Raw genomic sequence first — 115,343 nt, 5'->3', positions numbered from 1 at the left:
TGCGACCAGCGACGATGTTGTAAACGCGCTGATCCGGGCAGACCTCGCCATCCACCAGCACCTCCATGTCGCGACGGCCCGCTTCGCGGGTCAACACGACCTCGAACTGCGCGCCACGGAACTGCCGCGTCGCCTGCGCCTGCGGCCAGTGCGAGGGCAGCTGCGGGCGGATCGCCAAGGCAGCGCCCTCACCGACCAATCCGAACAAGCCTTCCAGCACGCAGCGATACACCCAGGCCACCGTGCCGGTGTTGAACAACTGGCTCGAGCGTCCGGCCGTGCGCGGATATTGATGCCATGCGCCGCGATAGTAGTTGGGCAGCGATACCGGCAAGTGGCCGCGCTGCAGCGCGTCTTCGCGCGTGGGTCCGGGCAGCATCGTGCGCAGGATCTCCCACGCACGGTCGGCTTCGCCGATCTGGTACAGGCTGTACAGATAGAACGCCACCGCATGGTTATAGACCGCGCCGTTCTCGGCCGCACCGGGGAACTTCTGCGTCAACCGGCCCACGTCATCGCGCATGTGCGTATACGCCGGCGCCAGCATCATCGGCCCGTACGGCGTGTGCAGTTGCTCGCGTACCGCGTCCAACAGCGCATTCCGCTGCGCGGTATCGGCAGTGCCCGCCAACAATGCAAAACTCTGCGGATTGAGATAGATGCGCCCTTCCACGTCGTCGGCAATGCCGAAGCGCACACCGTCGTCGGTGATGCCGCGCGCATACCAGTGGCCGTCCCACAGCGCGCGATTGGCATCGGCGTTGACCGTCTCCGCCGCTCGCGCAAATGTCTCCGCCTGCGCAGTGCGCCCGTGCGCGGCACAGATGCCCGACCACAAGCGCGAGGCATACGCAGTGGCCACGGTAAGCCAGCCGGACACGCCCTTGCCGCGCCAGCCGACCATGTTCATCGGGTCGCACCAATCGCCCTGCGCGATGAAGCTCAGGCCGCGCGCGTCGCGTGCGTCCAGCAACCAGTGCATCGCCGCGTCCAGGCGCTCGGCCACGCTGAGTGTTTGGCCATCGCGTGTGCGCACCGGCGCGTCGAGCACGCTCGCATCGTTGGTTTCGGCCAGGTACGCACTCAGGAAGATCGGCAACCACACGCAATGATCGGTGTGCGGCACCTGGTTGATGTATTTCAGCTCGGCACCTTCGACCAGCAGGATGCCGTCCGGCATGGCGCCGCCGGGTTCCTGCTGCGATAACGCATGCAACAACGCCGCACGCGCGGTGGCCGGCTGCAGGTAGGCCATGCCCATGTGGTCCTGCAGATAGTTGCGTGTCTGCGGATCGGTGGTCAGGCGGTTGACGTCGCCGTGGTAGAACACCTGCCGCGGCAGCCACTGGTTGACCAGATTGTCCAAGGCCGCGTCGGGCGTGGCGATCTGCACGCAGCCACGGCCAGCCTGCAGATACTGCGCGTAGTCGCATGCCGCCGTCGCAAACCCGTGTTCGGACAGATAACGCGTGCGCAGCGCGGCGATTTCGGCGTCGTCCTTGGCTGGCCCGAACGCAAAGCGGTACACGTTCGCCGCGTCCGCTTCCAGCGTCAGGCGGTATTGCAACGCCGCTGTCGGGGTCTCGTAATGCGCGTCGTGGTTGCCGAGCTGCTCGGCCTGGATGGCGGACGGCGCATGCAGCCCGCCCTCGCCCTCGAACGCCATCTGCTGCGCCTCCCAGGCCACCGGTGGCTGCTCGTGCAGCAGAAAGGTGCAGTCCTTGAAATCGCGCTGGCGAAAGTAATCGTCCACCTTCTGATACGGCGCCACGCTGCGGCAGACGATGCCGCCCAGCGCCGGCACGTAACCGCCACTTTGATGCATCCACGACATGTAGCCGACCGGAAAATACGCATACAGGCTGAGCCTGCGCGTGCGCCCGGACACGTTGTGCACGCGGCATTCCCACAACTCCACCGCATCGTCGGTGGGCAGCGCCACGCACAGCTCCACCACGACGCCGTCGTGACGCACCCGCCAGCGCACATCGTGCTTGCCGGCAGAAAACGTGAACTGCTCCGGCAGCGCACGGACCGGTTCGTGCGGCACCGAATACAACGCGCCGCTGTCTTCGTCCTTGAGATAGAAAAAGCGCCCGGGATGATGCGCGTAGTACGGCTGCTCCGGCAGCATGAAGTGACGCGCTTCCATCAGCGGCGCGTGCGCGTATTTGGCCGGCTCCGGCTGCATGAACTGCCCGGTGGCATACCCGCGACAGGTCAGCTGCAGCATCATGCGGCGGTTCCACAGGAACCCACCGGCATTGGGCATCGCAGTGGGGCTGTAGAGCGCATAGCGCGCGCCATCGGCGCTGGGCGCCATCAACGTGGAGAGATCGTCGGAAACGGCAGTGGGCGTTGCAGACACGGTCAGCGTGACTCCTGTTCGTCGCGCTTGCGCGCAGCCAGTTCGCCTTGGATACGGCGCAACAAGCCGTCGTCGAGCGGATAAAAGCGCATGGTCCAGGCCGCCAGCAAGGCGATTGCACCCGGGATCGCCGTCAGCAGCAGCACGATGCCGGTCAACGACCCGGCAGACTGCACACCGTTGGCCACATAGCCCATGCCGGCCAGCACCCAGGCGATGCCGGCCGAGGCCAGTGCCCCGCCCAGCTTTTGCGAAAACGTCGCCGCCGCAAAGGTCATCGCGGTCGCGCGCCGGCCGGTGCGCCATTCGGTGTAGTCGGCGCTGTCGGCATACATCGAAAACGCCAAGGGCGATTTGGGCCCCAATGCCAGGCCAATCAGCATGTTCAGTGCGAAGATCGCCCACACCGCATCGGCGGGAATGAAGAACATCAGGCAGCTCAACACCCCCACCAGCGCCATCAGCGCGGTCATCAGCTGGCGCTTGTCCCAGTGCCGTGTCAGCAGCGGGGTGATCGCCGCACCCACCGCCAACGACACCGAATAGCCGCCCAGGAACAGGCCGACCAGGTCGGGCCGCTGCACGTAGTACTTGAGGTAATACACACCCGCACCGCCGCGCATCACGATGGTGACCATGATGATCAGCGACAGCACGAACAGCACGCACCACGGCTTGTTGTGCAGCAGGTCGGCGATGTCCTGGCGGATCGGGGTGCGTTGCTGTGGTGGCGGCTGCACGCGTTCGCGCGTGGTCAACGCCACGGTGACGAACAGCGCCACCGCCACCGCGCCGTACAGCATCATCGTGCGTTGCCATCCCACCGCATCGTTGCCGGCACCGAACCAGGCCACCAGGTCCAGCGTGCAGTAATTGACCAACGTGGTGCCGGCAAAGGCGGCGATGAAGCGCAAGCTGATCAGGCTGGTACGTTGGCTGCTGTCGGCGGTGATCACGCCCGACAATGCCGAGTAAGGAATGCTCACTACCGTATAGGCCAGCATCATCACCAGAAAGCTGATGGTGGCCCACCACATGCGTCCGTTCTGGTCCAGCGCAGGCGTGGTGTAGGCGAGCACGCCGGTCACCGCCATCGGCACTGCGCCCCACAACAGATACGGGCGAAATTTGCCCCAGCGGCTGCGCGTGCGATCGGCCAGTGCGCCCATCGCCGGATCGGCGATCGCATCGGCGATCTTGGTCAGCAGGATCATGGTGCCGACCGCCGCCGCCGGCAGATGCATGGTGTCGGTATAGAAAATCAGCAGGAATGCAGAGATGTTGGCCCAATACAGATTCAGGCCCAGATCGCCCGCGCCGTAACCCAGTTTTTCACGCCAGCGCAGATGCGCCGAAGCAGCAGACGTTGCGGGCAATGACGTCATCGGCACACCTTCGGATGCGTTGTGCCTGGTCGAGCACGCCGTTACGCTGGGCGTCCGCTCACGTGGCAGGGAGCGCCGACGCTACACCACGCATCGGCTGCCGCCAACGTGAAATCCGGCGACATGCCGAATCGATCCAGAGATATAACCTGACGTGATGGACACCTCTGTGCGCGCCACGCCCGCGTCCGCTTCGCCCCTGGCCATCGTGGTGATGGGGGTGTCGGGCAGCGGCAAGACCACCATTGCGCAGGCGCTGGCGGCGCATTACGGCTTCCGTTTTCTCGATGCCGATGACTACCACAGCGTGGCCGCCCGCGCGCAGATGGCGGCCGGCCAACCGCTCACCGATGCGATGCGGCTGCCGTGGGTGGAGCTGTTGTCGGCCACCTTGCGCGACTGCGTGCATGCCGGCGAATCGGTGGTGCTGGCGTTCTCCGGGCTGCGTGGCACGCACCGCACATTGCTGCGCAGCAGCGGCGTTGCGATGCGCTTTGTGTTCCTGCATGCGGCGCCGCACGTCATCGCCGCACGACTGCGCACCCGCGCCGGCCACTTCATGCCGGCCACCCTGCTCGACAGCCAGCTGCAGACGCTGGAGCTGCCGCTGGACGAAGCCGACGTGGTATCGGTCGATGTCGATGCGACGGTCGCCGAGGTGGTACAGGACGCAATCGCACAGTTGGCCCTGGTCGACACCGAGCGCAACTAGCGCGTGCGCATCGCCGCCATGGCAGCGGCATCGCCAACACGCGGGGCACCAGCAAGGCACTGCGAGCGGACAACGCATCGTGGCGCGCATGTGGCAATGGCGCCTCGTCCGGTGCGTCGGCCAGCGCAGGCGCACCGGCTTCCAGGTCGCTCGGCACCGCGCGCGGCTTGGCTCCACCCAACGCGCGGCACAAAGACCACGGTCATCGATCAGGCGCAGCACAAGGTGGCGCAAGATTTCCTGGTTACTTTTTGCAAACCCGCGTTTCGGCATCACTGTCAGTCCGGCGCGACGGAAGGTTTTTTCTATTGCTGCAATCAGGAATCGTGATCGATCCGCACAGATTTGCGCCGAGAGCGACATTATTGAACGAAACTTTTTCAAATCGACGCCACCATTGGTAGACGGACCCGACCGTTATCTGAACGCTGCCGCACGCGTGTGTTGCGCCGTCATCGCAATCGGCGATCTTCGAGCGGCAGGTCCGGGGGGATCCAGCGCTTCCTTCCACCAATGGATACGCCGTGATGACCAACTCCAATCGCCGCTTGCGGTTTCGCAGCTTGATGCTCGTCCCCTGCCTGCTCACCAGCGCAGTGGCATTCGCCCAGTCCGCCACGACCACTGCCCAACCGCCGGTGTCGTCCCTGGACGCCGACGCGTTCGCACGTGCCGGTCAGGTGTGGCACAGCTTTGGCAGCAATCTTCCGTTTGCCAGCCCCAACCGTTGGTCCAGCGCCGGGGGCGGCTACCTCAATGCGCGCTTCGCGCCGGGCGAGTGGAAGATCAATCGCACCACGGCCAAGACCCTCAAGCCGGCGTGGACCCTGACCACGACCGGCGACATCTCGGCCACCCCAAGCGTGGAAGGCACGTCGCTGTACGTCCCCGATTGGGGCGGCACGCTGTATAGCGTTGATACGCAGACCGGCAAACCGAACTGGCAGGCCAAGCTGTCCGACTACACCGGCAATGCAAGCTCGGTGACGCGCAACACCCCGGCAATCAGCGCCAACAGCATCATCGTCGGCGACCAGGCCGCCGGCACCTTGCTGGCGCTGGACAAGAAGACCGGCAAGCTGCTGTGGAAGACCACGGTCGAAGCCAACCCGCAGGCACGCATCACCTCATCGCCGGTCATCTACGGCAATCGCATCTATGTCGGCGTGTCGTCCGGCGACTGGGGCAACCTGGCTGCCAACCATACCTTCAGCTTCCGCGGCAGCGTGGTGGCGGTGGATCTGGCCACCGGCAAGAAGGTGTGGCAGTTCTACAACGTGCCAGACGGCTATACCGGTGCATCGGTGTGGGGGCAGGTGGCGATCGACCCGGTCCACCGTCGCCTGTATTTCGGCACCGGCAACAACTACAACATCCCCTCCGGTGTCGGTAACTGCGTGTCCAATGCGCGCTCCTATCGCGGTGGCTCGCTGACGGTGAAGGACGAACTGGATTGCATGGCACCGGACAACTACGTCGATTCGGTGATCTCGCTGGATCTGGACACCGGCAAGCTGGTCTGGGCCAATCGCGCGCAGGGCTACGACGCATGGAATCTGTCCTGCATCGCCGCACCCACCAATGGCCTGTGCCCGAACACCCAGGCGACCAATCTGACCGGGCCCGACTACGACTTCGGTGGCGCGGGCGTCAATCTGTTTACCGTGCGGCGCAACGGCAAGCCGCAGCAGTTGATCGGTGCCGGGCAGAAGAGCGGCATTTACTGGGCCTTCGACGCCAAGACCGGTGCAAAGGTGTGGTCGACCCAGGTGGGCCCGGGCGGCTCCACCGGTGGCATCGAATGGGGTACCGCGTTCGACCCGTACAAGTCGCGCGTCTACGTGGCCATCAACAACAACACCAATGCCACCTACACCCTGGGACCGGACCATAAGCAAAGCCACAACGGCGGCTCGTGGGCAGCGCTGGATGCGACCACCGGCAAGATCCTCTGGCAGGTCAAGGTACCGGGCATCAACCGCGTCAACCCGACCGTACCGGCCGGTGGGCAGGGCTCGCTGACCGTGTCGCCCAACCTGCTGTACGCCGGTTCGATGGCCGGCAACATGGTCGCGCTCGACACCGACACCGGCGCCACCGTGTGGAACCACGATGCCAGCGGCTCGGTCATCAGTTCGCCGGCGATCGTGGATGGCGCGTTGTACTGGGGCGCCGGCTACGGCCGCTTCAACTTCGGCACCGCAGCGACGGGTAACCAGCTGACCAAGTTCGTGCCGGCGGCCAGCGGCAAGGGCAAGTAAGCGCAATTGCGCGCGTGACCTGATTGCGATGAAGCGTTAGTCCAGCACCACAACGGCGTCGCCTGCGAGCGGCGCCGTTGCGGTTCGGCACATCGGCGTGCATGCAGCGTTCGCAACGCTACAAGCGCGTCACCTGACACAGCCGGATCTGCCCCGCTTCCAGTCCGTGCGCCTCGGCCGCACGCCGGCGCAACGCACACACCAACTCGGCGGCATCCAGCACGCCATCGGCAGGCACTTCCACGCTGTAGGCGAGTTGCCCCCACAGCACCGGCCGGCCATCGCAATAGCCCTCGTAATCGGCGAAATAATGCAGCTGCCGCAGGTCAGGTGCCGACGTGGACATCGCCCTGGATCTCCGTGCAGCCCAGATGTTCCAACGCGATCTCCAATCCCAGCAGATAGCTCTGCGCGCAATACCCGCGCACTGTGGCAATGCATTGGGCAAAGCCCTGTGGCAGGCAACGCTCGGGTCGGTCCACGCTATCGTCGTGCGCTTCCACGAACGGATACGGCAGCGCGCCGAGGACACGGTGCAGGCGCACGCTGTCCACGCAGCTGCCCGGATCGATCAAGGCGATTTCCATCCGCGCCTGGCCGGCCACCCGCAACGCATCCAGCAATTCCTGTTCCGACCCGCAGGCACGCAGCGCCACCGTCTTGCCCGCATCCCCCGCACACGCCACCAGTTGCCGGATGACGGCACGCGGCAACGGCTGCGGACCACGCACCAGCGGCATCACCGCTTCCGGCCCACGCACGATCACGATCGACATGTCGGTCTCCTCAGGCAGCCGCGCGCAACGGCACGTGCACCGGTGGCAGACAGCGCGCCGCAATGCCCAGCGACATCGCATAGGCGCGCGGCGCATCGTGCGGCGTAATCACCACCGCCAACGGCGCATGCTGCGGATGCAGCCACGGCTCCAGCTCCTGGCCGGCATCGGTATGTAGTTCGATATACGGCGTGGGCAATGCATCCACCGCCGCACGCAGCGCCCTGGCATGCACTTGCGCACGCGCAGAGGGCGACAGATCGCCCGAATCCAGCAACACCAGCTCCACCTCGGCATCGCCACCGGCGGCCTGCAAGCCGGCGATCAAGCCATCGACATCGGCACACGCCAGCGTGCGCAACGCACGTCCGGCACACTCGGGCAGCTGCATCGGCGCCACCTGCGCCGGATCGGCCTGCGGACCTTGCAAAATCAGGATACACATCGTGTTTGGCTCAACGCACCACAGTGCGGGGATGCCAAGGTAGGCCCGCCCGGCGTAAAGAGGCTATGCGTGCGTCGGTGGGCGGGCATAAAGAGTGCGTAAGCGCCGCGGTTTGAGCACGATATCGCTGCAAACGTCGTCAGCCGCAGGCTCCAGTCGCAACCAACCTTGAAGATGCCGATGCCGATGCCGATGCCAGGCCATCGAATCGCAAGCATGCCGGCTTGCCAAGCGCGGTCCCGTCATCTTCTTCGCTCTTCAGCGCAGCGGCAGCTGCAGGTGTTGGCAGCGCGTCGGAGATTGGACGAAGTCCAAAGGAAATCGCCGGCAATCACCTGCTGCGGAGCGACCTCAAGACCGCGCGATTACTGCCGATACACCTCCTTGGTCAGGAGCGGATCAGCATGGAACACGATCAAGGCATCGTTGCTGCGGAGGCGTCGCAGTGACCTGGGCGACAGATGCGCTGGGCCTGCCGGCAGACGCCGATAGCCGCGCGATCAAGCGCGCGTATGCCGCACGCCTGAAGACCACCCGCCCGGACGACGACCCGGCGGCGTTTCAGCAATTGCATGACACCTATCAGGCGGCGTTGGCGTGGGCTGCGGACATCGTATTGCCCATCGACGACGCTGCCCGCGCTGACAGGCTCGAGGCTCCTTCGGCAGCATTGGAGCTGCCAGCAGACTCCGCTTCGTCCAGGCGCACGCGACCGGCACTGGTCGAGTGCATCCAGGATCCGGCGTTGGAAGCAGAGCTTGCACGCTGGCAGGACCAGACGCATGTGCAGGCTTGCGCGGCACAGATCCTGACCGCAGCGCACGACATGTCCGGCAGCGACTTCGACAGCTGGCTAAGTGCACTACCGGAAGTGTGGTCGCTGGACATGCGTCCACGCATCGGTGATGCCATCGTGCATCAGCTGGCAAACCACCACGCGCACATCACCGATGCGGTCTTCGATCGGCTGATCGCCACGTTTGGCGATGATGCAGAGGCTGAACTCTCCCATGCGCTGTGGGCCGCGCGCGTACTGGAAATGGTTCTGCAGCAGTCGCCAGAATTTCTCAGCCACTGGATGCCCAGCCGCGTCGACTCCTGGTCGCCGTACCAACGCGCGATGATTGGTATCCACCTCTTACGGGCACTAGGCGTACGGCGTCCAGCACTGCGGTTGTCGACCATCGACACATTGATGCACGCCTTCGATTGGCATCGATGGGAAGGACAGGATGACCTGACGTGGCTGCGGGCAGCGCGTACGGCAGCGCGGCAGCTGGAAATTTCGCTGCGTCGGCAGGCGGCGCTGGCGCCCGGTGGCGATGCCGCCGTGCTGGCCTATGAGTTGGGGGTGGCCGGATGGGACGCGATGACGCCGCAATGGGCGGCGGCACTACGTTCGCGCCTGGCCCGACGACCCTCGCCATGGCGCTCTATGGCGACCGCGCTGTTGCCGGCTCGGCCCGCATGGATGTACCGGCTCTGCAGCATCGTGCAGCACTGGTTTCCGCAGCAGTTGCCCGATTCAGTGCACCCTGAGAACCTGCGCTTCTGGATGCAGATCGGCAACCCGCACCGCCCGCACGTACGCCATCTAGCACTGGGACTGGCACGCGGCCTGGCGATGGCGGCCCTGCTTTCGATCGGTGCGTGCATGTCGGCTATCCTCTCGGCCATCCGCCCCGATAGTGGCAATGCGGCATGGGCCTTTCCTGCAATCGGACAGGGGCTGGCGCTATGGAGCGCCTTGCTGCTGATCCAGATGGCTGCACGCTGGCAGGCGCGTGACCTGCCTCGCCGGCAGATCAGGCGCGTTAGCCATTACTGGATGATCCCGATCGTTGTGGTCGCCATCTGCGCCAGTCCACCCTCCGGTTGGATGGCGGCGCTGAGCCTTGCGGTGGCCTATGTAGCGGCATACCGACTGATCGGCCGGCTACAACCGGTGTCACGTCCGGTGCTGATCGCCACGCTTGCCCTGCTTGGACCGCTACCGATGATCGTGGCGATCCTGGCCGGCGCAGGCGTATGGCCCGGAGTGGGAATTGCACTATCGCTCTGGCTGGTGTCCTTGATTCAAGACGCGCAGGGCCATCATCCGGATGGCAGTCATTAGAATGTTCGCAGCGAACGGAAAAGGGATTTCACCATGATCGTAGGTATCGACCTCGGCACCACACACTCGTTGATCGGCGTGCACGATGCCGAGGGTGGTCGGTTGTTCCCCAATCCGCACGGTAGCCTGCTGACACCGTCGGTGGTCAGTATCGACGATGACGGCAACCTGCTGGTGGGACAGCCGGCGCGCGAGCGGCTGGTGACGCATCCGCGTCATAGCGTGGCGACCTTCAAACGCTGGATGGGCAGCCCGCGCGAGACCAGACTGGGCGAACGCAGTTTCCGCCCCGAAGAACTCTCGGCACTGATCCTGCGCTCGTTGATCGCCGATGCCGAAGCCGCGCTTGGCCACAAGATCGAAGAGGCGGTGATCAGCGTGCCGGCGTATTTTTCCGATGCGCAGCGCAAGGCCACGCGCGTGGCCGGCGAACTGGCAGGGATCCGGGTCGAACGCCTGATCAACGAGCCCACTGCAGCTGCGCTCGCCTACGGGCTGCAGCAACGCGACGGCGAAGGCCGCGTCCTGGTGCTCGATCTGGGCGGCGGCACCTTCGATGTGTCGCTACTGGAAATGTTCGACGGCGTGGTGGAGGTGCATGCCAGCGCGGGCGACAATTTCCTCGGCGGCGAGGACTTCCTCGAGGTACTGGTGGACGGCTTTTGCGCCGAGCATCAGCTCACGTTGGCCACCCTCGCCGCTGGTGACAGCGCACAACTGCGGCGTCGTCTGGAACAGCTCAAGCGCGAGCTCAGCACGCAGGCGCAGAGCACGATCCAGCTGAGCATCGCCGGTACGTCCTACCGCTGGGAGATCGACGAACCGCGTTTCGCGCAGCTCGCCGAGCCGCTGCTGCAGCGTATGCGGGTGCCGATCGAGCGCGCCCTGCGCGATGCCAAGCTCAAGCCTTCGGATCTGGACGACATCGTGCTGGTGGGCGGTGCGGTCCGTATGCCGATGATCAGCCGGCTGGCCACGCGCATGCTCGGCCGCCTGCCGTTGCGCCACGTCAACCCGGACTATGCGATCGCGCTCGGCGCGGTGGTCGCCGCAGGTCTGAAAAGTCGCGACGAAACGCTGCGCGAAGTAGTGCTGACCGACGTCTGCCCGTACACGCTGGGAACGCAGGTAGCGCGCCACGGCGCCGACGGCCAGCTGCGCGGCGGCTATTTCCACCCGATCATTCCCCGCAACAGCGTGGTGCCGGTGAGCCGCGAAGACCGCTTCCATCCGATGCACGAAGAACAGAGCCAGCTGATGATCGATGTCTACCAGGGCGAGAACCCGATGGTGGACAAGAACATCAAGCTGGGCGAGTTGCGCGTCGCCCTGGATCCCAAGCGCCCGCGTCACGAGCAGAGCGTGCTGACCCGTTTCACCTACGACGTGGACGGGCTGTTGCAGGTGGAGGTGATCGAAGACGCCACCGGCAAGCGTCACGAACTCATCCTCGAACAGAATCCCGGGCTGCTGGATCGCAACGAAATCACACAGCGGCTGCTGGCGCTGGCCGAGCTCAAGGTGCATCCGCGCGACCAACAGCAGAACCTGGCGCTGCTGGCACGCACCGAGCGCGTCTACGAGGAATACATCGATTCCCGCCCCATGGTGCAGCACTGGCTGGCGCAGTTCCGCGAGGCGCTGGACAGCCAGGACCTGCAGCGCATCGAACGCCATCGCCACGAGCTGGGGCAGGCGCTGGACGATCTGGAAGCACGCGGGTGAACGCGGCGCTGGCGGCGCTTGGACTGGCCGAAGACGCCGATGCGCGAGCGATCAAGCGCGCCTACGCGGCGCGTCTGAAGCTTACCCGCCCCGACGACGACCCGGCCGGCTTCCAGCAGTTGCACGACACCTACCAGGCCGCGCTCGCCTGGTCCCAGCAGCGCCTGGCGCTGTTGACCGCGAGCGATGGCGATAACGACACACGCCACGCCAGCCGCGCGCCCGACACTGCGCCCACCTGCACCTCACAGGAGATTGCCGCGCCACAACGGGAGCAAGAGGTAGGCGGCGCCGACGCACCCGAGGTCGAGGCCGCGCGGCCACGAGCACGTGAGCCACGCCATGCACCGCGCACGCACGCGCACGCGACCGACTGGAGCGCAGCGCCCGCCATCGATCTCCCCACCATCGATATCGCGCAGGTCCAGCAGCGCGTTCTGCACAGCGCACGTGCACTTGATTCCGAATCGCTGCAGGCCTGGCTGCTTGCGCAGCCGGACCTGTGGTCGCTCGAGCACAAGCCGCAGATCGGCGCAGGCCTGCAGCACCAGTTGCTCGCCCACGGCGATGCGATCGGCGCCCATAACTACGATGTGCTGGCGGCATTTTTCGATTGGAACGAAGCGCTCGACGCACCCGATCCCTACATCGTCGAACGCGCCCGTCAACAGATGCATCTACGCTGGTTACTGCAACCGCCCGGACATCACGCGCTGAGCGAGGCATTGCGTCAGCGTGGGGATAGCGCCGCATCGGTACCACAGGTGCGCAAGCTGCTGGCACTGCTGCGGCCGAAGTCGCGTGAGGACATGTGTCTGCCGGCCATGCTGTGGCCGGGCCGCCCGACCCGTGTGCGTCGGCTGCTGGATCTGATCGGCTATGTGCCCGATGGAAGAACGCCGCCACCGCCGCTGGATCGACGCAGCGCCAACGCCTGGTACCTGGCCGGCGAGCGGCAGATGTTCAATCCGATCGTCGCCATCCTCGGGTTGGCGCGCAGCGTGATCCTCGGCGCGACGTTTCTGCTGCTGTGCCTGCTGCTGGCGATGATCGACCACAATCCCGCGCCGGGCATGTCACCGGTTTTGAAGGTCGGCCTGTATGGCGCGGCGATCATCGTCGGCGGCTGGGTCGCCTGGTATGCCAGCACGTCGCTACTGCGCTGGCAGTCGCGCCCGGAGGCCGACCCACGCGTCGCACATCCGCTGTTGCAGCGGTGGTTCATCCCCGTAATCGGGTTGATACCGGCCGCATTGATCGTCACCGGCCACCACGATGCCGCCACGGTGATCGCGCTGCCGCTGCTGCTGATGGCGCTGCTGCGCTGGGCACGGCGCGAAGGCAAACGCCGGCAGATCCAATGGAGCTGGGGCTGGGTATGGGCTGCAGTGTTCTGCCTCAAGGTCGTCCTGATCGCCTTCGGTTTCCTGATCGCGTATCCGCAGGCCGCACTCGCGGCCACCGCCGTCGCCTGGGGCGCCGACCTGATCACGCAGCGGAAGGTCCGCAGGGCGACCGCAGGCTAAGAGCGGCTAACAAAACGACTTCGCGTCAGCCTACTGCAGGCAGGCTGATCTGCGGCCTGGCTGCAGGGCCCTTGCCCGCCCAGCGTCGCGGGACACGCTGCAAGTACGTCCATGTAAGCTCTTACGCGTCATCCATGCCGCGTAAGGTCCCGCGACGCTGGGCGGGCAAGGACCAGTCGAGTTGGTCTGTGTGCATGGCTTTAAAAAGCCACCGACTAACTCTCTGGTGCGGTGTCCTCGCCGCTTGCGGGACCGTGTGGCGGCATGGATGCCGCCACCGAGCCCCCAGGGACGGGTTCACGGCGTGTCCCGCGAGCGGTGAGGGCACCGCGCATTCGACCCACTCAGTGTTTGATCTGGACTTCTGACGGCATCCACCAAGATACGGCCGACAAAACCACTGCACTCACTGACAGGCGCTCGCTCGCCAGGTTTTGTTGGCTGCTCTAAGTCGCCGAGGCCCGCGCGTCTTTTTCGCTACCCGCAACAATGCGGGCACCGGCGCTCGCAACGTGCGGATGACAGGACGACGGCGGAGCAGCCAGCCCAGCGACATCGCATACGCACGCTGAGCGAGGTTCGCGAACAGACCGAACACTGGCTACCGGCAGATCCCGCACGACCGCCTGGGCGGGCTAACGCCCGCCGAGTTCCGTGATCAACATCAACCGCAGACCTCTAGTTTTAGCTGGCATTGAATGACGGGAGCCGACAGTCGCTACTTCTCCCGCCGCCAGTTCACCGACCCCTTGGTCTCCACCGTGCTCGATTCGGCTTCCACGTCGAAGCCGCGGCTGAGCAGGTATTTGAGCGTCAGCACCGAGCCGCTGCCGATCATCGACACGCCATAACCGACGTAGAGTTTCGGCGAGAGGTACTTGCCGAAGCCCACCACCGAGCCGACGGTGCTGGATTGGCTGACGCCGGCTTCGTCCAGGCCCAGCTTGGCGCCGATCTGCGAGGCGATCAGGCTGCTGCCGGCCGACAGGGCGGCCGAGGCGGCGCTGACCTGCTGGGTTTCGTCGCTGCTGGCAGTGGACAGGCCACGGCCGAGCACCAGATACGACAGCGCTTCGGACTGCGACATCGCAGGTTCCGACCATACATCCGCACGCGGCGATTCGGCGCGGCCGCTGACGTCGATGCCGGCGGTGACATCGCCGATCTTGCGTTCGGCGCGCAGGCTCACGCGCGGGTCGGAGACGATGTTGTTGTTCCAGGTCAGCTGGCCGCGCGAGATGGTCAGATCCTGTCCGTAGGCCTTGTAGCGGCCGCGCACATCCAGCCCGCCGCTGGCAGTCATTTCGCGGCCCGGGCGGGCGCGGATCTGCATCTGCCCACTCAGCCCGCCCTTCAGGCCGAAGCCGCTCATGTTGACCTTGTCGCCAAGCACGATGGCCAGGTCCATATCCAGTAGCGACGACGGCGCGGCTTGCGGGTCCACCGGGTCCAGCACCACCACGTCTTCGGACACCGAAGTGCCGCGATCCAGGCGTTCCAGATCGATGTCGGCTTCGGGCACGGTGACCTTGCCGCGCAGCTGCATGGTGTTGTCGGTGATGCCGAACTGCATGTCCGGGTTGGCGATGATGCGCAGCTCGCTGGTGTTGTAGGCCAGCACGTTTTCGCCGCGGATATTGAGCAGCAACGGCGTGCTGGTGCCGAACCACGACAACCCGCCGTCGATGTTGAGCGTGCCTTCGCCGGACTTGGCCGAGGCGGTGATCTTGGCCGAGCCATCCGGCAAGGCGTCGAAGCGGCCCTTGCCTTCGCTCAGGGTCAGGCCCATCGACGGATATTCGGCGGTGAAGTCGCTCAAGGTCGCATCGCCGCCGAGCAGCGGTTTGTCGCGGGTGCCGCGCAGGCTCACATGGCCTTCGACCAGGCCCTTGGGCCGCACTACATCGGCCACCACCAGCTCCAGCCAGTACAGACGCGACATATTGAGATACAGCTCGCCGTTGAGCGGCGCGTACGCGTCCCAGCCGGTGTTGAACTTGGCATCGACAAAGCCTGCGCCCTGGAAGCCGATACCGAGCTTTGCCTGGATCTGCTGCTGGGTGAAATCGGCCTGCACGCTGAACTGGTCGTAGCGCAACAACTCGCCGCGATTGGGGTTGCCGGCCACGGCGGCGTAACGGGTTTCACCCAAACGAATGCCGCCTTCGGGCGAAGCGATGCGCAGGCTGCCTTCCCATGCATTGCCGCGCGGCTTGAAGCTGCCGTCCAGCGACAACTCGCCACGCAGATAGATCTGCCGGCCTTCCTGCTTGGGCAGCCACGGCTGCACCAGCGACAGCGGCAAGGCATCGCCATGCACCACCATGCCCTCGCGCGGCCAGTTGGCGTTGGCGCACAGCGCGCCACCGGTAGCGGCGCCCAGGCAGGTATCGGACAAGGTGAAGGCCGCGCCATCGGTACTGAATTGCGCCGGCTGACGCAGCGACCATGCAGCGCCCTTGGCCGGTGCGATACGCAGCGTGGCGACCTGGCCCTGCCAGCGCTCGCCATTGCGACGCACATCGCCCTGCAGCGCGACACTCGCCAGGCTGTTGGCGATATCGGCATCCAAGCGCAGCGCTTCCACTGCGCCACGCGCCTGCACGCGCACGCTGTCCAGCACCATGCCGGCTTCGATGGCGGTGCCTTGCAAGGCCAGTTGTCCGTCGCTGCCGCGCCACGGCAGACGACCACGCAGGCTGATGCTCTGCGCGCTGTAGTCGTTCCAGTGCAGTCCATTGCCGGCAATGTCGGCGGTGATGTCGGGCGCATCGCGGCGGCCGCTGACCTGCAACTGCCCCCGCACGGTGCCGGTGGCGCCCGGCAGCACATCGTCCAGTTGCAGCGGCTGCAGCTGCGCAGCGATATCGAGCTGGTCGCCCACCTTGCCCTTGGCGTTGATGCGGCTATTGCCCAGCGACAGCTGCAACTCGCCCTCGCCCTGCTCGCCGCGCAAGGCGAACTTGCCGTTGGCCGACAGCGCGCGCTGACGCAACTGGCCGGCCAGACGTGGAATCTCCGCTGTGGCTTCGAAGCCCGGCGACACGCCGCCGGCCGGCGCCGGCAACTGGCGGCCCTTGGAAGCGACCTTGCCGGACAGATTGCCGTCCCAGCCCGGTACGAAATAGCCCGGATCGAACTTGGACAATTGCGCCGTGACATCCCAATCCAGCGCTGGCGTCCAGCCCACCTCGCCGCTGAGATCGAGCGAGCCGCCAGGCGTCTTGGCCTGCACCTGCTTGAGCTGGGCGCGCTGCTCGTTGCCGCGGCTGTCGAACACCAGCGCGGCCTGCTGCCCGTCGCGCTCCAGCGTGGCGCGGCCGATCGCCGCCCAGGCCTTCAAGGTGCCGGCCACCCCCAGACGCGCATCGACCAGATCCACCGGCACGCTCGGCGCATCGGGCGTGGCCGGGTCGGGGGTCGGGGTGAAGCGCAGGCCGCTGGCATTGACCGCAAAACGGAAGCTCGGGTTCTGGGTGTCGCGGAAGTCGGCAGTGCCTTGCAGTTGTGCGCGCCCTTCGAAGGCATCGATCACCAACGGCGCGACCGTGATGACCTGGTCCTGCAGGCTGATGTGCGAAGGCTGCAAGGTGGCGCTCAACTCGCCCTGCTTGACGCTGCCTTGCAGGTCGGCGTGACCGCCCTTGCCGGAGGCCTGCAGGTTCAGCGCGATCGGCGTGGCCGGTGCGGCGTACTGCCCGTTGGTGGCGGGCATCAGCAGCGAGGTATCCAGCGCTTTGGTGACGGCCTTGAACGCCCACGTCGGGTTGTCGCGCCCGGTGAACACCAGGCTGGCCTGCAACGGGGCCGGCGCGCGGCCGGCGATGGCCACCTCCATCTTGTCCAGGTCGCCGCGTGCGACCAGCCCCAGGCTGGCCGGCGTGCGCCCGCGCGCGGCCGGCAGCACCGCCGTGGCGGTGAGGTCGGTGCGGTAGTCGTCGCTGGGCACGTAATCGCCGTGCAGGCGGAAGTTGCCCATGTCGGTGTCGATCACCAGATCGCGCGTACGCAGCTCGCCAGCGGCCACTTCCAGCCCGCCCTGCACGGTGTGCAGGACGATCATCGGCTGCTGCAGCTGGGTGATGCGCAGGTTCTCCACATCGATCTTGTCGGCCTGGATCGCCAGCGGCACGGTGATCTGTGGCAGCGAGTCGGGCCAGCTCGGCAGCGTGAACGGCTCCTCGCTCTTGCCCAGGTTCAAGGTGGCGTTGCTGACCTGCACCGCATCCAGTTGCAGCTTTTGCCCGAGCAACGGGCGCAGATCCGGCTCCAGATACACCCGCTCGGCAGTGAAGTGGATGTCCTGATAACGGAAATCGACGTCGCGCAGGGTCAGCGGGCCGGCCACCGGGCCTTCGACGGTGCCGTAAGTAAACGTCGCGCCGACCGGCAAGCGCGCCGTCACCTGCGCCAGCAATACATCGCGCCCGGCCACGGTCTGCAGCAACCAGTACACCGCGATCAGGGCCAGCACCACCAGGCCCAGCACGGTCAGCCCGGACGCGATCCAGAACCGGCGACGGCGATAGAACCGCGCGCGCGGCGCAGGGGTCGGGTTCGGCGTCGGTGTACTCACAGATTGGCCCCGATATCGATATAGAGCTGGAACTGCGAGTCGGGGTCGTTCAGGCCATGCGCGATGTCCACGCGCACCGGCCCCACCGGCGAGCGCCAGCGCAGACCGAAGCCGATACCGGTATGCCAGTCGGGCCTGTCGTCGAACGCGCTGCCGCTATCGACGAACACCGCGCCGCCCCACGGGCCGCCCTTGAGGTAATGCTCGTATTCGGCGCTGGCGGTGACCACGTGCTTGGCACCGAGCGCGAACTCGTCCGGCCTGGGCGTGCGCGGGCCCACTTCGCGGAACGCATAACCGCGAATGCTGTTGGCGCCGCCGGCAAAGAAGCGCAGGCTCGGCGGCATTGCCACCAGATCGCTGGTCCAGGTGGTACCGCCTTCGCCGCGCAGAATGATCCGACTGTTGTCGCCGGCGCCCAGAAACCAGCGCAGCTGTCCGTAGACCTGACCAAAATTGGTATCGGACCCGGCACCTTCGGCACCGCCACGGATGAGTGCCTGCCCGGAGACACCGCTGCGTGGAAACAGGCGGTCGTCGACATTGACGTAATTGGCCTGCAGCTGCGGATAGACCAGGGTGGAAGTTTCGTACACCGCATCGGTGAAATCGCTGCCGCTGCTGAAGCGCCAGCGTTCGCGCAAGCCGTTGATCGAGGCGATCGCGCTCCAGCGCTCATTGATCTGGCCGCTGCGGCTGCCGGTGAGTTTGACGTTGCGCAGGTCGATGTACTCGGTCTGCTCGTCGTATAGCCGCGCCGAGGCGGTGTACCAGCCGTCCAGCCAGCGGAACGCCGGCACGCGGTAGCTGGTGGTCAGGCTCTTGCGGTTCTGCGCGTAGTCCAGCTGCGTGTCCATCTTGTGGCCGCGCGAATTCACGTAGCGCCGCTCCACGCCGCCGCGCACACCGGCGCCGCTCTCGCTGCCGTAGCTCAAGCCCGAGGTGTAGACGGTGCGCTTGGCGCGGGTGAGTTTGACCTCCACCGGCACGCGGCCCTGGTCGTCGGCGTCTTCGGGCTTGGGCTGGATATCGATGGTGCTGAAGTAATCGAGTTTGGTCAGCGACTCGCGCAGGCGATCCAGCTTGCCTTCGTGGTAGTAGCTGCCTTCGTCCCAGTACACCAACGGGTCGAACAGGCCTTCGCGGAAGTAGTCGTAATCGAAGTGCACCTTGCCCATGTCGTAGCGGCGGCCGCTGTCCCAGTTCAAATCGATATCGGCGGCATGCTCGGCACGGGTGACGGCAACGCGGCGTTGAGTGAAGTCGGCATCGAAATAGCCGCGCTCGGCCAGACGACGGGTGATGCGCACCTTGCTGGCTTCGTATTGCGGGTGGCTGAAGACCTGGCCCTCGTGCGGCTCGAACTGCTTGAGGTCCTGGCCCAGGTAGCGGTCCTGCTCGGCCCAGCCGGTGATGGAGATATGCGACTGCCGCACCCGCACCGGCTCGCCACGCTCTACCGTGATCACCACCGTCACCTTGTCGCCGTTGCGCGGCGCGGCCAGTTCGATGGTCGGCGAGTAATAGCCAAACGGCTCCAGCGCCTCGCGCGTCTGACGCTCGGCCTGCGCCAGCAAGTATTCCAATCGCGACTCGCCCTGCTCCTTGCCGACGGCCTCGTAAAGAGACAACGAAACCTCGATGTTTTCGATCATCTCGGCGTCGTCGCCCTCATCCAGGCCCTTGATCTCGATCTTGTCGATGGTTGCCCGGGCGGCCGCTTGCAGCGGAACGAACAGAGTGCACAGCAGGCAGAGAGCAAACGCGACTTTAGGCATCGGCGAAGGATACCCAGCCTGGGCGTGAAGAGACAAAAAATCTAAGCAACCGCGACTATACGAACGCCGCGCGACTGCGTACAGTCGAGGCATTGTTAACAATGTGTTCACAATGAATTCGTGCGGCCATTCCGGATTGCCGTGCGCCTTGTTGCATACCTGGAGAGAGGTTTCCATGAAGCGCCATTTGTTGGTCAACGCTGTATGTGCCGCCCTGGCGATGCCGTCGCTTGCGATGGCACAGAACGCCGAGAATGTGACCGAATTGAACAAGGTCACCGTGACAGGCTCATTGATTCCCCGGTCGCAGATCGAAACGGCCACGCCGGTGATGTCCATCACTGCGCAGGACATCCAGCGCCGCGGTTTCAAGGATGTCTACGACGTGCTGCGCTCGCAGCCGATGGCCACCGGCTCGGTGCAGGACGGTCAGTTCAGTGGCGGCTTCACCGCTGGCGCCAAGTCGCTGAGCCTGCTCGGCCTGGACCCCGGTTTCACCCTGGTGCTGATCGATGGCCGGCCGATGGCCGATTACCCGCTGCTCTACAACGGCCAGAGCAACTTCGTCGACCTGGCCAGCGTGCCGGTGGGCATGGTCGAGCGCATCGATGTGGCGCCCGGCAACCAGTCCTCGATCTATGGCTCCAGCGCCATCGCCGGGGTGGTCAACATCATCCTGAAGAAGCACATGGACGGCGTGCAGATGAATTACCGCATGGGCACCTACGACGGTGGCGGCGGCAACAACCAGCGCTTCCAGCTTACCGGCGGCAGCACCTTCGCCAAGGCCGATCTCGTCTGGGGCCTGCAGCTCAACAACCAGGATCCGATCTACGGCTACCAGCGCCGCGATTTCGATTCCACCTCCGACAATCCGGACCCCACGCTGCGCTACGGCTCGCGCATCGCGTTGCACAGCACGCCGACCACCTACATCGACCCGGGCACGGCAAACTGCGATGCGCTGGGGCCGCTGTTCAACGGCTCGGTGCAGTACGACAACCGCGGCAACCGCGGCAACTTCTGCAGCAGCCGCACCACCCCAGGTTACGCCAGCATCCTCAACAAGGAACGCAGCGCCAGCGGCTACGCCAACCTGACCTACGCCTTCAACGACAACACCCAAGGCTATGCAACGCTGTTGCTCAATCGCACCAAGGTGGAGGTCAACAGCGGCTCGCGCTTCTGGCAGAGCTCGGCCGATACCGGCGGCTTTTTCTACAACCAGGACAGCCAGCAGCTGGAGAGCTACCAACGCGTCTTCGCACCCGAAGAAACCGGCAATCTGAACTTCAACAACAATCGCCAGACCGCCGATTCCTACAACATCGCCGCCGGCATCAAGGGGGGTCTCGGCAGCAGCAACTGGACCTACGATGCGTACTACGCGCGTGCCGAGTACCGCATCGACAGCCGCCAGCAATGGCCGTTGGTTGACCGCATCGAAGATTTCTTCCGCGAGCAGTTCCTGGGCGCGCCGCAGGGCGACTTCTCCGGCTACCCGATCTATTCCCCCAACGACGCCAACTTCTATCGCGCGTTGACGCCGGCGCAGTACCGCAGCTTCAACGACGAGATCCACACCAAGTCCAGGACCTGGACCCAGAACGTCAACCTGCAGGTCACCAATACAGAGCTGTTCAACATGCCGGCCGGTGCGGTGGGCGTGGCCGGCGTACTGCAGGCAGGCAACCAGTACTGGGAAAACCCGACCGATCAGCGCGTGATCGCCGGCGACTTCTATCAGCTCACCGGCACCCAGGGCAGCGGCAAGCGCGAGAACTGGGCGGCAGCCTTCGAAATGCGTGTGCCGATCCTGAGCACCCTCACGGCCAATCTGTCCGGCCGCTACGATGACTACAAGAACCAGGGCGGCGGTGGCGACTCCAAGTTCACCTACAAGGCCGCGCTGGAATTCCGCCCGATCGATTCGCTGTTGTTCCGCGGCAACTACGCCACTGCGTTCAAGGCACCGGACATGGCGTTCTCGTTCGCTGGCGACAGCGGGTTCTTCCAGGGCGTCAATGACTACTACCGCTGCGCAATCGAAGAACCCGGCGTGCCGATCACCGACTGCACCTATGCCGACACCAGCATCCAGGGCCGTCGGTCCGGCAATGCCGACCTGAAGTCGATTACCGCAAAATCCTGGGGCGCCGGCGTGGTGTGGTCGCCTAGCGCCCGATTCAGCGTCAACGCCGATTACTACAACATCAAGATCGACCAGAAAGTCAGCGACCTGAGCACTGACAATCTGTTGCAGACCGAGTCGGCCTGCCGTCTTGGCAGCCTGGATATCAACTCGCCGACCTGCGTGGACGCACTCTCGCGCATCGATCGCACCGCCGCCAATGCGCCGGTGCCGAACCGCCTGAGCAGCATCCGCATCAACCCGGTCAATATCTCCAACGAAGAGATTTCCGGCCTGCTGGCCAAGGGCACGTACAACTGGGCCACGGAGTCGTGGGGCCTGTTCGTCTTCGACGCGCAGTACAACCTCACGCTCAAGCACGAAAGCCAGCAGTTCCCGCAGGACCCGGTACGCGACCTGCTCAGCGAGCCGTTCTTCTCCTCGGAGTTCCGCAGCATCACCAATGCCTCGGTGACGTGGCAGAAAGACGCGTGGACCACCACGCTCTTCGGGCAACGCTATGGGCGCACGCCCAACTTCACGGCGCAGCAAAGCACCGATGGCTATGCCGTGGAAGACGCTGGCAAGGTGGGAGCGTGGACCACGTTCAACGCAACGGTGGACTATGCGGTCAACGACGATATCTCGCTGACCATGACGGTCAATAACCTGGCCGACAAGCGAGCACCGCGCGACCGCACCTACACCAACTACCCGTACTACAACATCTTCAACTACACCGGCTACGGGCGTTCCTACATGCTGGAATTGAACTGGCGCTTCGGCGCGCACTAACGAGGAGCGAACAAGACGTCGCGAGCGGTCCGCAGATGGGTGCGGACGGCGCACGGCAGGCAGGTGTCCGCGTGGTACATGCCCAGCCGAGCACCTGCCACACCCGCCTGCCCACCGCGCAGGCGTCTTGTTAGCGCTCGTGGTGATCCAAGGCAATCGCGTCCAACGGCAGCCACCTGGCTGCCGTTGGCGTTTCTACGCTGCCGAGCCTGATCCAGCGCCTCTGGATCGCAGCGGCGTCACTGCAGGCAGGAAACGCTGCCAATCAACCGCGCGAGCGGCTGGCGCCAGTGACGCGCATGCACGCCGGCCACGGACACGATGTACACACCCAACCGGTGTCCGCTCGCTTCCTGTTGCAGGCCGCTATCAGCCTGGATCAGGCCTGGATCAGGCCAGCATGCAACAAGGCCTGCCGCAGCGGCTCCAGCTGCGTGGCATAGCGCCGCCACTCTTCCACGTTGCGCCCATGCACGCCTTCGCGCACCTGCACGCTGCTCAGCGTGGCCGATGCGGCCGCATTGCGGGTGATGTCGATCTGCCCGGGCTCGATCTCCAGCCCACAGCGCATCATCAATTGCTCCAGCACCGTGGATGGATCACGCACCATCTGCGTGTAATCCACATCGATGACCCGGCCAGGCAATGCCGCACGCCACTGCGCCATCAACGCGTGATACGCCTGATAGTGACGTGCCAGCGTGTGCAGGTCGTAGCTGTAGGCATAGGAGTCGCCGAACAGCGCGCGGTAATTGGAGAAACACACCGCCATCGGCTCGCGCACCAGATGCACGATCAACGCCCCTGGCAAGGCACGCGCGATCGCGCCGATCGCCACCGCATTGGTCGGCAATTTGTCGATATACCAGCGTGCCGACCCAGCCCGCCATTGCGTCTGTTCCAGGTAACGCGCGCCGATCTGCGCATAATCCAGCCTTGGCAGCGCCTGCAGCAGACGCGCGTCCAGCAGGCTGCGGCCGGCCTGATCGGCGCCCCAACGCAACTGATGGCCGAAGTCGTTCAACTCGCCAGCCGACACGATCTGCGAATGATTGCCCAGCATCCGCTCCAGCACCGTGGTGCCCGAGCGCGGCAAGCCGAGGACGAAGATCGGCTGTGGGCCGTGTGCGGTCGCGGTTTGCTGCGCTGTGAACACGCCTTGTTCGGCCAACGCACCCAACTGTGCGTACAACGTTGCTTCGGCGTCGGCGTCGTGACGCAGACGCGCATGCATCACCGTATTGCCGTGGCGCAGCGCGTCCCAGGCGGCATCGGTCTGACCGAGGTCTTCCAGCTCCTTGTATAGTGCGAATGCCAGCCCGGCGCGATCTTCGCTATCGGGCTTGGCGAGCTGCAGCTGCTGACGTAACTGATCGAGATGATGGCTGGTTGCAGTCTGACGGCGTAGTCGCGCACGCGTCAGCGCCGCGCGGCCGTAGCCTGGCGACAGCGCCAACGCGCGCTCCAATGCCTGCGCTGCATCGTCGAGGCGATTATTGAATTGCAATTGCACCGCAAGAAAGAAGCGGAAATCAGCACTATCGAATCCGCACGCCTGCGCGCGCTGCATCATCGCCAGTGCGTCGACATGTTCGCCCAGCGATTGATGCACGTGCGCCAGCAGCGCCAGCGTGGCGCCGTCCTGGCACTGCATCACCGACGGATGCCGCAGCAAGGCATGAAGTTCGCGATGCTCGCCGACCCGCAACAAGGCTTGCGCCACGCGGCAACGCATCGCCACGTCGTCGCCGAGGTCTCTGGCGGCAAGCTGCAACTGCGCAACCGCCTCGCGCATTTTGCCGTTGGCCAGTACGGTGCCGGCCAACAACACGCGGGCCGATACATGTGTGGGATCCACCGCCAGCAGCGCCTGCAATGCAGACGCTGCCACACCCAGGTCGCGACGTGCCAACGCGGCCTGGGCGGTCTGCCAGTGCACCGCGCCGACGGACGCGGCCATCAGCTGGACAGATGCTCGATGGCGGCGACGCTGCCGAGGCGGTCGCCGAGCTTCTTCAGCAAGGCCAGGCGATTGGCGCGCAGCTGCGCGTCTTCGGCGTTGACCATAACACCATCGAAGAACGCATCCACCTGCGGGCGCAACCGCGCCAGGCGCGCGAGCACGGCGACATAGTCGTGGCGATGCAGCGCATCGCCGGTATCGCCGATGGCCGCTTCCACCGCTTCGGCCAGCGCTTCTTCGGCCGGCTCACGCAGCAGACTGGTGTCGATATCGCCGGGAATCTCGCCCTCGACCTTGCGCAGGATATTGCGGATGCGCTTGTTGGCCGCGGCCAGCGCTTCGGCCTCGGGCAAGGTGGCGAAGATGCCGATCGCATCGATGCGGCGGTCGAAGTCGTAGAGGGAGGCGTGGGTCGCGCCCGGATGCGCTCCTACGCCGAGCGCTGCAGGAGCGCCCTCGGGCGCGACCGAGAACAAGGCAGCGACTGCATTGAAGTGGGTGGCAGGAACGCCCTTGTCTGCGTAGTAGCCGCGTAGGCGGTCGAGGATGAAATCAAAGAGCTCAGTCAATTCTTCCAAATGCAGCGATCGCTGATTCGCATGTGACGTGGGGGCATCTACACCTGACGCACGTGCTTTGTCCGCCACATCCTTTTTCTGCCGCAGCACAACCTCAGACATCGACTGTTTTGCAGAGCTGTAGGCGAGATAGAGCAAATCCTTGAGATCCAGATCAAACCCACTCTCAATCACAGTCCGCGCCAACCCCAGCGCATTACGCCGCAACGCAAACGGATCTTTATTGCCGGTCGGTTTCAACCCGGCCGCGAATCCACAAGCTAACGTATCCAGGCGCTCCGCAATCGCCAGCACCTTACCCAACGGCGACAGTGCGATGTCGTCGCCGGCAAAACGTGGCTGGTAGGCCTCATCGATCGCCAGCGAAATCTCACCAGGCTCGCCAGCAGCCTTGGCGTAATGCCGGCCGGCGATGCCCTGCAGCTCGGGGAATTCGTTGACCATGCGCGATTGCAGATCGTTCTTGGCCAGCTGCGCGGCACGACGCGCCTGCACCGGATCGGCACCCACCTGCGGCGCGATCGCCTCGGCCAGCGCAGCCACGCGCGCCACCTTGTCGGCCACCGTGCCCAGCTTGGCCTGATACGTGACGCTGGCAAGGCCTGCGCCCATCGCCTCCAGCCCCTGCTTGAGGTCTTCGTCGAAGAAGAACTTGGCATCGGCAAAGCGCGGACGGATCACGCGCTCGTAGCCCTTGGCCACTTCGGCGACATCTTTGGAAACGATGTTGGCGATGCCGATGAACTGCTCGGTCAACTTGCCGCCGTCGTCCAGCACTGGGAAGAATTTCTGGTTGATCTCCATGGTTTCGATCAACGCTTCCTGCGGTACCGCCAGGAAATCGCGCTCGAAACTGCACAGCACCGCCGACGGCCATTCGACCAGGTTGACCACCTGTTCCAGGTTGTCGTCGCTGATGCGCGCACTGCCGCCGGCCTGCTTTGCGGCGGCCTCGACTTCTTCGACGATGCGCGCACGGCGTGCGTCCGCATCCACCAGCACGTGCGCAGCGCGCAGCGCCTCGACGTAATCGCCCGGCGCCGCCAGCGACACGTCGCCGTCATGCATGAAACGGTGCCCGCGGGTGATGCGGTCGCCCCGCACGCCCAGCAGTTCGGCCGGGATCACGTCAGTACCGAACAACAACACCAGCCACTGCACCGGCCGTGCGAAGGCGTATTCGTGCGCGCCCCAGCGCATCGGCTTGGGGATCGGCATCGCGGCAATGGCCTCGCGCAGGATGTCGGGCAGCAAGTCGGCGGTGCGCGCGCCCGGCGTCACCGCGCGATGCACGAAGCGCTCGCCCTTGGCGTCGCTGGTGCGCTCCAGCGCGGTCCAGTCGATGCCGGCCTTGGCGGCGAACCCGGCCAGCGCCTTGGTCGGCTTGCCCTCGGCATCCAGCGCGATGTTGAGATACGGCCCCAACACTTCCGAGCGCTGCTCCGGCTGCTCGGTGGCCACGCCCGGCAGCAGCACCGCCAGGCGACGCGGGGTGGACAGCGGCTTGGCATCGCCGCGGCTGACGGCGACGCCGCGCTTTTCCAGACCGGCCAGCACGCCATCGAAAAAGGCCTGCGCCAAACCCGGCAGCGCCTTGACCGGCAGTTCTTCGGTGCCCAGTTCGATCAGCAGGGGAAGTTGTTCGCTCATGTCAGGTGAACCTTGCGTATGTCCCTTCTGCCATCAACGGGCGAAGGTGGCTGGGGAATGTCCTTCTCCCGCATGCGGGAGAAGGTGGCGCACCGCGCCGGATGAGGGTCGTGCCAGGACGGCGGAGACGTGCTGCCCCCACCCGCCCTGCGGGCACCTTCCCCCGCGAGCGGGGGAAGGCAACAGCGTCAGCGTTTGACCCCGGGAAAGCCCAGCTTTTCGCGCTGCGCGTAATAGGCCTGCGCCACGCCCTGCGACAACGTGCGCACGCGCAGGATGTAGCGCTGGCGCTCGGTCACGCTGATCGCGCGGCGTGCGTCGAGCAGATTGAAGGCGTGGCTGGCCTTGGTCACCTGCTCGTACGCCGGCAGCGGCAAGCCGACCTCGATCAGGTGCCTGGCCTCGGCTTCGCAGGCATCGAAGCGATGGAACAGCTCGGCCACGTTGGCGTGCTCGAAGTTGTAGGCGCTCTGCTCGACTTCGTTCTGGTGGTAGACATCGCCGTAGCTCACCGGGGTGCCATCCGGGCCGTAGGTCCACACCAGGTCGTAGACGTTGTCGCAGCTCTGCAGGTACATGCACAGCCGTTCCAGCCCGTAGGTGATCTCGCCCAGCACCGGCTTGCACTCCAGCCCGCCGGCCTGCTGGAAGTAGGTGAACTGGGTCACCTCCATGCCGTTGAGCCAGACTTCCCAGCCCAGGCCCCAGGCGCCGAGCGTCGGCGATTCCCAGTTGTCTTCGACAAAGCGCAGGTCGTGCACCAGCGGGTCGATGCCCAGCGCCTTGAGCGAGCCCAGGTATAGGTCCTGGATGTTGTCCGGGTTGGGCTTCATCGCCACCTGGTACTGGTAGTAACGCTGCAGGCGGTTGGGATTTTCGCCGTAGCGGCCGTCGGTGGGACGGCGCGAGGGCTGCACGTAGGCGGCATTCCACGGCTCCGGGCCCAGCGCGCGCAGGAAGGTGGCCGGATGGAACGTGCCCGCACCCACTTCCAGGTCCAACGGCTGGATCAGCACGCAGCCCTGCTTGGCCCAGTACTGATTGAGGGTCTGGATCAGGCCCTGGAACGTGATTGGAATGGACAGGGGATCGGGCATGCAGCAAGGGCCGTGCGGAAAGGGTGCGTTAGTATACCGGCCGACCCGCAGCGCTTTGCCGCGGAGCACCGCTGCAGGGGAAACAAGCGATGGAACAGCGGCGTACGGCCGATCCAGAGGGTGCAGTGGCGATCCTGCCGCGCGGACGACTGATGTTCGACCCGGTGGCCGCCGCGTTGCTCGCCGATGGCATGGTGGTGCCGCACGAACATGAGCGCGTGCAGTTCTCCGCCGCCGGCGTGCGCAACGCCAGCGAAGTGCATCCGCTGGTGCTGCTGGCCAACCTCAAGCTGCACGCCGCGCAGCCGCCGGCCGGCGAGCTCGGGCTGGAACGACTCACCGAATGGCTGGCCACGCGCACCGGAATGCGTTATCTGCGCATCGACCCCACCCGCATCGACGTGGCTGCGGTCACCGGCGTGGTCTCGCATGCCTACGCGCGCCGCCACCGCATCCTGCCGCTGGCGCTGGATGCCGAGCGCGTGCTGATCGCCACCAGCGAGCCGCTGGCGCTGGACTGGCTGGCCGACGTGCAGCATCTAAGCCGTCGCCGTATCGAACTGGCGCTGATCAATCCGCTGGATCTGCATCGCTACACGATGGAGTTCTTCGGCGTGACCCAATCGGTGCGCGGCGCGCGCGGCGATGTGCGCAGCGCCGAACCCGGCGCGGGGCTGCCCAGTTTCGAGCAACTGGTGGAACTGGGCCGCGCCGGCGACGTCAATGCCGACGACCACCACATCGTGCATATCGTCGACTGGCTGCTGCAGTACGCCTACGAACAGCGGGCCAGCGACATCCACCTGGAGCCGCGCCGCGAGGCCGGGCGCATGCGCTTTCGCATCGACGGGGTGCTGCACAAGGTGCTGGAAGTGCCGCCCTCGGTGATGACCGCCGTGGTCAGCCGCATCAAGGTGCTCGGCCGCATGGACCTGGCCGAACGCCGCCGCCCGCAGGACGGCCGCATCAAGACCCGCTCGCCGGGCGGGCGCGAAGTGGAAATGCGCCTGTCCACCATGCCCACCGCGTTCGGCGAAAAGTGCGTGATGCGCATCTTCGACCCGGATTCGGCGTTCAAGAGCATCGAGCAACTCGGCTTCAGCCCCGAGGAAGCGGCCGGCTGGAGCGCGCTGGTGGAGCGCCCGCACGGCATCGTGCTGGTCACCGGCCCGACCGGCTCGGGCAAGACCACCACGCTGTATTCCACGCTCAAGCGGCTGGCCACGCCGGATGTGAACGTGTGCAGCGTGGAAGACCCGATCGAAATGATCGCGCCGGAATTCAACCAGATGCAGGTCCAGCAGAACATCGACCTGGATTTCGCCAGCGGCGTGCGCACGCTGCTGCGGCAGGACCCGGACATCATCATGATCGGCGAAATCCGCGACCTGGAAACCGCGCAGATGGCGGTGCAGGCCTCGCTCACCGGGCATCTGGTGCTGTCCACGCTGCATACCAACGATGCGGCCTCGGCGATCACCCGTTTGCTCGACCTGGGCGTGCCGCACTATCTGGTCGCCAGCACCCTCAACGGCGTGCTGGCGCAGCGGCTGGTACGCACGCTATGCGTGCACTGCAAGCGCCCGCACACGCTCAGCGACGACGACTGGTCGGCGATCCGCGAGCCGGGCGAAGCGCTGCCGGAAACGCTCAACGTGCACGCCCCGGTGGGTTGCCTGGAATGCCGCCGTACCGGCTATCTCGGCCGCGTGGGCTTGTACGAATTGCTGCCGGTGACCCCACGCCTGCGCAGCCTGATCCGCGCCGACACCGACCTGGCCAGCTTCAGCCACGCCGCGCGTGGCGAGGGGTTACGCACCTTGCGCCGCACCGGGCTGGAAAAGGTCGCCGCCGGGCTGACCACGGTGGAAGAGGTGCTGTCGGTGTTGCCGCCACGGGAGTAGGCGCAACGCGTATGAGCGGAGCGGATTGGCTTGGCTTGGTGGCGTGATCGGCGCGGCCGCCCTCACCCCAACCCCTCTCCCGCGAGCGGGAGAGGGGCTTATGTCCGCGACTCCCGCGCATGGAAATGCTGCCTTCCCTTCTCCCGTGCCCAGCAATGCTGCCTTTCCCTTCTCCCGCGGGCGGGAGAAGGTGCCCGGAGGGCGGATGAGGGCTATCCGCACGATACCGCCGCTGCTCTGACCATCAACTGGATGCAAAGACTGGCGACCGACCTAGCAACACCTCAGCCATCGCCGCTCAGCACGCGCCGCCCGCCCCCTCGCCCCCCAAACCACCCCTCAACACATAGCCATCTGGCATAACCTTAGCTGCATCCGTTGGGAGGCCAGTCGAAAAACCCGCGCGTAGCTGCCTACAATCAGGCATATCCGTCGCTGCTGGATTTCGATCGCATGTCCGCCTTGCCGTTCCTGATCATCGAAACCGGCCGCCCCGTGCCGGCGATGAGGCGATACGGCCGCTTCCAGCACTGGATCCGCGTTGCGGCCGGGCTGGCCGAGCATGAGACCGTCGCCATCGATGTCGCCAACGGCGACCGCCTGCCCAGCCGCGACGGCTTTGCCGGCACCATCGTCAGCGGTTCGGCCGCCTTCGTCACCGACCGCGCCGACTGGAGCGAACGCAGTGCCGAATGGCTGCGCGAGGCCGCCTATCAAGGCATGCCGCTGCTGGGCATCTGCTATGGGCACCAGTTGCTGGCACACGCGCTGGGCGGCGAGGTCGACTACAACCCGGCCGGGCGCGAGTCCGGCACGATCGCGCTGGAATTGGAGCCGCCGGCCGAACAAGACCCCTTGTTTGCCGGCCTGCCGATGCAGTTCCCCGCCCACGCCACCCACCTGCAGACGGTGCTGCGCGCGCCCGACGGCGCCGTCGTGCTGGCACATTCGCGCCAGGACCGTTGCCACGCCTTCCGCTGGGGCCAGGCCACCTGGGGCGTGCAGTTCCACCCCGAGTTCGCCACCCACCACATGCGCGGCTATGTGCAGGCGCGCGCCGACTGCATTGCCCGCCATGGCTGCTGCGCCCGCACGGTCGCCCGCGAGGTCACCGCCGCGCCGATCGCCCGCAAACTGCTGCGCCGGTTCGTGCATCACGCCCGTGGCCTGCAAACAGTGAACGCTCATCCCGGCGCACACACACAAAAGCAGCGATAATCGCGGCACGCCGGATGGTCCGGTGCGTATCGATCCGGAATTGGGAATGAGCGAAATCCGCAAGGTGCCGGCGTCTGCCGGCGCAGAATGGCTGTTGACCGGTTTCTCGCTATTGAAGCGGGCGCCGCTGGCGCTTGGCTCGCTGGGGGTGATCTGGAGCGTGGCGGCCACCCTGGTGGTATCGCTGTCGGTACTGGTGCCGCTGCTGGGCCCGGCCCTGCAGTTCCTGCTGGTCTTGGCCGGCCCGCTGTTCATGGGCGGCCTGCTGTGGGCGATCCGCGAGGTCGACGAAGGCCGCATCGCCAAGCCATCGCATCTGCTGCACGGCCTGCAGGACGGCCGCGCGCCGCATCTGCTGGTGTCACTGCTGCCACAGCTGATCGCCGGCCTGCTGCTGGGCGTGCTGTTGCTGGCGATGATCGGCGCCAGCGGGCTGCAGCAGTTGTCCGAGGTGATGGTCAAGATCAATCAGATCAGCCAGTCCGGCGCGCAGCCGGACCCGGTGCAGATCGAGCAGCTTGCCGCCAGCCTGCCGGCCGGCCGCATCCTGCTGTGGCTGCTGCTGACCATCGCCACGTTCGCGGCGATGACACTGGCGCTGTTTGTGATGCCGCCGCAGGTGATGTTCGACCGCAGCACCGGCGGCCATGCGCTGCGCGAGAGCTTGCGGGCAAGCCTGCACAACCTGCCGGCAATGCTGGTGTTCTTCCTGCTCGCCTTCATCACCATCTTCGCGATCTATTTCGCGGTGATGATCGTGGCGCTGATCGTCGGCCTGGTGGCCGGGCAGACCGTGGCGATGTGGCTGGCCCAGCTGTTGTTGATGGCGGTGCTGATGCCGGTGTTCGCAGGCTCGGTCTACGCCGCCTGGAAGCAGATGTTCACGCACGACGGCAGCGTCGCCCAGCCAACTGCGCCATCGCGCCCGGATGTGTTTGCTGCTTGATTTGCTTGCGCGTCGCCGGTCGAGATGATCACTCGGCCGGTTGTATCGGTCTGCAAGGCATACCGGTATTGGCGACCATCCCCATGTTGGCACGCGCTTCGGAAGATCTTCTGACGCACGTGCCAACCGATGGTTATTGACCAGGATCCATCCGTCGGATGGATCCGCGATCCGATCACTCTCGATCTGCTTGATCTCCACGCCCACGACCGTACTGCCAACGCGCAGGTGATCTTCGGGCGTCTTGCGCGCTGTTAGCTACGCGATGAACACTGCAACGATGCTGCCCGCGGGCGCTTCAAACAACTGCTCTGACGCGGTGCCTTGCATGTCCAATCCGGCGGAGTGGCGTGTGGGAGACGGATTAGTCGCTCTTCGGCCCAACTGCACGCGAAGCGATGATGCCCAGCTCATAAAGCAGGCACATCGGGATGGCCAGCATCAGCTGCGAGACCACATCCGGCGGGGTGAGCACTGCGGCCAGGACGAAGATGCCGACGATGGCGTAGCCGCGCCCTTCGCTGAGCTGCTTGGGCGTGACCCAGCCCAGCAACACCAGGATCACCAGCGCCACCGGCAGCTCGAAACTGGCGCCGAAGGCGAAGAAGATCGCCAGCACGAAATCCAGGTACGAGTTGGCGTCCGGGGTGATGGCGATGATGTCCGGCTTGAACGTGGTCAGGAAGTGGAACACCGCCGGCAACACCAGAAAATAGGCGAATGCGCAGCCGATATAGAACAGCGCCACCGCCGAGGCCAGCAGTGGAAACGCCAGCTTCTTTTCGCGTTGATACAGACCCGGCGCCACGAAGGCCCAGGCCTGATACAGCAGCCACGGCACGCTGAAGAACACCGCCACGAAGAAGGTCAGCTTGAGCGGGGCGAAGAATGCGCCGGCCGGATTCACTGCGACGATGGTCTGCCCCAGCGGCAGCTGCGAAATCAGCGGTGCGGCCAGCCACGAATAGATCGCCCGCGAAAACGGCAACAGGGCCACCAGCACCACGCCCAGACCGATCAAGGCGCGCACCAGGCGCGCGCGCAACTCGACCAGATGCTCGATCAGACTGCTTTCGGCCTGTGCGTCGTCGAACAGGCTCACGGCCGTTTCTCCTGGATCGTGGTCGGTTCGGTCGGTGTGGGCGTCACCGGCGCGTGCGCACTGGCGGCATGCGGTGCCGGCACCAGCGGATCATGCGGCGCCGGCACGGGCACGTGCTGAGGCGCCGGGGCGATCGGCTGGGCCTGTGCGATGACCGGTGCGGCCGTGGTCGGCGCGCCTGCGGCCGATGATGCGTGGTCCGGTGTGGAGACATCATCGGCATGCGCCAATTCCAGCGGCGTCGCTACCGGGGCCGCAACGCTGCGAATATCGATGTCGCGACTGACGTCGTCATGCAGCGCGCGGGCGCCCTGCTCGACCTGCTGCTGCTTGTTGCGCAGCTGATCTTCGGCTTCGCGCAACGAGGCCTGCACGTCCTGCAGGCTGCGCTTGAGCTCTTCGGCCTCGAGCTCGCGCTCCAGTTCCTGCTTGACCGAATCCCATTGCGCGCGCGCGCGGCGCACCCACAATCCGGCAAACCGGGCCGCCTTGGGCAAACGCTCGGGACCGAGCACCACCAGGGCGACGATCGCAATCAGCGTCAGTTCGCCAACACCTATGTCAAACACCGACGCCGCTCCGGATCAGCGCGCGTCGCGGTCGCGTTCGGCCTGCGCCTCGCGCGCCTGCTCGGCAGTGCGCGAGTCGTCGCCGAGCTTCCCGGCCGGCTTGTCGTCGTCGTGCATGCCTTTCTTGAATTCCTTGACCGCGCTGCCGAGATCCTTGGCACCGCTGGTGAGCCGCTTGGTACCGAACACCAGCAACACGATCACCAGCACGATCAGCCAGTGCCAAATGCTGAAACCGCCCATGATCTGCTCGCTTGCTGAAGAAGAAGGAAGACGCAGGATACCCCAGCGCACCGCGCAGGGGGATGACAGCGCGTCAGCGGTTGCCGTCCAGCGATTCGGTGCGGATTTCGCCGTCGGACACCGGCTGGAATCCCTGCTGCGGCGGGGGCGTGGCGGCGGGCTGCATCGGTACCGTGCTGGCTTCATTGGCCGGCGGTGGCGGGGACGATGGTGCCTGTGTTGGTGCCTGTGCCTGGGCCGGCGGTGCAGTGGGCGATGGCGGCGCGGTACCCGCACCGTCGGTGCCGCGATTGGCGCGTGCGGTGTAGGTGGCCTCTTCCAGGCGGTCGCGGAAGGCGATCACGTCGGTGGACGGGCGCTCGTTGGTGCGGCCTTCGAAGATCATGCGCGGGGTGGCGCCGCCACCGTACGCATTCAGATCGGCGGCATCGTCGATCTGCAGCACCGCGCCATCCAGCGCGACGCCGGCAAACAGGCCACGGGCACGCGACCAGGACCAGATTTCGGCCTTGAGCTGGCCGTCGGTGGCGGCGGCGGCATTGCGGCCCACCGGGCCTGCAGCCACGCCGGCATCGGCGCCGAGGGTGAACTTGCCGTTGACGATGTTGTCCAGGCTGCGGTCGTTGCGGAACACCAGCACCACGTCGGAGGACTGCACGCCGGCCTGGAAGCCGATGCTGCCGCCGGTGAGCTTGACGAACACCGGCTGCGACCAGCTGCCGTCGGGGTTTTTCATCGACATCAGGCCGTGGCCGCGACGGCCGCCGATCACCAGGCCGGCCTTGAGCGTGTCCGGGATGACCACGATGGCGCGCGCTTCGTCGAGCAACTTGTCCGGGATGGCCTGCTCGGGAATCTTCATGATCTCGCTGAGCACCCGCACCGCGTTACGTGCGCGCTGGTCCTCTTCCGGGCCGGCGACGGCATGGCCGGCGGCGAAGGTCAGCGACAACAACAGGGCCAGGCGCGACAAACGAGGCATGACAAGCTCCAAAGGACAATCCAGCAAAGATAAATCAACCAGGTGACGTTAGTCGCGGCGCAATGAATCGGTGGTGAGCGCAACCGGGTCGGCAGATGCGCTCAATGCGTCCGATCGACACGCTGTCCTCGGCAGCACTGCTGCGCTCTGCCAGAATGGTGCGCATGAACACCACCCCCGATACCGCCCTGCTGGTCGTCAACCTCGGCACCCCCGAGTCGCCCACCGCCCCGGCCGTGCGCCGCTACCTGGCCGAGTTCCTCAGTGACCGCCGCGTGGTCGCGATTCCGCCGCTGTTCTGGAAACCGCTGCTGTACGGCGTGATCCTGCCGATCCGCGGCCCCAAGTCGGCGGAGAAATACGCCAAGGTGTGGTTGCCGGACGGCTCGCCGCTGGCGGTGTACACGCGCCGTCTGGCCGAGGGACTGAAAGAGGTGATGCCCGATTGGCATGTGGAATGGGCCATGCGTTACGGCCAGCCCGCGCTGCGCAAGACGCTGGACGGCCTGCGTGCGCGCGGCATCAAGCGCATCGTGGTGCTGCCGCTGTATCCGCAGTATTCGACCACCACCACCGCCTCGATCCAGGACGTGATCGATGCCTGGCGCCCGAGCGCGCCGGAGATCGCGGTGGAGGTGATCCAGGACTATTGCGAAGACGCCGGCTGGGTCGCGGCGATTGCCGATTCGATCCGCGCGCATTGGCAGGCGCACGGGCGCAGCGAGAAGCTGATGTTCTCCTTCCACGGCCTGCCGCAGCGCGTGGCCAATGCCGGCGACCCGTATCCGCAGCAATGCGAACGCAGCGCGCAGGCGATCGTTAGCGCGTTGGGCCTGGGCGCGGACGAATGGCAGATGGGCTATCAGTCGCGCTTCGGCGCCGAACGCTGGCTGCAACCGTATGCCGAGCCCACGCTGTGGAAACTGGCCGAAGGCGGCGTGCGCAGCTTCGATCTGGTGTGCCCCGGCTTTGCCACCGACTGCCTCGAAACGCTTGAAGAAGTGGCCTTGGGCTTTGCCGAAACACTGGCCGAGCGTAACGCCACACTGAGCTATATCCCGTGTCTCAACGCCAGCCCTGCGCATGCGCAGGCACTGGCCGCGTTGGCACGTCGCGTATGAGGTTGGAGCCGTTTGCGTGCGATCTGCCGATTGGTCGGATCACAGGGTTGCGCAATCACGAGCGCGGCCCGCGCCGGATGCTGGCGCTGCATGGTTGGCTCGATAACGCCGCCAGTTTCCTGCCGCTGAGCGCGCACCTGCATGCACAGGACCTGGACCTGGTGTTGCTCGACCTGCCCGGCCATGGCCACAGCGCGTGGTTGCCGATCGGTGCCGAGTACACGCTCAGCAGCGCGATCGGCATTTTGTTGCAGGTGGCCGATGCTCTGGGCTGGGACCGTTTCAGCGTGCTCGGCCATTCGCTGGGCGGCGGCGTCGCCAGCCTGCTGGCGGCCGCCGCGCCGGAGCGCGTGGACGCCTTGATCGCCATCGAGGCCTTGGGCGCACTGGCCGAGCCGGTGGAAAGCACCGCAACGCGCCTGCGCGATGCGGTGGCCTCGGCCCGCACGCTGGCGCAGCAACCGCTGCGGGTGTTTCCGTCGATGGAGATGCCGGTGCGCGCGCGCATGATGGCCAATCAGCTCACCGAGCCGGCCGCACGGCTGCTGGTGGAACGCGGCCTGCGCGTGGTCGAAGGCGGCTACAGCTGGTGCATCGACCCGCGCCTGACCCTGCCGACCGCCATCCGCATGACCGAAGCGCAGATCGATGTGCTGCTGGCCTCCGTCGCCTGCCCGACCCAGGCGATCTTCGCCACGCCGGCGCAGGTGTATTTCCCCGAAACGCTGCGCGATCACCGTGTGGCGCTGATGCGCGACGCGCGCCTGCAACTGCTGCCGGGCACGCACCATGTGCATATGGAAACCCCTGCGGCGGTGGCAGCAATAATCAACGGGTTTCTGGCCGAGTTGCCGCCGCGCGGCTGAGCACAGACCGATGGCGCCGGCGTTCACGCACGCCTCTGCATGGCGCGTTGGGTCATGGGGATGTAGCGATTGCCGGCGCTTGCGCAGCGGCGGCGTGTCGGCCACTCCACCCTCCAACGGGATCAGGTAGCGCAATGCGTACTGCTGAAAACCTTGTCGCCGCCATCGCGTCCTTCGACGCGTGGAATACGCCCTGGACATTCGTCGGCAGCGTCTGCGCAGACCCGCGGCTGGACGACAACGACCGGCAACTGCTGCAACAGGTGTGGACAACGGTTCATCGATCCGATCAGTGGCTGTCGGCCAACGATCTGGCTACTGCGGCGACCACGGTCGGCACGGCGCTGATGCAGCGCTTTCCCTGGCTGTCGCCGTTGGCTTGTCGGCAGGTCGTCAGGGCCGCGGCGTACCAGTGGACGTAGCGGCAACGCCTGCAGTTCACGACGCGCTGCGCGCCGGTCGCGTTATGGGCATCGATAAGGAGGCGCCAACTGGCACGGAGTCCACCTGTGCACGCGCCACTGCTGGCTGAAGCTCTGCCGGTGGTTGTCGCCAGGGCCGCAGCCTGCGCAACAGCGGCCACGCTCACTCTGCCTGCAACATACGCCGCAGCTGCGCCTTGAGTTGGCGGCCGTGTTCGTGGAAGTAACTGCGTTCGTCGCGCCAGGTAGGGAAGCGCTGCTCCACTTCGGCCCAGAACGCCGGCGAATGGTTGGCCTGCAGCAGATGGCAGAGCTCGTGCACCAGCACGTATTCGAACGCGGAAGAGCGACCGAGCACCAGCGCCAGATCCAGCGCCATCGAGCCATCGGGTGCGAGCGAGCCCCACTGCGAGGACATCACCTTCAAGCGTACCCGTGCCGGTGCGCGCGGCAAGCCGGGCAGATAGCTCGGCAACCAGCGGCCGACATCGGCGCGCGCCTGCGATTCGTAGAATTCCTTGAGGGTGCGGCGTAAACCGGCATCGCCCAATCGCGCGGGAAGATGGAAGTGCGCGCCTGCGTCGGTCGTCTCGATACGCGCATAGCGCCCCTCATGCCAACTGAGCGGCAGCAAGGCACCGCGCAATGGCAACACACCGGGAACGCCACGCTCCAGCGCAGGCAAGGCATCGACCTGCTGATACCGCGACAACTGGGTACTCAGCCAGTCCAGATGCGCATGCAGAAACCGTTCCCCGGAGACCAGGCTTGCGCGGATCGGCAAGGTCAGCCGCGCGCCGCGTTCGTCCACGCTGAGCTTGATGCGCCGCGCACGCGGGTCGCGCACGCGCAGCACTGCGATCTCGCGCCCGTCCAGTTGCACCTGTACGCAATCGCGTTCGACAACCTGCGGGACGGGCGCGATAAGGCGGCGGACGGGCTTGAACATGCGCACAGGATAGCGCCGGGATGTGTCAGGTGGTAAGACGGAGCGATTGATGTATCCGATGACGGCGGGCGCGCGCGCTGCGGCGACACTGCATCCATCACGCCCTCCCTGACGCAATGCGCGACACGCAGCCCAAACCGTTTGGACGCACGCGCCACAACGACGTGTGCATGGTCCGCGCAGTGTGCGAGCCGCGCCCATGCCAACAGCGTCGATGCGTGACCAGGCGCGGTGGACGCCGGTACCGGGCCATTGTTGGCGTCACTTGGAGCAGGAAACAACGACTACGCTCATCGCCAAGTGCGCGCGGCAGGCATTGCGGTTCCCATCAGCATACGACCACGCTGGCGGTGCGGAGAGGGCAGCGCGCCCCCGACCAAGGCGGCGTTGAAACATCCAGATACTGCTGAAGGTCGAACTCTCGGTCACCTTGACAGGTGATCGAGCGGTGGGAATGGGTCGGTTGCAGAGCAGCGGCTCTGCGGCCTGGCTGCGGAGCCCTTGCCCGCCGACCGTCGCGGGACACGCCGTGAATCCGTCCATGGAGGCTCTTATGCGGCATCCATGCCGCATAAGGTCCCGCGACAGTCGGCGGACAAGGACCAGTCGAGAGGGTCGGTGTGCACGGCCAAGAGCAGTGCGTGATGTGTGCATCTTCGATGCTGAGCCACCGGTTCGACGTCCGATACACGTCGAGCGGCAAGCAGGTTTTCTACCCGACCAACGATTAACTTTCTGGCGCGGTGTCCTCCCGGCTTGCGGGATCCTTGGTGGCATGAATGCCGCCAAGGATCCTCCATCAAGGGATGCACGGCGTGTCCCGCAAGCGGTCAGGGCAGCGCGCCCCTCGACTCCCCGCGCGTTTGACTGAAGCTCGGATCGCGCCTCGACGCCGCCACGGTGCGGCGTCCTGGTTACTCGGCCTTGCTCAGCTTCAACGCGGTTTCCAGCAGCAGGAACAGGCGGCGAATTTCTGCGCTCATCAACGCAAAGCGCGCATCGAGCTCGGCGCGCGCGCCGTCGTCGTCGCTGTGTTCGAGCTGGTCCAGTGCGCCATCGAGGAACTTGAGCTTGCGGATCACCAGATCGTCGCCGAGCACGAACGACAGGTTGTCGTCCAGCACCAACGCCAGCTTGGTGACCTGCTTGCCGGCTTCCAGATGCTTGTCGATCTCGTCGCCGCGCAGTTCCTGATGCTGGCACTTGACCACCGCGCCGCCTTCGATCGGATCCTTCATCTCGCACTCTTCGCCCAGGCTCAGGCCTTCGGGCAAGGGCTCGCCGGCGATCCAGCCGGTGAGGATGGAGCGCGGTGCGACTTCGGCGTTCAACGGCAGCGCAGGGAAGCTGCCGAGCGCGCCGCGGATCTCGCTCATCACGTTCTCGCCGCTCTTGCGGCTGGAGCTGTTGACCGCGATGTAGCCGTGCTGCAGGTCCAGGATGGCATCGGTGCGCGAGCTCTTGACGAAGGCGCGCGGCAGCAGCTCATGGATCAGGTCGTCCTTGAGGCGCTTGCGTGCCTTGCCGCCGGGGCGACGGCCTTCCTTTTCTTCGATCTCGGCGACCTTGCGCTCGAGCAGATCGTTGACCACCGCGCCGGGCAGGATCTTGTCCTCGCCACCGACGGTGAGCCAGAGGAAATCTTCCAGACGGTGCGAGAGCAGCTCCTGCTCGTCGCGGCCGAACGGGGAAATGAAACCGCGCGAACTCATTTCCAGCGGGCCGACCGGCTTGAGCTGCACTTGCGGCAGCAGCGTATCGATTTCGGAAAAATCCAGCGTGGTGGGAAAGCGGAACAAGGTGAGATTGCGAAAGAACATGCGTTGGACCGAAGAGAGAAAGAAACGTGGAGGGTGGAAGACGGACGCTGACCGGATGAGCCGCGTCAGTCGCTGTCGTGTGTGGTGTCGGTGGCGGCCAACCACGCGGTGGAATCGAGATCAGGATCAGACGGTGCCACGTCGCCGCTGCGGCCAAGCGACAGGAAGTCGAACAGCCTGCGGTCGGCCAGTTGCTCGGGGCGCACATCGGCCAGCGCGCGGGCGATCTGCTCGACCCGCCCGGGCTGCTCGCGGTCCCACTGCTGCAACATCCTGCCGACCTGCTGGCGCTGCAGGTTTTGCTGGCTGCCGCACAGGTTGCACGGAATGATCGGGAACTGGCGCGCCTGCGCGTACGCGGCAATATCGGCTTCGCGCACATAGGCCAGCGGGCGGATCACGACATGCTGGCCGTCGTCACTGCGCAGCTTGGGTGCCATCGCCGCGAGCCGGGCATGGTGAAACAGATTCATAAAAAACGTGGCCACGATATCGTCGCGGTGATGGCCAAGCGCGATCTTGGTCACGCCATGCGCCTGTGCGTAGGCGTACAACGCGCCGCGCCGCAGCCGCGAGCACAGCGAACACATGGTCTTGCCGGCCGGGATGACCCGGCTGACCACCGAATAGGTGTCCTGTTCGACGATATCGAACGGCACGTCCAACCCGCGCAGATAGGTCGGCAGCACATCGACAGGGAAGTCGGGCTGCTTCTGGTCCAGATTCACCGCCACCAGGGTGAACGGCACCGGCGCCTTGCGCTGCAACTGCAGCAGCATATCCAGCAGGGTGTAGCTGTCCTTGCCGCCGGACAAGCAGACCATGATCTTGTCGCCGGCGGCGATCATGCCGAAATCGGCAATCGCCTGGCCCACCTGGCGTTGCAGGCGTTTGCCCAGGCGCACCTGCTCACGCTGCAGCCGCTGACGCGGGTCGCGCGGCGCGGGGTCGGCCAGGGGGTGCGGCAGCGGCAGGACAGCGGTCATAAGCCGGCCATTGTAGCTGCCGGGGATGGTGGCTGAGGGGCCGGACGGGTGGATGGGTGGATGGGTGGATGGGTGGCGGGACGGCAGCCCCCATCCGCCCTGCGGGCACCTTCCCCCGTGAACGGGGGAAGGGAGCGTGCCTGCTTCCGCCAGCGCGCGCTCCATATCCAACCGGCCAGACCAGTCTCTGACCAAGCCCCTCTCCCGCATGCGGGAGAGGGTGCCCGAAGGGCGGGTGAGGGCAGCCCCACCATCACAGCACCTGCCACCTAGCGCAGTGGCTACGGAACAGGTCGTATCTCGCAGCGCAGCAAGCCTTTCGGCGCCGGGCTGGGTAAAGTCGGGCAGACCGCTTCCCTCGGGATAGGCATGGCATCTTCGGCTTCGCTCCATCGCGCGGCTTTTTTCAGTCGCGATTGTGGTAGCGCTAACATTTCGCATCGCGCAGACGCTGCAATGCATCGACGCGTATGCCATGGCTGGCTGACAGAGCGCGCTGGCAACACGCCATGGCGATGCTGGATGCGCCTTGGCCGAGTCGCACAGCGATCCGTTCTTGGTAGTGACGCCTTTCACTGTTCCCCTCCCCTTCTGCAGGAGCTTCACCCCATGAGCAACACCGTCTACATCGGCGCCAAAGAATATTTCCCCGGCATCGGCAAGATCGGCTTCGAAGGCCGCGACTCGGACAACCCGCTGGCCTTCAAGGTCTACGACGCGCATAAAAAGATCGGCGACAAGACCATGGCCGAGCACCTGCGCTTTGCGGTGGCCTATTGGCACAGCTTCTGCGGCAACGGCGCCGATCCGTTCGGCCCGGGCACGCGTGCGTATCCGTGGGATGTAGGCAATACCGCGCTCAATCGTGCCGAAGCCAAGGCCGATGCCGCATTCGAGTTCTTCACCAAGCTCGGCGTGCCCTATTACTGCTTCCACGACATCGACCTGTCGCCCGATGCCGACGACATCGGCGAATACGAGCGCAACCTGCAGCACATGGTCGGCATCGCCAAGCAGCGCCAGGCCGATACCGGCGTCAAGCTGTTGTGGGGCACCGCCAACCTGTTCTCGCACCCGCGCTACATGAATGGTGCATCGACCAACCCGGACTTCAATGTGGTGGCGCGGGCGGCGGTGCAGGTCAAGGCCGCGATCGATGCCACCGTCGCACTCGGTGGCGAAAACTACGTGTTCTGGGGTGGCCGCGAAGGCTATGCGTGTTTGCACAACACCCAGATGAAGCGCGAGCAGGACCACATGGCGCGCTTCCTGACCCTGGCGCGCGACTACGGCCGTGCGATCGGCTTCAAAGGCAATTTCCTGATTGAGCCCAAGCCGATGGAGCCGATGAAGCACCAGTACGACTTCGACAGCGCCACCGTGATCGGCTTCCTGCGCCAGCATGGCCTGGACCAGGACTTCAAGCTCAATATCGAAGCCAACCATGCCACGCTGTCGGGCCATAGCTTCGAGCACGACCTGCAAGTCGCCTCCGATGCCGGCCTGCTCGGCAGCATCGATGCCAACCGTGGCAACCCGCAGAACGGCTGGGACACCGACCAGTTCCCGACCGACCTGTACGACACCGTCGGCGCGATGCTGGTGGTGCTGCGGCAGGGCGGGCTGGCACCGGGCGGGCTGAATTTCGATGCCAAGGTGCGGCGCGAATCATCCGATCCGCAGGACCTGTTCCTGGCCCATATCGGCGGCATGGACGCGTTCGCACGTGGGCTGGAAGTGGCCGATGCGCTGCTGACCTCCTCGCCGCTGGAAACCTGGCGCAAGGAGCGCTACGCCAGCTTCGACAGCGGTGCCGGTGCGGCGTTCGCCGATGGCACCAGCACGTTGGTGGATGTGGCCCAGCACGCAGCCGGTAACGAGCCCAAGCAACTCAGCGGCCGTCAGGAAGCCTACGAGAACCTCATCAATCAGTATCTGACGCGTTGATGCTGTGTAGGTGATCGCTTGGCACATGCATGCGATCACCTGCCGTCTGCACCCATGCAGGCGTGCAGCGTTAGGGCTATTGCGTCGTATCCGCCGCCGGTGCGGCGACCGAATCCCGCTTGACCAGCAGGTGCGCCACCACATGATCGACCATCGCCGTGCGCTCCTTGGCGCGAATCGTCTTCAACAGGATATCCAGCGCGGCATCGGCCATGGCGGCGATGGGCTGCTGCACGGTGGTGAGTTCGGGCCAGACGGCAGTGGCAGCGGAGGTGTCGTCGAAACCGACCACCGACAGATCGCGCGGCACATCCAGCCCACGGCGATGCGCAACCGAAATTGCAGCGGCAGCCATGTCGTCGTTGCTGGCGAAGATGGCGCTGGGGCGGCGTTTGCGCGCCAGCAATTTTTCGGCCGCGACCAGGCCAGACTTGTAGGTGTAGTCGCCCGGTTGCACCAGATGCCGATCCAGACGCAGGCCGGCGTCGGCCAGCGCGGCCTGAAAGCCTTCGAAGCGTCGCGTGCTGGCGGACAGGTTGGGATGCCCGGCGATATAGCCGATGCGCGTATGTCCCTGCGCGATCAGATGCTCGGTGATCTCTTTGGCGGCGGCGAATTCGTCGATGCGCACGCAGGCCACGTCGGGACTGAAATGGTTGGAGGCGATCGCCACCACCGGCACTTTGGCACGCACCAGTTCCAGCACGGCCGCCCTGGATTCGCACAACGGTGGCGGCAGGATCACCCCGGCCACGCCCTTGGCGAGTTTGCGCGCTGCCTTGCGTTCGGCATCGGCGTCCAGGTCGTCCCAGCAATCGATGACCAACTGGATCGAGGTACGCGAGGCAACCCGCAACACGCCCAACAGCAACTCACGCAAGTACGCGCCACTGGGGTCGCTGTAGATCAACGCGATGCGCGTGCTCTGTGCGGCGGCCAGCGCACTGGCGGCCAGATTGGGTGTGTAACCCAGCTTGTCGACCGCGCGCAGCACGCGTGCGCGGGTGGCATCGCGCACGCTGCCGTTGTTGTTGACCACGCGCGAGACCGTCATCGGCGAGACCTTCGCCAGCGCCGCCACCTCATCGATGGTGGTCGCGCGGCTGGTGCGGCGGACCGATTTCCTGACCTTCTCCAAGCGTGGCCTCTTCAAGTGGGTGACGAACTTGCACGATGCACACAGACCGCTGCGGGAACGCAAGCGTCTTCTGCATGCATGACGATGCGCTGCATGGTACCGGGAAGCAGGCAGAGCGGCGATACGCCGACGCGTGCATCGAGAGCGATGGAGTCTGCAGCATGAGCGCACGTGCAATAGCGCGCTACGTCGCGGATTACCTGGCATTTTCACGGCAATGGCTGCTTGCGGTCGCGCTGCTGTGCAGCGGCCTGCTGGCCAGTGCCCGTGCGCACGCCGAAGACGGCTACGATTTATGGTTGCGCTACCAACCGCTGGCGAATGCAGCGCAGTTGCGCAGCAGCGCAAGCGAGCTGGTGGTGGCTGGCGACTCGGCGACCTTGCAGGCGGCGCGCGAGGAATTGCAGCGCGGATTGTCGGGCCTGCTTGGTGGCGCGCCGCCGTCGTCTGCCGCCATCACGCGCGATGGCGCCATCCTGCTGGGCGCGGCCACGGCGCCGCAGATCGCAGCGTTGACATTGAAGACCACCGGCCTCGGCCGCGATGGCTATCTGATTCGCAGCGTCAGCGTGGACGGGCATCGCGTCACTGCCATTGTCGGTGGCAGCGATGTCGGGGCGTTATACGGAGCATTCCATTTCCTGCGCCTGCTGCAGACCGGCCAATCGATCGCCGCGCTGGATGTGCGCCAATCCCCGCGTCTGCAGCTGCGCATGCTCAATCACTGGGACAACCTCGATGGCGTGGTCGAACGCGGCTATGCCGGTGCCTCGCTGTGGAACTGGCAGACCCTGCCCGGCTACCTGGATCCGCGCTATACCGACTATGCGCGCGCCAACGCATCGCTCGGCATCAACGGCAGCGTGCTCAACAACGTCAACGCCAACGCCTTGAGCCTGACCCCGCAGTACCTGGACAAGGCGGCGGCATTGGCCAAGGTGTTTCGTCCCTATGGCATCCGTGTGTTTCTCAGCGCGCGCTTCAGTGCGCCGATCGAGATCGGTGGACTGACAACTGCCGACCCGCTGGATCCGCAGGTGCAGCAGTGGTGGCGCCACACAGCCGACGCGATCTACGCGCGTATCCCGGATTTTGGCGGCTTTTTGGTCAAGGCCAATTCCGAAGGCCAACCCGGCCCGCAGGATTACGGACGCAGCCATGCCGACGGTGCCAATCTGCTGGCCGATGCACTGGCGCCGCACGGTGGGGTGGTGATGTGGCGCGCGTTCGTCTATTCGCATGAGCAGCCAGATGACCGCGCCAAGCAGGCGTATAGCGAGTTCATGCCGCTGGATGGAAAATTTCGCGACAACGTGATCGTGCAGGTCAAGAACGGGGCGATCGACTTCCAGCCGCGCGAGCCGTTCCATCCGCTGTTCGGCGCGATGCGCAAGACGCCGTTGATGCCGGAGTTTCAGATCACCAAGGAATACCTGGGGTTTTCCACCCATCTGGCCTATCTGGGCACGCTGTTTGCCGAAACCCTGCAAGCCGACACCTATGCGCGCGGCAAGGGCTCGACGGTTGCCAGGACCGTGGATGGCAGCCTGTTCAAGGAGGCCGGTCGCACGCGGCTGACCGGCATTGCCGGGGTGGCCAATATCGGGGCGGACCGCAACTGGAGCGGCTCGATCTTCGACCAGGCCAACTGGTATGCGTTCGGGCGGCTGGCCTGGAATCCGGACCTGTCGCCGCAGACCATCGCGCAGGAGTGGGTGCGCATGAGCTTCTCCAACGAGACGGACGTGGTAACAGCGATCGTGTCGATGATGATGCGCTCGCGCGAGGCGGTGGTGGACTACATGACCCCGCTCGGCCTGCACCACCTGATGGGGCGCGGCCACCATTACGGACCCGCCCCATGGGACGCCGGCAGCCAGCGCCCCGATTGGGACCCGGTCTACTACCACCGCGCCGACCGCAACGGGATTGGCTTCGATCGCAGTGCCAGCGGCAGCAATGCAGTGGCGCAGTACGCCGCACCGGTGGCACGCGTGTTCGGCGATGTGCAGCGGGTGCCGGAGCGCGATTTGCTGTGGTTCCACCATGTGCGGTGGGATCACCGCATGGCCTCCGGGCGGCCGTTATGGGACGAGCTGGTGTGGCACTACGACCACGGTGTGGAGGAGGTGCGTGCCATGCGCGCGACATGGCAGGGCCTTGCCGGCAGGATCGATGCGCAGCGTTATCGACAGGTGGCCGCTTTCCTGGCGATCCAGCAGGACGAAGCGCAGTGGTGGCGCGATGCCAGCATTGCGTATTTTCAACAGGTCTCCGGGCGTGCGTTGCCGCCAGGGACGGTGCCGCCCGCGCATCCGCTGGCGTACTACCAGGCATTGAAATTTCCGTATGCACCGGGGCACCCGAAATGAGCGCACGCACGCTTGCCGTTGTCATCGCGGCACTGTCGGTATCGCTGGCAACCCGTTGTGCGCACGCAACCGATGCACCGCTGCTGCATGCGCTGTTCCAGGACCATGTGGTGTTGCAGCGCGATGCGCCGATCCGTGTCTGGGGCAACGCGGCGCCCGGCGAACGGGTGAAGGTGCAGCTGGATGCACAACCGGTCCTCACACGTGCAGACCGTGACGGCCATTGGGAAGCGCGCCTGCCGGCCCACACTGCCGGCGGCCCGTACAGCTTGCGCGCCAGCACCAACGATGGCGCGGTACAGCAAGTGAGCGACGTGCTGATTGGCGATGTGTGGCTGTGTTCGGGGCAATCGAACATGGAATTGCAAGTACACCGCTCGCTGGATTCGCGCAGCGAGATCGCCGATGCCGATAACCCGCGCATCCGCATGTTCAAGGTGCCCGCGCAATCCAGCCCGACCCCGCAGCGTACCTTCGCCGGTGACGCGCGCTGGCAGCTCACCACGCCGGAGACGGTGAAGGATTTTTCGGCGGCGTGTTACTACTTTGCGCGCGAGCTGCAGAAGAAAGTCGATGTGCCGATGGGCCTGATCAATGCCTCATGGGGCGGCTCGCAACTGCAGGCATGGATCGGCGAAACGGCCTTGCGCGCTGCCGGCGACGATGGCCCGGCACTGGATGTGCTGGCGCGTTACGCGGTGGACCCGGTGGCTGCTGCGCCGCGCTGGGGCGCGCTGTGGGAGACCTGGTGGCATGCCCACGGCGATGGCGAACCCTGGCAACCGGATGCGCCTGGCGCCTGGCAAGACGCACCGGCCGCGTTGGGCGCATGGGACGACTGGGGCGTGCCGCAGTTGGTCGGCTTCAATGGCATGGTCTGGTACCGCACCAGTGTCGCGCTGACCGAGGCGCAAGCCGCACAGGACGCCACCTTGCTGCTTGGCCCGGTGGATGAGTTGGACCAGACCTGGGTCAACGGCGAAGGTGTGGGCAGTACCTACGGGGCCGATCAGCCGCGTCGCTACCGTCTCGCGCGCGGGCGGCTGCATGCCGGGCGCAACAGCATCGTGGTCAATGTGCTCAACACTTATCGGCGTGGCGGGCTGTTGGGGGATGCCTCATCGCGTGCCCTGCAGTTTGCCGACGGCAGCACGCTGCCGCTGACCGCGCCCTGGCAGTACCGCATCGTGCCGCCGCAAGTGGGCACGCCGCCGCGCGCACCGTGGTCGTCGGCGGCCGGGCTGACCACCTTGTACAACGGCATGATCGCCCCGCTCGGTCACCTCGGGCTGCGCGGCGTGCTGTGGTACCAGGGCGAATCCAATGCCGGCGATGCGGCGCATTACCCTGCGCTGCTGACGGCATGGCAACGCGATTGGAGACAGCGTTTCGGCGCGACGCTGCCGTTGCTGGTGGTGCAACTGGCCAATTACGGCGCACCGTCCGCAGCGCCGGTGGACAGCGGCTGGGCGCAACTGCGCGAGGCGCAACGGCGCTTTGTCGCCAGCGATGCACACGCCGGCCTGGCGGTGACGATCGATATCGGCGATCGCTACGACATCCATCCGGCCAACAAACAGGAGCTGGGCCGGCGCCTGGCGCGTGCGGCGCGCCATGTGGTGTATGGCGAGGCGATCGCGCCATCGGGCCCGGTGCCGCGTCGCGTGCGACGTGAGGGCGACACCGTCAGCATCGCCTTCGACGATGTGGATACGGCGCTGCTGAGCTATGGCGCCGATGCGCCGATCGGTTTCGAAATCTGCGGCGATGCCGCACGCAGCTGCCGCTATGCCAGCGCCACGCTGCACGACCACGCCATCAGTCTGCGCGTTCCTTCCGGCCTGGATCCCACGCGCGTGCGCTATTGCTGGGCCGACAGCCCGGTATGCACGTTGTACGACCGCAGCGGCCTGCCCGCCGGTCCGTTCGAACTTCCCGTTACCGCCGTCACTTCCCCCTGAGCGAGACCACGATGTCCCAGATTCCCGATTCCCCCGCTCCGCTGCAAGGCTCTGCCCGCGATCGCGAGATCGTGGAGGCGCGCGTCATCGTCACCTGCCCCGGCCGCAACTTCGTCACCTTGAAGATCCGCACCCGCTCCGGCATCACCGGGCTGGGCGATGCCACGCTCAATGGCCGCGAGCTGGCCGTGGCGGCGTACCTGCAGGAACACCTGGTACCGAACCTGATCGGCCGCGATGCCGGACGCATCGAAGATATCTGGCAGTTCTTCTATCGCGGTGCGTATTGGCGCCGTGGCCCGGTGACGATGAGCGCGATTGCCGCGGTGGACGTGGCGCTGTGGGACATCCTGGGCAAGATGGCCGGCATGCCGTTGTATCAGCTGCTCGGTGGGCGCTCGCGCGAAGGTGCGCTGGTCTATGGCCACGCCAACGGCCGCGACATCGCCGAAACCAGCGACGAAGTGGGCCGCTTCCGCGAGATGGGCTTTATCGCCATCCGCGCACAATGCGGCGTGCCCGGCATCAAGAAGACCTACGGCATTTCCAGCGGCGGCAAACCGTACGAGCCGGCCGAAAGCGAACTGCCGACCGAAACGGTATGGTCCACGCCGCGCTATCTCGGTGTGGTGCCGAAACTGTTCGAGCAATTGCGCAGCGACCATGGCGATGAGATCGAGCTGCTGCACGACGCGCATCACCGGCTCACCCCGATCGAGGCCGCGCGCCTGGGCCGCGACCTGGAGCCGTACCGCCTGTTCTGGCTGGAAGACGCCACACCTGCGGAGAATCAACGCGCATTCGAAGTGATCCGCCAGCACACAGTGACGCCATTGGCGGTGGGCGAGGTGTTCAACTCACTCTGGGACTGCAAGCACCTGATCGAACAGCAGCTGATCGACTACATCCGCACCACGATTGTCCACGCCGGCGGCATCACCCACGTGCGTCGCCTGGCCGACTTCGCCGCGCTGCATCAGGTGCGCACCGGCTTCCACGGCGCCACCGATCTGTCGCCGGTGTGCATGGGCGCGGCATTGCACTTCGACACCTGGGTGCCCAACTTCGGCATCCAGGAATACATGTTCCATTCCGACGAAGCCAACGCGGTGTTCCCGCACGATTACCTGTTCCGGGACGGCCGCCTGCATTGCGGCGAAACGCCCGGGCATGGCGTGGAGATCGACGAGGCGCTGGCTGCCAAGTATCCGTATGTGCCCAAGCAATTGCCGGTCGCACGCCTGGAAGACGGCGCGATGTGGGACTGGTGATGCGCCTGCTGCCGGCCGTGGTTGCGGCACTGCTGGTGGCGTTGACCTCGCCTGCGCGCGCGCAGGCGCAGGCCGAGGTTGCCTTCGATTGGTTCGATTATCGCGGCGACGATGCGGTGTTCGCCACGCCGTTGCCGGCTGGCCATTACCGCAACCCGGTGCTGGCCGGGTTCTACCCGGACCCCAGCATCACGCGTGTGGGCGATCGCTATTACCTGGTCAATTCCACGTTTGCGTATTTCCCGGCGATTCCGGTGTTCGAGAGCCGCGATCTGGTGCAATGGACGCAGGTCGGCAACGTGGTCGAGCGGCGTGAGCAGCTGAACTACGACGGCCTGACCGTCTCGCGTGGCATGTTCGCCGCCAGTATTCGCCACCATGACGGGCGCTTTTATGTCGTAGGAACCTCGGTCGACAGCGGCGGCAACTTTATCGCCAGCGCCAGCAACGCCGCCGGTCCCTGGTCGCAACTGACCTGGCTGCCGGGCATCGACGGCATCGACCCGTCGCTGTTCTTCGACACCGATGGCAGCGCGTATCTGCTCAACAACGGCCCACCGGAAGGCACGCCGTTGTACAAGGGGCATCGCGCGATCTGGATGCAGCGCTTCGACATCGCCACCAACCAACCGACCGGCCCGCGCAAGGTGTTGCTCAACGGCGGCGTGGATCTGGCCAGCAAGCCGATCTGGATCGAAGGCCCGCACCTGTATCACCGCGACGGCTGGTACTACCTGTCGTGCGCAGAGGGTGGTACCGGGCCGCAGCACTCGCAGGTGGTGCTGCGCAGTCGCAACGTGTGGGGGCCGTTTGAGGCGGCGCCGCACAATCCCATCCTGACCCAACGCGACCTGCCGGCCGAGCGCACGCACCCGATCAGCAATGCTGGACACGTGGATCTGGTGGACACACCCGATGGGCAGTGGTGGGCGGTATTTCTGGCCAGCCGCCCGTACGCGCAGGACCGTTACAACACCGGGCGCGAAACGTTCTTGCTGCCGGTGCAATGGCGCGATGGCTGGCCGTCGATCCTGCCTGCCGGCAAGCCGATTCCGTACAGCGCCAAGGCACCACGCACTACGCAGCCGCACATCGATCAAGCGCCGCTGTCGGGCAACTTCAGCTGGCATGACGATTTCGACACCGCCACGCTGCGGCGCGAGTGGCTGTTCCTGCGCGTGCCCAAAGAGGATGTGGCCGACCTGCGCACGCGTTCCGGTTGGTTGACGCTGCATGCCAGCACGCACGGCCTGGATAGCACCGCGACACCGGCCTTTCTCGCACGTCGCCAGCAACACACCCGCTTTACCGCGAGCACGGCGGTGGCGGTGCCCGCGCATTCCGGCGTCAGTGCCGGGCTGGCCGCGTTTCAGAACGCCAACGCGTGGTATGCGCTTGGCGTGCGCCGCAACGGCGATGCGCTCGACGTTTTCCTCGACAAGCGCGATGGCGCCAACACGACAACCTTGGCGCGCACCCGCGTGCCTGTCACCACGCAACTGCGCTTGCAGATCATTGGGGATGGCGGCGCGTACAGCTTCGCCTTCGATGCCGATGGTCGCGGCTGGCAGACGCTACGCCGCAACGATGACGCCAGCATGCTCAGCACCGCACAGGCGGGTGGCTTCGTCGGCAGCATGATCGGGCCTTTTGCCCAGTTGGACCCGGACCGTACCAAGGAGGACTGACCATGCACCCGCACTTCGCCCACCTCGCCACTGCTCCACGCCGCGCGCTCGCACGCAGCGTCGTGTTGGCACTGGCACTGGCACTGGCTGCCGCCAGCACCCAGGCTGCCACCCCACCGCCGTATCTGGATACGCAGCGCCCCTTCGACGCGCGCGCCGCCGACCTGGTATCGCGCATGACGCTGGAAGAAAAAGCCGCGCAGATGCAGAACGACGCGCCGGCCATTCCCAGACTGCAGGTACCCGCCTACGACTGGTGGAACGAGGCATTGCATGGCGTTGCGCGTGCCGGCGGGGCGACGGTCTTCCCGCAGGCGATCGGCCTGGCGGCGACATTCGACACGCCGCTGATGGCCGAGGTGGCCACCGCCATCAGCGACGAAGCACGCGCCAAGCACCACGCGTTTCTCGCCCGTGGCGAGCACAAGCGCTATCAGGGACTCACGTTCTGGTCGCCCAACATCAACATCTTCCGCGACCCGCGTTGGGGACGCGGGCAGGAAACCTACGGCGAAGACCCGTTCCTGACCGCGCGCATGGGCGTCACCTTCGTGCAAGGCCTGCAAGCCCAGCAAGGCCCATACCGCAAGCTCGATGCCACCGCCAAGCACTTCGCCGTGCACAGCGGCCCGGAGGCCGACCGTCATCACTTCGATGTGCACCCCAGCGAGCGCGATCTGCACGAAACCTATCTGCCCGCGTTCCAAGCCTTGGTGCAGGAGGGCAAGGTCGCTGCGGTGATGGGTGCCTACAACCGCGTCAATGGCGAATCGGCGTCGGCCAGCACCCGACTGGAAGGCATCCTGCGCCACGATTGGGGCTTCGACGGTTACATCGTCAGCGATTGCGCGGCCATCCGCGATATCTGGCAGAACCACAAGATCGTCCCCACGCCCGAAGCCGCCGCCGCGCTGGCGGTCAAGCACGGCACCGACCTGGATTGCGGCGATACCTATGCCGCATTGCCGGCTGCGGTGCGCGCCGGTCTGATCGACGAAGCCACCATCGACACCTCGCTCAGGCGCTTGATGACCACGCGCATGCGCTTGGGCATGTTCGACCCGCCCGCCAAGGTGCCGTGGGCGCAGATTCCGGCATCGCGCAATCAATCGCCGCAGCACGATGCGCTGGCGCGCCGTACCGCGCGCGAATCGCTGGTGCTGCTCAAGAACGATGGCGTGCTGCCGCTCAAGCCCACGCTCAAGCGCATCGCGGTGATCGGCCCCACCGCCGACGACCCGATGTCGCTGCTGGGCAACTACTACGGTACGCCCGCCGCACCGGTCACCATCCTGCAAGGCATCGGCGATGCGGCGCCACAGGCGCAGGTGGTCTATGCGCGCGGCAGCGACCTGGTGGAGGGACGCGAAGACCCCAACGCCGCCGCCCCGATCGACACGCGTTATCTGCGCCCCACTGCCGATGCCAAGCAGAACGGCCTCACCGGTGAATACTTCCGTGGACGTGCATTGGCCGGCCAACCGGTGCTGACCCGCATCGACCCGCGTATTGCCTTCCGCTGGGATCGCAATGGACCCACCGACGATGCCGTCGGTCGCGGCGAACTGAACGCCGCCAATGCACTCGGCCCGGACGATTTCAGCGTGCGCTGGCACGGCCAGTTGCTGGCGCCGACATCGGGCACTTACGAGCTGCAAGTGGCCGCCGACGATGGCGTGCGCCTGTACCTGGACGGCAAGCTGCTCATCGACCAGTGGGCCGATGCACCGCGCATGCGTGGCGGCACCGCCAGCGTCGCCTTGGATGCCGGCAAGGCCTACGACCTGCGCCTGGAGTACTACGAAGCCACCCGCGACGCCGGCGTACGTCTGGCCTGGCGCATGCCCGGCGCCAAGCCGCCGCTGCAGGAAGCGGTGGATGCTGCGCGCAACGCCGAGGTGGTGGTGTTCGTCGGTGGCCTCACCGGCGATGTCGAAGGCGAAGAGATGGACGTCAATTACCCCGGCTTTGCCGGCGGCGACCGCACCGACATGCGCCTGCCCAAACCGCAGCGCGCGTTGCTGCAGGCATTGCAGGCCACCGGCACGCCGGTGGTCGCGGTGCTGACCACCGGCTCGGCCCTGGCGATCGACTGGGCGCAGCAACACGTGCCCGCCATTCTGCTCGCCTGGTACCCCGGCCAGCGTGGCGGCAGCGCCGTGGGCGATGTGCTGTTCGGTCAGGCCAGTCCCGGCGGCCGCCTGCCGGTCACGTTCTACAAGGAAGACGAGCGCCTGCCTGCCTTCGACGACTACGCCATGCGCGGGCGCACCTATCGCTACTTCCAGGGCAAACCGCTGTATCCGTTCGGCCACGGGCTGTCGTATACCCAGTTCGCCTATTCCGACCTGCGCCTGGATCGCAGCAGCGTGGCCGCCGACGGCACGCTACGCGCCACCGTCATGCTCAAGAACACCGGCAAGCGCGCCGGCGACGAAGTGGTGCAGCTGTATCTGCATCCGCTCAAGCCGCAACGCGAGCGTGCACTGAAGGAATTGCACGGTTTCCATCGCATCACCCTGCAACCGGGCGAACAGCGCGAAGTGAGCTTCACCATCACTCCGCACGCCGCGCTGCGCATCTATGACGAGCAGCGCAAGGCGTATGCGGTGGACCCGGGTGCCTACGAGGTGCAGATCGGCGCCTCCAGCGCGGATATCCGCGCGCAACAGCGGTTCACCGTCACCACCGCACAGGCGGCCGACAACCGTTGACACGTGCGCCTGGTCCCATGCCCCGCTTCCGAGGCTCCCTTCTCCCGCCTGCGGGAGAAGGGAACCGAAGGACGAGTGCAGACGCCGCACACGCCCACACACGCTGCTGCCAGCAAGGCATCGCGCCAGGCGCCTGCCCGCTCCCGAGCTTGCTTCTCCCGCCTGCGGGAGAAGGTGCCCGAAGGGCGGATGAGGGCAGCACACGTCCCATGTCAGCCATAACGCAAAGAGCCCCGCAGTGACCGACCACCCGACCGCACTCCCCCCGCTGCGCACAGACCTCGTTCACACCTTGCCGCCCGCCATCGTCCGTCCGGACTACGATCGCGCGGCGACCCGGATCGGCATCGTCCATCTCGGCGCCGGCGCCTTCCACCGCGCCCACCAGGCTGTCTATATCGACGACCTGCTCGCAGACGACCCAGGCTGGGCCATCTGCGCGGTCTCCCTGCACAACCCGCAGGTACGCGATGCACTGCGTCCGCAGGATGGGCTCTACACGCTCGCCCTGCTCGACGAACACCCGCAGCTGCGCGTCATCGGTGCCATCGGCGAGGTGCTGTGCGCGCGCGACGAACAAGCCGCCGTGCTCGCCCGCCTGTCCGACCCCGCTGTGCGCCTGGTCACCCTCACCGTCACCGAAAAGGGCTATTGCCTGGCTGGCGACACGCTCGATCTCGCCCATCCGGACATTACGCACGACATCGCCCATCCCGCCACCCCGTGCAGCGCCATCGGTTATCTCGTCGCCGGCCTGGACCGGCGCAGGCAACACGGCATCGCGCCGTTCACCGTGCTCAGCTGCGACAACCTGCCCGACAACGGCAGCCTGCTGCGCCGCGCCGTGCTGCAACTCGCAGATCAGCACGATTCGACGCTTGCGGCCTGGATCGACCGCCACGTCACATTCCCGCGCTCGATGGTCGACAGCATCACCCCGGCCACCGACGACGCCCTGCGCGCACAGGTGCAAGCGCAGACCGGCGTGCACGACGCCTGGCCGATCCAGCGCGAGCGCTACAGCCAATGGGTGATCGAAGACCGCTTCTGCAATGGCCGCCCCGCGTTCGAACGCGCCGGCGCGACTCTCAGCGACGATATCGCCGGCTACGCACGCGCCAAGTTGCGCCTGCTCAACGGCCCGCATTCGGCACTGGCCTATCTTGGTAGCCTGCTCGAACTGGAGACCGTCGCTGACGGCATGCGCCACCCGCGCCTTGCCGCCTTCATCGAAACGCTGATGCGCGAAGACATCGCCCCCACGCTGCACCCCATGCACGGCTTCGACGCGCAGCACTACATCGACGCCATCCTCGCCCGCTTCCGCAACCCCGCCATCCGCCACCTGCTCGCGCAGATCGCCTGGGACGGCTCGCAGAAGATTCCTGTGCGTTTGCTCACCACCATCGCCGATGCACTGGCCGCCGGGCGACGCGTCGATCGCCTCTGCATGCCGGTGGCGGCATGGCTGCAGTTCGTGCGCAGGCAGGCGGGAAATGGTGTGGCGTTGGTCGATCCGTTGAACACGGCGCTGAGCCACATTGGGCGTTCGATCACTGGCGCTGCCGGCCATGACATCGCAGCGTTTCTTGCACTGGATGCGGTGTTCGCATCGCTCGCTGGCGATGCGCGTTTTGTAGAGCCGCTGCAGATCGCCTACGACGCATTGGGCAACGGCAAGCCAGCGGACGTAGCGCGGGCGATCAGCTCAACGTAGACAACCAACATGACATGCCAGCTCCGCATACGCCTGCGCAAGGCAGCCCTGCTGTCCACACGGGGTCACGCACTGCGCGGTCATGCAGCGCACCCAGCAGCAACCTGTACACGTCACGCGTGCAGATCTCGATAGATCCGGCATGCGCTTAGCCCTCGATCACCTGCCCGATCCGAAGCAGGTTGCCGTCCTCGTCGACAATCGCAAACTCCCGCATGCCCCAGGGCTTGTCCGCGACCGGATCGAGGCGCGGAATGCCACGTGTCGGCAGATCGGCCACCCGCATGGCGGCGTAGACCTCATCGGCATTGCCAACCCGGATGTAACACCCTGCATAGCAGGCTGCCGGCTCAAGGTCCGGATGCGCAAAGAAATGCAGTTCCACCTCGCCACGCGTCAGGATCGCGTACCCGGCATCATGCGGATGCGCGTCTCCGACAAATCCAAGGCGACGATAGAACACAAGCGTTCGCGCGATCGAACGGCTTGGCAGCAGCGGGATGGTGCGTTCGGTCGCGGAAGAATCGGAAGCCATGCGTTCCCTCGTTCGGTGACTACTGGCGCAACTCGATGGACCTGCCCGCGCATTCTACTGTTTCGACAATGCGCATGTTGACTGCGCCTGCCTTTGCACGGCGCCGGTACTGATCAGCTTGCCTGGAAGCGGCAGAAGGTGGTGATGTGTCGATCCACTTGCCATTCCGCATCCAGGGAGTGATCTGCCATGACACCGTCAGCAAATGCTTTGTGCGTGCTTCTGTCGTTGACTGCATCGGCATGCTTGCCTGCGTTTGCCGGGACCGCCGTGCACACGTCTGGATCGCCGACGGAGCAGCACGCAGTGCATTGGAAAGCAGTGGCTGGCAAGGGCACACCGCATGCACGCCACGAGAACAGCATGGTGTCGATCGGCGAGCGTCTCTATCTGATCGGTGGCCGCGATGATCGGCCACTGGCGATCTACGACAGCAGGACGCGCCGCTGGTCGCAAGGCAGCAAACCGCCATTGGCCGTGAATCACGCGCAAGCGGTGGTATCTGCCGGAAAGATCTACCTCGTTGGCGGGTTCACCGGCAATTATCCGGAAGAACCTTCGCTGACCCACATGCTGATCTACGATCCTGCCACCGACCGCTGGCAGGTTGGTGCAGAGATTCCCAAAGACCGTCGCCGTGGCTCTGCCGGCACGGTGGAGCACGACGGTGTGCTGTATCTGGTGGGCGGCAACACGCGTGGTCATATGCGGGGCTATGTCCCGTGGCTGGATGCGTTCGACACCCGAACGCAGCAATGGACCCAGCTACCCGACGCACCGCGTGCGCGCGATCATTTCCACGCGGTGGTGATCGATGGCAATGTGTATGCAGCCGGCGGACGCAGGTCGGCACACGAAAGTGGCAACACGTTGGCGCAGACGATTTCCGAGGTCGATGTGTACGACATCAGGCGTGGCACGTGGCGCGTGGCACCGGCCGCGTTACCGACCCCGCGCGCCGGTGCCGCCGCAATCGCACACGCCGGGCAGCTGCTCATCATGGGCGGCGAAAGCATGCGCCAGGTCAAGGCGCACGACGAGGTCGAAGCCTTCGATCCGGCGACGTCCACATGGACGACACGTGCAGCCTTACCACAGGGGCGGCACGGCACCCAGGCCGCGGCGATCGGCAGCGATCTCTATCTCGTTGCAGGGAGCGCAAACCGCGGCGGCGGCCCGGAGCTGGAAGACATGCTGGTGTTGAGTGACGTGCAGATGGCGCGATAAATCGAGGTAACCGGCAACACCTCAACCCGCGATGTTGGCGGGAGACAGGACAGCGGCCACGGCCCCGGATGATCGGGCGCCATCCTAGCCAATGACCGCTCCCAGGATGGAGCGGCACATTCAGCGTGTCGTGCTTTGTGGTCGCCTGGAACAGCCTCTAGCGCGCAAACTCCAACCCAAGCGCTTTCACCCGCACCCGCGTCAACATCGCATGCGAGGTCATGTACAGCGTGTGGCCGTCATTGCCGAACGCGCAGTTGGAGATCGGCTCGCCAGTTTCGATACGGCCCAAGCGCTGTCCAGCCGGATTGAACACGATCACGCCACCCGGGCCGGTGGCGAACAGGTGGCCATCGGCGGCCACCGCCATGCCATCCGGCAGGCCGGGCGCATCCTTGGCGACCAAATCGGAGGCATCGGCAAAGACACGCCTGCCGGTCACGGCACCCTTGGCATCGAGCGCATAGGCCATCCAGATCGGGCGCTCCGGGTCGGAGTTGGACACGTACAAGGTGCGCTCATCCGGCGAGAGCGCGATCCCATTGGGAAAGCCCAGGGTATCGTCCAGCAGATGCACGCTGCCGTCGCTGTCCAGGCGATAGACGCCATTGAAGCGCAGCTCCTTGACCGGCGAGTCGTTCATGTTTTTAAGGCCGTACGGCGGATCGGTGAAGAACACCACGCCGTCGCTGCGCCGAACCACATCGTTGGGGCTGTTAAAGCGTTTGCCTTCGAACTGTGTCGCCAGCGGCGTCTTCTTGCGGGTGGCCGGGTCGAGCCGGGCAACGATGCGGGTACCGGAGTCGGCCAGCAGCACGCTGCCGCTGGGTTCGGCGTACAGCCCATTGGCGCCGGGTTCGCGCAGGGTGTCCAACGCCGGGCCGCTATAACCCGACGGCGACAGGAACACCGACAGGCCCGCGTCCTCGGACCAGCGATAGAGCTTGTTGTCCGGCACATCCGTGAACAGCAGATAGCCACCGTTGCGGACCCAGGTCGGGCCTTCCGACCAGATGAAGCCTTCGCTGAGCTTTTCGATGCGCGCGTCGCTGTCGACCATCTCGCTGAAGCGGCGATCGAATGTTTTCAACTGCCCGATCGCGGTGAAACGCGGCGGTGGCGGCTCTTTCCTGGTGCAGGCGGCGAGGATTGCGAGCAACGGAACGGCCAACAGCAAATAGGGCGGCAAGCGCATCGGTCAATCCACTAGCGAAGTGCGGCCATGATGCCATCCTGCCTGTGCACGAGGCAGATACACGCACGTGACACGTTAGCGCTCGCTAGCGGCCGCAGGCACCGCCAACACCGCATCCAACGCGGGCTTCGGTTGATGATTGCGATCGAACAGCAGTGGGTAGTTGGTGCGGCCGGGCACGGGATAATCGTTTTTCCACGACATGTCATCGCTGACACCCCAGACGCTGACACGTGCGAGCTTGTCGCGCTTGCGCCAGAACAGCGCGAACAATTCGGCGTAGCGATCACGCAGTTGCGCCTGCACGTTGGGCGGAAGGCCATCGCGATAGGGATCGAGAAAGCGCTTGAATTCCGGTAGCTGAAACTGCTTGTGGGCAAGGCCGGTGCCGATGACCTGACCTTCCTTGGTGAGCGGCAGGACATCGATGTCCAGCTCGGTGATCATCACCTTGATCCCCAGCGCGGCGTACGCATCGATGGCGTCTTCGATGTCGCGCAGGCTTGGGTAGTCGAGCCCCCAGTGCCCCTGCATGCCGACGCCATCGATACGGATGCCTGCGCCCTGCAGCATCTTGACCATGCGCACGATGCCATCGCGCTTGGCCGGCCGCCAGGCGTTGAAGTCGTTGTAGTAGAGCTCGGTGTTCGGCGCATAGCGCTGGGCAAACGTGAACGCATTGCGCACCACCGTGTCGCCATCGCCGACGCGCTGCACCCAGTTGGTGGAACGATAACTGCCGTCTTCGTCGATGATCTCGTTGACCACATCCCAGCCCTGCACCTTGCCGACATAGCGTCCGGCCACCTGCGCGATGTGCGCGCGCATGCGCTCCAGCTGCGCCTGCGGGGTATTGGGCTTGCCTTGCGCATCGACGAAGAACCAGTCCGGCGTCTGGTTATGCCAGACCAGCGTGTGGCCGACCACGAACATGTGGTGGCGGCGCGCATAGCCGACGAACGCATCGGCGGCACTGAAGTCGAATACGCCGGGATGCGGCGAAACCACTTCGGCCTTCATGACGTTCTCGGCGGTGATGGCGTTGAAATGACATGCGACCAATGCGGCAGAGGCCGCATCCTTGCCGGAGACGATGTCGGCATTGACGGCAGTGCCGACCAGGAAGCCATCGGCATAGGCGCGCTTGAGCGAACTGCTGCGGGTGTCGCACGCGGCAAGCGCCGGCAATGCGACGACGATGCCGATGGCGGCCAAGCCGATGCGCAAGCGCGTTGCCGGACACACGGTGGGTTTATGCATGGCTGGATTCCTGTTGAAAGGCCGCCTGAACTACATCGGCCGCACACCGCCTCATTCCGCCACGACCTGCGTGCTCGCCGCGTGCAAGGTGTCCGATTCCACACGGACGATGATGACGCCGCGTGCACCCGGCTTCGCACGCACGATGGCCAGGCAGCGGCCATTGAGGGCATCGCGCCATTGCGCATTGAGCGCCAGACGCGCGCGCGGGCATCGCTGCGCCGCGCACAGCCTCACAGCTTGTAGGCCCGCTTGGGCAGGCGATACGCCAGATCGATCGCCACCTCGACCGCTTCGTCTTCCTCCAACCGATGTTCGGCCACCAGTTTGGCCAGGAACGCGCTATCCACGCGTCGCGCCACATCGTGCCGCGCAGGGATCGACAGAAACGCACGCGTGTCGTCGTTGAAGCCCACGGTGTTGTAGAAGCCGGCGCTGGCCAGGGTCTGCTCGCGGAACCGCCACATGCCTTCCGGCGCGTCATGGAACCACCACGCGGGGCCGAGCAGCAGCGAGGGGTAATGCCCGGCCAGCGGCGCCAACTCGCGGCTATAGCTGGTCTCGTCCAGGGTGAACACGATCAGCCGCAGGCGCGGGTCGTTGCCGAACCGGTCCAGCAAGGGTTTGAGCGCATGCACATAGTCGGTGCGCATCGGAATGTCGGCGCCCTTGTCGCGCCCGTAGGTCTGGAACAACGGCCGGTTGTGATTGCGGAAGCAGCCCGGGTGCAGCTGCATCACCAACCCATCGTCCAGGCTCATCGCCGCCATCTCGGTCAGCACCTGCGCGCGGAACAGCTCGGCCTGTGCGGGTGTGGCTGCGCCACGCACCACGGTATCGAACAGCCGTTGCGCCTCGCCCGGCGAGAGATCGGCGGTGGCCGCACTGGGGTGACCGTGATCGGTGGAGGTGGCGCCATGCGCGGCAAAGAACGCGCGCCGTTGTCGATGCGCGCGCAGATAGCCTTGCCAGCTCAACACGTCCTCGCCGGTGAGCGTGCCGAACTGTTGCAGTGCGTCGGCAAACTGTTCGTGCTCCGGGTCCACCACCGGGTCCGGACGGTAGGCGGTGACCACGCGTCCCTGCCAGCCGCTGCCGGCGATGGTGGCGTGATGCTGCAGTGTGTCCAGCGGCGATTCGGTGGTGGCGATCACCTCGATGTTGAAGCGCTCGAACAACGCACGCGGGCGAAATTCCGGCGTCTGCAGAGCGGCGGTGATGTGATCGTAGTAATGATCGGCCGTGCCGGCATCCAGGCGAATGCGCAGATCGAATACCTTGTGGAACACGTGATTGAGCCACAACGCCGACGGAGTTCCGCGCAACAGGGTGTAGTGCTCGGCAAACACGCGCCACGCCGTCCGTGGATCGACGGCTGCGTGCGACCCGTCCGCACGTGGAATTCCCAGCGCATCCAGCCCGATGCCCTGGCTGTAGAGCATGCGGAACACATAGTGGTCCGGCACCAGCAACAACGCGGTGGCATTGGCGAACGCTGCGTCGGTGGCGAACCATGCCGGGTCGGTATGGCCGTGCGGGCTGATGATCGGCAATGCGGCGATCTGCGTATACAGGCGGCGCGCGATCGCGCGCGTGCCTGGGTCGGCAGGCAACAGGCGGTCGTCGTGCAGCGTCAAGGATGTGGGTGTGGGCATAGGTCAGTCGACAAACAAACGAAAGAGAAGTGGTACAGCGCTCATGGCGCAGCACTGCGATGCGCGGCCACATACTGACGCAGCCAGGTCAGCGCCGGCCGCTCGCTGCCATCGGTACGGATCAGATAGGCCGCCTCCTTGTCGCGCCACAGCCCCGGCCGAAAGCCCCACAGCGTGATGCCGTGGACGCCGGGGTGTTCCCAGAACACCGGAAACACGCGCTGGTAGTCGGCTAGTTGCTGCGCATCGCTTGGGCCATCCAGATCGAATTCGGTGATGTACAGCGGCAGACCGGTGGCGGCCAATGCATCGAGATTGGCGCGGTGCACCGACATCGCCACCTCCGGCGTGGTCTCGAAGGCGTGTTCCTGGATGCCGATGGCATCGACCAGCTTTTCGCGCTGCAGCAGCTGCACGATCCGCAGATAGGTCCGGGTGGCCTGCGGGTTGTTGGTGATGCTGTAGTCGTTGATCATCAGTCGCGCGCGCGGGAAATCTTTCCGCGCAAGCCGAAACGACTGCAGCACCCACTCCCAGCCACTTTCGCCGTTGCCCCCCAGTGCCTGCAGATAGTTGCCGCCGCCGGTGTCGTCCTTGCTGGGCGGGTCGTTGAGCGGCTCGTTGACCACTTCCAGCAGGTCGATGTCCGGGTAGCGCTGCGCCACGGCGGCAAACCATTGCTCGATCTCGCGGCGTTGTTCGGCCGGCGGCAACGACTTGATCCACTCCGGTTGCTGGTTGCCCCACACCATCACGTGCATCTGGAACGGCAAGCCGTTGGCCTTGGCGAAGGCATAGGCGGCGTCGAGCCCGCTCCAATCCATCCGATCGCGCACCGCTTCCACGCTGCCCCACTTGCCGCTGTTCTCGGGCGTGAGCTTGTTCCAGTACTGGGTAAAACGTTGCGCTTGTTGCGGGCCATAGGCGCTGCCTAGGAACTTGGATGCACCGGACGCCAGTGGTTCCGCATGCACACCCATCGCACTGCTCGCCGCCAGCAACAGGCCCGCTATCACATTGCATCTGCGCATGATGGTTCCCTCAGGACGATGCGGTCGGTGCAGCCGCATTATCGATCGGCACGTGCGCCGGCTCCAGGCGCGGCACCAGCAGGTGGACCACCAACAACGCCAGCAGATAGGCCGAGCCCGCCATCAGGAAGACCGGCACGTAACTGCCGGTCGCCTGCAGCAGGAATCCGATGAAGGTGGCGATCACCATGCCGCCCACCGCGCCGGCGAAGCCACCGATGCCGACCACCGTGGCGACCGCATGGCGCGGAAACATGTCCGACGGCAGGGTAAACAGATTGGCCGACCAGCCCTGATGCGCGGCAGTGGCCAGGCCGATCAGGCCAACCGCCACCCAGAGATTGTCGGCACGCGCGGCGAACACGATCGGCACCACCGACAGCGCGCAGATCAACATGGCGGTCTTGCGCGCACGGTTGACGCTCCATCCTCGCGCGATGAAGCGCCCGGCGACCCAACCACCGGCAATGCTGCCGATATCGGCCAGCACGAAGATCACGATCAACGGGGCGCCGAGTTGCAGCAGGCTCAATCCGTATTCGGCATGCAGGAACTTCGGTAGCCAGAACAGGAAGAACCACCAGATCGGGTCGGTGATGAGCTTGCCCAGCACGAACGCCCAGGCCTGCCGATGCCGCAACACCTGCAACCACGACAGCCGCTGCTGCACCGGCTCGTGCGCATCGCTGCGGATATGCGCCAGCTCGGCGGCCGACAGGTTCGGTTGCTGCTCGGGCGGGTGATAGCTGAGCCACCACACCACCAGCCAGGTCGCACTGAGCACGCCGGTGAACAGGAAGGCCGCCTGCCAACCCCAGGTCGTGGCGATCACCGGCACCAGCAATGGCGCGACGATGGCGCCGATGTTGGAGCCGGAATTGAAGATGCCTGTCGCCAGCGCGCGCTCGCGGCGCGGGAACCATTCGGCCACGGTCTTGAGTGCCGCGGGAAAGTTGCCCGATTCGCCCAGCCCCAGGAAGAAGCGTGCAATCGCAAATCCCATCACCGTGGTGGCCAGCGCATGCCCCATCGCCGCCAGACTCCAGACCCCGATTGCCAGGGCGTAGCCCAGGCGCGTGCCGAAGCGGTCGATCACCGCACCGCTGCAGAGCAACCCGAGCGCATACGCGGCCTGAAATGCGGTGACGATGTAGCCGTACTGGATTTCATTCCAGCCGATCTGTGTCTGCAAGAACGGCGCCAGTACGCCGAGCACCTGGCGATCGACATAGTTGATGGTGGTGGCTGCCAACAGCAACGCGCAGACACGCCAGCGCACACGCCCCAACCGTTCCACGACGCCATCAGGCGCACTTTCCGGCGGCAACTGGCTCATGCGCGCAACCACCGCAACGGTGCTACCTGCAACAGGTAGTGGGAATTCGCGTAGCGAACGTCGCCACGCGGCGCCGCATCTCGAAGGCAGTTCGGGGTCTTGCCGCGGTGTTCTTCGGTTCGAGTCATCGACCACTGCGCCTGCACGAAAGTGGCCTTGCGCCACGGGTGATAGCGCTACCATTACCATGCCGCCGCGATAAATCCATCGCGCAGTGCAGCACGCGGCAAGCGCATGTCTGTGCGGCGACGTAGCGACGTGCCGCGCCGCAACGTTGGCCGCCGCAGTCGGCCAACTATGCTGCCCTGCAGCGTGCTGTTCCGAATTTGGTAGCGCTAACATCCAACGCCACTGATCGCCCGTCCCCCACCTTGCACCACCGCCGCGCCGACCGCCGGCAGCGGCACTCCCTGCGCAGGGGCGATGCGTGGGACATCTGCTCACCTGTTAGGGAAGGGATTACGGTGAAGAACAGCTACGCACGAACCGCGTTGTCCTGCGCGTTGGGATCCATCCTGCTGGGCATGACCAGCACTGCCGCCTGGGCACAGTCCACCGCTGCCGACAGCGCCGCCACCACTGCGCAAACACCGCCGGCCACCGCCGCCAGCGGCGATGCGGTGACCCAGCTCGATACGGTCACCGTGTCCGGTTACCGGCGCAGCATCCAGTTTTCCACCGATGCCAAGCGCGACTCGGTAGGGTTTGCCGACACCGTGTTTGCCGAAGACATCGGCAAGTTCCCGGACATGAACATCGCCGAGTCGCTCAATCGCATTCCCGGCGTGCAGCTCTCGCGCGACGTCAATGGCGAAGGCCTCAACATCGCCATCCGCGGCCTGGGCACCAGCTTCACCAAGACCACGCTCAACGGCGCCAGCATCGCCACCGCCTCGATCGGCCTGAATGCGCAGAACCAGAACCGCGAAGTCGATCTGAACCTGTTTCCCACCGAATTCTTCACCCAGCTCACCGTAAGCAAGACGCCCACCGCCAGCATGCTCGAAGGCGGCGTCTCCGGCGTGGTGGACATGCGCAGCGCGCGGCCGTTCGATCGCCCCGGCGTGCACTTCACCTATCAGGCGCAAGCCGACTGGAACAGCACCAGCGAGAAGACCACTCCGCGTGGTGCACTGATGGGCAGCTGGACCAACGAGGCAGGCACCCTCGGCGCGCTGTTCGGCGTGGCGTCGGTGCGCAGCAAGCTGGGCGTGCGCGGCTTCGAGAGCGTGGGCTGGACCAACCCCGGCCTGACCTACACCCAGTGCGGGCTCACCCCGCCTGCGGGCACGCCGGCAACCAATCAACCGGCGGCCTGCAACGTCAACGGCGGCGGCAACTGGCGCATTCCGGACCGGGTGCCGGCCACCGCCGGCAGCGGCCTCACCACCGGCGAAACCATCGATGCGGCGTGGCTGCTGGCGCGCAACCCCGGCCTGAGCATCGACCAGATCAGCGATGCGCTGATTCCGCGCCTGGGCCGCACCGTGCACATGGATGGCGACCGCGATCGCGATGCGTCGGTCATGTCGCTGGAGTGGCGGCCGTCCGACAGCATGCACTTCTACCTGGACACGTTGTATTCCGAAGCCAAGCGCACCACCAACCGGATCAGCATGAATCTGATCGGCCGCAACGGCAACATGATCCCGCTCGGCATGCAGCTGGACCAGAACAACGTGGTCACCAGCGCGACCTTCGCCAATGCGCAGTATTTCCTGGAAGCGCGTCCGTACCGCGAGAACGTCAAGTTCTGGAGCGTCAATCCCGGCGCGGAGCTACTGTTCGGTGCCGATCAGGACATCAAGCTCAACGTACAGGCCAACGCCACCCGCAGCTGGCTGGCGCGCGAATCGCCCAGCATCCTGGTCACCTCGCCGTTCACCACCGTCGATTACCGCAACGAGGGCGGCGATCAACCCTCGATCACCAGTCCACTCGATCTCAACGACCCCAATCTTGGCTGGGGCTGGAACGGTGGCCGGGTCAATATCCAGAACGAAAAACGCGTAACCGAAACGCGCGGTGCACGCGCCGACCTGCAGTTCGGCGAAGACAAGCGCAACATCAAGATCGGCGCAGCCTACGATCTGGCCGAGCGCACCATCCGCGGCTTCGACAACAGCACCGCGTGGGAACAGGTAGTGTGCCGCGGCGGTGGCGGCAACGTATGCAATGGCGGGCCCGGTTCGGCAATTCCCAACGCGGCCTTGTCCGGCTATTTGCGGCCCGGCCCCGGCGGGTTCATTACCGCCGACTTCGACCGTTTCCTGGGCGATACCAACTACTACGCACTACGCGATTCCGCACCGGAAACCAACTCCGCCAATACCGGTGCCTCGGCCGGCGGCATCCGCGAAAAGAACCTGGGTTTCTACATCGAAACCAACGCCGAAACCGAAGTGTGGAACCGCACGCTGCGCCTGAATGCCGGCGTGCGCTACGTGACCACCGACCAGACCATCACCGGCCCGGTCACCGTCAACGGCGTCCGCCAGGTGCAGGTGCTGGATTCGGACTACAAGGAAACCCTGCCCTCGTTCAACGCGGCCTGGGACGTGGCCGACAACGTGGTGCTGCGCCTGTCCAGCTCGCGCACGCTGACGCGCCCCGACCCCAGCGCGATGTTGCCCAATACCAATTTCAGCGACCCGTCCGCGCAGACCGCAACGCAAGGCAATCCGAACCTGGCGCCGTATCTGTCCACCAACGTGGATTTCGGCGGCGAGTGGTATACCGGCGGCGAAGGCTACGTGGGCCTGACCCTGTTCAACAAGCGCATCAGCGGCTTCACCGTCAACGGCGTGCGTCGCATTCCCTTCAACGATCTCGGCGTGGCCTACGACAGCCTGTTGCCGATCCAGCAGGCCGGCCTGGAGCAGCGCGGCGGCCCGAATGCGGCCACGGTCGATGTGCAGACGCAGGTCAACGCCGATGGCGTGCTCAACATCCGCGGCACCGAGGCAATCTGGGTGCAGCCGCTGGACAAGCTGATCGACGGCATGGGCTTCAGCGTGAACTACACGCATGTCACCCAATCCTCCGAAGGCGAAGGCATTCCCGCCGTCGCCGTCGGTGTGGCCCCGAACCTGTGGAACGGCACTGTGTACTGGGAAAAGGACGCCGCCTCGGTGCGCCTGTCCTACACCTGGAACGACGACATGGTGATCTCCGGCGCCAACCAGAACGGCATCCCTTACGCGCGCCTCAACGCCGATGCACGCGGTCAGCTGGATCTATCGGCCAGCTATGCCCTGGACTGGCTGCCGTCCAAACCGCAGATCACCCTCAACGTCACCAACATCACCGACGAGCCGCTGCGGACCACCTACGCCTGGCCCAATGCCACCTACGACCTGTATCAACCCGGGCGCACCGTCATGCTCGGCATCCGCGGTACCTTCTGAGTGCCGTGCCGGCCGGTCGTGGCACATCCGTGCCGCGATCGGCGGCATCGCGCGCTGCGGCGTTTCCCGCAGCATTCCTTGAGCCCCGCCCCATCCCATGAACGATCGCTCACAGCAACTCTCCTTGCGCGAAAAGATCGGCTACAGCCTGGGCGACCTGGCGGCCAACCTGATCTTCCAGACGCTGGTCACTTTTCTGGCGTTCTTCTACACCGATGTGTTCCGCATTCCGGCGGGCGCAGCGGCCACGCTGATCTTCGTGGTCGGCCTGCTGGGCGCATTCGTGTTCACGCCGATCATCGGTATCCTGGCCGATCGCACCCGCACGCGCTGGGGCAAGTTCCGGCCATGGATCCTGTGGACCGCATTGCCGTTCGGCGCGTTGTCGCTGGCCGCGTTCAACACGCCCGCACTCGGCGAACAGGGCAAGATCGCCTACGCATTCGCCACCTACACGCTGTTGATGCTGGTGTATGTGGCCAACAACCTGCCGTATTCGGCATTGAGCGGCGTGCTCACCGGCAGCATGGAGCAGCGCAATAGTTTGTCGGCATATCGCTTTCTGGCCGTGACGTTTGCGCAGTTCGTGATCCAGGTGCTGTTGCTGCCACTGGTGTTGATCCTGGGCAACGGCGACAAGGCGCAAGGGTTTCGCAACACCATGGCGCTATTCGCCGCTGTCGGCACGCTATGTTTTCTGATCACCTTCTTCACCACCCGCGAGCGGGTGTTGCCGATCAGCGAACAACGCACCAGCGTGCGCCAGGACCTCACCGACCTGATGCGTAACAAACCCTGGCTGGTGATGCTGGCGCTGACCATCCTGGTGTTCGTCAATCTCGCCATGAAGGGCGGGATGTACATCTACTACTTCAAGTACTACCTCGACCCTGGCGCACTGGCGCAGTTTCTCGACGACGCCGGTTTCAACCGGTTTATCGCCGCGATCAACAACGTGCTGACCGGCGCCGGCATGAGCGCGCTGCATTGGCCGCAGGATGCGCCGACATCGGCGTTCAGCGTGTTCAGTGCCGGCGGCATCCTGGCGATGATCGTCGGCATCGGGTTTTCCAAACGTCTGGCAGACCGGTACGGCAAGCGCAATGTCTTCGGCGGTGCCTTGCTGATCTCTACGCTGTTTCTGCTCGCGTTCTATCTGTATCCACCCAACGCGATCGGCTGGGTGTTCGCCTCTTACGTGCTGCATGGTTTCTTCTACGGCATCACCATTCCGTTGCTGTGGGCAATGATTGCCGATGTGGCCGACTACTCGGAATGGAAGAACCACCGCCGTGCCACCGCGATCATTTTCTCGGCAATGCTGTGCGGGCTGAAGATCGGCCTGAGCGTCGGCGGCGCGCTGGTCGCCGGCATCCTGGCGGTCTATGGCTACGACGCCGCGCTGCCGCAGCAAAGCGCCGCGGTCACCAGCGGTATCCGCATGGCCATCAGCGTGTACGCCTCCATCCCGTTCCTGCTCGGCACCGCGCTGCTGGCGCTGTATGAAATCGACAAGGCGCTGGAAACCCGCATCGAAGGCGAACTCGGCGTGCGCCGACAAGCCGCGTCACTGCCGACCAGTTGACGTCAACTCCCTCCCACCTCATGCACAGGTACGCGCATGTCCGATGAATCGTCCACCGCTGCACTGCAGGCCCTAGCGCGCACCGCCATCTCCGCACCGCTGGTCACCCACCTCTACACCGCCGACCCTTCTGCCCACGTGTTCGACGGTGCGTTGTATCTCTATCCGTCCCACGACATCGATGCCGGCGTTGCCTTCAGCGACGATGGCTCGCATTTCGACATGGCCGACTATCACGTGTTCCGCATGGCGCACCCTGAGGCGCCGGTGGAAGACCTGGGCCAGGTGCTGCATGTGCGCGATGTGCCCTGGGCGCAGCGACAGCTGTGGGCGCCGGATGCTGCCCAGCGCGACGGCAAGACCTATCTGTATTTTCCCGCAAAACGCGCCGACGGCCTCTTCCAGATCGGCGTGGCGGTAGGCGATGGCCCGCAAGGCCCATTCGTCGCAGAGCCCGAGCCCATCGCCGGCGCCTATTCGATCGACCCGGCAGTCTTTGCCGACGATGACGGCGCACATTATCTGTACTTCGGCGGCATCTGGGGTGGCCAGCTGCAGCATTACCGCGACAACGTCTATGCACCGACCCATCAGGAACCCGCAGACGACGCGCCTGCCCTCGGCCCACGCGTGGCGCGCCTGCGCGAAGACATGACCCAACTGGCCGAGCCCACCCGCGAGATCGTCATCCTCGACGAACACGGCACCCCAATACGCGCCGGCGACCACGCCCGCCGTTTCTTCGAAGGCCCCTGGGTCCACCACCACGCCGGCCGCTATTACCTGTCCTACTCCACCGGCGACACCCACCGCATCTGCTACGCCACCAGCGATACCCCGTACGGGCCGTTCGCCTATCAGGGCGTACTGCTGGCACCGGTGGTCGGCTGGACCACGCATCACTCTGTCTGCCTTTTCGACGGACAGTGGTACCTGTTCTATCACGACGCGGTGTTATCAGGCGGACAGACGCATTTGCGCAGCATCAAGATGGCGCCGTTGGAGCACGACAAGGATGGAAGGATCGCGACGATCTATCCGTATGGGGAAGGGGCGGTGTCGCCTTGGTGAATGCCGTTGGGCAACCGCCTCCCGAGATCCAACCAGCCCGCCATGGCGCGACCGCTGGCACTGAACGAAAGTCCTGTCCCCTCTGCGCTTCCAAAGCACGTCGTGATCCTCACTGCGGCTGATCGTTGAACCAGCGCTCACCGCCCTGTGATCGCGCGCTTCCTGCCGTCTGCGCAACGCTTGGCTCTTGCTCTTCAACGTTGCCATGACGAGTCGCACGGTACCCTCATCTCACTGCGACAGTGGGCCAGCTTGCGGCTGGGCCGGACCTGCATCGCATGGGGCCGCATCCAGGCGCCTTGCGGCGACGTAGGCCGATGTACATGCTCTTTTGATGGAGGTTGCCATGCGACATCGTTCGATGCTGTTGTTACTGACACTCGCGGTCCACGGGAGTGCTGGCGCAAGCGATTCAGGCGCCGCCCTGCCCCGCGCAGACACCGTTGATGTGCCACGCTTCATGGGCGACTGGTACGTCATCGCGCATATTCCTACCCGGCCCGAGCGCAAGGCCTACGATGCCGTGGAGCGCTATGCGTTGCGACCGGATGGCCGCATCCAGACCACGTTTACATTCCGCAAGGGCAGTTTCCAGGCGCCGCTCAAGTCCATGCATCCGATCGGCGAGGTCGCAAAGGAGGGCAATGGCGCACTGTGGAGCATGCAGTTTCTCTGGCCGTTCAAGGCCGAGTACGTGATCGCCTGGCGTGATGCAGACTATGCGCAGACCATCGTGGCACGCAGCAAGCGCGACTACGTCTGGTATATGGCGCGTACCCCGCAGGTGTCCGATGCCGACTATCAGCAGGCCGTTCAACGTATCGCCGCCATGGGCTACGACGTGTCACAGCTGCGTCGCGTGCCGCAGTCGCCGCGGTAACGCGGTAACGCGTCAATGCTGTAAAAACTGCGACGCGCTCAGTGATGCAGTAACTGCATCCTAGGCTCTCGCACACTGACTGCATTAAACGTCTTTGTCATCCACCGCAAACTCCCAGCCATCATTCAAACCACCCAACGGCCTGGCCTCCGTTGCCAGCTCTTCTTCGAAAGCCGAAATCGCCTTGTACGACGGGATCATGGTCGGATACACCGTCACGTCCATCGGAAACGCCGCGTTTTCCTCGTAGTGACAGCAGCGAACTTTCTGCTCGAAGCGGAGCAGCGTCACTGAGAATTCCAATGCCGACTCCTTCGTGGGGAAGACGACGGAAAACGCGATCTCGCGTGGCTTGGAAAGATCCACCCCTTGCTGGGCGATGTGCCAGAGGGTGTCGCCGTTATCGTCGTTGGGGTACAGATCCGGATGTCGTTGCATAGGGGCTTCGGTCTTTAGCGGCCGGTTGACCAAAGACGAATCTTAGCGCTTGACACGTCTGGTCTGGTTGGCTGGTCCCAAAATCCAGACGTCAGTTCCTGGCGCCAGCAGTTTCTCCGCCCGACCAAGCGAAGCACCGGCCGGGCAGTGAGGGCCACTCAGGTGGCCGCGCGAGGCGCGACCACCCGATCAATTCAGGGAAGCCAAACCAGATTCATCAACTGCGGATCGGCCGTCACCTTGACCAGCTTGCCACTAGGGCCGAACTGCACCTGGTACTCGGAGAAACTGTCGCGCCAGTAGCGCCACAGCGAGGCTTCCAGATTCGGGTTTTCGCTGCTGATCGGGTAGCCGACGGCCATCAGCACCTGTTCGCGGGTCATGCCGCCGGTGAGCTTTCCATCGTTGATGGCCTGGCGAATCTTCGGCGGGAAGGTGGCGAGCTTGACCTTGGGGTCGGCGGTGACGACGTAGCGTGCGGCGAAGGCGGTGTTGTCCAGGTCGCGGCTGTAGTCGTTGCCGATGGACTGCTTTTCGCCGGCGATCTTGAGGTTGACGCGGTTGCGGCCAAAGCCGGTGACGCTGACCGGGGTGCCGACGGGGAGCACGCGCTTGCCGTCTTCGGCGTAGTTGCTGTCGCTGATCCAGCTGCCGTCGGTGCGCAGGTTGCAGCACAGAAAGCCGTCGTACTTGGCAGCGTCGGCAGCTGCGGCGAGGTTGGCGGCGGTGAGCAGGCTCAGGGCCAGCAGGGAAGAACGCAAACGCATCGTAAAGACTCCATTCTCGACGGCCGTGGCCGCATGGCAATGATGGGTAGGGCGCGCCGTCGTTTCCCCGATGGCGCGTGGGCATTGTGGCAGCCTCGGGCGTGTTGGCAAGCGCGGGTGACGCGGCCGGCCCGTGGTTGTGTATGCTCGGAACCGTGGACACTCTCTCACCCGCCGAGATCGCCGAGCAGATCGCCGAGTTGCGACGCGCCCATCGCGCGTTGGACGAGGAAATCCAGCGCGTGCCCGCCAACCCGGAGGACGAGTTGCAGATGAAGCGCTTGAAGAAGCGCAAGCTGCATCTCAAGGACTGCATCACGCGGCTGGAAATGGAGCTGGTGCCTGACGAGCCGGCGTGATGCCGTGCATGCGGCCGCTTGGGCTGGCGTTGCCGTCGTGGAGATCCGCGTCGCGGTGGCAGGCGGTTGGGCAGGCAGGGTTCGTCTGATGGTGGACGCCGGCTTGCGCTGAGGCCGGTCGTGCTGGTCGCTTGGGCCGTCCCCTCACCCCAACCCCTCTCCCGCAAGCGGGAGAGGGGCTAGTGCGCATGCGAGCTCGCTATTCCACTGCCGCACAATGTCCTTCTCCCGCGTGCGGGGAAGGTGCCCGCAGGGCGGATGGCAGCAGTCTCGCGGGCAGATGCGCAAGCCGTTCCTCTCCCGGCAGGAGAGGGACGTTTGTCTCAATGATTTGGTGACGCACCTGCTGTCTTTGAGCCAGTTGCGTCGGTGTGCTCAGCCAGCGCGCAGCAGGACCTTGCCACGACGCCCCGGTTCGGCGCTTGCGGCGGCAGCCTTGGCGGCGTCTTGCAGATCGAACACCGCTTCCACCGGTAAGGCCAGGCTGCCATCGAGTGCGGCTTTCAGCAGCTCACCGATCATGCGGCGCTTGTCCTCGGGTTTGGTGGCAGTGGTGACCTTGCTGCCCCAGAAGCCGCGCACGGTGGCCTGCTTGAAGATCACATCGCCGCTGGAAATCTGTAGCGGCTCGCCGGTCATCGAGCCGAACGAAATCAGTTCGCCACCTTCGGCCAGCAGCCCCATCAATTCGCCTGCCGCGCTGCCAGCGACCGAGTCGATGGCACGCACGATCGGCGCGTCACCGACCAGCGCGCGCACATGGTCCTGCCAACCCTCCTGCGCGGTGGACACGGCATTGCCGATGCCGAGCGCCTTCAGTTCCTCCACCCCGGCATCGCGGCGCACCAGGTTGATCACGTTGATGCCGCGCGCGGCAGCGAGCATGGCCACGGTCTTGCCGACGGCGCCATTGGCGGTGTTCTGCACGATCCAGTCGCCTTGTTGCACGTGCAGGAATTCGATCAGCATCAGCGCGCTCAGCGGCATGGCGATCAATTGGCAGCCGCGGTCGTCGTCCAATGCGTCGGGTAGCGGCACGACACCGGAGGCACTGGCGAGGAAGAACTCGGCCCAGCTTTCGTGGACGCCGGCGGCGACAACGCGTTGGCCCACTTGCAGACCTTCGACGCCTTCGCCGAGTGCGTCGATCACGCCTGCGGCTTCGCTGCCACCGATGGCGGGAAGCGCGGGCTTGTAGCCGTAGTTACCGCGTACGGTCCACAGGTCGTGATTGTGGATCGGCGCGCGGCGCATGGCGATGCGCACCTGGCCCTTGCCTGGCTGCGGCGTGGGCCGCTCGCCGAGTGCCAATACCTTGGCCGGATCACCGAATTGGGTGTGGACCGCTGCGCGCATGGACGTCTCCTGCCGGACGCGCCTGACGTAGAACGCACCCGATCATTGTGAAAGGTCAGCCGATGTTATCGGCAGGGCTGCAAGTGCGCGATGAAACCAACGGCGGTTTTGTGTGAAGCCTGCGTTGTGTGTGGCGCTGCGCTGTTGGAGTGACTTGCTGGTGCGAGATGGATTGCACGCCCTCATCCGCCCTGCGGGCACCTTCTCCCGCTGGCGGGAGAAGCGAGCGTGGGCCGATCACTGATTGCAGCGATCCGAGGCTGCAATCGTCCATTGCAGCGAGCTGATACAGCGATGAGCGAGTGCAGCACGCTGCCGCACCGATCAGCTGTTGCAGCCCCCTGCTGCAGCCATCCGCTGGCGCAAGAACCCGGCGCAGCGATCGTTGTGCACGAACCTGATGGGGCAGAAGCCCGACCGCCTCACTCGGACGGCGGCACTACCACATCGGGCTTGGCTGCGGCCGGGCTGACCCGTTCGATGGTGTGGCGCAATTCGCGGCCGAGAATGAACTTGGCATCCTTCGCCCACACATCCAGCCGGTCGTCGAACATCAGCTTGCTGTTCTCATCCGGCCAGACCAGACGCAGCTCGCGCAGTTTCTGGATGAAGCCGCGGAACAGGGTCTTGTCGAAAAACTCCGGCGCTGCCGGGGCATACAGCAGGCTCAGACGTTGCGCGGCCTGTTGGCACAGGCTTTCCAGTTCGCCGGCACCGAGCACGCCGGGGCCGTTCTTCACCAGCACCGAAATGGCGATGTAATAGCGCTCGAAGGCCTGCTGCAGCGAGTGGCCGATCGCGCGCAGGCGGAACACTTCGTCGGTCTGCCCGGTGTTGCGGGTCAGCACGCCGCCATCGTCGTCGGCGACATTGAGCAGCAAGCCTTCGCGTACGAACATGTCGATGGTCTGTTCGATGCGTTCGGCAAAACGATCTTCGCTCCACGGCAGGAACAACTCGGACTGCAGGAACGGGTAGACGGTGCGACCCAGGCGCAACAGACCGGCACGGCTCATGCGGCGGTTGTTCTGGAAGCAGCACGCCACCCACGACGAGGCCGTGAACAAATGCAGCACGTTATTGCGGAAATAGCTCAACAGCACTGCGGTGTCGCCACTGACGCTCAACACATCGCCCAGCGGATGCGACACGCGCGTGAGCACGTTGATCTCTTCGGCGTGGGTGATGATGCGCGCCGGGGTGTGCGGGGTCACGGTGACGCGGTCCGAATACGGCATTTCCGCCAGCAGCTTCTTGCACAACTCGATCTGCGCGATCAGGTCGGCCTCGCCCATCGCATGCTTGGGCGTGGACAGCAGCGCCAGCGCCAGCAGGTTGATCGGGTTGACGTCGGCGGCGCAGTTGATGCGGGTCTGGATCTGGGTGGACAACGTATCCACCGCCGGTGCCAGCCAGGTCGGTTTTTCGTCGTCGGGCAGCGGTTGGCCGTCCCAGTCCGGGGCGTGCTTGGCCAGCACGTCGTTGAGCGCGATCGGCTCGCCGAAGTTCACCACCACCTGGCCGTAGTTCTGCTTGAGCACCTTGGGGATCGACCACAGCAGGCCCCAGATCGATTCCTTCTCCTTGGGCCGGCCGGTGAGTTCGTCCAGGTAGCTGTTGCCTTCCATCAGCTTCTCGTAGCCGATGTACACCGGCTGGAACAGCACCGGCTTGCGCGGCTGGCGCAGGTAGGCGCGCAGCGTCATCGCGATCATGCCGCCCTTGGGCTGCAGCAGACGGCCGGTGCGCGAGCGCCCGCCTTCGACGAAGTATTCGATCGAATAGCCGCCGGCCACCAGCTGGGCGACGTATTCGCTCAGCACTGCCGAATACAGCGCATTGCCCTTGATCGAGCGACGGATGAAGAACGCGCCGCCCTTGCGCAGCAGCGTGCCGACCACCGGCAGATTGAGGTTGATGCCGGCCACGATATGCGGCGGCACGATGCCGCGCTCATACAGCAGGTAGCTCAGCAGCAGGTAATCCATGTGGCTGCGGTGGCTGGGCACGTAGACCACTTCGTGTCCGGGCGCGGCCTGCTTGAGCTTGTCCAGGTGATGCACCAGCACGCCGGCATAGATGCGGTTCCACACGTGGGTCAGCAGGAAACTGGCCGAGCGCACCACCGGGCTGGAATAGTCGGCGGCGATTTCCCAGGCATAGGCGTGCGCCTTGCGCCAGGCGTCGACCGGCTTGGAGTTGTCGCGCTTGGCCTGGATGGCGATGGCCTCGCGCACCGAGTCGGCAGCCAGCACCTGGTCCACCAGCAGGCGGCGGGTGGACAGGTCCGGGCCGATCACCGCCTCGCGGATACGCCGGAAGTGGGTGCGCAGCACGCGCTGCAACTTGCGCAGGGTGCGCTCGGGCGGCAGGCCTTCGGCCATGGTCTGGCGCAGCGAGATCGGCGGCGCGAAACGCACGATGGTGGTGCGGCCGTTGAGCAGCACCGACAGCAGGCGACGGAAGCGGCCGACCAGCGCCCAGTTTTCCGAAAACAGCACCGCAAACCAGCCGCTCTGCTTGTCGGGCGCGCGGCCGACGAAGATCGACACCGGCACCAGATGCACGTCCAGATCGGCGCGCACGCGATGCGCCTGCAGCAACTTGGCCAGCGAATCGGAATGGGTCTTGCCGCCGCGCTGTTCGGGGATCAGCGAATTGCTGCTACTGCGCCGCGACAGCGCCAGATAGGCGCGCTTGCGCTCCAGCGGGTCACCCGGCAGCGGCACCAGCGGCGACGGCAGCCCGGCCTCGCGGCAGGCCTTGTCCAGGATCAGCGCATTGGACATGCCGTAGTCTTCCAGCACGTACACCACCGGCCGGCCGTCGTCGTAGCGGCCGGGTTGATCCGGTTCGATGGTCAGGCTCAACCACGGGTCGACCAGACGACCGAGCAGGCGCGCCCACCACGGGCGTTTGGCGTTACGCCCGACGGCAATGACCGGCCCGACAGGCGATGCGGCGTCCAACGCCGACGCTGCGGCAGGCGCCGGCACCGCCGTGCTGCCGGCGATCTCGGCGGCAGCCGGGGTGGGCGGGGCGGGCTGGCCGTCCGGGAACGGCAGGGGATTCTGTTCTGGCATCGCCATCATTATCGCCCAGCCGGGCGTTGCCCGGTGTCCGCTGGCGCGGCAGGTACGGCCGTCGGCGTGTCGGGCGCTGCAACGGCGTCGGGTAAGGGCGGGGTCGGCATGGCGCTGAGCAGCGCCTGCACCTCGTCCTGGGTCTGCTGCTGATACCAGTGGCCGTCGCGCTTGATCAACGCGATGGTGAGGTCGATATCGCGGGCCGCCAGCGGATAGCGCAGACGCACCTGGGCGCGATCACCGTCCTGCTTTATCAAACCGGTGCGCAGCGCATCCAGGCTGCTGTCCAGCGACAGGTCGTAGCGCTCCAGCACGGTCTTGGCCGCCGCCCAGAACGGCCCGAGCCGGCGCAGGCTCTCTTCCATGCCCAGGCCTTGCAGATCGGCATCCGAGCCAATGCCGGTGGCGCGGGCAGCGGTCACCAGGTCAGTGATGCTGGCCTTGGCGCGCGCGCGATCGGCCAGCGGGGCGGTGGCGGCCCAGGCGCTCAAGGCATCGACCAGTTGCATGTAATGGGCGCGCTGCTCGGGTTGATAGTCGTTGCGGCTACGCAGGTATTGCACACCGAACTGGCCCAGCGACTGCGCGGCCTGGGCGATGCCCTGCGACTGCCCGGCCAGTTGCGCATCGAAGGCCTGCTGCAAGCGGCGCTCGGCGCCTGGCGCCGACAAGGTGCCGAGCAGGCTGCCGACCTCGTTGGGCAGCGGCAGTTCGGTCAACGGCCAGCGGCTGGCGCCACTGCGCCAGGCCGCTTCCAACTGGGTGTATTGCGCGGGCGTGACCCGGATCCGCGCATAGGCGACCAGATCGTTGCGCCGCAAGGGCAAGGTCATCGACTGCATCGCGGCGGCCGGCTCGGCGGTGGCGCCAGGCAGTGCAGCAGCCCTGTCTTGGCGCTGGCAACTGCCCAGGCACAGCGCTGCCAGCAGCGCCCACGCAATGAACCGGAACCGGCCGGTACGGACGGTAGATAGCGACATGCGCACGCTGTTTCCCCTGATCGATCGGCGCATCTTGCTGTCTGAGTGCACTGGCGGCAAGGCATGCAGCAACCGTGCGCTCGGGTACGGCAACAAATGTTAGATTTTCGTAGTTCCATGCACGTTGTCACCCGGTGTCCGACATTGACCGCTGTTGTCTTCTTCGGACAACGTTGTCCAGGCGGCGGCGCAAGTCCTTGTGCCGCCTGCATTTGGCGGAATGCTGCGGCGCATCATGTAAGCGCTTGCAGTTCCTGCTAGCGTGCGCCCCATCTCGCTCTGAGGTCGCCATCGGTTGGGGCCGATGTCATTCATGTGCATCTATGACACGAACGCTCTGCGCCAGCGGACCGTGCGCCCCTACCCGGCGTGCGGCGGCAACCGCATTGTTTTGGCGGTGTCGCCATGAGTCGGCCACGCTCGGAAGGCGGCAGCGTCACCATCAAGGATGTCGCGCGCGAAGCGCAGGTGTCGGTGGCGACGGTCTCGCGCACCATGAATGGACATCAGCATGTCGCCGAGTCGGTCCGCGAGCGCGTGCTGCAGGTCGCCCGCGCACTGCACTACATCCCGCATCACGCCGCGCGCAGCCTGAGCAGCCGGCGCACCCACACCATCGGGGTGGTGTTGCCGGACCTGCACGGCGAATTCTTCTCCGAACTGATCCGCGGCATCGACCAGGTGGCGCGCGATCAGGGCTACCACCTGCTGGTGTCCAGCTCGCACGGCGACCCGCAGGCGCAGCGCAAGGCGCTGGAACGCCTGCCCGGACGCGTGGACGGGGTGGTGGTGATGTCGCCCTCGCTGGGCGACTCCGGCGTGCACGAGGACGCCCTGCCCGGCGGCCTTCCTGCGGTGCTGCTCAACTGCGCCGGCACGGCCAGCCAGCGCCCGGTGCTCAACGTGGACAACTACGGTGGCGCGCGGGTGATGACGCGGCACCTGCGCGAGCGCGGCCACCGCCGCATCGCCTTCATCGCCGGGCCGGCCGACAACTTCGATGCGCACGAGCGTCTGCGCGGCTATCGCGACGAGCTGGCGCTGGATGCGCAGGCGCAGCCGTGGGTGCTGCCGGGCAACTTCGATGAAGAATCCGGCTACCGTGCCGGCCAGGCGCTGGCGCAGGACACGCGCCCGGATGCGGTGTTCGCCGCCAACGACATGATGGCGCTGGGCTGCCTGTTCGCGCTCGGCCATGCCGGGCTGAAGGTGCCGCACGACATCGCACTGGCTGGCTTCGACGATGTGCCGATGGCGCGCTACGTGCTGCCGGCGTTGACCACCATGCGGGTGGATATCGCCGGGCTGGGCGCGCGCGCCTTGCAGCTGTTGCTGGATCAGCAACTGGGCGATGCCCCCGCCCCGCCCGCCGATGCCGCAGTGCAGACGTTTTCCGAGATGGTTCCCGAACTGATCGTGCGCGCGTCCAGCGCGCCGCGTGCTGCGCCTCCGACGTAAGGCGCGTCGCGGCTGCTTGCTCATGTGTTGCTTGTCGTGGTTGTCCGCTGTCCCGCTTTATGCAGTTTCAACGCGCCAGTGATTCCACTGGTTCGCGCTTTACCCCTGGGAGGGGGGAAGTCATGAACAATTACCGCACCGTCTCCACCTTGCCGGCGCGCAGCTTGCTCTGCTGCGCCCTTGCCGCCTCATTGTTCGCCGCCTCGCCGGCCATGGCCCAGTCCAGCAACGCCACGTTGCGTGGCCAGGTCGCCTCGGCACAGGCCGGCACCACGGTCACCGCGACCAATGTCGCCACCGGCGCGGTCAGGCGCGTGCCCACCGGCGCTGACGGCAGCTACGCGCTGGTCGGCCTGCCTCCCGGCACCTACAAGGTGGACGCCGGCTCCGGCAGCGCGCAGACCGTGACCCTGTCGGTGGCCTCCTCGGTCACCTTGAACCTGGGCGGTGGCGCGGCGGCGCCGGCAGCGGCCGGGGAGGCGACCACGCTGGACGCGGTGCAGGTCACCGCCACCACGCTGCAGGAGGTCAAGACCTCGGAAGTGGGCACCAACGTGTCGCTGAAGCAGATCAGCACCGTGCCGCAGCTGACGCGCAACTTCCTGGAATTCGCCGACACCGTGCCGGGCATGCAGTTCGAGACCAACTCCAACGGCAATAGCCAGATCCGCGGCGGCGCGCAGGGCAGCTCGGCGGTCAACGTCTATATCGACGGTGTCGGCCAGAAGAGCTACCTGTTCGGCGGCGTCTCCGGGCAGGAGCAGAGCGCGGGCAACCCGTTCCCGCAGCTGGCCATTGGCGAGTACAAGGTCATCACCTCCAACTACAAGGCCGAGTTCGACCAGGTCGGCTCGGCGGCGATCGTGGCCTCGACCAAATCCGGCGGCAACGAGTTCCACGGCGAAATTTTCGGCCGCACCAGCAACACCGACTTCCGCGCGCGTCAACCCGACGAACGCGCTGGCGCGCCCAATGCCGACGGCAGCAAGCGCAAGACCCACCAGGACGAATACGGCTTCGCCCTGAGCGGGCCGATCGTGCAGGACAAGGCGCATTTCTTCTTCAGCTACGAAGGCAAGGGCTTCGAGGTCTCGGCCGATCCGGTCGCCGTACCCGACAGCTTCAGCGCGCTCAGCGACGATCTGCCGGCGGGCGTGCAGAGCCGGCTGGGCTCGGTGACCCGGCCGTTCAACGAAGACCTGTACTTCGGCAAGGTCGATTGGGACATCGGCGAAAACGATCGCCTGGAGCTCACCGGCAAATACCGCGATGAGGAAAGCCGCGACAGCGTGGGCAACCAGACCACCGCGCTCGCCTCCAAGATCAATCTCAATACCGAAAAACGCTTCGACCTGCGTTGGCAGCATTACGGCGAGCGCTACGTCAACGAAGCGCGCGTGTCCTACGAGGACGTGCTGTTCAATCCCACCGCCTACACCATCGGCAGCCAGACCGTGTACACGCGCGGCATCGCCGAAGACGACGTGCTGCTCAACGATGGCGCCACCAGCGGGCTGGCGATCCAGCGCAAGGGCCAGAAAGGCCCCAGCTTCCAGAACGACCTGACCTTCAACAACCTCGAATGGCACGGCAACCACGTCATCAAGATGGGCGTGAAGTACAAGGAAGTGGAGCTGACCCAGAGCGAAAACTCGGCGACCAATCCCTCGTTCTACTACGCAGTGGGCGATGGCGTCGGCACCGCCGCCATTCCGTACCAGGTGCGCTTCAACCTGCCGTTCGCCGGCGCCGCACCGTCGGTGACCACCACCAGCAAGCAGCTGGGCCTGTATCTCCAGGACGACTGGGACGTCAACGACAAGCTGCAGTTGAATATCGGCGTGCGCTGGGATGGCGAGAAGATTCCCTCGTACCTGGACAACGTGACCCCACCGGAAGTGGTGGCGGCCTTGAACGGCCCCGGCACCGACCCGGCCGTCAGCGCTACCTACGCCGAGCAATTGGCCAAGGGCGGGGTGGACATCAACGACTACATCAGCAACGGGCGCAATCGCAAACAGGACAACAACAACTTCGCGCCACGCCTTGGCTTTTCCTACGATTTCCGTGGCGACGAGTCGCTGGTGCTGTTCGGCGGTGCCGGCCGCAGCTACGACCGCAACCTGTTCGACGTGATGGGCCTGGAGCAGATCAAATCCGCGCTGGCGCAGTACACCATCCGCTTTGCCGGGCCCACCAATTGCGTCCCGGCACCCGGCACCTGCACCGCCTTCGATCCGGCGTTTGTGAGCAATCCGGACAGCCTGGGCAACCTGGTCGATGCGCGCGTGCGCAACGGCGAGATCGACCTGCTCAACAACGATCTGAAGACGCCGTATGCGGACCAGTATTCGTTGGGCCTGCGCACCCAGCTGGGCGAGTGGAACACCTCGGCGACGGTGTCGTATATCCATAGCAAGGACGGTTTCATCTTCACCCTGGGCAACCGGTTCGCCAACGGCGATTTCTTCCAGAACGGCGGCCAGGCCTTCGGCCAGACGCCCCAGGGCTTCGGCAACCTGATCATCGGCAACAACGGGGTGGAGACCAAGACCGGCCAGCTGCTGCTGTCGGCCGACAAGGCCTATACCAAGGAAAGCGGCTGGGGCCTGACCGCGGCGTACACCTTCTCGCGTGCGCGCGGCAATCGCGGCAACGACGATCGTTACGGCTTCGATGCGGCCACCATTGCCGACTACCCGTTCCTGGACCTCAATGCGGTGCCGCGCCACCGCCTGGTACTCACCGGCATCTACGACCTGTTCTGGGGCATCAGCGGCTCGGCCAAGCTGACCCTGGCCACGGTGCCGCCGCGCAACGAGGCGATCTCGTTCGACCAGTACGGCGGCCCGACCTCGGACAATATCCGCGTGGTCTCGGTGGACGCGCCCGGCGGCAAGTTCATCGCCGGCGGCGACATCTTCGGCACCCGCCAGCTGGATCTATCCTTGTCCAAGGACATGCACATCACCGACGCGGTGACGGTGCAGGTGCGTGGCGATCTGATCAATGCGCTGAATTTCCGCAACTACGACCAGTACAGCATCGACTGGGGCAGTGCCGGCATCTACGACCCGCGCGTGAGCATCAATCAGTACGGGGCGATGTCCACCCCGCCGCGCACGTTGTTTATGAGCGCCCGCATCATCTGGTAATGGTGGCCCGGATGGCAGCTGGCGCATCGATGCCGGTTGTCCGCTCAGGCGCTGGTACTGCATCGGCCCCACGGCAATGGGGGGGCCGGCCGCAGGGTTTGCGTCGCTTTACCGATCGACGGTGTGTGCCTGCAGCGCGGCGCTTGATGTGCGCGATGCTGCGGGCACCACGCTTGCTTCCGCGATCGTTTTGTTGTTTGCCGTTCCTGCTGTTGCCGACCGCTGCATCCGTTTCATCCATACCCAGCACCAAACTCGACGCGCCAGTCACTTACTGGTTCGCGCTTTACCCCTGGGAGGGGGAGAGTCATGAAGAAGCACCGCACCGTTTCCACCCTGCCCGCACGTAGCCTGTTGTGCTGCGCCCTGGCTGCCTCGTTGTTCGCCACCACGCCGGCCATGGCCCAATCCAGCAACGCCACGTTGCGTGGCCAGGTCGCTTCCGCGCAGAGCGGCAGCGAGGTCGTCGTCACCAATCTCGCCACCGGCTCGGTGCGCCGCGCACCGGTCAACGCGACCGGCAACTACACCATCGTCGGGTTGCAGCCGGGCACCTACAAGGTCGAATCCAACGGCGCCAGCCGCACGGTGACCCTGTCGGTAGCCTCCAGCGCCACCGTCAATCTCGGCACGGAGACGGCGGCGCCCGCAGGCGATGCGACCACGCTGGACACGGTGACGGTCAGCGCGCCGATGATTCGTGACGTGAAGACGTCCGAAGTGGGGAACACCGTGTCGCTGCGACAGATCCAGCAGCTGCCGCAGGCCACGCGCAACTTCCTGGAATTCGCCGACACCGTGCCGGGCATGGTGTTCACCATCGACCAGGACGGCAACACCAAGCTGCGCGGCGGCGCCTCCAATGCCAGCGCCAGCAACCTGTACATCGATGGCGTGAGCCAGAAGAGCTACGTCTCCGGCGGCGGCATTGCCGGCCAGGACGAAACCCAGGGCAATCCGTTCCCGCAGCTGGCCATCGGCGAGTACAAGGTCGTCACGTCCAACTACAAGGCCGAGTATGGCCAGATCAGCGGCGCGGCGATCACTGCGGCGACCAAGTCCGGCACCAACGAGTTCCATGGCGAAGCGTTCTATCGCTTCACCAATCAGGACCTGCGCAAGCAGCGTCCGGACGAAGCCGACGGCAAGGTCGATTCCCAGACCAAGGAATACGGTTTTGCGTTGGGTGGCCCGATCATCCAGGACCGCATGCATTTCTTCGTCGCCTACGAAGGCAAGGACAACGTCGCACCCAAGAGCGTGCAGCCCAGTGCCGAAGCGACGCCCTTCATCGGGCTGCTGCCGTCGAACCTACGCGATCAGTACGGCGCGTCGAACATGCCGTTCAGCGAGGACCTGTACTTCGGCAAGATCGACTTCGAACCGACCGACAACGATCGCATCGAGTTGGCCACGCAGTACCGCGACGAAACCCAGGTCAGCAACGTGGGCGGCCAGAACGCGCCCGATCGCGCCGTGGACAAGATCAACAAGGACAAGCGCACCAGCCTGCGTTGGCAGCACAGTGCCGATGGCTGGTTCAACGAAGCCATCTTCACCACCGAGGATTCGCGCAATCTGCCCACGCCGCGCGGCGTGGGCAATGGTTCGATCTATACCTATATCGATCGCACCCAGGCCGACCCGCGCCAGTGGGTGTTTCTCAATACCGGCGCCGCCAGCGGCGAAGACTTCAAGCTGCGTAGCCAGAAGGGCTGGTCGTTCCAGAACGACCTGACCTTCAATGCACTGGAGTGGCACGGCGAGCACACCATCAAGACCGGCGTGACCTACCGCGACATCAAGCTGACCTCGCGCGAATCGAGCTCGCTCAATCCGCAATTCAGCTACGAAGTCAGCCAAAACGGCGTGGCGCCGGTGCCGTTCCAGGTGCGCTACATCCGTGCCTTCGACAACCCCGGCCAGCTGCCGGTGGTCGAGTCGCCGTCCAAGCAATACGGCATCTACCTGCAGGACGACTGGGCCGCCACCGACAAGCTGATGATCAACATCGGCGTGCGCTACGACTACGAAGACACCCCGGCCTACACCGACTTCGTGACCTCGCAGCCGTTCGTGAATGCGCTGTATTCCGACGACCCGGAAAACCCTGGCCAGCCGTGGGCCAACCGCCTGCTGCCCAGCGGCGTCAACGTGGCCGATTACATCAGCACCGGCAACAACCGCAAGAACTTCAAGGATGCCTGGGCGCCGCGCCTGGGTTTCTCGTACGACCTGTTCGGCGATGAGGCGGCGGTGATCCATGGTGGTGCGGGCCGTTCCTACGACCGCAACCTGTTCGAACAGCTGGCGCTGGAATCGGTCAAGGCCGCGCTGTCGCCGGTGGTGGTGTACTTCAGCGATGCCGCCAGCGGCCAGGGCTGCTTCCGCGACGACCGCGCCTGTGCACCGTGGAATCCGGCGTTCCTCACCGGCATCGATCAGCTCAACACGATCCCCGGCACCAGCGACAGTTCCGAGCTTTTCATGTTCAAGAACAAGCTCAAGACACCGTACAGCGACCAGTACAGCATCGGCATCAGCAACCAGGTTGGCGACTGGCTGACCGATGTGACCTTCCAGCGCATCCTGTCTTACGACGGCCTGGTGATGAGCCTGGTCAACCGCTATCCGAACGGCGCGTACTTCGACGCCAACGGCGGCGTGCCGTGGGGTGAGCCGGTGCCGGGTTATCGCAATACCGTCATCGGCTACAACGGTCTGGAGCAGCGCAGCAGCCAGGTGTTGCTGTCGGCCGAAAAGCCTTACACCAAGGAATCGGGTTGGGGCTTGAACCTGGCTTACACACATACCAGCGCGCGCCAGAACCGCAACATCGACGAGCCGTTTGCGTTCGACAAGGCCACCGTTCGCGACTACCCGTTCGTGAAGTCCGATGCGGTGTCGGCACATCGCTTCGTCGCTTCCGGTTCGCTCGATGGCCCATGGGGCGTCACCTTCGGCGCCAAGCTGGTGCTGGCCACGCCCGAGCCGATCAATACGATCGCCTGCTACGGCTTCACCGATCCCGATGGCGGCACCTGCCAGCAGGTCGGCGTCACTCCGCCGGGCAATGGCAAGTTCCTGGTGGGTGGCAAGATCTGGGGGTATCGCACCGTCGATCTGCAGGCCACCAAGGACTTCACCGTGGCTGGCGACTTCAAGCTGACCGCACGGGTCAACGTGCTCAACGTGTTCGATTTCAAGAACTTCAGCCAGTACGAATACAACAGCTTCGGCAGCAACGGACGGCTCGAGCCGGATATCACCGTTGTCAACAACGGCGAGATCAGCTACGTGCCGCGCAGCGTGATCTTCGAAGTGGGCGCAAAGTTCTGATCCAACGTAACCTGCACGCGCATGCACCTGGATGCGCGTGATTCGAACGGGGCCGATTGGCCCCGTTCGCCTATCAGCTTCTGGAGCGGCTGACACAACGTAATGCGCAGTGGTCAGGTGGGTGCGTCAACATGTGCAACTGGTGCTGCATATCGCACCGGTTGCAACCGTCAGACAGTGCGCGCAGACGTTTTGTCAGTGGCTTTATTTCTTTTGAGGACCGGACCTCCATGATCCCCGCTCCGCTTCGCAACATCGTCATCGTCGGTGGCGGCACCGCCGGCTGGATGGCGGCCGCCGCCTTCGCGCGCGTGCTTGGCCCCACCTTCAATGTGCAGCTGATCGAATCCGAACAGCTCGGCACCGTCGGTGTCGGCGAAGCCACCGTGCCGCACATCAAGGCTTTCAACAATCTGCTCGGCATCGATGAAGCCGAGTTCGTGCGCCAGACCCAGGGCAGCTTCAAGCTCGGTATCGAGTTCGTCGACTGGCAACGGCCGGGGACGTCGTATATCCACGGCTTCGGCACCCAGATCGGGCATCCGCTCGGGCTGCTGCCGTTCCATCAGTACTGGATCAAGCAGCATGCACGCGGCAAGGCGCAGCCGCTGGGCGCCTACACGCTCAACACCGTGGCCGCCACGCGCGGCAAGTTCATGACCTCGGCCGGCGACGTGCCGGCCAATTCGCCGCTGGCCAATATCGCCTACGCGTATCACTTCGATGCCACGCACTACGCGCGATTTTTGCGCGGCTATGCGGAGCAGCGTGGCGTCACCCGTATCGAAGGCCTGGTCGAACAGGTGCAGCTGCACCCCGACTCCGGCCACGTGCAATCGCTGCAACTGGCCTCCGGGCAGGTCGTCAGCGGCGACTTGTTCATCGACTGCTCGGGCTTTGGTGGGCTGTTGATCGAAGAAGCGCTGCACACCGGCTATCACGACTTCACCCACTGGCTGCCGTGCGATCGCGCGCTGGCGGTGCCGAGCGAAAAGGTCGGCCCGCCCACGCCCTACACGCGCTCCACCGCGCGTGCGGCTGGCTGGCAGTGGCGCATCCCGTTGCAGCACCGCACCGGCAACGGCTATGTGTATTCCAGCGCGCACATCAGCGACGACGAAGCGGCCGCCACGCTGCTCGCCAACCTGGATGGCAAGGCGCTCGGCGACCCGCGCCCGTTGCGCTTCACCACCGGGCGGCGCAAGCAGTTCTGGAACCGCAATGTGGTGGCACTGGGTCTGGCGAGCGGCTTTCTGGAGCCGCTGGAATCGACCAGCATCCATTTGATCCAGGCCGGCATTTCCAGGCTGCTGGAGCTGTTTCCGCGCGAGGGCATCAGCCCGGTGCTGGTGCAGCGCTACAACGACCGGCTGGCGTTCGAGTTCGACCGCATCCGCGATTTCCTGGTGCTGCATTACCACGCCACCGAACGCGACGACAGCGCGTTCTGGCGGCATTGCCGCACGATGCCGATCACCCCCGAGTTGCAGTTCACCCTGGACCTGTTCCGCGACAGCGGGCGCTTCTACCGCAATGCCGAGGAAATGTTCGCCGAGATCAGCTGGGTGCAGGTGATGGTGGGCCAGGGCGTGCTGCCGCAGGGCTATCACCCGCTGGTGGACCAGGTGCCCGACCACGACGCCGAACGTTTCCTTGCCAGCGTCGCGCAGACCATCGGCCATTGCGTGGACGTCATGCCGACGCATCAGCAGTTCATCGACCGCTATTGCAAGGCAGCGGCATTACAGTAGGTAGTCGCTCTTGCAACACTCTCTACACAAAATCGCAGCCCCGCTCTGTAGGGGGCGCGCCAGAATGTCAGTTTTTGCTAGGACGCGTTAACCCGTCTTGGGTGTCCCGTACCAGACCATGCGGCACTTGGTGCTTGAATGGGATGTTTTTCGCTGCTGAAGCCTCAGCGAGTCATCGATGGGCCGGTTTGGCTGACGGCTTGCTGTGATTGCTCCAATGCTTGCTGTTGTTCCCGCGCCTGGGCCTGACTTTGGCTGATTGCTTGCAGGCGATCGAACGACTGGGCCTCTGGTGTCTGCACGGCGTCCAAGGTCGGCATATGGGCACGCTGGTGAGCCGGGTCATTAAGAGCGCCCTGCACGACGAAGACTTTCTCGCCGCCGGCTAGCTGAGGCGTGGGGTTGTTGAGAACGACATGGTCCACCCGCGACAGCCCTTCCTCTTTTGCCATCGCAAGCAGGCTGGCAGTCATGCGCTGGCTTGCCCCGTCCCACTCTTTGCCGTGCTGGGCGTCGAGCTGCATCACACCGCCTTTGATCTGCTGGTACAGCGCGTGATCTGGGTGGCTTGGCTGTGAAGGTGTCTGCGCCGGGGAAGGTGGCGATTGTGGGTCGCGCTCTCGCAGCTCCTGCTCCAGCGCCTGGGCAGAAATCGGCGAGACGTGCAGGTGAGTATCCTTGCTGTGCTGGAAGAGCCCAGGGGTTGGCGGCTGCGTACTACTGTCCAGGTATGGCATGGGACGGGTGTCGCTGCCCAGGTCAATGCCGTTGCGCTCCAGGATGTCTTCCTTGAATCCCAGGCGCTGCATGTCCAGGATCATTGGCTGCTCTGGCTCGCCGGGCTTTGACTTGTTGTAGTGTCGCTCGTAGATGGCGGCTGTGCCGACCACCCATGGACCGTAATGGTTGACGTAGTCGGACTGGCCCGCATGACCGATACGGGTGTCCTTGACCGATTTGTCGAAGTAATTCACTCCCATTGCCTCGACGTTACTCGCCGTGGGCGACAACGTCAGGTCGCTATTAAACGTCAGGTTTTCCTTGGGCGTATAGACGCTTGGATAGCCGCTGCGCGTGACGAAATCTCTGGCCCGACCATCCGCAAATAGGTACACATCTTCAAGCGTAGGATTAGGATTACGACTCTTGACCGCGCTCACGATAGCGTTCCATCCGGTTATTTCGGCCGTTGCTTCGTCCGTACGGTTACTGGCCAGCACCTTCTCGCCAGCAGCAGTGTAATCGTGCGTGCTACGGGCAATTTTTATTGCCTCTGTCTTGAACTGTTCTCGCGCAAGCGCAGCAGTGGGACTATAAAGGCTATGCTGAATTTCATGTCCCAAGACGAAGGTCAAATTGCCTGCTGCTGCATGCTTGCCGTTGGCATCATTCACCAGCGATGCAAGCGGCAGGTGAATTTCCTGATCGCGTGGATCATAGATGCCTCCCGCATGCGGATCGTTTAACGGCGCAAAGCCTTTCAGCACCTTTTTCTGCACTGCCTCGTTGATCTGGCGGGTCAACTCGGGCGAATCGTTAAGGACCCGGTTAAAGTTGTCCAGATGCTCACGTGTGACACCTGGTTGCTGACCAAATGATGCCACCACGGCACTTGCTTCCTGGCTCAACATGTCCGCTCCTTGGACTAGCGAATTTGAACCCACTCGACGCACTGATGAGTGGTGCGCGCTAGAGGGACGTCAGCCTCGCCACGCGGGAAGAGCTCTACGCGCATCCCCGGGCGTTGAAAAATATCGCTCATCCATCGTCCATCCTCGACAATATTGCGCTGTCGCGAAAAACCCATTTTTTCGAGGTGTGCCGCAAATGCCTCGAAGTCGATCTGGCAGATATCCGACATAGACGGAGACGCTTCTGGCGGATTAGGCAGGAACAGGAACTCGAACCATGCACCCTTTACTTCGGTTCTGTTGACACCAAACCCGTAGTTCCAGTCTCGGGTCAGCACTCCGCTGGCACCGAACCGCCCGGAACCATCATCGCGATACTGCACCGACTGGCCCATTGCTCGAGACACATGGTCGGCATTGAACGATTCAATGCTGGCGCTTGTGCGAATCAGCTCAAGTACCCGCTTCAATGCTTCCTGCGCAGTACGTGGTCCACTTTTGGAAGGATCTGCAGGTACGTGATCGGCTGAGGAACTCATGGCAGATGTCTCCGTGACGGTTGCCGGGGCTGAGGTGGCGGCCGTGTGGGCGCATGCGCCCAGAGCGAGGGTGGCGAGCAAGGCGTAGAGGGGGCGCGCGAGCATGAAGCGTCCGTGGTGCGCTGGTGTGGTTGCGACGCTAGTGGCATCAGGCACCGAGGTCAATCGCAAGGGATCTCGGCGCGCTCCATCACCGCCTGACGCTGCGCACCTTGGCCAGCATCTCCACCTGCTCCAACACCTCCATCGCCAACCGCCCCTCGCTGGCAGTGTTCATCGCCCAGGGTTCCGTAGACACTCAGGCCCCTCGTTGCGAGTAGCGCCATTGGAACTCTGCAGGCGACAGTTCGTCATTGGAACCATGGCGGCGTTCGGGATTTTAGAAGACCTCGTTAAAGGCAAACACATCTGCGCGTTCGGCGTCTTTGATGGGGCGGACACGCCGCCTGAGCCGCGCGCGTCTGAGAAGGCAAAAGGAGCTCTCCACCGGCACGTTGTCGTGGCAGCTGCCACGCCGACACAGGCTGCACACCTGGCCACGAGCTGCAAGCAAGCTCTGCCAGTCAGTGCGGTGGTAGACCGAGCCTTGATCCGAGTGAGCCAGGGCACGGCCTTGGGATTGCACCGCCAGGGTGCAGACAACAAGGCCTGCAACACCAGATCGAGATCGGCGCGATCACGCATCGCCCAACCGATGACTTGCCAGAAAATAAAGTCGAGCACAACGCTCATGTACATCCAGCCTGCATGCATGCATGCATGCGGATATACGTGAAGTCGCTTACCCACACCGTGTCTGGCGCGTTCTCGCACTGGCGATCAAGCAGGTGCCCGCCATGGGAGCGTAGCTTGCGGCGTAGCCCAACTGGGCACTCAGCCCTTCGATGCACATCAGCCCATGCACGCGGTGGCGGCTATCGGCCAGCACTCGGCTCGGGCTTCGCTGCGATACGTGCTCGCCTTGTGCGCGGGATGACGCTCTATCCAATGCCGCCATGCAGCCGGTCGCCCCCGGTGATCCTGGTGAAGCGTGCTCTGACGGCCAAAAAAAAGGATCGGGCACAAGGCCCGATCCCTTCGAAAACCGGGACAAGCCCGGTGGACAATGAGTGGCACAGCTTCCGACTGACATCGGACGAGGGCATCGTACGCAGCCCTTAACGTTAAAGCAACACTTTAATTCTACCGAATTAACTTGTTGATTTGATTAGCCAGCGGATGCCATTAAGCGCCTCCCACTACGCCTGGCGCTGCCCCAATGCCGTACGAATCTCAGCCTGGATCGCATTCGCCGCCGCCGCCGGATCGGCAGCCAGGCGGATCGGGCGGCCGACCACGATGGCATCGGCACCGTCGTTGAATGCCTGCGCCACGCCCACGGTGCGTTGCTGGTCGTCGCCGACCGGGCCGCCGGGACGGATGCCGGGGCAGACGATCGAAAACCCGGTGCCGGTGGCGCGGCGGATCGGGCCGGCTTCCTGGCCGGAGGCGATCACCCCGTCGATGCCGGCGGCCTGTGCGGCCAGCGCGCGCTCCACCACCACGTCCACCGGTTCGCGGTCGATACCCATCGCGGCCAGGTCCGGGCCGCCCATCGAGGTCAGCACCGTCACCGCCAGCAGACGCATGTCGCCGTGGTTGGCCTCGGCGGCGGCCTGCAACATGCCGGCGTGCCAGCCGTGCACGGTGCAGTAGCTCACCGGCCACTGCGCCAGGCGGCGGATGGTGCCGGCCACGGTGGCCGGGATATCGAAGAACTTCAGATCGACGAACACGCGCTTGTTGCGCTTGGCCAGGGCATCGAGCACATGGAAGTACTCGCCGGAGGCCAGCAGCTCCATCCCGATCTTGTAGAACGCTACCGAGTCGCCCAGCCGGTCCACCCAGGCGATCGCCTCGTCATGGCTGGGCACGTCCAGCGCGAAGATCAGCCGCTCGTGCGCGGCCAGCGGCAGCGGCGCGCGGCTCATCGGGCCACCTCCAGCGCGGCGCGCTTGGCGTCGTGGCGCTGCTGCCAGGGCTGGGCGAAGTCGTTGTTGAACTGTGCCGGCTCCCAGCCGCCGTAGCTGGGGTTGGGCAGCATCCACCAACGCTCGCCGAACCAGTCGTGGTACTGCTGCAGCAATGCGCCACGGGCCTGGCTGGTGTTGGCGCTGACCTGCACGAAATCGCCCAGCTGGTCGCCGAACTGCATCAGCACGCGGTAGGTCTGCCCGGCCAGCTGGCGGCGGCAGTTCTTCTCGCTGCCGTTCTGCTCGCAGCCTTGCACCACCGTGCCCAGGCCGAGGAACACGCTGTCGTCGGCCACCGGCAGCCCGACGCTGCGCAGGTTGGCCAGGGTGGCGTCCTTGAGATGCACGGCGCGGTTGGAGATGTAGATCAGGGTGATGCCGCGGGCGTTGGCGGCCTTGGCGAAATCCACCACACCCGGGATCGCGGTGGCCTTCTTCTCGGCCACCCACTGGTCCCAACTGAGCTCGTCGTATTCCTTGCCGTCGCGCAGCAGGCGTGCCTGGTAGGGCGAGTTGTCCAGCACGGTCTCGTCCACGTCCAGCACCACCGCCGGTTTCAGGCCGGTGGCAGCATTGCTACGTTCTTCGGGGACCAGCGCGTCCCACTTGGGCTGCTTGAGCGCGACATCGAGTTTGTCGGCCGCAGCGCGGTAGGTCTGCTCGGCGACGGCGCGGTATTCCTCCGAGCGCTGCATCCACAGCACCGCGTTGAGGTTGTCGTCGCCGGCCGGTGCGGCGGTGGCCTGCGGCGGCGTCTTGGCAGCAGTCGCGCTGGCGGCGGCATTGGCAGACGCGGCGGCATCCTGCGCGGGCTGGGCCAGTTCCTTGTCGCCGGGCTTGCAGGCGCTCAGGGCCAGCACAGTGCAGGCGAGCAGGGACAACGGTGCGTAAAGCGAGGGGCGCATGGCATCCACCAGAACAGGAGCGGTCATTAAGCCCGCGATTTTAGCGGGTTCGCGCCGTATTGCCCGCTCTGCGGCTGGCGCGCTGTTAGCGGCGGCAGAGGCGCAGGGATGGCCATCGCTGTCACGCGGGTCGTATGGCAGCCTGGCCAGACGGGTTGTCACCGCTATTGCGGATGCGTGCTTGCGCCGGTGCATGCATGCGCAGACTCATCGTGACCGCGCAATGCAGGCCTGGCTCATGCAGACCTCGATGGCGTAAGCCGCACGGCGTGATCGCCGCATCGGAAGAACGCCGACACAGGATCGGCATATGCTTGTGCGCTGATTGCCCCGGAGTCACCCATGACAGAGACCTCGCCCCCGCCCGTCCTCGATACCGCCCAGGCCCGTGTGCTCGGCTGCCTGATCGAAAAAGAGGCCACCACGCCGGACGCGTATCCGCTCACGGTCAACGCCGCGCAGGTCGCTGCCAATCAGAAGACCGCGCGCGAGCCGGTGCTGAACCTGCAGACCGGCGTAGTGCATCACGCGCTGCGCCAGCTCGAAACCCTGGGCCTGGTGCGCCAGCAGTTCTCCTCGCGTGCAGAGCGGTACGAACATCGGCTGGGCAGCGTGCTGGACCTGACCCGGCAACAGGTCGCGGTGATCGGCCTGCTGCTGTTGCGCGGCCCGCAGACGCTGGGCGAGCTGTTCGCGCGCAGCGAGCGGCTGGCGCGTTTCAACGATGCCGAGGACGTGCGCCACCATCTGGACCGGCTGATCCAGCGCAACCTGGCGGTGCAACTGCCGCGCGCCAGCGGCCAGCGCGAGGACCGCTACATGCATCTGCTCAGCGGCGAGCTGGATCTGGATGCGCTGCAGGCCGCAGCTGCAACGCGCGAGAGCACGCCGCGCGGCGCCGACACCGCCGCCCTGGAAGCGCGCGTGCAGAGCCTGGAAGACCAACTGCAGGAACTGCGCGAGCAGGTCACCGAGCTGCGCACCCGCCTGGCCGAGTAAGCGCGGGGACCGAAACGCCTGCCAAGCCGCCAGCCGCGCGCGACCGGTGCTTGAACCAGGCGCGCACTGCGGTGACTGCGCGCCATTCCCCGATCACCGCCTGCCAGACTGTTGGCCGCTTCGGGCCAAGTCACCGGTCGGCACTGGCCGGATCACGCCGTCGCCGGTACCCGTTCCAGCACGCCGCCTGCGTAGTCGGCCTGGAACGGCAGGTCCGGCCGATGCACGTAGCCGATAAAGCAATCGCACCGCGTGTTGGGGCAGCTGCGGGCACGCAGCTGCGCCGCGAAACTGCCGTCGTACAGATTGCCCAGCGGCGTATCGACGAAGTGGCAGCGCCGCACGCTGCCGTCGCCATCCACCGACAGCACCGATTCGCCGGTCAGGCAGGGCGCGCCGAAGCTGGGCGGCGGAGCGAGGTTGTAGCCGAAATGCGGATCGATCCGGCTCAAGCGCTGTACCTGCTCGGGCGTGTAGTAATCGGGCGGACGCGGATCGAAGGCGTTGAGCCACATCGGCGTGGTGTCGGGCAAGGCCGCACGCAGCGCCTCGATCTCGTCCAGGTGCGCGTGCGAGGCCACCATGCCCACGCTGTGGCGCACGCCGCGTTCGCGCAACGCCTGGCAGCGCTGCAGGAACGCCGCGCGTGTCACCTGGCTGGGATGGTAGGTGCACCACAACGCCAGGCGGTCGAGATTGGCCGCGTCGAGCCAGCGCATGCCCATGCACAGGTTGGTCTGGATCGCCACGCGGCGCAGCTGCGGCAGCTGGCTCAGCTGCACCATCGCCTCGCGGTAATGCCGCCGCACCAGGCCCTCGCCCCAGGGCGTGAACAGGATCGACAACGGCCGCGTCTGCGCCTGTGCCCAGCCGACGAACCGCGCCAGATCCTGCGCATCGCGGCGCAGCGCGGCGGGGCTGTCGTAGGTCTTGGCGAACGGGCAGTAATCGCAAGCGTAATTGCAGCTGCTCAGCCTTCCCCGATAGAGCAATGACAGATGCATCGGCCGCTTACCCGACCTGGTACTGCTGCATGCGCTCGACAATCGGCGCAGAGGTCAGCCACGGGCCGATGGTGTCGGCCCGCTCCATGCCCGCGGCGGTGAGCGCCAGCAGCGCTCCGTGTTGCTGCGCCAGCCCCAGCGCCAGCAACTCCTGCAGCTGCGGCAAGGCGTCCACACAATCGAGGCCGAAGCGCTGACGGAACGCGTCGCGGTCCAGCCCGGGAAACACCAGCAGCGACTGGATCGCATGCCGCCGCATGGCATCGTCGGCCTCCAGCGCGATGCCGTAGTCGGCGCTGGCGAAGCTGGCCTGATCGCGCGCCAGATAGTGCTCGAGAATCTCCGCGACCGAGCGCCGGCTGACCCCGTATTCGCTGGAGTAATGCAGGCCGGCGGTATACGAGCGCGCGCCGCAGCCGATGCCCACCATGCCATCGCTCTGGCAGCAGTACACCGGCGCGTCGCTATCGCGCGCATGCGGGGCGCGGAACATGCGCATCGACACCTGCGTATAGCCGGCTGCCAACAGATGGTCGCGGCCGGCGCGGTACAGCACCAGACGCTCGTCCAGCGGCTCGGGTTGCAGCACGAAGCTGCGTCGCCCGCCGCTCTTGGCCTCGATCCGGCCCAGGCCGGTCATCGGACGCACGTACAGCGGATACAGATACAGCTCTTCGGGAGCATGCTGCAGTGCGCTGTCGATGGAGGCCAGGAAGCTGTCCACGGTCTGCCCGGCGATGCCGTAGATCAGATCCAGGTTCAACGTCGGGATGTCCTGGGCGCGAATGGTGGCGATCGCCCGCTCCACCGTGTCGCGCTGCTGCGGCCGCACCAGTGCGCTCACTTCGGCAGCGCTGAAGCTCTGGATGCCCATGCTGACCCGATCGATGCCGGCCTGCCGGCAGACCCGCAGCCGCTCGGCGTCGACGGTTTCCGGCGAGACCTCGATGCCGGCCGGAATGGTGTCCAGCGCAATCGTCGCGTGGCGCGCCACCATGTCGAACACGCGCTGCAATTGCGCCGGATCCAGATAGCTCGGCGTGCCGCCGCCCATCGCAAAACGCACGAAGCGGTGCGTACCCAACGCCTGCACGGTGGCGCGCAGTTGCTGCTCCATCTGCGCCAGATACGCCTCTACCTGCGCCGGTGCCGGGCGCGCCAGCGCGAACAGATTGCAGAACCCGCAGCGGTACGAGCAGAACGGGATGTGCAGGTACAGAAATAGTGCGTGCCGGGGTTCGTCGGCCCAGACCTGCGACAACGGCACGGCCGGCTGCAGCGGCCGGTAACTGGTCTTGTGCGGATACGAGTACGAATAGGCCTGATACGGCGGCTGACGCAGTAACTCGGTCAACGAAGGCAGGCTCATGGGGTCACCAGGAAATGGGCATAAGGCACGGTCATCACCACCTCGTGGGCCAGGCGATGGCCATGGTAGCCATCCTCGCCGTAGGCAGTGCCGTGATCGGAACAGACGATGGCAAACGCACCGCCGCGCGCGCGCAGCGCGGCAAACAACGGCGCCAGCGCCGCATCCACATAACGCAGCGCGGCGCAGTGGCTGTCGAAGTCGTCGCGCACCGCGCCTGGCACGTAATGGCAATTGGGTTGATGCAAGGCCGAAACGTTGATGAAGAGAAAACAGCGGGTATCGCGCAGCGCGGGGTCGCCCAGGCGAGCGCAGGCCAGGGCGACCTGGCGCTCGGTCGAATCGGCGGCGGTGACGCCAAACTCCGGCGACCAGTGACTTTCGCGGAACAGGCCGGGCAACTGCGTGCCGAGCGCGTTGGCCTTGTTGAAAAAGCCGGTGCCGCCGATGCACACCGTGTGGTACCCGCAGCGTGCCAGGCCATCGACGATATCGCCGCTGTCGGCAAACACCTGGGTCTGCGCGACGATGGTCTCGCTGCCATCGAAGGCCAGCGCAAACAGGCGCGGATGCGGGCCCTGGCGCGCCGGGGTCGGCAAAAACCCGGCGAAGAACGCCATGTGCGCCGCATACGTAAAACTGCCTGGCGTGTGCCGCCGCTCCCAGCCGGCGGCCGGCAGATACGGCGCCAGCACCGGCAGTTCGCCCCGCGCAAAACAGCGCTGCGCAGCGTCGTAGCGCAGCGTATCCAACGTGATCAGCACGATGTCGTGCGCACCGACGATGGCGCGCATGTCCGGCAGCATCTCAGCCATGCAGGCGGTTCTCGCAGCGCGCATCGGCGGTCATGCCAGCAGTGGCGAAGACGGTACCAAGGGCTGCCTGATCCTCGTACGTGGTGCGCCCCTGCCAGCGCAGCTGCGGCAGCAGATCGCCAAAGCCGTTGGCTTCGAGCACATGGCAGCGCCCGGCGCGCTGGATCAGGTCGAAACCGATCATGCGACAGTCGGCAAACGCGCTGGCCGCCTGCGCCACGGTGCTGGCCACGGCTGCATCCACCTCGGCGCTCTGCCAGGCCTGCGCCGGCAGGCGCCGGTTGCCCAGGTGCAGATTGGTCAACGGGCCGCGGCTGGCACGTGCTACGCGTTGCCGCGCCACGCCGTCGAACGCGACCACGCGCAGGTCGTAGTGATACCCGGGCAGGCCGGGCGCGCGCGGCTTGGGAATCCACTGTTCCAGATATGCGCCCTGCGCGGCGATCGCATCGACCAGCGGCGCGATCTCCTCGGTGCGGGTATAGCGGCGCTGGCGCAAGGCGTTGAACACGCGTACCTGGCCGTCCTGCACCACCAGCTCGGCAGAACCGCTGGCGATCTGGCGTCCGTCGCGGTGCCAGCGATACGCAAGCACGCCCGCCCCGGAGGAACCGTAGCGCGGCTTGAAAAATGCCTGGGTGCAGCCGCTGGCCTGCAGGCGTTCGCGCAGGCTGGCGTAGCCATCGACCGTGCCCAGCAGCGTCGGCACGCTGACCCCTGCCGCAGCCAAACGCTGCTGGCAGCCCCGTTTGTCGGTCATTGCCAGCAGCTCCGCTGGTGGATTGAGATAGCGCGCGGCCGGCAAGGTCGCGAGCAGGTCTGCAAACCCGGCATGCCACAGGTGCTGATGCGCCAGTTCGCCATGCGCCAATGGCGCAGGCACCGGCCCGGGCTGTCCAAGACAGTGCCAACCGCGCACGATCAGCGCCTGATGCAGCGCCGGCGCCTCGCCCGGCGATTCCAGCTTGACCAGCGCGGCCGGATGCCGCGCCAGCCAGTCCTGCAACGGCGCCGTGGTGTCCAGCAGCTGCAGATAATCGAACACCGTCGCCACAGGCTGCCCCTGCGCCTGCAATGCCTGCTGCAGGGCGGCGACCCTGCGGCTGTCGCGCGGCCCCACCAACACCCAATGCGCGCTCACGTCATTCGGAGACAGCGACGTAGCGCTCGTCGTCTTCTTCCTCTTCGGGGTCTTCCAGGATCACCGTGACCGGCAACGTCGCCAGACGGGCCTGCCAGTCGGCAGAAATGTAGTGATGGCTCAGGTCGATCCGCTGCAGCTGGCCCAGCTGGGTGCTTTCGACCAGCGCCCGCGCACCGACATCGCCGATGGTGCCCAGCGACAGGTCCAGCGTGTCCAGGCTGCCCAGCCACGGTTGGGTGGCCAGCCAGGTCGCCAGTTCGTCGGTGTTGGCTGCATTGCGCAGGCCCAGATAACGCAAACGCTCCGGGCCGATGGCTGCCAGCAGCCGCTGATAGGTGCCCAGGTCGCCGTCGTAGCCGTAATCCTCCACGCCCAGCCAGAGCTCCAGGTGCTGCAGCGCCGGCAGCGTGGAGTCGGCGATCGCCTGCACGATGGCAGACGGCAGCCCACCGCATTCGATCGCCAGTTCCTGCAGCTGGGTATGCGTGAACGGGGTCAGCACCAATTTGGACGAACCGCGCACGCGCAGCGATTGCAGCGCCGGGAACGCCGCCAGCAGCGGGGTGTAGTCGGTCTGGATGATCCACGACACCTCGCAGTCCTCGCAGACCATGTCGCCAACGAACAGCGCGCGCAGCGCGCTCAATTCATCGCGGCGTTCGATCAGCCGCTGCAGATAGCCGCTGGGGCCTTCCTCGTAGGATTCGCGCCAGGGGCCGATGATCAATGCCTGGATGCTGGCCGGATCGACCTGGGCCAGCAGGCTGTCGAGCAACTCCGCCTGGCTGCCTTCGCCTTCGTAGTCCTGGCGCAGCCGGTACACCACGTCTCCGCCGCTGGCGGGCTGGTCCACACTGAAGTCCACCACGCGCTTGCCGCGATAGAATTCCGAATACTCGCCGATCGTCATTGCATTGCCTCCCTGGCTCGGTGAGCTGACAGGATACCCACACGGTCGTGGCAACCTCGTTAATGCCACGTACCACCGTTCCATTGCCGTTCCACAGGCGGTCACCGGTGCCTGCACCGCGCCGCATGATTTGTTCGAAGGACCGATTGCATGCACGCCCATCCCGCCGCCGCGCGCATTCGCGCCACCGTCCAGGCCGCCACCACCGGATTGATCGAGCGCGACCAGCTGGCCGAGTTGATCGTGCTCGCGGCAGTGGCGCAGGAACATCTGCTGATCATCGGCCCGCCGGGCACCGCCAAGAGTGCGGTGGTGCGGCGCGTCGCCGCCGCACTGGGCGGGCGCTATTTCGAATATCTGCTGGGCCGCTTCACCGAACCGGCCGAGCTGTTCGGCCCGGTGGACCTGCGCAAATTGCGCGAGGGCAGCGTGCAGATCGATGTGACCGGGATGTTGCCCGAAGCCGACATCGCCTTCCTCGACGAAGTCTTCCTCGGTTCCACCGCGATCCTCAACACCTTGCTCGGGCTGCTCAACGAACGCCGCTTCCGCCGTGGCCAGACCGACCTGCCCTGCCCGTTGCGCCTGTGCGTGGGCGCGGCCAACGCGCTGCCGGAAGACGATGCGCTGGCGGCCTTCAGCGACCGCTTCCTGCTGCATCTGTTCGTCGACCCGGTGGCGGACCATCAACTCGACGCGCTGCTGGCCGGCGGATGGCAGGCCGAGCGTGCGCCGCTGCAGCCTGTCGCCGGGCTGGCCGACCTGGACCTGTTGTGCGAACAGGCGCGTGCGGTGGACATGGATGGCGCACGCACGGCGCTCGCCGCGGCGATCCGCACATTGCGCGGCGCAGGCATGCAGCTGTCGGACCGTCGTCTGGTCAAGACCCAGCGGCTGATCGCCGCCGCCTGCGTGCTGGCCGGACGCACCCAGGCCAGCGAGGCCGATCTGTGGCCGCTGTTCTATGTGCTGCCGACGCGCGAGCAGCAAGCCAGCGCACAGGACCTGCTGCGCGGCACGCTGGCCGCCGCTGCCAATCCCACCTTGCGCGCGGCCGTCGAACAGGCCGCGCTGCAACCGCTCTCGCGCACCGCGCGGCTGGTCGAGGCGGCCCAGCGCTGCCTGCAGGATCAGCACAGTCCCGCCCTGCGCACCATGGCCGAAGCCTTGCTGCGCGAGATCGATGCCAACTTCACGGCCGCCTCGCTGCCGGCCGAGCTGGCCCACGAACGCACGCGCCTGATCGAGCAGATCGGCAGCGGCGCGTGAACTGGTCGTGGCAGGACGAGCCGGTGCCGGTCGCCCCGCAGGGCGTGATCGGCGTGGGCGATGCCGCACGCGGGTTGCTGGCGGCATGGGCACGCTTGCCCGACGGTGCGGGCTTACTGGTCACCGCCACGGCGCAGGCCTTGCTGCTGACCGGCCCTGCGCCGCAGCTGCCCTGGGCCGACGGCGTGCACTACGTGGCACCGCGCGCGGACGCCGCTGGGCTGTGGCTGCCCACCGCCGAACGCCCCGACCTGCCGCTGGAACTGCTGGAGCGTGCGCTGCGCCGCCAGCACGGAGCGCAGCCGCTGTTGCTGCTGCGCTCACCGGCACTGGTGCTGCCGCTGCATCGGTTGCTGCCGGCGCGTACCGAGGTCGTGGCGCAGATCCGACAGCGCTGGGAGGCCGCGTGAGCGCCGCGCTGCAGGTGCCCGCCCCGCTGCAGGCCTGGCGGCTGTGGCTGGATTGGTTCGACCCGCACATCGCCGCCCAGCTCGGCACCTGGTTGGTGCGCCTGGACCCCTTGCTCGGACGCGCCAGTCGCCTGCGCCGCCAAGACGGCGACAGCGAGCCGGACGGCATCGACGATCTGCGTCGGCGCGGCAGCTACGAGCACCTGCTGCTGAGCGAGTGGGCACTGGCCGACGCACTGCCGGAGGAATTCCTGCGCCGCGCCGCGCACGCCGAGCACCTGTTCCTGGTGCCCCGGATGCAGGCCCGCACGCGCGATGCCCGTCTGGTGGCGATCTTCGATGCCGGTCCGGCGCAATGGGGCGCACCGCGCCTGGCGCAGATTGCGTTGTGGATCCTGCTGGCACGCCGTGCGCAGGCGGCCAATGCGCGCTTTGTCTGGGGCCTGGCGCATCTGCCCGGCGACCTGCACGACGCCGACAGCCCCGCCCGGCTGCACCAGCTGCTGCTGGGCCGCACCTTCGAGGCGACCGGCACGCAGCATGCGCAGGCCTGGGCGACGCAGTTGGCAAGCACCACGCCGACCACCAGCGAGTGCTGGTGGATCGGCGCGCAACCGGTGCGTGCGTCACCGTTCCACCACCAGGCCGGCATCCTGCCTGCAGCCAATGCGCATCTGCAGGTGGTGCTGCAGACGCGCCACGGCACCCGCAGCAGCCTGTTGCCGGTGCCTGCCAGCATGGCCGCCACGCAGCTGCTGCGCGGGCACTTCATCGACACCCAACGCCCGGCCGAGGCCGACGCCGCAAAACACGTGGTCAAGGGCAAGTTTTCGCTGCGCCACGCGCCGCTGTTCAGCCCGGACGGCAGCCATGTCGCGCTGCTGCTGGCAGACGGCTGGCGCAGCGCGATGGTGAAGGTGCAGCACGCCGACATCGGCAAACGGGCGGCGCCGCGCTACCACCAATGGGCGCAAGGCGGTCAGCCGCTGTGCCTTGCGGCGCAGAACAAGCACCTGGGCGGCATCGTGGCCATCCGGGAGCGGGCCGAGTTCTGGAATCTCGAGGGCATGCCCGGCCCCATCGAGGCCGGCGGGCAGAGCATCTGCCCCGCGCCAGGCCAGGTGCGGCTGCGTCCGTGCGTGTGGCTCAACAGCGGCGGCATGCCGCAGCGGTTCCTGCTGTGGGACCAGCACGGCCGGCTGATGACATGGACGCGCGATAGCCACCAGTGGCAGCGGGTTGCGCAAGGCAGCGAGATCGCCGGGCAGGTGGTGGCGCTGGCGCAAGGCGATGCCGAACACGCGCTCTACGCCACCCATGTCGCAGGCGAGCTGCGGCTGCTGCGCCTGCATCGCACCGGCAAGCAGGACCTCGTCCTGCAGCTGCCGTTGGGGTCGCGTCCGCCGGTCGTGTTGCTGCGCAGCCTGGTCCAGGAGGGTCAATGGCGTGGCGCCATCGCCCTCGAACTGGCAAGCCGCCAGGCCGGCGGCGACCGCTCGCTGGCCTACCGGGTGCTGCACGGAGGGCCGGCCGATGGCTTTCAGGAATTCGAGGCGATCGTGGCGTCCGGCGACAGACCGATCGGCCTGGTCGGCGACCCGGACGCGCCGCAGCACAGCCTGCTGCTGGTGCTGCGCGCCGATCGTCGCGCGCTGCTCGCCATCGGGGCCAGCGGCCGGCGGACGCTGCATCACGCCGCCAGCGAGATCAGCGCCGCGGCGGTGTCCAGCGATGGTGCGCGGGTCGCACTGGTCACCCTGCAGGGGCAGGCGTGGATCTTGGGCGATGGCGGGCTGACCCCGTTGATGGTCGTGCAGGGCCAGGCCGAGCAACCCGGCCATGATTAACCCCGCGCACACGAACAACGCGGGCGGCAGCGTGCGGTACCCGCTATGGCACGGCAGCCAGATGGTGTCGGCGTTGTGGTTCGCGGCCGCGTGGCTCGGCCCGGAGCAACGCCTGGCCAGGCTCGTGCGCGCCTGGCAACCGGGTAGCCGGGCGCTGCGCTTCGCCGACGGCGATGTGCTGTGCTTTGCCGCGCCGCGTGCGCTGGTCTGCGAGCAGGCGCCCGGCCTGGTGCTGTGCCAGGTGCATGGCGGCCTGTTCTCGGGCGCGTTGACCGCCGCCGAGGCGGCGCAGTTGCCCCCCGCCGATATCGGCCTGGTCCATGGCGCCCAGGTGATCGTCTTGCAGTGGCAACACGCCGTGGCGCTGGATCCTTCCGAGGCGATCGACGTGTCCGGCTACCCGCTGCACATGCCCTACGACTGCAGCCCGAGCGCGCCACCGCTGGAGGTGGACCGGCTGCGCGGCAAACCGCTGCGGCAACTGCTGGGCAATGCCGTCCCGCCAGCCAGCGCCGAGCGCGATGCGTTCCTGCAGGCGTTAAAGACGCAGCGCCCCGACGTGCAAAACAACACGCTGTGGCAACGCCTGCTGACGCGCGCTCAGCGCGCCCTGAGCAGCGAGCACGCACCGGCGTCGCACGGATCGGCAGCCACCGGGCAGAACGCGACCGTGCCGGCACGCCGGGGTGCCGCAGCGGTATCGGCGTGGCGCACGCGGCTTGCCCGCGCACTGGTTGCCTCGCGGATGGCCGGCCTGGTCGGACATCGCCAGGGTGCCTACATGCGCCGGATGCTGCGCCAGTTCGAAAACGGCGATCTGGACGAAGCCTTGCGCAACGCGCTGCCGCTCGATGGCGTGGGCGAATCCTTGGGGCAGGCGTTCGGGGTGCCACAGCGGCGCAGCGACCTGAGTCTGTCGCGCACGCGCGGCGCCGGCACCAGCATCGGCCTGGGCGAAGAGCTGCAGGCGCACCTGCGCGCGACCTATCGCAGCGCCTTCGCGCGCCTGGACCGCGAGGGGCAGATCGATCGTGCGGTGTTCGTCCTGGCCGAATTGCTCAATGCGCGCCAGGAGGCGCTCGACTATCTGGTCAAGCACGCCCGTTACAAACAGGCTGCGGAGCTGGCGCTGGGCTGGGACATGTCGGCGGCGATGATCATCCGGCTGCTGATGCTGTCCGGCGACCACGCGCGTGCGGTGCAGGTCGCGCGCCGCGATGGCGCCTTTGCCGCCGCAATCCAGCTGCTGCACGGCACCGACCGCGCACTGGCCGACGCGCTGCGGCTGGAATGGGGCCAGGCACTGGTGCAGGCCGGCGACTGGCTGGCGGCGGTGGACGCGGTGTGGCCGCTGCACAAAGCGCGCAACCAGGCCGCGCAGTGGCTGCTGGCCGCAGAACAGGCCGGCAGCACGCTGCGCGCACGCGCCCTGGTCAAGCGCGCGCAGCTGTTGCCGGACACGCTGGACCACTACGCCGACCGCATCGCCGCGCTTGCAGACCCCGCCGCCGATCCCGTACCGCGCAGCGAAATGGCAGCAGCGCTGCTGGTGGATGCTTCCCCCAACCGCGCGCTGCAACAGCTGGCGCGGCAGCTGCTGCCGGCGATTGCCGCCGATCATGCGTTTGCACGCAACAGCCTGTCCGTCGGCGATCTGACCACGCTGCTGAAGCTGGCCAAGGACCCCCTGCTCAGCGCCGATATTCCAGCCTTCACACCACACGTCGCGGCCAGCCAATCCAGGCTATGGGATAGCGCCACCACCCTGCGACTACAGGCACCGCAGGCCGGCCTGGCGGCCATCCACGATGTGGCTGCACTCCCGAATCGCCGCTATCTGCTGGCCCTGGGCGAAGCCGGCGCGGCGGTGGTGGACGCGCATGGGCGCCTGCTGCGGCGCTACCCGGCGCCTGCCTTTGGTGTGGTCATCGCCGACAGCGGACAGGTCGCCCTGGCGATCGCCCCCCGCGAGCGCGTGTCCACCGTCCATCGGCTGGATCTGATCACCCATGCGGTGCGCGATCTTGGCCAGATCGCGCTGCAATACGCTGCGCCCAGCTACAGCGGAATCGGCTGGAGCATCGTGGTCGACAACCGGCTGCTGGTGGTCGATACCGACAAGGATCTGCACAGCGTGCTGTGGCATGTCGGCGACCTGCCCGGCCCGGTGATTGCGGCGGGATTCTTCAGCGATTGCGAGGTGTACCTGGTGCGGGCCCGCGAGCACCTGGAGGACTGGACCTACAGCCTGCCGGCGCGACGCCTCAAGGCGCGCGATCCCCTGCGCGTGGAGCCGCAAACGCCGGTGCTCGCGCATCGGCTCGGCAGCGCGCAGCAAGCGGATGTGCGCGCCGATCCGGATGACGACATTTGGCTGCACTACCAGCACACCGGCAAGGCCCGTCAATGCCGATTGCACAAACGCAGCGCCGCCGCCGGCGCGCCGGAGGGCTCAAGCGTGGTGGCGCTCGAAGCGGGATTCCTGGTGGGCCTGCATTGGCCGCACGGCTCGCGCTATCTGGTGGTGCGCCACCATGACGGCGGCATCGTCGCCTCGCTGGACTGGCCTGCGGGCATCGCGGTCAAGGTGCGCGAGCAGTCCGGCCATCTGCTGTTGCATGACGCGCACGGCCGTTTGCTGGATCTGCAGACCGACCGCTCGCTGACCCATGCCATGTCCTTCCTCGGCTAGCGCCTATGAAAACCACACGCTGAAGCGGGCGCGAAGACACAACGCCATGCGGGATGCATGCCGCTGAGAGCCGCGCAGCGCCGCCGTCGCAGCGGTGCTCGCTCCGCTCAGGTCGGTGTATCCACCGCATCCCAGTCCGCGTCTTCGAAGTGCAGCAGCCAGTTGAGCGCGTAATGACGCTCGTACACCACGCCGGGCACCAGGCCGGCCGGCGGTGCCTGCTGGGTGTGACCGGCCTGGCGCACGGCCCAGTGCAGGCGCAGATGCAGGTCCAAGGCATCCAGCAATTCGGGCAGCGGCCGCAACGTCGGCACCGTGCGCGCGGGCGCCCGCGCTTGGTCCAGCGCGCGTTGCGCGGCCAGCGGCACGTCGCACAGGGCGGTTGGCTGCGGCAAGGCGTCGGCCAGGCCCAGCGCCCACTGCAACACGGCCAGGCTTTCGTAACGCCAGCCGACGTTGGCCAGCATCTGCTGCTCTGGGTGCGCTTCGGCAAAGAAGGCGCGCTCCTGCGGCGACAGCGCAGCCGTCACGCCGGGCAAGCGCGCCTCCACCTCGTCCAGCGCCGGTGGCGCATCGCCGGCGGCCAGCATCTCCGCACGCAAGGCCACCGCAAACAACGCCAGCATCCGTTGCGTCACCGCCGCCGCGTCGCGCACCCGCGCTTCACCCTCGCCGGCCACCGGCGGCAAGCTCGGCGGTACGCGGATGCCCTGTGCACTCAGTTGCGCCAGGTGATGCGCTCGCCGCTCGCGCGCATCCGGCGGGTACGGCACCTGGGCTTGGTCATCGAGCGCCGGCTCGCCCTGGCTGATCAGCACCCGTCCCTGCGGGTCGCGCACGCTGCCGTCGGCCAGAAAGCACACCGCATTGGCCTGCTCGGCCCAGTCCGCCAGATCGCCAAACGCGCTGTCGTCGACCTCGAAGCTGAAGTGCTGCCGCACCCGCTGCACATGCCGCATCAGGTGATAGCGCGACTGGGTCATTTGCCCGTCGCCGGCCTGATTCACATAGCCGACAAAGCCATGCAGATGGTTGGCCAGTTCCGGATCGGCATGGTCGCGATGCTGCACGGCGGCGTGCGGCAGGAACTCAGGCCATCGCGGTTCGCGCAAGGTGGAATAGGCATTGACCAGCAGCGGCATGCGGGTGTCCTTATGCAGTCGGAGGCAGGCCGGCAGGGTGCCGCACACCTGGGGGGCTGTCCATGTCGGCGCGAGCGAGATCGATCGTGTAATACGCCAACGCGTCGGTGCCGGGACTCAACACGCGCAGCCCCTCGCGCTGCAGCCCCAGCGCTTCCAGCGCGCGAATCGAAGCGGCATTGTCCGGCGAGGCGATCGCACACAGCTGAGGCAACCCCAGCACATCGCGTGCATAGACCAGCACCGCACGCCCGGCTTCGCTGACGTAGCCTTTCCCGCGATATGCCGGCAGCAGTGCAAAGCCGAGATGCGGCCCCGGCAAAGTCTCGCGGCACAACAAGCCCAGCGTGCCGGCAAACGCCCCCTCGGCGCGCGTCTCCACCGCCCAGTGCGCAAAGCCGTATTTTTCCTGGTGCGCCTGTGCCCACTCACGTAGATGATCGCGCGCCTGCTCGCGGGTACGCACGCCGCGATCATTGATGCCAGCGATAAAACCGGGGTCGTTGACCAAGACCAGCATCGCATCGGCATCGCGCTCGGGATCCAGCGTACGCAGGCGCAAACGCGGGGTTTCGATCACGATAGTCACGGCCCACTCCGGCATCAAGGCAAACCAGACTGCCGTGCAGGCATGTCGCTGGCAAGCCTTGCCGCGCTACCACTGATGAGCATGCGCGTCCGATCCAGCGGACGGTGAGCGTCGTGCATGCAGCGTCGCCAACCTGGTACGTCAACGTCGATGGTCAACGGCCACAGAGCATGCTGCATGCGGCCAGCCGCACGTCTTTCGACAACGGGCCACTGCCACGCTGCCAGTGCATGTGCGGGTCCGTGCAGCAGCGACTCGCAGGCGTGTTGAAGCGCATGACACGCCTGCAACGATCGATAAATCGCCGCCAGTACTCGAGCGCGTGCCAGAGCGCGGTGCCAGACGCAAACCCCGCACCACGCAATTGCCCCGCCCAACCAACGACAAGCGCCGTCGCTTGATCGGCTGCTCTCAGTCAAACAACGCCTGGATCGCCGCAAGCCCGGCACTGGCGCGCTCTTTCTTACGCTCGGCATCGGCGACCGGGTCGGCGCCATCGCGCTGCAGTTCTTCGGCCGGAATCTCATCGAAAAACCGGCTCGGCTTGAGCCGCACATGCTCGCCGAACTTGCGCGTCAGCTTGCTGTGACTCATCCACAGCTGCTCCTTGGCGCGGGTGATGCCCACGTACAGCAGACGACGCTCTTCCTGCAGATTGCCTTCTTCCAGGCTCACTTCATGCGGCAGCACGCCGTCTTCGCAGCCGACGATAAACACGTAGCGGAATTCCAGACCCTTGGACGCATGCATGGTCATCATGCGCACCTGGTTGCCGCCATCGTCCTTGTCGTTGCGCGACAGCAGCGCCAGCTGCGCGGCCAGATCGCTGGCGCTCGCGCCGCGCGGGCCACCTTCGAACCACTCGGCCAACTCGTCCAGATTGCGCTTGCGGCGCTGGAAGCCGGTCTCGTCCTTGGACTGGTTGCGCAGGTCGTTGAGCAGGCCGGATTTTTCGGCCAGTGTGCGCACCAATTCGCCAGCCGGCATCGTCGCCGAGTGCTCGCGCATGTCGCGCAGGATATCGGTGAAGGCGCTCAGGCCATTGGCCGCACGCGGCGGCAGATGCTGCAGTGCGCCCATCGACTCGGCCGCGCGCGACATCGGCACCGACTTCGCACTGGCCAGTTCGGCCAACCGTGCCAGCGAGGTCGCCCCCACTTCGCGCTTGGGCGATTGCACCGCGCGCAAGAACGCCGCGTCGTCCTCGGGGTTGACGATCAGGCGCAGCCACGACAGCACGTCCTTGACCTCTTGTCGCTCCAGGAACGCCGTGCCGCCGGTCAGGTGGTACGGCACGCGCAGCAGCTGCAATGCCTTTTCCAGCGGCCGCGATTGAAAATTGCCGCGGAACAGGATGCAGAAATCGCTCCACGGCACCTGCTTGGCCGTGCCCAGGAACGAAATCTCGGCGGCCACCTTTTCTGCTTCGTGCTCGCTGTCGCGGCATTCCCACACACGAATGCGTTCGCCGTCGGCCTGGTCGCTCCACAACGTCTTCAAGTGCTCGTGCGGGTTGTGTGCGATCAAGGCATTGGCTGCGCGCAACACGCGGTTGGAGCAGCGATAGTTCTGCTCCAGCTTGATGATTTCCAGCGCCGGATAATCGTGCCCCATCTGTTGCAGGTTTTCCGGATTGGCGCCACGCCAGGCGTAGATGCTCTGGTCGTCGTCGCCCACGCAGGTGAAGTTGCCGCGCGGGCCGGCCAGCATCTTCAGCAGCCGATACTGCGCATCGTTGGTGTCCTGGCACTCGTCCACCAGCAAGTAGCCGATGCGTTCGCGCCAGCCCATCACGATCTCTTCGTTGGCTTCCAGGATCTGCACCGGCAGGCGGATCAGATCGTCGAAGTCCACCGCGTTGAAGGTGGTCAGCCGCGCCTGGTAGCGCTCGTACAGGCTGGCCGCTTCCTTCTCGCGGTTGCTGCGTGCCGCAGCCATCGCCTGTTCCGGCGACAGGCCGGCATTCTTGGCGCGCGAGATCAGGTTCTTGGCATCTTCGATCGCATCGGGCTTGGCGCCATGCATCAGGTCCTTGATCTGGGCGGCGGCATCGTCGGAATCGAAGATCGAAAAGCCACGCTTCAACCCGGCTGCGGCATGTTCGATCTGCAGGAACTTCAGCCCCAGCGCATGGAAGGTGCAGATAGTCAGGCCATCGGCGCCATCGCCGCGGATGCGCTTGGCCACACGCTCGCGCATTTCCTTGGCCGACTTGTTGGTGAAGGTGATCGCGGCGATGCGCTTGGCCGGATAGCGGCCGATCGCGATCAGATGCGCGATCTTTTCCACGATCACGCGCGTCTTGCCGCTGCCGGCACCGGCCAGCACCAACAAGGGACCTTCGCAGTGCAGCACTGCGGCGCGTTGCGGGGGATTGAGACCGTGCATAGGGGCTTCCGACAGAGCGGGCCATTGTACCGGCGCTGCCCGCAGCTGGCCGGCGCGATGGGTTCAGCTCGGCCGCTGCGCTGTCATGTGGGGACAGGCCTGCGGATTGGAGGCGAGGCGGCAGCGCCCACCGGCGTCGGTTAGCCAGCGGCGCCGCTCACCACGCCCGCACGCGCTGCATGCAGCCGCCCGGCCCGGTAAAATCACCCGATGGCCAAGCTCTATTTCTATTATTCGGCGATGAATGCCGGCAAGACCACCACCTTGCTGCAGTCGGCGCACAACTACCGCGAACGCGGCATGCGGACGCTGATCCTGACGCCCAAACTCGACCACCGCGCCGGCAGCGGCGTGGTCGCATCGCGGATCGGCCTGCGCGCAGACGGGCGCGCGTTCGATCGCGACACCGAGCTGCAGCAGCTCATCGAGCGCGACATCCAGGCCGAGGGCGCGTTGCATTGCGTGCTGGTGGACGAAGCGCAGTTCCTCAGCCGCGCGCAGGTCTGGCAGCTGAGCGAAGTGGTCGACCGGCTGCGCATCCCGGTGCTGTGCTACGGCCTGCGAACGGATTTTCGCGGCGAGCTGTTCGAGGGCAGCCAGTTCCTGCTGGCCTGGGCCGACGAACTGGAAGAGATCAAGACCATCTGCCACAGCGGCAGCAAGGCCACCATGACCGTGCGCGTGGACGCGCAAGGGCACGCGGTGCAGGACGGCCCGCAAGTGGAGATCGGCGGCAACGAGCGCTACGTATCGGTCAGCCGCGCCGAGTTCAAGAAGATCATGCGTGGCGAAGGCCGCATCGACCCGTTGCAGATCGCATTGCCGCTGCCGTCGGCGGGCTCGTAACGCGCCCCTGCACCAGCATGATTCCCGCGTCACGCGTGTTCGGGATGCCACCGATGCAGGAGATGTGGAGATGTCTTCGCGGCATCGGCGGGTGACGACGGTGGCATCGCTCGCCCCACCATCGCACGGCGCACCGGTCGCAGCCTCCCTCTCGCCGCGCCCGCTGTCGCGCAGGCGCCGCTGGTGGTCGGGCAGGCACGCTGCTCGCCGATTGCACTGAAGAATTCAGCCGATCTGCCGTCAATGATCTAGTCGGTGGTGGTGGAAAGCCCTGCCAGGCATTCCACCACCACCGCACGTGTGCGACGTCACCCAGCGTATCGTGATGAGTCGCTGCGGCGATCTGCATGCAACCAGGCTCATCCACAACCCTGTAGACTGACTATCATCCACTTGTCGGGAGGCAATGCATGGGTCCGCTTCCTTCCGCATTACGTGCAGATATCGCGCGTGTCGGCCGGCTTTCGTCGGTACCCGACGTGCTGACCATTCTCACTCGGCTGACCGGCATGGGGTTTGCTGCGGTCGCCCGCGTCACCGAGACGCGCTGGATCACCTGCCAGGTGCGCGACGAGCTATCGTTCGGCCTGGCGCCCGGCGACGAGCTGCCGCTGGCCACCACCTTCTGCGATAGCGTGCGCACCCAGGGCAACGCGTTGTGGTTTGGCCACGCCTCCGAGCACCCGGTCTTCCGCGATCACCCCTCGCCCCGACTCTACGGCTTCGAGAGCTATGTCTCGGTGCCGATCAGGTTCGACGACGGCAGCGTGTTCGGCACTCTGTGCGCGCTGGACCCGCTACCGCGTGTCATGGACGCGCCGTTGGTGGAAAAGGTCGAGTTGCTGGCGCAGTTGCTGGCCGCGCAGATCCAGGCCGAACAACGCGCCGAAGAAAGCGCGCAGGAATCGCGGCGCGCACGCCGCGAACTGGGCCGCGCCGGCGCCTCGGCGCGGTTGCGCGAAGAATTCATCGGCATCCTCGGCCACGACCTGCGCAACCCGCTGCAGTCCATGCATGCAGTGGTGGACGTGCTCGCCATCGACCCGCTCAACCAGCGCCAGGGCGGCGCCATCCGCAGCCTGCAACGCAGCCTGCAACGCATGGAAGAACTGATCGATTTCGCCTGCGATTTTGCGCGCGGTATCGAACGCGACTGGCTGCAGCTGGATTACGGCAACGGCAGCGATTTGCTCGATGCGCTGTCGCAGGTGGTTGACGAAACACGCGCCGCCTACCCCAACCAGGTGCTGTCCACGCATGTGGCCATCGACGAGCCGGTGCATGGCGATGCGGTGCGTCTGGCGCAGATGTTCGGCAGCATGATGATCAACGCCGTGGTGCAGGGGCAGCAGAGTTCGTTGATCAAGGCGGTTGCGGTCACCGAACAGGGGCGCCTGCGCATCGAGGTCTGCAATCTGGACGGCATCGACCCGCGCCGGCTGAATGTGCTGCTCGCCTCCACGCACGTGCATACCGCCGGCCGGCCCCTCCCGGAAGTGGATCTGGGCCTGCATATGGCCGCGCAGATCGCGCAGGCGCATCAAGGCGAGTTGCGCATCACCAGCGGCAAGGAAGGCACCATTTTCCGCGTGGAGCTGGCGTGCGAGCGCCCACGGACGCGCATGCAGCTGGTCGATCGCCCGACGCCGGCCTGAGCAGTCCGGCTGGCAACGCGCTGCGTCCGCCGGACTGCTTTAGCCGGTGCGCAAGACCGGCGATAGACCCGCTTGGCGCGCCGCGCGACATCGCATCCGGCACCCACCAGCGCATCGCACATCCGTGCTTAGTAGAGCTTGCGCTCGCTCGCCGGCGGCGGCGTCCACTGGTACAGCCAGGTTTCGCTCAGCGGCCTGCCGTTGGCGCGCAGGAACAGGCGGATATCGATCTGTTGGGTGCTGTCATCCGGCGGCACCAGGTCGAACATCGCCCGATAGCCCTTGAGCTCGTGCAGTGGACGCGCCGACACGATCTCGGTCGTGCCACGCGACACCTGGATCACGGCCTCGACCTTGGTCTTGGCATCCTTGACCACCGCCGGCAAATCGCCGCCGGCAAAATCCACCGCAAATCGCCAGGAAAAATGGCTGCGCTTCTGTCCGACGATGCCCCCTAACCCGGTGCGCGTGGCCACGCAATGCGCCAACGGCGAACTGGCCGGCGGATGCGCGCCCCAATACAAGCGATAGCCCATCAACAGCTCTTGCCCCGGCTGCGGCTTGGCCTGCGGATTCCAGAACGCCACGATATTGTCGAAGGTCTCGTCCACGGTCGGAATCTCGACCAGTTGCACCGAGCCCTTGCCCCAGCCGCTCTTTGGTTCCACCCACAGGCACGGGCGCTTCTCGTAGAACACGCCGTCATCCTGGTAATGGTCGAAGTTGCGATCGCGCTGCAGCAGACCGAACCCGCGCGGGTTCTCATCGACAAACATGTTGAAGCGCAGGTGCGGCGGGTTGCACAACGGGCGCCAGATCCATTCGCCGCCACCGGTCCACATCGCCAGCCCGTCGGTGTCGTGAATCTCCGGGCGCCAGTCCCAATCCATGCGGCTATCGTTTTCGCCGACCTGGTACATGCTGGTGCACGGGCCGATGCCAAGACGTTCGATGGTCTTGCGCGGGTAGAGCGCACTGTCGATCTCCATCACCAGCACCTCGCCATTGGTGATGGCGAAGCGGTACGCGCCGGCAACGCTGGGCGAGTCCAGTAGCCCGTACACCACGACGGTATTCGAATCGTCTGCCGGCTGCTCCAGGTAATAGGCGATGAAGTCCGGGAACTCCTCCGGCCCGCCGGTTCCGGTATCGATCGCCAACCCGCGCGCCGACTGCCCGTACTGGCCTTCCTTGCCCACCGCACGAAAATAGCTCGCACCCAGAAACGCCGAGAAATCGCGATCGGTGTCCTTGCGCGTGTTGAGCCGGAACCCCGCAAAGCCCAGGTCTTTGGGCAACTGCTTGCCGCCGAGTCCGCTGCTGCCGTAATCGAACGCCGCCGGATCGTAGGCCAATTGCTGCGCCTTGCCGTCGACGATGTCGTAGATATGCACAGGGGTGTGGAAATACAGGCCCAGATGAAAAAACTTCGCCTGGAACTTGCCATTGCCGTCAGCCCACAGCGCATGGTCCTGGCGGTAGCGAATCGACTGATATTGATCCCAGTTCAATGCTTCCAACGACCCCGGAAGCAGCTGCTTGTGGCTTTTGTACGGCGCCTTGGCCAACGCACGCGCCTGCCCCTTGAGCCAGCCGTAGTCGAACGGCTGCGGCTGCCCCAAGCGACGCAGACCAACGGCCTTGGCCGCCAACGCCCACTGCGGTAATGCCGGCAAACCGAGCGCGGCCAAGGCGGCGGCAGCATTCTTCAGGAAGTGGCGTCGTTGCATGCGCATCGGTCTGATCGGGGAATGGCGCCATCATAGCCACAGCCCGGCCTGGACGTGAATGCGGGCCTCAAGGCGATGCCGAAGACACCACACATGCCTGCTGCAACTCCAGCTCCTGTGCCTTGCTGCACAGGAACTGTTGCTGCGCTTGCGGCTCATCGGCTCCGCTGTACTGCAACAAGGTCCATTGCTCTTGCGCACGCATCTGCGCACCCGGCGCAAGCTGCCGATACGGCGCATGCACCTCCATCTCCAGCAGACCTTGCTCGGGATGCTGCGCAGGCGCATCCAGATACACCTGCCCCTGCTCCGGATGGATCGCTGCCAGCAGTTGGCCGCGCAGGACGCACCGATTGTGGCGCGAGGCACGGCAACGCACCAGCATTCCTGCACTCACTAGTCAGCCGTGCTATCCCAGGGTGCAGGCACGCTTACAGTGGTTCCGGCGACGCTGGAAAAACGCAGCTCACATAGCCCATGGAATGACTGCGTAACTGCCAAGACGGAGTGCTCCATCTGCACATGCCATCAGCGCAATTTTCCAACGCGCCTTAAGGAACCTCTGAACAACTCACCGACCATCGGGGGAAGCTTGTAGCCTCGCCTGATCCCGACAAGTGCCCTTACTGAAAATCAAGGGCTTACGCGTGACGCAGCCTGGCTCAGGCTCCGATCGAAGGCCTGAGACAGAGTTGTTCAGAGCTTCCTTAACGTTGGCAACTTCCGCACCACACCGTTGCACGTTGCCCGATCGTGGCATGCTTCAAGGGCCGGCCGCACTGTTTACAAGGTTCGCCTTCGCGTCCGTACACCGTGAGTTCCTGCTCGAAATAACCCGGCGCGCCATCTGGATTGATGAAATCCCGCAACGTGGTGCCTCCGCGCTGGATGGCATATCCCAGAATCTCTTTTACCGCGATAGCCAGGCGTCGGTAGCGTTCCAGAGAAACTTTTCCCGCCTCACGCAACGGGCTGATTCCCGCACGATGCAGGCTTTCAGCCGCATAGATATTGCCGACGCCGACAACCACTGCCTGGTCCATCAGAAAGGTTTTGACCGCAGCACGACGACCGCGCGACAACGCATAAAGATAATCGCCAGTAAATGCCTGTGATAATGGCTCCGGACCTAACCCAGCAAGCAACTCGTGCTCCTGTGTATCGGATTGCCACAACAGGCAACCGAACCGACGCGGGTCGTTGAAGCGCAGTACGCGGCCGTTTTCCAGGCTGATATCCACATGATCATGTGCGCGGGGTAGCGTATCGCCGGGCAGCACGCGCAGGCTGCCGGACATGCCCAGATGCAGCAGCGCACTGCCACCAGCATCGGTATCGATCAGCAGGTACTTGGCGCGTCGACGGACCTGCGTGATGGTGGCCCCAGGGAGCAAGCGTTCGATCTGCTCGGCAATGGGCCAACGCAAGTCCGGCCGCCGCAGGATGACGCCATGGATGCGTAGCCCGAGCAGATGCGGCGCCAGGCCACGCGCGGTGGTTTCGACTTCGGGCAACTCGGGCATCAGGGCATCCACCAACAGCCGGTCACGCACCGGCACAGCAGCATATGGAGGTCTGCACGCAAAAAAGCAATCAGGTCAGGGTGGATTGCTCATCCTGGACAGCGCATGGCCGCGAGCAGCGGTGTGGCCTGCAAGTGCCGGGTGGCGAAGGACGCCGGCAACGGCCAGCGGCAGGCGTTAAGGGACGCATTTCCAAATGTCGCCCAAGAAGAAACCCCCAATCCTTTCGGACTGA

General features: G+C 65.6%; 79 protein-coding genes and 3 pseudogenes (1 of these 82 running past the window's edge). 37 read left to right on the top strand and 45 right to left on the bottom strand.

The features are described from left to right. A protein-coding gene (locus GGR61_RS06010; protein WP_184620791.1) for an NdvB protein crosses the window boundary here: on the bottom strand, window positions 1-2,368 show its 5' portion. 32 nt of this gene lie to the left of the window's left edge; only the first 2,368 of its 2,400 coding nucleotides appear in the window; the start codon lies at window positions 2,366-2,368; the stop codon falls past the left edge of the window. Window positions 2,369-2,370: 2 nt separating this feature from the next. Beyond that, window positions 2,371-3,753: an MFS transporter gene (locus GGR61_RS06005; RefSeq protein ID WP_184620790.1), complete on the bottom strand. Its 1,383-nt coding sequence runs from the start codon at window positions 3,751-3,753 to the stop codon at window positions 2,371-2,373. Window positions 3,754-3,910: 157 nt separating this feature from the next. Here GGR61_RS06005 and GGR61_RS06000 point away from each other — a divergent pair, with 157 nt between their 5' ends. After that, window positions 3,911-4,465, top strand: a complete 555-nt coding sequence (locus GGR61_RS06000) for a gluconokinase (protein WP_184406625.1) — start codon at window positions 3,911-3,913, stop codon at window positions 4,463-4,465. A 527-nt stretch (window positions 4,466-4,992) separates the two neighbouring features. Beyond that, entirely contained in the window at window positions 4,993-6,726 is a 1,734-nt protein-coding gene (locus GGR61_RS05995) for a PQQ-binding-like beta-propeller repeat protein (protein WP_184620789.1), read from the top strand. A gap of 118 nt (window positions 6,727-6,844) precedes the next feature. Here GGR61_RS05995 and GGR61_RS05990 read toward each other — a convergent pair whose 3' ends face one another. From GGR61_RS05990 to GGR61_RS05980, 3 genes are read right to left on the bottom strand one after another with little or no spacing between them, the layout of a single operon-like run. Continuing rightward, window positions 6,845-7,072: a hypothetical protein gene (locus GGR61_RS05990; protein WP_184406541.1), complete on the bottom strand. Its 228-nt coding sequence runs from the start codon at window positions 7,070-7,072 to the stop codon at window positions 6,845-6,847. Further along, complete coding sequence (locus GGR61_RS05985) at window positions 7,053-7,502, bottom strand: type II 3-dehydroquinate dehydratase (protein ID WP_184406542.1); 450 nt, start codon at window positions 7,500-7,502, stop codon at window positions 7,053-7,055. Before GGR61_RS05985 ends, GGR61_RS05990 begins: the two co-directional genes overlap by 20 nt. A 10-nt stretch (window positions 7,503-7,512) precedes the next feature. Continuing rightward, entirely contained in the window at window positions 7,513-7,947 is a 435-nt protein-coding gene (locus GGR61_RS05980) for a hypothetical protein (RefSeq protein WP_184406543.1), read from the bottom strand. 445 nt (window positions 7,948-8,392) lie between these two features. Between GGR61_RS05980 and GGR61_RS05975 the strand changes: the two genes are divergently transcribed. The 4 genes and pseudogenes from GGR61_RS05975 to GGR61_RS05960 all read left to right on the top strand — a co-directional run. Beyond that, on the top strand, window positions 8,393-10,063 hold the full coding sequence (locus tag GGR61_RS05975; protein ID WP_184620788.1) for a J domain-containing protein: 1,671 nt from the start codon (window positions 8,393-8,395) through the stop codon (window positions 10,061-10,063). A 33-nt stretch (window positions 10,064-10,096) separates the two neighbouring features. Further along, window positions 10,097-11,788: a molecular chaperone HscC gene (locus tag GGR61_RS05970; RefSeq protein ID WP_184620787.1), complete on the top strand. Its 1,692-nt coding sequence runs from the start codon at window positions 10,097-10,099 to the stop codon at window positions 11,786-11,788. After that, window positions 11,785-13,314 carry a hypothetical protein gene (locus GGR61_RS05965; protein WP_184620786.1) on the top strand — a complete coding sequence of 510 codons (1,530 nt, stop codon included), beginning with the start codon at window positions 11,785-11,787 and terminating at the stop codon, window positions 13,312-13,314. Before GGR61_RS05970 ends, GGR61_RS05965 begins: the two co-directional genes overlap by 4 nt. Before the next feature lie 562 nt (window positions 13,315-13,876). After that, a pseudogene (locus GGR61_RS05960) lies at window positions 13,877-14,012 on the top strand (IS3 family transposase); the annotation flags it as partial. Between the two features lie 20 nt (window positions 14,013-14,032). On the opposite strand, the gene GGR61_RS05955 reads toward GGR61_RS05960, so the two are convergent. Together GGR61_RS05955 and GGR61_RS05950 are read right to left on the bottom strand one after the other, a co-directional pair. Next, window positions 14,033-17,890, bottom strand: coding sequence for a translocation/assembly module TamB domain-containing protein (locus tag GGR61_RS05955; RefSeq protein ID WP_184620785.1), 3,858 nt, complete (start codon window positions 17,888-17,890; stop codon window positions 14,033-14,035). Then, complete coding sequence (locus tag GGR61_RS05950; RefSeq protein ID WP_184620784.1) at window positions 17,887-19,668, bottom strand: autotransporter assembly complex family protein; 1,782 nt, start codon at window positions 19,666-19,668, stop codon at window positions 17,887-17,889. The genes GGR61_RS05955 and GGR61_RS05950 overlap by 4 nt, the downstream gene beginning before the upstream one ends. A gap of 235 nt (window positions 19,669-19,903) precedes the next feature. Between GGR61_RS05950 and GGR61_RS05945 the strand changes: the two genes are divergently transcribed. After that, window positions 19,904-22,594, top strand: coding sequence for a TonB-dependent receptor (locus tag GGR61_RS05945; protein WP_184620950.1), 2,691 nt, complete (start codon window positions 19,904-19,906; stop codon window positions 22,592-22,594). Between the two features lie 379 nt (window positions 22,595-22,973). On the opposite strand, the gene GGR61_RS05940 is transcribed toward GGR61_RS05945, so the two are convergent. The 3 genes from GGR61_RS05940 to glyQ form a co-directional block, all read right to left on the bottom strand. Then, window positions 22,974-24,554: a sulfotransferase gene (locus GGR61_RS05940; RefSeq protein ID WP_184620783.1), complete on the bottom strand. Its 1,581-nt coding sequence runs from the start codon at window positions 24,552-24,554 to the stop codon at window positions 22,974-22,976. Beyond that, on the bottom strand, window positions 24,554-26,785 hold the full coding sequence (glyS, locus tag GGR61_RS05935; RefSeq protein ID WP_184620782.1) for a glycine--tRNA ligase subunit beta: 2,232 nt from the start codon (window positions 26,783-26,785) through the stop codon (window positions 24,554-24,556). The genes GGR61_RS05940 and glyS overlap by 1 nt, the downstream gene beginning before the upstream one ends. A gap of 188 nt (window positions 26,786-26,973) precedes the next feature. Then, complete coding sequence (gene glyQ / locus GGR61_RS05930) at window positions 26,974-27,882, bottom strand: glycine--tRNA ligase subunit alpha (RefSeq protein ID WP_184406551.1); 909 nt, start codon at window positions 27,880-27,882, stop codon at window positions 26,974-26,976. An 89-nt stretch (window positions 27,883-27,971) separates the two neighbouring features. Between glyQ and GGR61_RS05925 the strand changes: the two genes are divergently transcribed. The 3 genes from GGR61_RS05925 (at window position 27,972) to GGR61_RS05915 (ending at window position 31,950) form a co-directional block, all read left to right on the top strand. Continuing rightward, complete coding sequence (locus GGR61_RS05925) at window positions 27,972-29,786, top strand: GspE/PulE family protein (RefSeq protein WP_184406552.1); 1,815 nt, start codon at window positions 27,972-27,974, stop codon at window positions 29,784-29,786. 453 nt (window positions 29,787-30,239) lie between these two features. Beyond that, window positions 30,240-31,004 carry a glutamine amidotransferase gene (locus GGR61_RS05920; protein ID WP_184406553.1) on the top strand — a complete coding sequence of 255 codons (765 nt, stop codon included), beginning with the start codon at window positions 30,240-30,242 and terminating at the stop codon, window positions 31,002-31,004. 46 nt (window positions 31,005-31,050) lie between these two features. After that, entirely contained in the window at window positions 31,051-31,950 is a 900-nt protein-coding gene (locus GGR61_RS05915; protein ID WP_184406554.1) for a BPSS1780 family membrane protein, read from the top strand. 364 nt (window positions 31,951-32,314) lie between these two features. Here the strand turns inward: GGR61_RS05915 and tatC are convergent, their stop codons facing one another. The 4 genes from tatC to GGR61_RS05895 form a co-directional block, all read right to left on the bottom strand. Continuing rightward, window positions 32,315-33,052 carry a twin-arginine translocase subunit TatC gene (gene tatC, locus GGR61_RS05910; RefSeq protein WP_184406555.1) on the bottom strand — a complete coding sequence of 246 codons (738 nt, stop codon included), beginning with the start codon at window positions 33,050-33,052 and terminating at the stop codon, window positions 32,315-32,317. Next, the gene (gene tatB, locus GGR61_RS05905; protein WP_184620781.1) at window positions 33,049-33,621 is read right to left on the bottom strand and encodes a Sec-independent protein translocase protein TatB; all 573 of its coding nucleotides are present in this window, start codon (window positions 33,619-33,621) and stop codon (window positions 33,049-33,051) included. Before tatB ends, tatC begins: the two co-directional genes overlap by 4 nt. 15 nt (window positions 33,622-33,636) lie before the next feature. Beyond that, a complete protein-coding gene (tatA, locus tag GGR61_RS05900) occupies window positions 33,637-33,864 on the bottom strand; it encodes a Sec-independent protein translocase subunit TatA (protein ID WP_003484969.1) in 228 nt (75 codons plus the stop codon). Between the two features lie 73 nt (window positions 33,865-33,937). Then, a complete protein-coding gene (locus GGR61_RS05895) occupies window positions 33,938-34,846 on the bottom strand; it encodes a YSC84-related protein (RefSeq protein ID WP_184406557.1) in 909 nt (302 codons plus the stop codon). Between the two features lie 155 nt (window positions 34,847-35,001). Here GGR61_RS05895 and hemH point away from each other — a divergent pair, with 155 nt between their 5' ends. The 3 genes from hemH (at window position 35,002) to GGR61_RS05880 (ending at window position 37,255) form a co-directional block, all read left to right on the top strand. Then, the gene (hemH, locus tag GGR61_RS05890) at window positions 35,002-35,967 is read left to right on the top strand and encodes a ferrochelatase (RefSeq protein WP_184406627.1); all 966 of its coding nucleotides are present in this window, start codon (window positions 35,002-35,004) and stop codon (window positions 35,965-35,967) included. 2 nt (window positions 35,968-35,969) lie between these two features. Beyond that, on the top strand, window positions 35,970-36,833 hold the full coding sequence (locus GGR61_RS05885; RefSeq protein ID WP_184620949.1) for an alpha/beta hydrolase: 864 nt from the start codon (window positions 35,970-35,972) through the stop codon (window positions 36,831-36,833). Window positions 36,834-36,967: 134 nt separating this feature from the next. Then, on the top strand, window positions 36,968-37,255 hold the full coding sequence (locus tag GGR61_RS05880; protein ID WP_184620780.1) for a hypothetical protein: 288 nt from the start codon (window positions 36,968-36,970) through the stop codon (window positions 37,253-37,255). 163 nt (window positions 37,256-37,418) lie between these two features. Here the strand turns inward: GGR61_RS05880 and GGR61_RS05875 are convergent, their stop codons facing one another. The 3 genes from GGR61_RS05875 to ttcA form a co-directional block, all read right to left on the bottom strand. Then, window positions 37,419-38,204 carry a SprT family zinc-dependent metalloprotease gene (locus GGR61_RS05875; RefSeq protein ID WP_184620779.1) on the bottom strand — a complete coding sequence of 262 codons (786 nt, stop codon included), beginning with the start codon at window positions 38,202-38,204 and terminating at the stop codon, window positions 37,419-37,421. A 914-nt stretch (window positions 38,205-39,118) separates the two neighbouring features. Next, entirely contained in the window at window positions 39,119-40,024 is a 906-nt protein-coding gene (locus GGR61_RS05870; protein ID WP_184406561.1) for a recombination-associated protein RdgC, read from the bottom strand. Between the two features lie 65 nt (window positions 40,025-40,089). Beyond that, window positions 40,090-41,010 (bottom strand): tRNA 2-thiocytidine(32) synthetase TtcA, encoded by a 921-nt coding sequence (ttcA, locus tag GGR61_RS05865; RefSeq protein ID WP_184620778.1) that lies wholly within the window; start codon window positions 41,008-41,010, stop codon window positions 40,090-40,092. Window positions 41,011-41,619: 609 nt separating this feature from the next. On the opposite strand from ttcA, the gene xylA reads away from it, so the two are divergent. Then, window positions 41,620-42,957, top strand: a complete 1,338-nt coding sequence (xylA, locus tag GGR61_RS05860) for a xylose isomerase (RefSeq protein ID WP_184620777.1) — start codon at window positions 41,620-41,622, stop codon at window positions 42,955-42,957. Window positions 42,958-43,033: 76 nt separating this feature from the next. On the opposite strand, the gene GGR61_RS05855 is transcribed toward xylA, so the two are convergent. Continuing rightward, a complete protein-coding gene (locus GGR61_RS05855) occupies window positions 43,034-44,095 on the bottom strand; it encodes a LacI family DNA-binding transcriptional regulator (protein WP_184620776.1) in 1,062 nt (353 codons plus the stop codon). Window positions 44,096-44,256: 161 nt separating this feature from the next. Here GGR61_RS05855 and GGR61_RS05850 point away from each other — a divergent pair, with 161 nt between their 5' ends. The 6 genes from GGR61_RS05850 to GGR61_RS05825 all read left to right on the top strand — a co-directional run bounded on the left by GGR61_RS05850 (window position 44,257) and on the right by GGR61_RS05825 (window position 55,818). After that, window positions 44,257-46,467: an alpha-glucuronidase family glycosyl hydrolase gene (locus GGR61_RS05850; RefSeq protein ID WP_184620775.1), complete on the top strand. Its 2,211-nt coding sequence runs from the start codon at window positions 44,257-44,259 to the stop codon at window positions 46,465-46,467. Then, window positions 46,464-48,428 (top strand): sialate O-acetylesterase, encoded by a 1,965-nt coding sequence (locus GGR61_RS05845; protein ID WP_184620774.1) that lies wholly within the window; start codon window positions 46,464-46,466, stop codon window positions 48,426-48,428. Before GGR61_RS05850 ends, GGR61_RS05845 begins: the two co-directional genes overlap by 4 nt. 11 nt (window positions 48,429-48,439) lie before the next feature. Beyond that, entirely contained in the window at window positions 48,440-49,699 is a 1,260-nt protein-coding gene (gene manD, locus GGR61_RS05840) for a D-mannonate dehydratase ManD (protein ID WP_184620773.1), read from the top strand. Beyond that, window positions 49,699-51,387: a glycoside hydrolase family 43 protein gene (locus tag GGR61_RS05835; RefSeq protein WP_184620772.1), complete on the top strand. Its 1,689-nt coding sequence runs from the start codon at window positions 49,699-49,701 to the stop codon at window positions 51,385-51,387. Before manD ends, GGR61_RS05835 begins: the two co-directional genes overlap by 1 nt. A gap of 2 nt (window positions 51,388-51,389) precedes the next feature. Continuing rightward, window positions 51,390-54,101, top strand: a complete 2,712-nt coding sequence (locus GGR61_RS05830; protein ID WP_260287000.1) for a glycoside hydrolase family 3 C-terminal domain-containing protein — start codon at window positions 51,390-51,392, stop codon at window positions 54,099-54,101. Between the two features lie 292 nt (window positions 54,102-54,393). Beyond that, window positions 54,394-55,818, top strand: coding sequence for a mannitol dehydrogenase family protein (locus GGR61_RS05825; protein WP_260287118.1), 1,425 nt, complete (start codon window positions 54,394-54,396; stop codon window positions 55,816-55,818). A gap of 148 nt (window positions 55,819-55,966) precedes the next feature. On the opposite strand, the gene GGR61_RS05820 is transcribed toward GGR61_RS05825, so the two are convergent. Beyond that, window positions 55,967-56,353, bottom strand: a complete 387-nt coding sequence (locus GGR61_RS05820; protein ID WP_184620771.1) for a VOC family protein — start codon at window positions 56,351-56,353, stop codon at window positions 55,967-55,969. Between the two features lie 306 nt (window positions 56,354-56,659). Between GGR61_RS05820 and GGR61_RS05815 the strand changes: the two genes are divergently transcribed. Further along, window positions 56,660-57,580 (top strand): kelch repeat-containing protein, encoded by a 921-nt coding sequence (locus tag GGR61_RS05815; protein WP_326520618.1) that lies wholly within the window; start codon window positions 56,660-56,662, stop codon window positions 57,578-57,580. Window positions 57,581-57,737: 157 nt separating this feature from the next. Here GGR61_RS05815 and GGR61_RS05810 read toward each other — a convergent pair whose 3' ends face one another. From GGR61_RS05810 to GGR61_RS05790, 5 genes are all read right to left on the bottom strand, one after another. After that, window positions 57,738-58,775 carry an SMP-30/gluconolactonase/LRE family protein gene (locus tag GGR61_RS05810; protein ID WP_184620769.1) on the bottom strand — a complete coding sequence of 346 codons (1,038 nt, stop codon included), beginning with the start codon at window positions 58,773-58,775 and terminating at the stop codon, window positions 57,738-57,740. A 75-nt stretch (window positions 58,776-58,850) separates the two neighbouring features. Further along, the gene (locus GGR61_RS05805; RefSeq protein WP_184620768.1) at window positions 58,851-60,035 is read right to left on the bottom strand and encodes an endo-1,4-beta-xylanase; all 1,185 of its coding nucleotides are present in this window, start codon (window positions 60,033-60,035) and stop codon (window positions 58,851-58,853) included. Between the two features lie 233 nt (window positions 60,036-60,268). Continuing rightward, on the bottom strand, window positions 60,269-61,690 hold the full coding sequence (gene uxaC / locus GGR61_RS05800; protein ID WP_184620767.1) for a glucuronate isomerase: 1,422 nt from the start codon (window positions 61,688-61,690) through the stop codon (window positions 60,269-60,271). Between the two features lie 41 nt (window positions 61,691-61,731). Continuing rightward, a complete protein-coding gene (locus tag GGR61_RS05795) occupies window positions 61,732-62,721 on the bottom strand; it encodes an endo-1,4-beta-xylanase (RefSeq protein ID WP_184620766.1) in 990 nt (329 codons plus the stop codon). A gap of 10 nt (window positions 62,722-62,731) precedes the next feature. Further along, window positions 62,732-64,057: an MFS transporter gene (locus tag GGR61_RS05790; protein WP_184406576.1), complete on the bottom strand. Its 1,326-nt coding sequence runs from the start codon at window positions 64,055-64,057 to the stop codon at window positions 62,732-62,734. A gap of 464 nt (window positions 64,058-64,521) precedes the next feature. On the opposite strand from GGR61_RS05790, the gene GGR61_RS05785 reads away from it, so the two are divergent. The 4 genes from GGR61_RS05785 (at window position 64,522) to GGR61_RS05775 (ending at window position 71,000) form a co-directional block, all read left to right on the top strand. Further along, a complete protein-coding gene (locus GGR61_RS05785; RefSeq protein ID WP_184620765.1) occupies window positions 64,522-67,464 on the top strand; it encodes a TonB-dependent receptor in 2,943 nt (980 codons plus the stop codon). A 97-nt stretch (window positions 67,465-67,561) separates the two neighbouring features. After that, window positions 67,562-69,049 carry an MFS transporter gene (locus GGR61_RS21085; RefSeq protein ID WP_260286995.1) on the top strand — a complete coding sequence of 496 codons (1,488 nt, stop codon included), beginning with the start codon at window positions 67,562-67,564 and terminating at the stop codon, window positions 69,047-69,049. 36 nt (window positions 69,050-69,085) lie between these two features. Continuing rightward, a complete protein-coding gene (locus GGR61_RS21080; RefSeq protein ID WP_260286993.1) occupies window positions 69,086-70,120 on the top strand; it encodes a glycoside hydrolase family 43 protein in 1,035 nt (344 codons plus the stop codon). 346 nt (window positions 70,121-70,466) lie between these two features. Next, window positions 70,467-71,000 carry a lipocalin family protein gene (locus GGR61_RS05775; protein WP_184620764.1) on the top strand — a complete coding sequence of 178 codons (534 nt, stop codon included), beginning with the start codon at window positions 70,467-70,469 and terminating at the stop codon, window positions 70,998-71,000. 84 nt (window positions 71,001-71,084) lie between these two features. Here GGR61_RS05775 and GGR61_RS05770 read toward each other — a convergent pair whose 3' ends face one another. Together GGR61_RS05770 and GGR61_RS05765 are read right to left on the bottom strand one after the other, a co-directional pair. Then, complete coding sequence (locus GGR61_RS05770; protein ID WP_184406580.1) at window positions 71,085-71,438, bottom strand: ribonuclease E inhibitor RraB; 354 nt, start codon at window positions 71,436-71,438, stop codon at window positions 71,085-71,087. 194 nt (window positions 71,439-71,632) lie between these two features. Further along, window positions 71,633-72,205 (bottom strand): hypothetical protein, encoded by a 573-nt coding sequence (locus tag GGR61_RS05765; protein ID WP_184620763.1) that lies wholly within the window; start codon window positions 72,203-72,205, stop codon window positions 71,633-71,635. Window positions 72,206-72,360: 155 nt separating this feature from the next. Between GGR61_RS05765 and GGR61_RS05760 the strand changes: the two genes are divergently transcribed. Then, complete coding sequence (locus GGR61_RS05760; RefSeq protein ID WP_184406582.1) at window positions 72,361-72,564, top strand: YdcH family protein; 204 nt, start codon at window positions 72,361-72,363, stop codon at window positions 72,562-72,564. A 375-nt stretch (window positions 72,565-72,939) separates the two neighbouring features. Here GGR61_RS05760 and GGR61_RS05755 read toward each other — a convergent pair whose 3' ends face one another. From GGR61_RS05755 to GGR61_RS05745, 3 genes are all read right to left on the bottom strand, one after another. Continuing rightward, window positions 72,940-73,920 (bottom strand): zinc-binding dehydrogenase, encoded by a 981-nt coding sequence (locus tag GGR61_RS05755; RefSeq protein ID WP_184620762.1) that lies wholly within the window; start codon window positions 73,918-73,920, stop codon window positions 72,940-72,942. 422 nt (window positions 73,921-74,342) lie between these two features. Continuing rightward, on the bottom strand, window positions 74,343-77,012 hold the full coding sequence (gene plsB / locus GGR61_RS05750) for a glycerol-3-phosphate 1-O-acyltransferase PlsB (RefSeq protein ID WP_184620761.1): 2,670 nt from the start codon (window positions 77,010-77,012) through the stop codon (window positions 74,343-74,345). Further along, entirely contained in the window at window positions 77,012-77,986 is a 975-nt protein-coding gene (locus tag GGR61_RS05745) for a hypothetical protein (RefSeq protein ID WP_184406585.1), read from the bottom strand. Before GGR61_RS05745 ends, plsB begins: the two co-directional genes overlap by 1 nt. A 405-nt stretch (window positions 77,987-78,391) precedes the next feature. Here GGR61_RS05745 and GGR61_RS05740 point away from each other — a divergent pair, with 405 nt between their 5' ends. The 4 genes from GGR61_RS05740 (at window position 78,392) to GGR61_RS05725 (ending at window position 87,689) form a co-directional block, all read left to right on the top strand. Next, on the top strand, window positions 78,392-79,444 hold the full coding sequence (locus GGR61_RS05740; protein WP_184406586.1) for a LacI family DNA-binding transcriptional regulator: 1,053 nt from the start codon (window positions 78,392-78,394) through the stop codon (window positions 79,442-79,444). A 122-nt stretch (window positions 79,445-79,566) separates the two neighbouring features. Next, complete coding sequence (locus GGR61_RS05735) at window positions 79,567-82,599, top strand: TonB-dependent receptor (protein ID WP_184620760.1); 3,033 nt, start codon at window positions 79,567-79,569, stop codon at window positions 82,597-82,599. Window positions 82,600-82,908: 309 nt separating this feature from the next. Next, the gene (locus tag GGR61_RS05730; protein WP_184620759.1) at window positions 82,909-85,938 is read left to right on the top strand and encodes a TonB-dependent receptor; all 3,030 of its coding nucleotides are present in this window, start codon (window positions 82,909-82,911) and stop codon (window positions 85,936-85,938) included. A 230-nt stretch (window positions 85,939-86,168) separates the two neighbouring features. Further along, window positions 86,169-87,689 carry a tryptophan halogenase family protein gene (locus GGR61_RS05725; RefSeq protein WP_184620758.1) on the top strand — a complete coding sequence of 507 codons (1,521 nt, stop codon included), beginning with the start codon at window positions 86,169-86,171 and terminating at the stop codon, window positions 87,687-87,689. Between the two features lie 164 nt (window positions 87,690-87,853). Here the strand turns inward: GGR61_RS05725 and GGR61_RS05720 are convergent, their stop codons facing one another. The 5 genes and pseudogenes from GGR61_RS05720 to GGR61_RS05705 form a co-directional block, all read right to left on the bottom strand. Next, a complete protein-coding gene (locus tag GGR61_RS05720) occupies window positions 87,854-89,320 on the bottom strand; it encodes an XVIPCD domain-containing protein (RefSeq protein ID WP_184620757.1) in 1,467 nt (488 codons plus the stop codon). A gap of 14 nt (window positions 89,321-89,334) precedes the next feature. Continuing rightward, window positions 89,335-89,964, bottom strand: coding sequence for a hypothetical protein (locus GGR61_RS21075; RefSeq protein WP_260286985.1), 630 nt, complete (start codon window positions 89,962-89,964; stop codon window positions 89,335-89,337). Window positions 89,965-90,157: 193 nt separating this feature from the next. Further along, a pseudogene (locus GGR61_RS21070) lies at window positions 90,158-90,775 on the bottom strand (DDE-type integrase/transposase/recombinase); the annotation flags it as partial. A 322-nt stretch (window positions 90,776-91,097) separates the two neighbouring features. Beyond that, a complete protein-coding gene (gene pyrF / locus GGR61_RS05710) occupies window positions 91,098-91,829 on the bottom strand; it encodes an orotidine-5'-phosphate decarboxylase (protein ID WP_184620756.1) in 732 nt (243 codons plus the stop codon). Continuing rightward, window positions 91,826-92,785, bottom strand: coding sequence for a 5'-nucleotidase, lipoprotein e(P4) family (locus GGR61_RS05705; protein ID WP_184620946.1), 960 nt, complete (start codon window positions 92,783-92,785; stop codon window positions 91,826-91,828). Before GGR61_RS05705 ends, pyrF begins: the two co-directional genes overlap by 4 nt. 333 nt (window positions 92,786-93,118) lie before the next feature. On the opposite strand from GGR61_RS05705, the gene GGR61_RS05700 reads away from it, so the two are divergent. Then, entirely contained in the window at window positions 93,119-93,775 is a 657-nt protein-coding gene (locus GGR61_RS05700; RefSeq protein ID WP_184620755.1) for a YceH family protein, read from the top strand. Window positions 93,776-93,927: 152 nt separating this feature from the next. On the opposite strand, the gene GGR61_RS05695 is transcribed toward GGR61_RS05700, so the two are convergent. Genes GGR61_RS05695 through GGR61_RS05675 form a run of 5 tightly spaced genes read right to left on the bottom strand, consistent with a single transcriptional unit; the run spans window position 93,928 to window position 99,017 of the window. Beyond that, on the bottom strand, window positions 93,928-94,779 hold the full coding sequence (locus tag GGR61_RS05695) for an STM4011 family radical SAM protein (protein ID WP_184620754.1): 852 nt from the start codon (window positions 94,777-94,779) through the stop codon (window positions 93,928-93,930). Window positions 94,780-94,786: 7 nt separating this feature from the next. Then, entirely contained in the window at window positions 94,787-96,148 is a 1,362-nt protein-coding gene (locus GGR61_RS05690) for an STM4012 family radical SAM protein (RefSeq protein ID WP_184620753.1), read from the bottom strand. Beyond that, window positions 96,145-96,963, bottom strand: a complete 819-nt coding sequence (locus tag GGR61_RS05685; RefSeq protein ID WP_221237295.1) for an STM4013/SEN3800 family hydrolase — start codon at window positions 96,961-96,963, stop codon at window positions 96,145-96,147. The genes GGR61_RS05690 and GGR61_RS05685 overlap by 4 nt, the downstream gene beginning before the upstream one ends. Beyond that, entirely contained in the window at window positions 96,956-98,086 is a 1,131-nt protein-coding gene (locus GGR61_RS05680; protein WP_184620944.1) for an STM4014 family protein, read from the bottom strand. The genes GGR61_RS05685 and GGR61_RS05680 overlap by 8 nt, the downstream gene beginning before the upstream one ends. 19 nt (window positions 98,087-98,105) lie before the next feature. Further along, entirely contained in the window at window positions 98,106-99,017 is a 912-nt protein-coding gene (locus GGR61_RS05675; protein ID WP_184620752.1) for an STM4015 family protein, read from the bottom strand. 150 nt (window positions 99,018-99,167) lie between these two features. On the opposite strand from GGR61_RS05675, the gene GGR61_RS05670 reads away from it, so the two are divergent. Genes GGR61_RS05670 through GGR61_RS05655 form a run of 4 tightly spaced genes read left to right on the top strand, consistent with a single transcriptional unit; the run spans window position 99,168 to window position 105,235 of the window. Next, entirely contained in the window at window positions 99,168-100,286 is a 1,119-nt protein-coding gene (locus tag GGR61_RS05670) for an AAA family ATPase (RefSeq protein WP_184620751.1), read from the top strand. After that, window positions 100,283-100,696: a hypothetical protein gene (locus tag GGR61_RS05665; RefSeq protein WP_184620750.1), complete on the top strand. Its 414-nt coding sequence runs from the start codon at window positions 100,283-100,285 to the stop codon at window positions 100,694-100,696. The genes GGR61_RS05670 and GGR61_RS05665 overlap by 4 nt, the downstream gene beginning before the upstream one ends. Beyond that, complete coding sequence (locus tag GGR61_RS05660; protein WP_184620749.1) at window positions 100,693-102,543, top strand: hypothetical protein; 1,851 nt, start codon at window positions 100,693-100,695, stop codon at window positions 102,541-102,543. Before GGR61_RS05665 ends, GGR61_RS05660 begins: the two co-directional genes overlap by 4 nt. After that, window positions 102,536-105,235 (top strand): bpX6 domain-containing protein, encoded by a 2,700-nt coding sequence (locus GGR61_RS05655; RefSeq protein ID WP_184620748.1) that lies wholly within the window; start codon window positions 102,536-102,538, stop codon window positions 105,233-105,235. Before GGR61_RS05660 ends, GGR61_RS05655 begins: the two co-directional genes overlap by 8 nt. 107 nt (window positions 105,236-105,342) lie before the next feature. On the opposite strand, the gene GGR61_RS05650 is transcribed toward GGR61_RS05655, so the two are convergent. The 3 genes from GGR61_RS05650 to rep form a co-directional block, all read right to left on the bottom strand. Continuing rightward, window positions 105,343-106,377, bottom strand: coding sequence for a DUF4272 domain-containing protein (locus GGR61_RS05650; protein WP_184620747.1), 1,035 nt, complete (start codon window positions 106,375-106,377; stop codon window positions 105,343-105,345). 10 nt (window positions 106,378-106,387) lie between these two features. Next, a complete protein-coding gene (locus GGR61_RS05645) occupies window positions 106,388-106,984 on the bottom strand; it encodes a GNAT family N-acetyltransferase (RefSeq protein ID WP_260286976.1) in 597 nt (198 codons plus the stop codon). A 393-nt stretch (window positions 106,985-107,377) separates the two neighbouring features. After that, entirely contained in the window at window positions 107,378-109,354 is a 1,977-nt protein-coding gene (rep, locus tag GGR61_RS05640) for a DNA helicase Rep (protein WP_184406602.1), read from the bottom strand. Between the two features lie 210 nt (window positions 109,355-109,564). Here rep and GGR61_RS05635 point away from each other — a divergent pair, with 210 nt between their 5' ends. Together GGR61_RS05635 and GGR61_RS05630 are read left to right on the top strand one after the other, a co-directional pair. Next, window positions 109,565-110,200 carry a thymidine kinase gene (locus GGR61_RS05635; RefSeq protein WP_184620745.1) on the top strand — a complete coding sequence of 212 codons (636 nt, stop codon included), beginning with the start codon at window positions 109,565-109,567 and terminating at the stop codon, window positions 110,198-110,200. Window positions 110,201-110,610: 410 nt separating this feature from the next. After that, window positions 110,611-111,855 (top strand): GAF domain-containing sensor histidine kinase, encoded by a 1,245-nt coding sequence (locus GGR61_RS05630; RefSeq protein ID WP_184620744.1) that lies wholly within the window; start codon window positions 110,611-110,613, stop codon window positions 111,853-111,855. 128 nt (window positions 111,856-111,983) lie between these two features. On the opposite strand, the gene GGR61_RS05625 is transcribed toward GGR61_RS05630, so the two are convergent. The 3 genes and pseudogenes from GGR61_RS05625 to mutM form a co-directional block, all read right to left on the bottom strand. Further along, entirely contained in the window at window positions 111,984-113,585 is a 1,602-nt protein-coding gene (locus GGR61_RS05625; protein ID WP_221237294.1) for a glucan biosynthesis protein D, read from the bottom strand. Window positions 113,586-113,652: 67 nt separating this feature from the next. After that, window positions 113,653-113,913 (bottom strand): annotated as a pseudogene (locus GGR61_RS05620) (DUF4380 domain-containing protein); the annotation flags it as partial. A gap of 379 nt (window positions 113,914-114,292) precedes the next feature. After that, window positions 114,293-115,108, bottom strand: coding sequence for a bifunctional DNA-formamidopyrimidine glycosylase/DNA-(apurinic or apyrimidinic site) lyase (mutM, locus tag GGR61_RS05615; RefSeq protein ID WP_184620943.1), 816 nt, complete (start codon window positions 115,106-115,108; stop codon window positions 114,293-114,295). Window positions 115,109-115,343: the final 235 nt, after the last annotated feature.

The organism is Xanthomonas sp. 3058 (assembly GCF_014199765.1).
Lineage (GTDB): Bacteria > Pseudomonadota > Gammaproteobacteria > Xanthomonadales > Xanthomonadaceae > Xanthomonas > Xanthomonas campestris_B.
The sequence above is the reverse complement of the archived record's forward strand: the minus strand, read 5'-3'. Positions and strand labels throughout refer to the sequence as shown.

Coding starts and splice junctions, on each gene's coding strand:
- GGR61_RS06005 (WP_184620790.1), bottom strand. CDS start 3,753: ATGACGTCATTGCCCGCAACGTCTGCTGCTTCGGCGCATCTGCGCTGG.
- GGR61_RS06000 (WP_184406625.1), top strand. CDS start 3,911: ATGGACACCTCTGTGCGCGCCACGCCCGCGTCCGCTTCGCCCCTGGCC.
- GGR61_RS05995 (WP_184620789.1), top strand. CDS start 4,993: ATGACCAACTCCAATCGCCGCTTGCGGTTTCGCAGCTTGATGCTCGTC.
- GGR61_RS05990 (WP_184406541.1), bottom strand. CDS start 7,072: ATGTCCACGTCGGCACCTGACCTGCGGCAGCTGCATTATTTCGCCGAT.
- GGR61_RS05985 (WP_184406542.1), bottom strand. CDS start 7,502: ATGTCGATCGTGATCGTGCGTGGGCCGGAAGCGGTGATGCCGCTGGTG.
- GGR61_RS05980 (WP_184406543.1), bottom strand. CDS start 7,947: ATGTGTATCCTGATTTTGCAAGGTCCGCAGGCCGATCCGGCGCAGGTG.
- GGR61_RS05970 (WP_184620787.1), top strand. CDS start 10,097: ATGATCGTAGGTATCGACCTCGGCACCACACACTCGTTGATCGGCGTG.
- GGR61_RS05950 (WP_184620784.1), bottom strand. CDS start 19,668: ATGCCTAAAGTCGCGTTTGCTCTCTGCCTGCTGTGCACTCTGTTCGTT.
- GGR61_RS05945 (WP_184620950.1), top strand. CDS start 19,904: ATGGCACAGAACGCCGAGAATGTGACCGAATTGAACAAGGTCACCGTG.
- GGR61_RS05940 (WP_184620783.1), bottom strand. CDS start 24,554: ATGGCCGCGTCCGTCGGCGCGGTGCACTGGCAGACCGCCCAGGCCGCG.
- glyS (WP_184620782.1), bottom strand. CDS start 26,785: ATGAGCGAACAACTTCCCCTGCTGATCGAACTGGGCACCGAAGAACTG.
- glyQ (WP_184406551.1), bottom strand. CDS start 27,882: ATGCCCGATCCCCTGTCCATTCCAATCACGTTCCAGGGCCTGATCCAG.
- GGR61_RS05925 (WP_184406552.1), top strand. CDS start 27,972: ATGGAACAGCGGCGTACGGCCGATCCAGAGGGTGCAGTGGCGATCCTG.
- GGR61_RS05920 (WP_184406553.1), top strand. CDS start 30,240: ATGTCCGCCTTGCCGTTCCTGATCATCGAAACCGGCCGCCCCGTGCCG.
- GGR61_RS05915 (WP_184406554.1), top strand. CDS start 31,051: ATGAGCGAAATCCGCAAGGTGCCGGCGTCTGCCGGCGCAGAATGGCTG.
- tatA (WP_003484969.1), bottom strand. CDS start 33,864: ATGGGCGGTTTCAGCATTTGGCACTGGCTGATCGTGCTGGTGATCGTG.
- GGR61_RS05895 (WP_184406557.1), bottom strand. CDS start 34,846: ATGCCTCGTTTGTCGCGCCTGGCCCTGTTGTTGTCGCTGACCTTCGCC.
- hemH (WP_184406627.1), top strand. CDS start 35,002: ATGGTGCGCATGAACACCACCCCCGATACCGCCCTGCTGGTCGTCAAC.
- GGR61_RS05880 (WP_184620780.1), top strand. CDS start 36,968: ATGCGTACTGCTGAAAACCTTGTCGCCGCCATCGCGTCCTTCGACGCG.
- GGR61_RS05875 (WP_184620779.1), bottom strand. CDS start 38,204: ATGTTCAAGCCCGTCCGCCGCCTTATCGCGCCCGTCCCGCAGGTTGTC.
- GGR61_RS05870 (WP_184406561.1), bottom strand. CDS start 40,024: ATGTTCTTTCGCAATCTCACCTTGTTCCGCTTTCCCACCACGCTGGAT.
- ttcA (WP_184620778.1), bottom strand. CDS start 41,010: ATGACCGCTGTCCTGCCGCTGCCGCACCCCCTGGCCGACCCCGCGCCG.
- xylA (WP_184620777.1), top strand. CDS start 41,620: ATGAGCAACACCGTCTACATCGGCGCCAAAGAATATTTCCCCGGCATC.
- GGR61_RS05850 (WP_184620775.1), top strand. CDS start 44,257: ATGAGCGCACGTGCAATAGCGCGCTACGTCGCGGATTACCTGGCATTT.
- GGR61_RS05845 (WP_184620774.1), top strand. CDS start 46,464: ATGAGCGCACGCACGCTTGCCGTTGTCATCGCGGCACTGTCGGTATCG.
- manD (WP_184620773.1), top strand. CDS start 48,440: ATGTCCCAGATTCCCGATTCCCCCGCTCCGCTGCAAGGCTCTGCCCGC.
- GGR61_RS05835 (WP_184620772.1), top strand. CDS start 49,699: ATGCGCCTGCTGCCGGCCGTGGTTGCGGCACTGCTGGTGGCGTTGACC.
- GGR61_RS05830 (WP_260287000.1), top strand. CDS start 51,390: ATGCACCCGCACTTCGCCCACCTCGCCACTGCTCCACGCCGCGCGCTC.
- GGR61_RS05820 (WP_184620771.1), bottom strand. CDS start 56,353: ATGGCTTCCGATTCTTCCGCGACCGAACGCACCATCCCGCTGCTGCCA.
- GGR61_RS05810 (WP_184620769.1), bottom strand. CDS start 58,775: ATGCGCTTGCCGCCCTATTTGCTGTTGGCCGTTCCGTTGCTCGCAATC.
- GGR61_RS05805 (WP_184620768.1), bottom strand. CDS start 60,035: ATGCATAAACCCACCGTGTGTCCGGCAACGCGCTTGCGCATCGGCTTG.
- uxaC (WP_184620767.1), bottom strand. CDS start 61,690: ATGCCCACACCCACATCCTTGACGCTGCACGACGACCGCCTGTTGCCT.
- GGR61_RS05795 (WP_184620766.1), bottom strand. CDS start 62,721: ATGCGCAGATGCAATGTGATAGCGGGCCTGTTGCTGGCGGCGAGCAGT.
- GGR61_RS05790 (WP_184406576.1), bottom strand. CDS start 64,057: ATGAGCCAGTTGCCGCCGGAAAGTGCGCCTGATGGCGTCGTGGAACGG.
- GGR61_RS21085 (WP_260286995.1), top strand. CDS start 67,562: ATGAACGATCGCTCACAGCAACTCTCCTTGCGCGAAAAGATCGGCTAC.
- GGR61_RS21080 (WP_260286993.1), top strand. CDS start 69,086: ATGTCCGATGAATCGTCCACCGCTGCACTGCAGGCCCTAGCGCGCACC.
- GGR61_RS05775 (WP_184620764.1), top strand. CDS start 70,467: ATGCGACATCGTTCGATGCTGTTGTTACTGACACTCGCGGTCCACGGG.
- GGR61_RS05770 (WP_184406580.1), bottom strand. CDS start 71,438: ATGCAACGACATCCGGATCTGTACCCCAACGACGATAACGGCGACACC.
- GGR61_RS05765 (WP_184620763.1), bottom strand. CDS start 72,205: ATGCGTTTGCGTTCTTCCCTGCTGGCCCTGAGCCTGCTCACCGCCGCC.
- GGR61_RS05755 (WP_184620762.1), bottom strand. CDS start 73,920: ATGCGCGCAGCGGTCCACACCCAATTCGGTGATCCGGCCAAGGTATTG.
- plsB (WP_184620761.1), bottom strand. CDS start 77,012: ATGATGGCGATGCCAGAACAGAATCCCCTGCCGTTCCCGGACGGCCAG.
- GGR61_RS05745 (WP_184406585.1), bottom strand. CDS start 77,986: ATGTCGCTATCTACCGTCCGTACCGGCCGGTTCCGGTTCATTGCGTGG.
- GGR61_RS05740 (WP_184406586.1), top strand. CDS start 78,392: ATGAGTCGGCCACGCTCGGAAGGCGGCAGCGTCACCATCAAGGATGTC.
- GGR61_RS05735 (WP_184620760.1), top strand. CDS start 79,567: ATGAACAATTACCGCACCGTCTCCACCTTGCCGGCGCGCAGCTTGCTC.
- GGR61_RS05730 (WP_184620759.1), top strand. CDS start 82,909: ATGAAGAAGCACCGCACCGTTTCCACCCTGCCCGCACGTAGCCTGTTG.
- GGR61_RS05725 (WP_184620758.1), top strand. CDS start 86,169: ATGATCCCCGCTCCGCTTCGCAACATCGTCATCGTCGGTGGCGGCACC.
- GGR61_RS05720 (WP_184620757.1), bottom strand. CDS start 89,320: ATGTTGAGCCAGGAAGCAAGTGCCGTGGTGGCATCATTTGGTCAGCAA.
- GGR61_RS21075 (WP_260286985.1), bottom strand. CDS start 89,964: ATGCTCGCGCGCCCCCTCTACGCCTTGCTCGCCACCCTCGCTCTGGGC.
- pyrF (WP_184620756.1), bottom strand. CDS start 91,829: ATGAGCCGCGCGCCGCTGCCGCTGGCCGCGCACGAGCGGCTGATCTTC.
- GGR61_RS05700 (WP_184620755.1), top strand. CDS start 93,119: ATGACAGAGACCTCGCCCCCGCCCGTCCTCGATACCGCCCAGGCCCGT.
- GGR61_RS05695 (WP_184620754.1), bottom strand. CDS start 94,779: ATGCATCTGTCATTGCTCTATCGGGGAAGGCTGAGCAGCTGCAATTAC.
- GGR61_RS05690 (WP_184620753.1), bottom strand. CDS start 96,148: ATGAGCCTGCCTTCGTTGACCGAGTTACTGCGTCAGCCGCCGTATCAG.
- GGR61_RS05685 (WP_221237295.1), bottom strand. CDS start 96,963: ATGGCTGAGATGCTGCCGGACATGCGCGCCATCGTCGGTGCGCACGAC.
- GGR61_RS05675 (WP_184620752.1), bottom strand. CDS start 99,017: ATGACGATCGGCGAGTATTCGGAATTCTATCGCGGCAAGCGCGTGGTG.
- GGR61_RS05670 (WP_184620751.1), top strand. CDS start 99,168: ATGCACGCCCATCCCGCCGCCGCGCGCATTCGCGCCACCGTCCAGGCC.
- GGR61_RS05655 (WP_184620748.1), top strand. CDS start 102,536: ATGATTAACCCCGCGCACACGAACAACGCGGGCGGCAGCGTGCGGTAC.
- GGR61_RS05650 (WP_184620747.1), bottom strand. CDS start 106,377: ATGCCGCTGCTGGTCAATGCCTATTCCACCTTGCGCGAACCGCGATGG.
- rep (WP_184406602.1), bottom strand. CDS start 109,354: ATGCACGGTCTCAATCCCCCGCAACGCGCCGCAGTGCTGCACTGCGAA.
- GGR61_RS05635 (WP_184620745.1), top strand. CDS start 109,565: ATGGCCAAGCTCTATTTCTATTATTCGGCGATGAATGCCGGCAAGACC.
- GGR61_RS05630 (WP_184620744.1), top strand. CDS start 110,611: ATGGGTCCGCTTCCTTCCGCATTACGTGCAGATATCGCGCGTGTCGGC.
- GGR61_RS05625 (WP_221237294.1), bottom strand. CDS start 113,585: ATGCAACGACGCCACTTCCTGAAGAATGCTGCCGCCGCCTTGGCCGCG.
- mutM (WP_184620943.1), bottom strand. CDS start 115,108: ATGCCCGAGTTGCCCGAAGTCGAAACCACCGCGCGTGGCCTGGCGCCG.